General features: G+C 61.4%; 109 protein-coding genes and 2 tRNA genes (2 of these 111 cut by a window edge). 66 read left to right on the forward strand and 45 right to left on the reverse strand.

The window, feature by feature from the left end; all coding sequences use genetic code 11:
- From CHU94_RS17005 to CHU94_RS17075, 16 genes are all read left to right on the forward strand, one after another.
- Window positions 1–376: the final stretch of a penicillin-binding protein 2 gene (locus CHU94_RS17005; RefSeq protein WP_094482056.1), read on the forward strand. The gene continues 1358 nt to the left of window position 1, outside the view; 376 of the gene's 1734 nt are visible here — the last part of the coding sequence; its start codon lies off the left edge, out of view; its stop codon occupies window positions 374–376.
- Window positions 376–1872 carry a UDP-N-acetylmuramoyl-L-alanyl-D-glutamate--2,6-diaminopimelate ligase gene (locus tag CHU94_RS17010; RefSeq protein WP_094482058.1) on the forward strand — a complete coding sequence of 499 codons (1497 nt, stop codon included), beginning with the start codon at window positions 376–378 and terminating at the stop codon, window positions 1870–1872. Before CHU94_RS17005 ends, CHU94_RS17010 begins: the two co-directional genes overlap by 1 nt.
- Window positions 1873–1877: 5 nt before the next feature.
- Window positions 1878–3293 carry a UDP-N-acetylmuramoyl-tripeptide--D-alanyl-D-alanine ligase gene (gene murF, locus CHU94_RS17015; RefSeq protein WP_094482837.1) on the forward strand — a complete coding sequence of 472 codons (1416 nt, stop codon included), beginning with the start codon at window positions 1878–1880 and terminating at the stop codon, window positions 3291–3293.
- 18 nt (window positions 3294–3311) lie between these two features.
- Entirely contained in the window at window positions 3312–4490 is a 1179-nt protein-coding gene (gene mraY / locus CHU94_RS17020; RefSeq protein WP_094482060.1) for a phospho-N-acetylmuramoyl-pentapeptide-transferase, read from the forward strand.
- Entirely contained in the window at window positions 4487–6427 is a 1941-nt protein-coding gene (murD, locus tag CHU94_RS17025) for a UDP-N-acetylmuramoyl-L-alanine--D-glutamate ligase (RefSeq protein WP_094482062.1), read from the forward strand. The genes mraY and murD overlap by 4 nt, the downstream gene beginning before the upstream one ends.
- Window positions 6424–7674, forward strand: coding sequence for a putative lipid II flippase FtsW (gene ftsW / locus CHU94_RS17030; protein WP_094482064.1), 1251 nt, complete (start codon window positions 6424–6426; stop codon window positions 7672–7674). Before murD ends, ftsW begins: the two co-directional genes overlap by 4 nt.
- Before the next feature lie 82 nt (window positions 7675–7756).
- Entirely contained in the window at window positions 7757–8821 is a 1065-nt protein-coding gene (gene murG, locus CHU94_RS17035) for an undecaprenyldiphospho-muramoylpentapeptide beta-N-acetylglucosaminyltransferase (RefSeq protein ID WP_094482066.1), read from the forward strand.
- On the forward strand, window positions 8818–10245 hold the full coding sequence (gene murC / locus CHU94_RS17040) for a UDP-N-acetylmuramate--L-alanine ligase (RefSeq protein ID WP_094482068.1): 1428 nt from the start codon (window positions 8818–8820) through the stop codon (window positions 10243–10245). Before murG ends, murC begins: the two co-directional genes overlap by 4 nt.
- Window positions 10242–11207 (forward strand): D-alanine--D-alanine ligase, encoded by a 966-nt coding sequence (locus CHU94_RS17045; protein ID WP_094482070.1) that lies wholly within the window; start codon window positions 10242–10244, stop codon window positions 11205–11207. The genes murC and CHU94_RS17045 overlap by 4 nt, the downstream gene beginning before the upstream one ends.
- Complete coding sequence (locus CHU94_RS17050) at window positions 11204–11989, forward strand: cell division protein FtsQ/DivIB (RefSeq protein WP_094482072.1); 786 nt, start codon at window positions 11204–11206, stop codon at window positions 11987–11989. The genes CHU94_RS17045 and CHU94_RS17050 overlap by 4 nt, the downstream gene beginning before the upstream one ends.
- 25 nt (window positions 11990–12014) lie before the next feature.
- Window positions 12015–13244, forward strand: a complete 1230-nt coding sequence (gene ftsA / locus CHU94_RS17055; protein ID WP_094482074.1) for a cell division protein FtsA — start codon at window positions 12015–12017, stop codon at window positions 13242–13244.
- Window positions 13245–13407: 163 nt separating this feature from the next.
- Window positions 13408–14649, forward strand: a complete 1242-nt coding sequence (gene ftsZ / locus CHU94_RS17060; RefSeq protein WP_094482076.1) for a cell division protein FtsZ — start codon at window positions 13408–13410, stop codon at window positions 14647–14649.
- A gap of 44 nt (window positions 14650–14693) precedes the next feature.
- Complete coding sequence (gene lpxC / locus CHU94_RS17065) at window positions 14694–15617, forward strand: UDP-3-O-acyl-N-acetylglucosamine deacetylase (RefSeq protein WP_094482839.1); 924 nt, start codon at window positions 14694–14696, stop codon at window positions 15615–15617.
- 10 nt (window positions 15618–15627) lie between these two features.
- Complete coding sequence (locus CHU94_RS19310) at window positions 15628–15804, forward strand: hypothetical protein (RefSeq protein ID WP_176452069.1); 177 nt, start codon at window positions 15628–15630, stop codon at window positions 15802–15804.
- A 131-nt stretch (window positions 15805–15935) separates the two neighbouring features.
- Window positions 15936–17501, forward strand: coding sequence for a methyl-accepting chemotaxis protein (locus CHU94_RS17070; protein WP_094482078.1), 1566 nt, complete (start codon window positions 15936–15938; stop codon window positions 17499–17501).
- A 62-nt stretch (window positions 17502–17563) separates the two neighbouring features.
- Window positions 17564–17863 carry a flagellar basal body protein gene (locus CHU94_RS17075; RefSeq protein ID WP_094482080.1) on the forward strand — a complete coding sequence of 100 codons (300 nt, stop codon included), beginning with the start codon at window positions 17564–17566 and terminating at the stop codon, window positions 17861–17863.
- Here CHU94_RS17075 and CHU94_RS17080 read toward each other — a convergent pair.
- The 8 genes from CHU94_RS17080 to CHU94_RS17115 form a co-directional block, all read right to left on the reverse strand.
- Entirely contained in the window at window positions 17860–18630 is a 771-nt protein-coding gene (locus CHU94_RS17080) for an ABC transporter substrate-binding protein (RefSeq protein ID WP_094482082.1), read from the reverse strand. The two genes, CHU94_RS17075 and CHU94_RS17080, sit on opposite strands and share 4 nt — an antisense overlap.
- A gap of 78 nt (window positions 18631–18708) precedes the next feature.
- Entirely contained in the window at window positions 18709–19257 is a 549-nt protein-coding gene (gene ruvC / locus CHU94_RS17085) for a crossover junction endodeoxyribonuclease RuvC (protein ID WP_094482084.1), read from the reverse strand.
- A 40-nt stretch (window positions 19258–19297) separates the two neighbouring features.
- Entirely contained in the window at window positions 19298–20287 is a 990-nt protein-coding gene (locus CHU94_RS17090; protein ID WP_094482086.1) for a phosphatidate cytidylyltransferase, read from the reverse strand.
- An 8-nt stretch (window positions 20288–20295) separates the two neighbouring features.
- Entirely contained in the window at window positions 20296–20907 is a 612-nt protein-coding gene (locus tag CHU94_RS17095; RefSeq protein ID WP_094482088.1) for a 1-acyl-sn-glycerol-3-phosphate acyltransferase, read from the reverse strand.
- 322 nt (window positions 20908–21229) lie between these two features.
- Entirely contained in the window at window positions 21230–21946 is a 717-nt protein-coding gene (mtgA, locus tag CHU94_RS17100) for a monofunctional biosynthetic peptidoglycan transglycosylase (protein ID WP_094482090.1), read from the reverse strand.
- The gene (locus CHU94_RS17105; RefSeq protein WP_094482092.1) at window positions 21943–22803 is read right to left on the reverse strand and encodes an energy transducer TonB; all 861 of its coding nucleotides are present in this window, start codon (window positions 22801–22803) and stop codon (window positions 21943–21945) included. The genes mtgA and CHU94_RS17105 overlap by 4 nt, the downstream gene beginning before the upstream one ends.
- Entirely contained in the window at window positions 22800–24851 is a 2052-nt protein-coding gene (locus CHU94_RS17110) for a ribonuclease catalytic domain-containing protein (RefSeq protein ID WP_094482094.1), read from the reverse strand. Before CHU94_RS17110 ends, CHU94_RS17105 begins: the two co-directional genes overlap by 4 nt.
- Before the next feature lie 117 nt (window positions 24852–24968).
- The gene (locus tag CHU94_RS17115) at window positions 24969–25571 is read right to left on the reverse strand and encodes a YqiA/YcfP family alpha/beta fold hydrolase (protein WP_094482096.1); all 603 of its coding nucleotides are present in this window, start codon (window positions 25569–25571) and stop codon (window positions 24969–24971) included.
- 35 nt (window positions 25572–25606) lie between these two features.
- On the opposite strand from CHU94_RS17115, the gene rodA reads away from it, so the two are divergent.
- The 4 genes from rodA to CHU94_RS17135 all read left to right on the forward strand — a co-directional run bounded on the left by rodA (window position 25607) and on the right by CHU94_RS17135 (window position 30515).
- Complete coding sequence (gene rodA, locus CHU94_RS17120; RefSeq protein ID WP_094482098.1) at window positions 25607–26761, forward strand: rod shape-determining protein RodA; 1155 nt, start codon at window positions 25607–25609, stop codon at window positions 26759–26761.
- Window position 26762: 1 nt separating this feature from the next.
- The gene (locus CHU94_RS17125) at window positions 26763–27725 is read left to right on the forward strand and encodes an NAD(P)-dependent oxidoreductase (protein ID WP_094482100.1); all 963 of its coding nucleotides are present in this window, start codon (window positions 26763–26765) and stop codon (window positions 27723–27725) included.
- Window positions 27722–29182, forward strand: a complete 1461-nt coding sequence (tldD, locus tag CHU94_RS17130; protein ID WP_094482102.1) for a metalloprotease TldD — start codon at window positions 27722–27724, stop codon at window positions 29180–29182. The genes CHU94_RS17125 and tldD overlap by 4 nt, the downstream gene beginning before the upstream one ends.
- A gap of 205 nt (window positions 29183–29387) precedes the next feature.
- Window positions 29388–30515: a 3-deoxy-7-phosphoheptulonate synthase gene (locus CHU94_RS17135; RefSeq protein ID WP_094482104.1), complete on the forward strand. Its 1128-nt coding sequence runs from the start codon at window positions 29388–29390 to the stop codon at window positions 30513–30515.
- On the opposite strand, the gene CHU94_RS17140 is transcribed toward CHU94_RS17135, so the two are convergent.
- The gene (locus CHU94_RS17140) at window positions 30516–31004 is read right to left on the reverse strand and encodes a hypothetical protein (protein ID WP_094482106.1); all 489 of its coding nucleotides are present in this window, start codon (window positions 31002–31004) and stop codon (window positions 30516–30518) included.
- 149 nt (window positions 31005–31153) lie between these two features.
- Window positions 31154–32626, reverse strand: coding sequence for a UDP-N-acetylmuramate:L-alanyl-gamma-D-glutamyl-meso-diaminopimelate ligase (gene mpl, locus CHU94_RS17145; RefSeq protein WP_094482108.1), 1473 nt, complete (start codon window positions 32624–32626; stop codon window positions 31154–31156).
- A 143-nt stretch (window positions 32627–32769) separates the two neighbouring features.
- Between mpl and CHU94_RS17150 the strand changes: the two genes are divergently transcribed.
- From CHU94_RS17150 to CHU94_RS19315, 6 genes are all read left to right on the forward strand, one after another.
- Window positions 32770–33366 carry a hypothetical protein gene (locus CHU94_RS17150; RefSeq protein WP_094482110.1) on the forward strand — a complete coding sequence of 199 codons (597 nt, stop codon included), beginning with the start codon at window positions 32770–32772 and terminating at the stop codon, window positions 33364–33366.
- Window positions 33359–33922 (forward strand): TlpA disulfide reductase family protein, encoded by a 564-nt coding sequence (locus CHU94_RS17155; RefSeq protein WP_255034013.1) that lies wholly within the window; start codon window positions 33359–33361, stop codon window positions 33920–33922. Before CHU94_RS17150 ends, CHU94_RS17155 begins: the two co-directional genes overlap by 8 nt.
- Before the next feature lie 171 nt (window positions 33923–34093).
- The gene (accB, locus tag CHU94_RS17160) at window positions 34094–34561 is read left to right on the forward strand and encodes an acetyl-CoA carboxylase biotin carboxyl carrier protein (protein ID WP_094482112.1); all 468 of its coding nucleotides are present in this window, start codon (window positions 34094–34096) and stop codon (window positions 34559–34561) included.
- A 12-nt stretch (window positions 34562–34573) separates the two neighbouring features.
- A complete protein-coding gene (gene accC / locus CHU94_RS17165) occupies window positions 34574–35923 on the forward strand; it encodes an acetyl-CoA carboxylase biotin carboxylase subunit (protein ID WP_094482114.1) in 1350 nt (449 codons plus the stop codon).
- 8 nt (window positions 35924–35931) lie between these two features.
- Entirely contained in the window at window positions 35932–36810 is an 879-nt protein-coding gene (prmA, locus tag CHU94_RS17170; RefSeq protein WP_094482116.1) for a 50S ribosomal protein L11 methyltransferase, read from the forward strand.
- Between the two features lie 32 nt (window positions 36811–36842).
- On the forward strand, window positions 36843–37892 hold the full coding sequence (locus CHU94_RS19315; protein ID WP_176452070.1) for a zinc-ribbon and DUF3426 domain-containing protein: 1050 nt from the start codon (window positions 36843–36845) through the stop codon (window positions 37890–37892).
- A 63-nt stretch (window positions 37893–37955) separates the two neighbouring features.
- Here CHU94_RS19315 and CHU94_RS17180 read toward each other — a convergent pair whose 3' ends face one another.
- From CHU94_RS17180 to CHU94_RS17215, 8 genes are all read right to left on the reverse strand, one after another.
- Entirely contained in the window at window positions 37956–38471 is a 516-nt protein-coding gene (locus CHU94_RS17180; RefSeq protein ID WP_094482843.1) for a histone H1-like DNA-binding protein, read from the reverse strand.
- A gap of 170 nt (window positions 38472–38641) precedes the next feature.
- Window positions 38642–39811: a ribonucleotide-diphosphate reductase subunit beta gene (locus CHU94_RS17185; protein WP_094482118.1), complete on the reverse strand. Its 1170-nt coding sequence runs from the start codon at window positions 39809–39811 to the stop codon at window positions 38642–38644.
- A gap of 120 nt (window positions 39812–39931) precedes the next feature.
- Window positions 39932–42856 (reverse strand): ribonucleoside-diphosphate reductase subunit alpha, encoded by a 2925-nt coding sequence (locus CHU94_RS17190; RefSeq protein ID WP_094482120.1) that lies wholly within the window; start codon window positions 42854–42856, stop codon window positions 39932–39934.
- A 374-nt stretch (window positions 42857–43230) separates the two neighbouring features.
- Window positions 43231–43827, reverse strand: a complete 597-nt coding sequence (gene ampD / locus CHU94_RS17195) for a 1,6-anhydro-N-acetylmuramyl-L-alanine amidase AmpD (protein WP_094482122.1) — start codon at window positions 43825–43827, stop codon at window positions 43231–43233.
- On the reverse strand, window positions 43820–45325 hold the full coding sequence (locus CHU94_RS17200; protein ID WP_094482124.1) for a sigma-54 dependent transcriptional regulator: 1506 nt from the start codon (window positions 45323–45325) through the stop codon (window positions 43820–43822). Before CHU94_RS17200 ends, ampD begins: the two co-directional genes overlap by 8 nt.
- Window positions 45304–46989, reverse strand: a complete 1686-nt coding sequence (locus tag CHU94_RS17205; RefSeq protein ID WP_255034014.1) for a PAS domain-containing sensor histidine kinase — start codon at window positions 46987–46989, stop codon at window positions 45304–45306. The genes CHU94_RS17200 and CHU94_RS17205 overlap by 22 nt, the downstream gene beginning before the upstream one ends.
- A 53-nt stretch (window positions 46990–47042) precedes the next feature.
- Entirely contained in the window at window positions 47043–47273 is a 231-nt protein-coding gene (locus CHU94_RS17210) for a PP0621 family protein (protein WP_094482127.1), read from the reverse strand.
- Window positions 47270–48073, reverse strand: a complete 804-nt coding sequence (locus tag CHU94_RS17215) for an inner membrane protein YpjD (protein ID WP_094482129.1) — start codon at window positions 48071–48073, stop codon at window positions 47270–47272. The genes CHU94_RS17210 and CHU94_RS17215 overlap by 4 nt, the downstream gene beginning before the upstream one ends.
- Before the next feature lie 77 nt (window positions 48074–48150).
- On the opposite strand from CHU94_RS17215, the gene ffh reads away from it, so the two are divergent.
- The 3 genes from ffh to CHU94_RS17230 all read left to right on the forward strand — a co-directional run bounded on the left by ffh (window position 48151) and on the right by CHU94_RS17230 (window position 51443).
- Window positions 48151–49515, forward strand: a complete 1365-nt coding sequence (ffh, locus tag CHU94_RS17220; RefSeq protein ID WP_094482131.1) for a signal recognition particle protein — start codon at window positions 48151–48153, stop codon at window positions 49513–49515.
- Window positions 49516–49526: 11 nt separating this feature from the next.
- The gene (locus tag CHU94_RS17225) at window positions 49527–50426 is read left to right on the forward strand and encodes a DMT family transporter (RefSeq protein WP_094482133.1); all 900 of its coding nucleotides are present in this window, start codon (window positions 49527–49529) and stop codon (window positions 50424–50426) included.
- Between the two features lie 474 nt (window positions 50427–50900).
- Entirely contained in the window at window positions 50901–51443 is a 543-nt protein-coding gene (locus CHU94_RS17230) for a class I SAM-dependent methyltransferase (RefSeq protein WP_094482135.1), read from the forward strand.
- A gap of 62 nt (window positions 51444–51505) precedes the next feature.
- Here CHU94_RS17230 and CHU94_RS17235 read toward each other — a convergent pair whose 3' ends face one another.
- The 5 genes from CHU94_RS17235 to CHU94_RS17255 all read right to left on the reverse strand — a co-directional run bounded on the left by CHU94_RS17235 (window position 51506) and on the right by CHU94_RS17255 (window position 56016).
- Entirely contained in the window at window positions 51506–53032 is a 1527-nt protein-coding gene (locus CHU94_RS17235; RefSeq protein ID WP_094482137.1) for an acetyl-CoA hydrolase/transferase family protein, read from the reverse strand.
- Between the two features lie 166 nt (window positions 53033–53198).
- Window positions 53199–54536, reverse strand: coding sequence for a tRNA (N6-isopentenyl adenosine(37)-C2)-methylthiotransferase MiaB (gene miaB / locus CHU94_RS17240; protein ID WP_094482139.1), 1338 nt, complete (start codon window positions 54534–54536; stop codon window positions 53199–53201).
- A gap of 102 nt (window positions 54537–54638) precedes the next feature.
- Entirely contained in the window at window positions 54639–55034 is a 396-nt protein-coding gene (locus tag CHU94_RS17245; RefSeq protein WP_255034015.1) for a hypothetical protein, read from the reverse strand.
- A gap of 100 nt (window positions 55035–55134) precedes the next feature.
- Window positions 55135–55211: transfer RNA gene (locus CHU94_RS17250), tRNA-Met, on the reverse strand.
- Between the two features lie 25 nt (window positions 55212–55236).
- Window positions 55237–56016 (reverse strand): enoyl-CoA hydratase, encoded by a 780-nt coding sequence (locus CHU94_RS17255; protein ID WP_094482847.1) that lies wholly within the window; start codon window positions 56014–56016, stop codon window positions 55237–55239.
- A 52-nt stretch (window positions 56017–56068) separates the two neighbouring features.
- Here CHU94_RS17255 and CHU94_RS17260 point away from each other — a divergent pair, with 52 nt between their 5' ends.
- A complete protein-coding gene (locus CHU94_RS17260; RefSeq protein ID WP_094482141.1) occupies window positions 56069–56887 on the forward strand; it encodes an enoyl-CoA hydratase-related protein in 819 nt (272 codons plus the stop codon).
- Between the two features lie 137 nt (window positions 56888–57024).
- On the opposite strand, the gene CHU94_RS17265 is transcribed toward CHU94_RS17260, so the two are convergent.
- From CHU94_RS17265 to CHU94_RS17275, 3 genes are all read right to left on the reverse strand, one after another.
- Window positions 57025–58863, reverse strand: coding sequence for a M61 family metallopeptidase (locus tag CHU94_RS17265; RefSeq protein WP_094482143.1), 1839 nt, complete (start codon window positions 58861–58863; stop codon window positions 57025–57027).
- A 72-nt stretch (window positions 58864–58935) separates the two neighbouring features.
- Window positions 58936–59667 (reverse strand): DsbC family protein, encoded by a 732-nt coding sequence (locus CHU94_RS17270; RefSeq protein WP_255034016.1) that lies wholly within the window; start codon window positions 59665–59667, stop codon window positions 58936–58938.
- 28 nt (window positions 59668–59695) lie between these two features.
- Window positions 59696–60814 (reverse strand): FAD-dependent monooxygenase, encoded by a 1119-nt coding sequence (locus CHU94_RS17275; RefSeq protein WP_094482147.1) that lies wholly within the window; start codon window positions 60812–60814, stop codon window positions 59696–59698.
- A 58-nt stretch (window positions 60815–60872) separates the two neighbouring features.
- On the opposite strand from CHU94_RS17275, the gene CHU94_RS17280 reads away from it, so the two are divergent.
- Window positions 60873–61745 (forward strand): MOSC domain-containing protein, encoded by an 873-nt coding sequence (locus CHU94_RS17280; RefSeq protein WP_094482149.1) that lies wholly within the window; start codon window positions 60873–60875, stop codon window positions 61743–61745.
- Here the strand turns inward: CHU94_RS17280 and CHU94_RS17285 are convergent.
- Both CHU94_RS17285 and CHU94_RS17290 read right to left on the reverse strand, forming a co-directional pair.
- Window positions 61730–63523: a 7TM diverse intracellular signaling domain-containing protein gene (locus CHU94_RS17285; RefSeq protein ID WP_094482151.1), complete on the reverse strand. Its 1794-nt coding sequence runs from the start codon at window positions 63521–63523 to the stop codon at window positions 61730–61732. The genes CHU94_RS17280 and CHU94_RS17285 overlap by 16 nt on opposite strands.
- Complete coding sequence (locus tag CHU94_RS17290) at window positions 63520–65286, reverse strand: 7TM-DISM domain-containing protein (RefSeq protein WP_094482153.1); 1767 nt, start codon at window positions 65284–65286, stop codon at window positions 63520–63522. Before CHU94_RS17290 ends, CHU94_RS17285 begins: the two co-directional genes overlap by 4 nt.
- Before the next feature lie 31 nt (window positions 65287–65317).
- Between CHU94_RS17290 and ychF the strand changes: the two genes are divergently transcribed.
- Both ychF and CHU94_RS17300 read left to right on the forward strand, forming a co-directional pair.
- On the forward strand, window positions 65318–66409 hold the full coding sequence (gene ychF / locus CHU94_RS17295) for a redox-regulated ATPase YchF (protein ID WP_094482155.1): 1092 nt from the start codon (window positions 65318–65320) through the stop codon (window positions 66407–66409).
- Between the two features lie 16 nt (window positions 66410–66425).
- Window positions 66426–67322, forward strand: coding sequence for a DMT family transporter (locus CHU94_RS17300; protein WP_094482157.1), 897 nt, complete (start codon window positions 66426–66428; stop codon window positions 67320–67322).
- A 58-nt stretch (window positions 67323–67380) separates the two neighbouring features.
- Here the strand turns inward: CHU94_RS17300 and CHU94_RS17305 are convergent, their stop codons facing one another.
- Window positions 67381–67854 (reverse strand): YqaA family protein, encoded by a 474-nt coding sequence (locus CHU94_RS17305; RefSeq protein ID WP_094482159.1) that lies wholly within the window; start codon window positions 67852–67854, stop codon window positions 67381–67383.
- 149 nt (window positions 67855–68003) lie between these two features.
- Here CHU94_RS17305 and dusB point away from each other — a divergent pair, with 149 nt between their 5' ends.
- The 4 genes from dusB to CHU94_RS17325 all read left to right on the forward strand — a co-directional run bounded on the left by dusB (window position 68004) and on the right by CHU94_RS17325 (window position 71756).
- Window positions 68004–69056 carry a tRNA dihydrouridine synthase DusB gene (dusB, locus tag CHU94_RS17310; protein WP_094482161.1) on the forward strand — a complete coding sequence of 351 codons (1053 nt, stop codon included), beginning with the start codon at window positions 68004–68006 and terminating at the stop codon, window positions 69054–69056.
- On the forward strand, window positions 69053–69289 hold the full coding sequence (locus tag CHU94_RS17315) for a Fis family transcriptional regulator (protein ID WP_094482163.1): 237 nt from the start codon (window positions 69053–69055) through the stop codon (window positions 69287–69289). The genes dusB and CHU94_RS17315 overlap by 4 nt, the downstream gene beginning before the upstream one ends.
- Window positions 69290–69359: 70 nt before the next feature.
- Window positions 69360–70970: a bifunctional phosphoribosylaminoimidazolecarboxamide formyltransferase/IMP cyclohydrolase gene (purH, locus tag CHU94_RS17320; protein WP_094482165.1), complete on the forward strand. Its 1611-nt coding sequence runs from the start codon at window positions 69360–69362 to the stop codon at window positions 70968–70970.
- Between the two features lie 192 nt (window positions 70971–71162).
- Window positions 71163–71756: an SIS domain-containing protein gene (locus CHU94_RS17325; protein WP_094482167.1), complete on the forward strand. Its 594-nt coding sequence runs from the start codon at window positions 71163–71165 to the stop codon at window positions 71754–71756.
- A gap of 88 nt (window positions 71757–71844) precedes the next feature.
- Here CHU94_RS17325 and hemL read toward each other — a convergent pair whose 3' ends face one another.
- Entirely contained in the window at window positions 71845–73149 is a 1305-nt protein-coding gene (gene hemL, locus CHU94_RS17330) for a glutamate-1-semialdehyde 2,1-aminomutase (protein WP_094482169.1), read from the reverse strand.
- A gap of 18 nt (window positions 73150–73167) precedes the next feature.
- A complete protein-coding gene (locus tag CHU94_RS17335; protein WP_094482171.1) occupies window positions 73168–74079 on the reverse strand; it encodes a bifunctional hydroxymethylpyrimidine kinase/phosphomethylpyrimidine kinase in 912 nt (303 codons plus the stop codon).
- Window positions 74080–74200: 121 nt separating this feature from the next.
- Between CHU94_RS17335 and CHU94_RS17340 the strand changes: the two genes are divergently transcribed.
- The 6 genes from CHU94_RS17340 (at window position 74201) to CHU94_RS17365 (ending at window position 83822) form a co-directional block, all read left to right on the forward strand.
- Window positions 74201–74374 carry a rubredoxin gene (locus CHU94_RS17340; RefSeq protein ID WP_076069848.1) on the forward strand — a complete coding sequence of 58 codons (174 nt, stop codon included), beginning with the start codon at window positions 74201–74203 and terminating at the stop codon, window positions 74372–74374.
- Between the two features lie 65 nt (window positions 74375–74439).
- Window positions 74440–74838 (forward strand): PleD family two-component system response regulator, encoded by a 399-nt coding sequence (locus tag CHU94_RS17345; RefSeq protein ID WP_094482173.1) that lies wholly within the window; start codon window positions 74440–74442, stop codon window positions 74836–74838.
- A complete protein-coding gene (locus CHU94_RS17350) occupies window positions 74838–75203 on the forward strand; it encodes a PleD family two-component system response regulator (RefSeq protein ID WP_094482175.1) in 366 nt (121 codons plus the stop codon). The genes CHU94_RS17345 and CHU94_RS17350 overlap by 1 nt, the downstream gene beginning before the upstream one ends.
- A gap of 12 nt (window positions 75204–75215) precedes the next feature.
- A complete protein-coding gene (locus CHU94_RS17355) occupies window positions 75216–75746 on the forward strand; it encodes a chemotaxis protein CheW (protein ID WP_094482177.1) in 531 nt (176 codons plus the stop codon).
- Between the two features lie 22 nt (window positions 75747–75768).
- Window positions 75769–78036 carry a methyl-accepting chemotaxis protein gene (locus CHU94_RS17360; RefSeq protein ID WP_094482179.1) on the forward strand — a complete coding sequence of 756 codons (2268 nt, stop codon included), beginning with the start codon at window positions 75769–75771 and terminating at the stop codon, window positions 78034–78036.
- 53 nt (window positions 78037–78089) lie between these two features.
- Complete coding sequence (locus CHU94_RS17365) at window positions 78090–83822, forward strand: Hpt domain-containing protein (RefSeq protein WP_255034019.1); 5733 nt, start codon at window positions 78090–78092, stop codon at window positions 83820–83822.
- Here CHU94_RS17365 and CHU94_RS17370 read toward each other — a convergent pair.
- On the reverse strand, window positions 83819–85285 hold the full coding sequence (locus CHU94_RS17370) for a deoxyribodipyrimidine photo-lyase (RefSeq protein ID WP_094482181.1): 1467 nt from the start codon (window positions 85283–85285) through the stop codon (window positions 83819–83821). The genes CHU94_RS17365 and CHU94_RS17370 overlap by 4 nt on opposite strands.
- Window positions 85286–85306: 21 nt before the next feature.
- Between CHU94_RS17370 and CHU94_RS17375 the strand changes: the two genes are divergently transcribed.
- From CHU94_RS17375 to CHU94_RS17400, 6 genes are read left to right on the forward strand one after another with little or no spacing between them, the layout of a single operon-like run.
- Window positions 85307–85909, forward strand: a complete 603-nt coding sequence (locus tag CHU94_RS17375) for a YqgE/AlgH family protein (protein WP_094482183.1) — start codon at window positions 85307–85309, stop codon at window positions 85907–85909.
- Complete coding sequence (gene ruvX, locus CHU94_RS17380) at window positions 85906–86319, forward strand: Holliday junction resolvase RuvX (RefSeq protein ID WP_094482185.1); 414 nt, start codon at window positions 85906–85908, stop codon at window positions 86317–86319. The genes CHU94_RS17375 and ruvX overlap by 4 nt, the downstream gene beginning before the upstream one ends.
- Entirely contained in the window at window positions 86316–86813 is a 498-nt protein-coding gene (gene pyrR / locus CHU94_RS17385; RefSeq protein ID WP_094482187.1) for a bifunctional pyr operon transcriptional regulator/uracil phosphoribosyltransferase PyrR, read from the forward strand. The genes ruvX and pyrR overlap by 4 nt, the downstream gene beginning before the upstream one ends.
- A 1-nt stretch (window position 86814) precedes the next feature.
- Window positions 86815–87786 (forward strand): aspartate carbamoyltransferase catalytic subunit, encoded by a 972-nt coding sequence (locus tag CHU94_RS17390; RefSeq protein ID WP_094482189.1) that lies wholly within the window; start codon window positions 86815–86817, stop codon window positions 87784–87786.
- A gap of 14 nt (window positions 87787–87800) precedes the next feature.
- Window positions 87801–89093 carry a dihydroorotase gene (locus CHU94_RS17395; protein WP_094482191.1) on the forward strand — a complete coding sequence of 431 codons (1293 nt, stop codon included), beginning with the start codon at window positions 87801–87803 and terminating at the stop codon, window positions 89091–89093.
- A gap of 4 nt (window positions 89094–89097) precedes the next feature.
- The gene (locus CHU94_RS17400) at window positions 89098–89838 is read left to right on the forward strand and encodes a 1-acyl-sn-glycerol-3-phosphate acyltransferase (RefSeq protein ID WP_094482193.1); all 741 of its coding nucleotides are present in this window, start codon (window positions 89098–89100) and stop codon (window positions 89836–89838) included.
- Window positions 89839–89851: 13 nt separating this feature from the next.
- On the opposite strand, the gene CHU94_RS17405 is transcribed toward CHU94_RS17400, so the two are convergent.
- Window positions 89852–90922: an ABC transporter ATP-binding protein gene (locus tag CHU94_RS17405; RefSeq protein WP_094482195.1), complete on the reverse strand. Its 1071-nt coding sequence runs from the start codon at window positions 90920–90922 to the stop codon at window positions 89852–89854.
- Window positions 90923–90991: 69 nt separating this feature from the next.
- On the opposite strand from CHU94_RS17405, the gene CHU94_RS17410 reads away from it, so the two are divergent.
- Entirely contained in the window at window positions 90992–92614 is a 1623-nt protein-coding gene (locus tag CHU94_RS17410; RefSeq protein ID WP_094482197.1) for an iron ABC transporter permease, read from the forward strand.
- A 72-nt stretch (window positions 92615–92686) separates the two neighbouring features.
- Here CHU94_RS17410 and CHU94_RS17415 read toward each other — a convergent pair.
- From CHU94_RS17415 to CHU94_RS17435, 5 genes are all read right to left on the reverse strand, one after another.
- Window positions 92687–92761 (reverse strand) — tRNA-Arg (locus CHU94_RS17415).
- 73 nt (window positions 92762–92834) lie between these two features.
- On the reverse strand, window positions 92835–94049 hold the full coding sequence (locus CHU94_RS17420) for a VWA domain-containing protein (RefSeq protein WP_094482199.1): 1215 nt from the start codon (window positions 94047–94049) through the stop codon (window positions 92835–92837).
- Window positions 94050–94066: 17 nt separating this feature from the next.
- Complete coding sequence (locus CHU94_RS17425) at window positions 94067–94663, reverse strand: GNAT family N-acetyltransferase (protein WP_094482201.1); 597 nt, start codon at window positions 94661–94663, stop codon at window positions 94067–94069.
- Window positions 94664–94665: 2 nt separating this feature from the next.
- Window positions 94666–94887, reverse strand: a complete 222-nt coding sequence (locus CHU94_RS17430; RefSeq protein ID WP_094482203.1) for a hypothetical protein — start codon at window positions 94885–94887, stop codon at window positions 94666–94668.
- 10 nt (window positions 94888–94897) lie between these two features.
- The gene (locus CHU94_RS17435) at window positions 94898–95740 is read right to left on the reverse strand and encodes a MoxR family ATPase (protein WP_094482205.1); all 843 of its coding nucleotides are present in this window, start codon (window positions 95738–95740) and stop codon (window positions 94898–94900) included.
- 130 nt (window positions 95741–95870) lie between these two features.
- Between CHU94_RS17435 and CHU94_RS17440 the strand changes: the two genes are divergently transcribed.
- A complete protein-coding gene (locus CHU94_RS17440) occupies window positions 95871–96536 on the forward strand; it encodes a cytochrome c (protein ID WP_094482207.1) in 666 nt (221 codons plus the stop codon).
- A 71-nt stretch (window positions 96537–96607) separates the two neighbouring features.
- On the opposite strand, the gene CHU94_RS17445 is transcribed toward CHU94_RS17440, so the two are convergent.
- Window positions 96608–97042 carry a DUF1841 family protein gene (locus CHU94_RS17445; protein WP_094482209.1) on the reverse strand — a complete coding sequence of 145 codons (435 nt, stop codon included), beginning with the start codon at window positions 97040–97042 and terminating at the stop codon, window positions 96608–96610.
- A gap of 65 nt (window positions 97043–97107) precedes the next feature.
- Here CHU94_RS17445 and CHU94_RS17450 point away from each other — a divergent pair, with 65 nt between their 5' ends.
- Window positions 97108–97863 (forward strand): sulfite exporter TauE/SafE family protein, encoded by a 756-nt coding sequence (locus CHU94_RS17450; protein WP_094482211.1) that lies wholly within the window; start codon window positions 97108–97110, stop codon window positions 97861–97863.
- A gap of 18 nt (window positions 97864–97881) precedes the next feature.
- Here the strand turns inward: CHU94_RS17450 and CHU94_RS17455 are convergent, their stop codons facing one another.
- From CHU94_RS17455 to CHU94_RS17465, 3 genes are all read right to left on the reverse strand, one after another.
- Complete coding sequence (locus tag CHU94_RS17455; protein ID WP_094482213.1) at window positions 97882–98655, reverse strand: hypothetical protein; 774 nt, start codon at window positions 98653–98655, stop codon at window positions 97882–97884.
- An 85-nt stretch (window positions 98656–98740) separates the two neighbouring features.
- Window positions 98741–100567, reverse strand: coding sequence for a glutathione-regulated potassium-efflux system protein KefC (kefC, locus tag CHU94_RS17460; RefSeq protein WP_094482215.1), 1827 nt, complete (start codon window positions 100565–100567; stop codon window positions 98741–98743).
- Window positions 100567–101220, reverse strand: a complete 654-nt coding sequence (locus CHU94_RS17465; RefSeq protein WP_094482851.1) for an NAD(P)H-dependent oxidoreductase — start codon at window positions 101218–101220, stop codon at window positions 100567–100569. The genes kefC and CHU94_RS17465 overlap by 1 nt, the downstream gene beginning before the upstream one ends.
- Window positions 101221–101261: 41 nt before the next feature.
- On the opposite strand from CHU94_RS17465, the gene CHU94_RS17470 reads away from it, so the two are divergent.
- Both CHU94_RS17470 and CHU94_RS17475 read left to right on the forward strand, forming a co-directional pair.
- Entirely contained in the window at window positions 101262–101882 is a 621-nt protein-coding gene (locus tag CHU94_RS17470) for a ParA family protein (protein ID WP_094482217.1), read from the forward strand.
- 64 nt (window positions 101883–101946) lie between these two features.
- Complete coding sequence (locus CHU94_RS17475; RefSeq protein WP_094482853.1) at window positions 101947–102402, forward strand: MaoC family dehydratase; 456 nt, start codon at window positions 101947–101949, stop codon at window positions 102400–102402.
- On the opposite strand, the gene trmL is transcribed toward CHU94_RS17475, so the two are convergent.
- The gene (trmL, locus tag CHU94_RS17480) at window positions 102399–102872 is read right to left on the reverse strand and encodes a tRNA (uridine(34)/cytosine(34)/5-carboxymethylaminomethyluridine(34)-2'-O)-methyltransferase TrmL (RefSeq protein WP_094482219.1); all 474 of its coding nucleotides are present in this window, start codon (window positions 102870–102872) and stop codon (window positions 102399–102401) included. The genes CHU94_RS17475 and trmL overlap by 4 nt on opposite strands.
- 31 nt (window positions 102873–102903) lie before the next feature.
- Entirely contained in the window at window positions 102904–103599 is a 696-nt protein-coding gene (locus CHU94_RS17485; RefSeq protein ID WP_094482221.1) for a ComF family protein, read from the reverse strand.
- A 39-nt stretch (window positions 103600–103638) separates the two neighbouring features.
- Here CHU94_RS17485 and CHU94_RS17490 point away from each other — a divergent pair, with 39 nt between their 5' ends.
- The 8 genes from CHU94_RS17490 to CHU94_RS17520 all read left to right on the forward strand — a co-directional run bounded on the left by CHU94_RS17490 (window position 103639) and on the right by CHU94_RS17520 (window position 109941).
- Window positions 103639–104556, forward strand: a complete 918-nt coding sequence (locus tag CHU94_RS17490) for a biotin synthase (RefSeq protein WP_094482223.1) — start codon at window positions 103639–103641, stop codon at window positions 104554–104556.
- Window positions 104557–104701: 145 nt separating this feature from the next.
- The gene (locus CHU94_RS17495; protein ID WP_094482225.1) at window positions 104702–105178 is read left to right on the forward strand and encodes a DUF2244 domain-containing protein; all 477 of its coding nucleotides are present in this window, start codon (window positions 104702–104704) and stop codon (window positions 105176–105178) included.
- A gap of 58 nt (window positions 105179–105236) precedes the next feature.
- Window positions 105237–106421, forward strand: coding sequence for a cytochrome c oxidase subunit II (gene coxB, locus CHU94_RS17500; RefSeq protein WP_094482227.1), 1185 nt, complete (start codon window positions 105237–105239; stop codon window positions 106419–106421).
- Window positions 106422–106463: 42 nt separating this feature from the next.
- A complete protein-coding gene (gene ctaD / locus CHU94_RS17505; protein ID WP_094482229.1) occupies window positions 106464–108080 on the forward strand; it encodes a cytochrome c oxidase subunit I in 1617 nt (538 codons plus the stop codon).
- Entirely contained in the window at window positions 108080–108193 is a 114-nt protein-coding gene (locus CHU94_RS19370; protein ID WP_217901331.1) for a cytochrome oxidase small assembly protein, read from the forward strand. The genes ctaD and CHU94_RS19370 overlap by 1 nt, the downstream gene beginning before the upstream one ends.
- A 2-nt stretch (window positions 108194–108195) precedes the next feature.
- A complete protein-coding gene (locus CHU94_RS17510; protein ID WP_094482855.1) occupies window positions 108196–108792 on the forward strand; it encodes a cytochrome c oxidase assembly protein in 597 nt (198 codons plus the stop codon).
- Window positions 108792–109010 (forward strand): DUF2970 domain-containing protein, encoded by a 219-nt coding sequence (locus tag CHU94_RS17515; RefSeq protein ID WP_094482231.1) that lies wholly within the window; start codon window positions 108792–108794, stop codon window positions 109008–109010. The genes CHU94_RS17510 and CHU94_RS17515 overlap by 1 nt, the downstream gene beginning before the upstream one ends.
- A 49-nt stretch (window positions 109011–109059) precedes the next feature.
- Window positions 109060–109941 (forward strand): cytochrome c oxidase subunit 3, encoded by an 882-nt coding sequence (locus tag CHU94_RS17520; RefSeq protein WP_094482233.1) that lies wholly within the window; start codon window positions 109060–109062, stop codon window positions 109939–109941.
- An 81-nt stretch (window positions 109942–110022) separates the two neighbouring features.
- Here CHU94_RS17520 and CHU94_RS17525 read toward each other — a convergent pair whose 3' ends face one another.
- The gene (locus CHU94_RS17525; protein ID WP_176452071.1) at window positions 110023–110244 is read right to left on the reverse strand and encodes a twin transmembrane helix small protein; all 222 of its coding nucleotides are present in this window, start codon (window positions 110242–110244) and stop codon (window positions 110023–110025) included.
- Window positions 110245–110259: 15 nt separating this feature from the next.
- On the opposite strand from CHU94_RS17525, the gene CHU94_RS17530 reads away from it, so the two are divergent.
- The 4 genes in view from CHU94_RS17530 to cyoE are tightly spaced (at most 14 nt apart) and all read left to right on the forward strand, a layout consistent with a single transcriptional unit that may run on beyond the window.
- Window positions 110260–111000 carry an SURF1 family protein gene (locus tag CHU94_RS17530; RefSeq protein ID WP_255034022.1) on the forward strand — a complete coding sequence of 247 codons (741 nt, stop codon included), beginning with the start codon at window positions 110260–110262 and terminating at the stop codon, window positions 110998–111000.
- On the forward strand, window positions 110978–111667 hold the full coding sequence (locus tag CHU94_RS17535) for a hypothetical protein (RefSeq protein ID WP_094482237.1): 690 nt from the start codon (window positions 110978–110980) through the stop codon (window positions 111665–111667). The genes CHU94_RS17530 and CHU94_RS17535 overlap by 23 nt, the downstream gene beginning before the upstream one ends.
- A gap of 14 nt (window positions 111668–111681) precedes the next feature.
- Entirely contained in the window at window positions 111682–112800 is a 1119-nt protein-coding gene (locus CHU94_RS17540; RefSeq protein WP_094482239.1) for a heme A synthase, read from the forward strand.
- Window positions 112797–112833, forward strand: the 5' end (the start) of a protein-coding gene (cyoE, locus tag CHU94_RS17545) for a heme o synthase (RefSeq protein WP_094482241.1). 860 nt of this gene lie beyond the right edge of the window; the window shows 37 of its 897 coding nt (coding positions 1–37); it begins with the start codon at window positions 112797–112799; the stop codon falls past the right edge of the window. Before CHU94_RS17540 ends, cyoE begins: the two co-directional genes overlap by 4 nt.

The raw sequence follows: 112833 nt of genomic DNA on the forward strand, positions 1-112833 counted from the left end.
GTTTGAGGCGCGCCACGCCAAGGCCGTGCTCAACATGTTGCACATGGCCGCCGGCCCTGGAGGCACTGCGCCCAAAGCCCAGACCATGGGGTACTCCGTAGGAGGAAAAACCGGCACGGCCCACAAGCAAGAAGGCAAGGGGTATGCGGACAAAAAGTACCGTGGTTTCTTCGTGGGCGTAGCCCCTATTGATAACCCGCGCATTGTGGTGGCCGTGATGATTGACGAGCCCAGCAATGGCAAATATTTCGGCGGTGATGTAGCTGCGCCCGTATTCAGCGAAACCGTGCAGCAAACCCTGCGCATGCTGGGCGTGCAACCTGACATGGCGGTACGCCCCCAGATCGTGACAGAAGCGGTGGAGGAAAGTTTCTGATGCGCCACCTCACGTCACCTCTAGAGGCTGTGCAATGGCTCCGCGAGCGGGGTGCCATCGCCTTGCGCACCGATAGCCGGCAAATTGCTGCAGGTGAAGCCTTTGTCGCTTGGCCTGGTGGGGTTGTGGACGGTCGCGCTTTTGTGGCCCAGGCGTTGGACAGCGGCGCCGTGGCCGCGCTGGTGGAATACGACGGTGCGTCCGCCTTTGCACTGGATGCCACGCGTGTGGCCAGCTATACAGGTCTGAAGGCTGACGCCGGCCTGATTGCCGCCGCGTTCTATGGACAACCATCTGCCGCTCTGCCCGTGGTGGCTGTGACCGGTACCAACGGCAAGACCAGCACGGCCTGGTGGCTGGCCCAGGCACTGAGTACTTTGCCTGCCGCAAACGCCTTGCCATGCGGTGTGATTGGCACTCTGGGAGTCGGGCAACCGCCCCATGTGCAGTCCACTGGCTTGACCACTCCGGACCCGGTACGGGTGCAGCAGACGCTGCGGCAATTTGCAGACCAAGGTTTGCGCGCGTGTGCCATGGAGGCCTCCTCGATTGGGATCGAAGAGCACCGCATGGCTGGCACCCAGATTCGGGTCGCCGTGTTCACCAACTTCACCCAAGACCACTTGGACTACCACGGCAGCATGGCTGCCTATTGGGTTTCCAAGCGCAAGCTGTTTGCCTGGCCCGGGTTGGGGCATGCTGTGGTGAACGTCGACGATACACAGGGTGCCGTCTTGGCCGATGAACTTGCGGGCGCGCTGGACCTGTGGACCGTGTCCAGCCAACGGCCCGCACGCCTGCGCGCGCAACAGTTGCGCCATACCGCCAGCGGCATGGCCTTTGATGTGGTGGAGGGCGACATGTCGTGCACGCTCCAAGCCGGGGTCATTGGTCACTACAACGTGTTGAACCTGCTGGGTGTGGTTGCTGCCATGCGTTGCCTGGGCGTACCCCTGGCTGACGCAGTCGGCGCCTGCAGCACCTTGTTGCCGGTACCAGGCCGCATGGAGTGTGTGGGCGGCCAGGGCGCACCGCTGGTGGCTATCGATTACGCCCACACGCCGGATGCCTTGGCCCAGGCCCTGCAGGCGCTGCGCCCCATGGCCCATGCCCGTGGCGGGAGCCTGTGGGCGGTGTTTGGCTGTGGTGGAGACCGTGACGCATCGAAGCGCCCCGTGATGGGAGCGATTGCCGCCCAGCATGCCGACCGCGTGGTGGTGACCAGCGACAACCCGCGCAGCGAACGTCCCGAGGCGATCGTGGCACAGATCCTGTTGGGAGTGGTGGACAACAAAGGCGTGGAGGTGGAAGTGGATCGCGCTTTGGCGATCCGTGACACGGTCATGCAGGCGGCGGCCCATGACGTGATCCTGCTGGCTGGCAAGGGTCATGAAGAAACCCAGGAGATTGCGGGTGTGAAACATCCTTTCTCTGACCAGCACCACGCCCTGGCCGCGCTGCAGGCGCGCCAGTCCTCGACCCGAGGTGCCGCATGAGTGCCATGATGACACTGGCCCAAGTCGCCGCATGGCTGGACCGCGCACATCTCGTGGGCTCTGCAGACCTCGCGATTCTGCGGGTCCACACCGACACCAGGACCCTTGCCAGTGGTGACCTGTTTGTGGCTTTGCAAGGCGAGCGGTTTGATGCCAACGCCTTCTTGCACGACGCCCAAGCCCAGGGTGCCACCGCCGTGCTGTGCCACGCTGGCTTGCCCGCCACGGCGTACCCTGTGGGCCTGCCACGCATCGAAGTGCCTGACACCAAGCGTGCTTTAGCCCAGCTGGCTGCGGCATGGCGTGCCCAATTCACCTTGCCCTTGGTGGCGGTGACCGGCAGCAATGGCAAGACCACGGTGACCCAGATGGTTGCCGCCATTCTGGAGGCACAGGCCCCTGGCGGTGCGGCCTTGGCCACCCGTGGCAACTTCAACAACGACATCGGCGTGCCCCTGACCCTGCTCCGGCTGCGCCGCGAACACCGCCTGGCCGTGGTCGAGCTGGGCATGAACCACCCCGGCGAAATCGCCGGACTGGCCGCCATGGCACAGCCTACGGTGGCCTTGGTCAACAACGCGCAGCGTGAGCACCTGGAATTCATGCACACGGTGGAAGCCGTAGCCCAGGAAAACGGCACCGTGATTACCGCTTTGCCGGCCGATGGTGTGGCGGTGTTTCCGCTGGACGATGACTACACCGCTGTCTGGCAAGGCCTGGCAGCGAAGCGCAAGACGGTGCAGTTTGGATGGCACGCGGCCGGTGCCGCGCACGAGGTGCTGTGCACGAGCGCCGAGTGGGTGGACGGTGCCTGGCAGGTTCAGGCCAGCACGCCTTGGGGCGCACTGCAGTACCGCTTGGCCATTGCCGGGCGCCACAACGTGAAGAACTCACTGGCCGCAGCCGCGTGTGCATTGGCCGCGGGTGTCAGTCCCAAGGCGGTCGTGCAGGGACTGCAGGCCTTTGTGCCGGTCAAAGGCCGTTGCCGTGCCTTGCAGATCACCCACAGCGGTCTGCACGCCACGCTGGTGGACGACACCTACAACGCCAACCCCGACTCCATGCGTGCCGCCATCCAGGTGCTGGCGGATCTGCCCGGCCCGCGCCTGTTGGTGCTGGGGGATATGGGTGAAGTCGGTGAACAAGGCCCTGAATTTCATGCAGAAGCTGGGCGGTTTGCCCATGCCCAAGGCATTTCCCATGTCTTGGCACTGGGGGATATGGCCGTCCACGCCGTTGCCGCCTGCCCCGCTGCCGAACATTTTTCCGATGTCGAGGCCTTGATCGCGCGTGCCAGGGGCCTGTTGCCCGGTGTGGCCAGCGTGCTGGTCAAGGGATCCCGTTTTATGCGCATGGAGCGCGTGGTAGAGGCCTTGGCCCAGCCCGCGCCTGCTACCGGAGGTGGCAACCATGCCGTTTGATATTTTTGGAGCGTTTTCATGCTGCTGAGCCTGGCCCAATGGCTGCAAACCTTGTCGCCCGAGTTCGGGTTTTTCCGCGTGTTCCAGTACCTCACCTTTCGTGCGGTGTTTGCGGCGCTCACTGCCTTGTTGATTGGTCTGGCTGCTGGGCCCTATGTAATTCGTCGCCTGCGTGAGCTGAAGATCGGCCAACCCATCCGTGGCTACGGTATGGAAACCCACCTGAGCAAGAGTGGCACGCCCACCATGGGCGGTGTGTTGATTTTGCTGTCCATTGCCGTCTCCACGCTGTTGTGGGCTGACCTGTCCAACCGTTTTGTCTGGATCGTGCTGCTGGTGACGCTGGGCTTTGGTGCCATTGGTTGGGCTGACGACTGGCGCAAGGTGGTGCACAAAGACCCCGAAGGCATGCGCTCGCGTGAAAAGTATTTTTGGCAGTCGGTGATTGGCCTGCTGGCTGCCCTGTACCTCGTGTTCAGCATTTCGGAGAGTTCCAATCTGCGTGTGATTGAGCTGTTCTTCAATTGGGTGCGCTCAGGCTTTGACGTGAACCTGCCGCCCAAAGCCGGCCTCTTGCTGCCGTTCATCAAAGAGGTGAGCTACCCGCTCGGCGTATTGGGTTTTGTGGTGCTGACGTATCTGGTGATTGTGGGCTCCAGCAACGCCGTGAACCTGACTGACGGCTTGGATGGATTGGCCATCATGCCGGTGGTGATGGTGGGTTCGGCACTGGGTGTGTTTGCCTATGTGACCGGCAGCGCCGTCTACTCCAAGTACCTGTTCTTCCCGCACATTCCCGGCTCGGGCGAACTCATGATTTTCTGCGCCGCCATGGCGGGCGCCGGCCTGGCTTTTTTGTGGTTCAACACCCACCCCGCACAGGTCTTCATGGGGGATGTGGGCGCACTCGCCTTGGGTGGCGCCTTGGGCACCATCGCCATCATCGTGCGCCAGGAGATTGTGCTGGCCATCATGGGCGGCATCTTTGTGGCCGAAGCCCTGTCAGTGATGTTGCAGGTGACCTACTTCAAATACACCAAGAAGAAATACGGCGAAGGCCGCCGCCTACTGAAGATGGCGCCGCTGCACCACCACTTCGAAAAATCGGGGTGGAAGGAAACCCAGGTGGTGGTTCGTTTCTGGATCATCACCATGCTCTTGTGCCTGGTGGGCCTGTCCACCCTGAAACTGCGATGAACGAACACGAAGTGCACCGCCCCGGCGAACACCCCGCAGCGTCCCCCCAGGACGGCGGGGTGCTGCCGCTTGTGCCTGAGGCTGTGGCAAGCCACGCGCTGCCCTCGCAGTCGGTCGAGCTCGCCACGGCCGACGAGCCTGCAACGCAGGACATGACCGGGATGCCGGAGGTGCTGGCATCGGCCGAGGCACCCGAAGTGCACGTCGCGCCATCGGTGTCTGAGCCCGCCAAAGACGCCCGGGGCTTGCCCACCACGCTCACGGCCGCGCGCGATGCGGCCGCTTTCGTGGCGCAGATATTTGCGGACACCCAGGCCGAGAAGGCGGAATCCGAACTGCTGGTCGGCGCCACCGTGCCCGAAGCGGAAATGGTGTCGGCCGATGGAGAGGCCCTTCCCGACACAGCGAATGCCCCTTTTGCACCGCTGGCAGGGCAACACATTGTGATCCTGGGCTTGGGCGCATCGGGCTTGGCCATGGCGCGCTGGTGTGCCCGCACGGGGGCTGCCAGCATCACCGTGGCCGACACGCGCGCCGCGCCGCCCCAGCTGGCTGCGCTGCAGCAGGAACTGCCCGATGTACGTTTTGTTTCCGGTCCCTTCTCTGCAGCCTTGGTGGATGGGCAGACCCTGCATGCGGTGTACCGCTCACCCGGTTTGAGTCCAGAAGAGATTGCTCCTGTTTTAGGAGCTGCTCGCGCAGTGGGTATCTATGTTGGGGGCGAATTAAGCTTGTATTCCATGGCGCTGCAAGCATTGCGCAGCCGCCAAGGTTACGCGCCAGCGGTGCTGGCCATCACCGGCACGAATGGCAAAACCACCGTCACCTCGCTGACTGGCCAACTGGTTGCCCACGCAGGCAAGAGCGTGGCCGTGGCCGGCAACATTGGCCCCACGCTGTTGGACACCTTGGCTGGGCATTTGGATGCAAACACCCTTCCCGAGGTCTGGGTGCTGGAGCTTTCCAGCTTCCAGCTCGATGGCGTGAGCGGTTTTGAGCCCACGGCCGCGGTGGTGCTCAACATCACGCAGGACCACCTGGACTGGCATGGCAGTATGCAGGCCTATGCTGAAGCCAAGTCGCGCATCTTTGGCCAGACCGGTCTCATGGTGCTGAACCGCGACGATGCGGCTGTGATGGCCATGTTGCCCCCGCCGGTGCGTGTGAAGCTGCAACGCCCGCAAGAACGCGCCCACAGTACCTTTGGCGGAGACATGCCGCAGCGCCCTGGCGACTTTGGCCTGGAAGAAGTGAACGGCATGGTCTGGCTGGTCCGCGCGCTGGAGGCTGACGAAACGCGCCGCAAGCGCAGCGAAGCGGCGGAGGAACTGCACTTCCAGCGTTTGATGCCGGCCGACGCCCTGCGCATCCGTGGTCGCCACAACGCCAGCAACGCGTTGGCTGCGCTGGCACTGTGTGCTGCAGCCGGTTGCGCCTTGGGCCCGATTCTGTTTGGACTGCGTGAGTACCGTGGCGAGCCGCACCGCGTGGAGCCCATCGGCATCCTGAACGATGTGGAGTTTTTTGACGATAGCAAGGGCACCAATGTGGGTGCCACGGTGGCAGCCTTACAGGGCCTGGGCGCCGACCGCAAGCTGGTGGTGATTTTGGGCGGTGAGGGCAAGGGCCAGGACTTCACGCCGCTAGCGGCGCCCCTGGCGCGTTACGCGCGTGCCGTCGTGCTGATGGGCCGTGATGCACCGCTGATCCGCGAGGCAATTGCATCTGTCGAGGTGCCGCTGGTGGATGCGGACTCGATGGAGTCCGCCGTCACCCTGGCCAATGCGCGTGCGCATGCGGGTGATGCAGTGCTGATGTCGCCCGCCTGCGCCAGTTTTGACATGTTCAAGAACTACGAGCACCGCGCCCAGGTTTTCTGCGCCGCAGTGAAAGAGCTGGCCTTGTCCAGCGGCGTGGACATGGAGCACATGGCATGACCGCCTTGCGCCAAACCCTCCAAGGCTGGTTCAGCACCAAGGCTGACAAGACCACCGGGGCTTTGCCAGTGCGTCTGGGCGGGCGCGGCTCGTTTGCCGCGAGCACTCTGCCCACCCAGGTGAAAGGGTTCGACCAGCCGCTGGTGTGGGTGACGGTGGCGCTGCTGCTGTGGGGGTTGGTCATGGTGTATTCCGCATCGATTGCCATGCCGGACAACCCCAAGTTCTCGAACTACACCCACACCCACTTTGTTGTGCGGCATGCGCTATCCCTGGTGGTCGCCTTTGTCGCGGCGCTGATCGCGTTCCAGTTTCCCTTGCAGACCTGGGAAAAGCTCGCCCCCTGGCTGTTTGTGCTGTCGCTGGTGCTGCTGATTGCCGTGTTGGGGGTGGGGCGCGGCGTGAATGGCGCCAAGCGCTGGATTTCTTTGGGCATCATGAACTTCCAACCGTCCGAGTTGGCCAAGTTTGCGGTGCTGCTGTATGCGGCCGACTACATGGTGCGCAAGATGGAAGTGAAAGAGCGCTTCTTCCGCGCCGTGGCCCCGATGGCTGTCGCTGTGGCGGTGGTTGGCCTGCTGTTGCTGGCGGAGCCCGACATGGGGGCCTTCATGGTGATTGCCGTGATTGCCATGGGCATTCTGTTTTTGGGTGGCGTGAACGCCCGGATGTTCTTCCTGATCGCCGCAACGCTTTTGGTGGCCTTCTCTTTGATGATTGCTTTCAGCGAGTTCCGGCGTGAACGGATCTTTGCCTACCTCAACCCCTGGAGCGAAGAGCATGCGTTGGGCAAGGCCTACCAGCTGACCCATTCCTTGATTGCCATTGGGCGCGGTGAAATCTTTGGCGTGGGGCTGGGGGGCAGCGTGGAAAAGCTGCACTGGCTGCCCGAGGCGCACACCGACTTCTTGCTCGCCGTGATTGGTGAGGAGTTTGGTCTGCTGGGCGTCGTCATGGTCATTGGCCTGTTTTTGTGGCTGACGCGCCGCATCATGCACATCGGTCGCCAGGCCATCGCCCTGGACCGCGTGTTTGCCGGCCTGGTCGCGCAGGGGGTGGGTATCTGGATGGGTTTTCAGTCCTTCATCAACGTCGGTGTGAACCTGGGCGCTTTGCCCACCAAGGGCCTGACCCTGCCGCTCATGAGCTACGGGGGCTCCGCCATCTTGCTGAACCTGGTGGCCATTGCCGTGGTGCTGCGGGTGGACTATGAAAACCGGCAACTCATGCACGGAGGTCGTGTATGAGTTGCCTGTTTCGCCAAAACCGGCACTGCGCGCAGCGCAGCATGGCGCGGAACGCGCCATGGCTGATGCACGGAGGCCGTGTATGACGCAGAAGTGCGCCCTCATCATGGCTGGTGGCACCGGTGGGCACATCTTCCCCGGTTTGGCCGTGGCGCAAGCCCTGTTGGACAAGGGCTGGCGTGTGCATTGGCTGGGTGCGCCCGGCAGCATGGAGAGCCGCATTGTCCCGGCCCGTGGTATTCCGCTGGAGCTGGTGGACTTTGGTGGCGTGCGCGGCAAAGGACTCAAGACGTTGGCGCTACTGCCCTTCAAGCTGCTGCGTGCCTTCTGGCAAAGCCTGCAGGTGGTGCGCCGCGTGAAGCCGGATGTGGTGGTGGGCCTGGGCGGCTACATCACCTTCCCCGGCGGCATGATGGGCGTGCTCTGCGGCAAGCCTCTGGTGTTGCACGAGCAGAACTCGGTGGCTGGCATGGCCAACAAGGTGCTGGCCGGCGTGGCCGATCGGGTGTTTGCAGCCTTCCCGAATGTGCTGAAAAAAGGGGAGTGGGTCGGCAACCCGCTGCGCACTGAATTTCTGAACCTGCCCGCCCCCGAACAACGCTTTGTCGGACGCAGCGGCCCGCTCAAGGTGCTGGTGGTGGGTGGCAGCTTGGGCGCGCGTGCGCTCAACACCGTGGTGCCGCAGGCGCTGGCACTGATTCCCGAGGCCCAGCGCCCCTTGGTCACGCACCAAGCGGGTGAGAAACAGATCGACGAGCTGCGTGCCAACTATGCAGCCGCAGGCGTGCAGGCCACGCTCACCCCATTCATCGACAACACCGCGCAAGCGTTCGCCGATGCCGATCTGGTGATCTGCCGCGCTGGTGCCAGCACCGTGACCGAGATTGCAGCTGTCGGCGCACCCGCCGTCTTCGTGCCTTTCCCGGCTGCGGTGGACGATCACCAGACTTTCAACGCCCGCTTCCTGGTCGACCAGGGCGGCGGCTGGCTAATGCCGCAGGCGAACATGACGCCCGCAGCACTGGCCGAAATGCTACAGAAAACAGAGCGGTCTGCGCTGATGCTGCGAGGTCTGGAGGCTAAAAAGATGCAAAAACTCAACGCCACCCAGGCTGTGGTGGCCGCTTGCGAGGAGCTCGCAACATGAAACACGCGGTGAAACATATCCATTTCGTTGGCGTTGGCGGTTCCGGCATGTCCGGCATTGCCGAGGTGCTGAGCAACTTGGGCTACGTCATTTCCGGCTCGGACTTGGCCGACAACGCGACCACCCAGCGTCTGGCGGCCCTGGGTATTCGCACCTATGTGGGCCACGCGGCCGAGAACGTCGCCGGCGCGGATGCGGTGGTCACCTCTACCGCCGTGCAGTCGGATAACCCCGAAGTCATCCGCGCCCGCGAGATGAAGATTCCCATCGTGCCACGTGCCCTGATGCTCGCAGAGCTGATGCGCCTCAAGCAAGGCATTGCGATTGCGGGAACGCATGGCAAGACCACCACCACCAGCTTGGTGGCCAGCGTACTGGCCGAGGCCGGGCTGGATCCGACCTTTGTGATTGGTGGTCGCCTCAACAGCGCCGGTGCCAATGCCCGTCTGGGCAGTGGCGACCACATCGTGGTCGAGGCCGATGAGTCGGATGCGTCTTTCTTGAACCTGCTGCCCGTGATGGCCGTGGTGACGAATATCGACGCCGACCACATGGAGACCTACGGGCACGACTTTGGCAAGCTCAAGAAAGCCTTTGTCGATTTCCTGCACCGCATGCCCTTCTACGGCACCGCCATCCTCTGCACCGATGACGCCGCAGTGCGCGAAATCTGTGAGCAGGTGACCTGCCCCATCACGAGCTATGGCTTCAACGAAGATGCTGAAGTGCGCGCCGTCAATGTGCGCGCAGTGGGCGGACAGATGCATTTCACCGTGCAGCGCCGCAACGGCGTGGTGCTACCTGATATGGAGGTGGTGCTCAACCTGCCGGGCCTGCACAACGTGCTCAACGCCTTGTCGGCAATTGCCGTGGCCGTGGAGCTCAATATTTCCGATGCCGCTGTGGTCAAGGCCTTGGCCGAGTTCAAGGGCGTGGGCCGGCGCTTTCAGCGCTATGGCGATCTGGCCTTGCCACAAGGTGGCACGGTCACGGTCATCGACGACTACGGCCACCACCCCGTGGAAATGGCGGCCACGCTGGCGGCAGCGCGCGGCGCCTTCCCTGGCCGTCGTCTGGTGCTGGCCTTCCAGCCACACCGCTACACGCGTACCCGAGATTGCTTTGAAGATTTTGTAAAGGTGATTGGTGCGGGCGCTGATGCCGTGCTGCTGGCCGAGGTCTATTCCGCAGGCGAGGCGCCCATCGTGGCGGCCGATGGCCGTTCGCTGGCGCGCGCACTACGCATCGGGGGCAAGGTGGAGCCCATTTTTGTGGACGAGATTGCTGCCATGCCACAAGCCGCCATCGACAACGCACGTGCTGGCGATGTGCTGATGTGCATGGGTGCCGGATCCATCGGCGCCGTGCCCGGAAAGATTGCTGAACTGCTACAAAAACAGGAGCTGCTTGCGCAGCATGGATGAGGGCTATGGGCCAATTTGATGTAAAAACACTGGGGAAAGTGGCCGTGCTGTTCGGCGGAGACTCCGCCGAACGCGAGGTCTCGCTCATGTCGGGTAGCGGCGTGCTCAAGGCACTGCTGTCCAAGGGCGTTGACGCCCATGCGTTCGACCCCTCAGAGCGACCACTGGATGATCTCAAGCGCGAAGGGTTCGAGTGCTGCTTCATCGCACTGCACGGCCGCCATGGCGAAGACGGCACGGTGCAAGGGGCGCTGGAGCTGCTGGGCATTCCCTACACCGGCTCCGGTGTCATGGCCTCGGCCATTTCCATGGACAAGGTCATGACGAAGCGCATCTGGCGCTTTGAGGGGCTGTCCACACCGGCTTGGCAGCAAGTGACCAGTGCAGCGCAGACGCGTGCGGCCTTTGCCGCACTGGGGGCGCCCATGATCGTCAAGCCCGCACGTGAAGGGTCGAGCATTGGTTTCACCAAAGTCACGTCCGCCGACCAGTGCGACGCTGCCTATGCGCTGGCCGCGCAGCACGACAGCCATGTGCTGTGTGAGCAATTCATTGCGGGCGATGAGGTGACCTGCCCGGTTCTGGGCCCGACGGAAGCCCCGGAGTCGCTGCCGGTGATCCGCATCGTGGCGCCCGAAGGCAATTACGATTACCAAAACAAGTATTTCACCGATGTGACGCAATACCTCGTGCCCTGTGGCCTACCGGCGGGCGAGGAAGAGGCTATCCAGGCGCTGGTGCGCAAGGCCTACCAGGTACTGGGCTGCCGCGGCTGGGCACGCGCCGACGTCATGATCGATGCCAAGACGCGCACGCCCTACCTGCTGGAGATCAACACCTCGCCCGGCATGACCGGCCATTCGCTGGTCCCCATGTCGGCCAAGGCTGCAGGCATCAGCTACGAAGATCTGTGTGTGCGCCTGCTGCAGGCCACGGCGACCGATGGAGGCGTTTCTGCATGAACTCACCGGCAGCCACACCGCTGGACGTCAAACTCATGAACACCACCGCGGCGGTGCTGTTCATGGCGTTTGCCGGTCTGGCCTTGTTGGCTGCTGGCCGCTGGGTCTCGCGACTGCCTGTGTTTGACCTGCAGGGCATCAGTGTGTCCGGCGACACGAACCATAACAACCCACTCACTCTGCGTGCCAATGTGGCGCCTAGCCTGGGGGGGACTTTCTTCACGGTGGATCTGGCGCGCGTGCGCTCTGCGTTTGAGGCGGTGCCTTGGGTGCGCCGTGCGGTGGTGCGGCGCGAGTTTCCCAATCGCCTGCATGTGAGTCTGCAAGAACACCAGGCGGTGGCGTATTGGGGCGCCGAAGCCGAGTCGCGGCTCATCAATAACCATGGCGAAGTGTTTGAGGCGAATGTGGGTGAAGTGGACCAAGAGAGCCTGCCCCGTCTCGGTGGCCCCGAAGGGCAGAGTGCGGAGGTGTTGGCCATGTACCGCACCCTGGCGCCACAGTTCGCCACGATGGACATGCCGCTGGAGCAGCTGGAACTGACCGGCCGTGGCAGCTGGCGCGCACGCCTGGACACGGGGGCCATCCTGGAGCTGGGTCGTGGCTCAGTGGCCGAAGTGGATGCGCGCGTGCAACGATTTTTGAAAACCCTGACGCAGGTCACCTCCCGCTACGCACGGCCCATGCAGGCCGTCGAGTCGGCCGATCTGCGCCATGAAAACGGGTATGCCCTGCGGTTGCGCGGCGTGAGCACGCTGGCCGCGGACGCACCCAAGAAGTAGCGCACAAGGTATTGCAGGACCCCATATGGCAAAAGAGTACAAAGATCTGGTAGTGGGCTTGGACATCGGCACAGCCAAAGTGATGGCGGTGGTGGCAGAGGTCATGCCCGGGGGCGAGCTCAAGCTCGCGGGTTTGGGCATCGCGCCCAGCAACGGTTTGAAGCGCGGCGTGGTGGTCAACATCGATGCCACGGTAGCCAGCATCCAACAGGCCCTCAAAGAGGCCGAGCTCATGGCCGACTGCAAGATCAGCCGCGTCTACACCGGCATCACGGGCAGCCACATCCGCGGCATCAATAGCAGCGGTATGGTGGCGGTGAAGGACCGCGAGGTGACGCAGGCGGATGTGGCGCGTGTAGTGGAAACCGCCAAGGCTATCAACATCAGCACCGACCAGCGCCTGCTGCTGGTGGAGCCACAGGAATTCATCATCGACGGCCAGGATGTGCGCGAGCCCATTGGCATGAGCGGCATCCGCCTGGAAGCCAAGGTGCACATCGTGACCGGCGCCCAAAGCGCGGCGGAAAACATCATTAAGTGCGTGCGCCGCTGTGGCCTGGAAGTGGAGCAGCTCATGCTCAACCCGCTGGCCAGCAGCCTGAGCGTGCTGACCGAAGATGAGCGCGAGTTGGGTGTGGCGCTGGTGGACATTGGTGCCGGCACCACCGACGTGGCCATCTTCACCAACGGTGCAATTCGCCACACGGCGGTGATCCCGATTGCCGGTGACCTGATCACCAGCGACATCGCCATGGCATTGCGCACGCCCACCAAGGATGCGGAAGAGATCAAGGTGGAGAGCGGCCACGCCAAGCAGCTGTTGGTGGACCCCGAGGTGCAGGTGGAAGTACCTGGTTTGGGTGACCGCGGCCCGCGCATGCTGAGCCGCCAGGCCCTGGCCGGCGTGATAGAGCCGCGTATTGAAGAGATCTTCAGCCTGGTAAACCAGGTGATGCGCGAGTCGGGCTACGAGGAGGTGCTATCCAGCGGCATCGTACTCACGGGTGGCAGCTGCATCATGCCGGGCATGGTGGAGCTGGGCGAGGACATCTTCCTCAAGCCGGTGCGCCGCGGCATCCCCAAATACAACAGTGCGCTGGCGGACATGGTGGCGCAGCCCCGTGCGGCCACCGTCATGGGGTTGCTCGAAGAAGCCCGCTTGGCCCGCATGCGTGGCTACAAAGTAGCGCAAAAGGCCGGTTCGGTGAAAACCGCCTTCAGTTCCGTCAAGGACTGGTTTGTGGGGAACTTCTAGCCATGCACCGCCAGACATTCAACGCCGCCGGGCCGCCGCGATGCGGGTACGCCCTGTGGCATGCACGGGGGAGTCCACCTTCATAAATGAACACCGACCCCACACCCCGTACCCATAGGCAGTTTTTAAACATTCAATTACATAGTTTTTCAGGAGTAACAACATGGCCATCGAAATGATCGAAGAAGAAGCATTCAACCAAGGCACACAAATCAAGGTCATCGGCGTGGGCGGCGGCGGCGGCAACGCTGTCGAGCACATGATCCAGACCGCCGTGGGCGGCGTGGAATTCATTTGCGCCAACACAGACGCACAGGCCCTTTCGCGCAGCACCGCGCACAAGACCATCCAGCTCGGTGGCACCGGCCTGGGCGCCGGCAGCAAGCCAGACAAGGGCCGTGAAGCTGCCGAGCAAGCCGAGGCCGATATCCGCACCGCCATCGACGGCGCACACATGCTCTTCATCACCGCCGGCATGGGCGGCGGCACCGGTACCGGCGCGGCCCCCATCATCGCTAAGGTGGCCAAGGAAATGGGGATCCTGACGGTGGGTGTGGTGACCAAGCCCTTCGACTTCGAAGGCGGCCGCCGCATGAGCAATGCTGACGCTGGATTGCAGGAGCTGGAAGCCAATGTGGACTCCCTCATCGTGGTGCTCAACGAAAAGCTGCTCGAGGTGTTGGGTGATGACGTGAGCCAGGACGAGGCCTTTGCCCACGCCAACGACGTGCTCAAGAACGCCGTTGGTGGCATTGCGGAAATCATCAACGTGCCCGGTCATGTGAACGTCGACTTTGAAGACGTGCGCACCGTGATGGGCGAACCCGGCAAGGCCATGATGGGTACCGCTGTGGCCAAAGGCCCAGATCGCGCACGCATTGCCGCCGAGCAAGCCGTGGCCTGCCCACTGCTGGAAGGGATCGACCTGTCGGGCGCCAAGGGTGTGCTGGTGCTGATTACTGCGGCCAAGGGAAGCTTGAAGCTGTCCGAGTCCAAGTTGGCGATGAACACCATCCGCGCCTACGCTTCGCCCGATGCCCACGTGATCTACGGTACCGCCTATGACGACTCGTTGGGCGAAGAGATCCGCGTGACCGTGGTCGCTACCGGCCTGAGCCGCCAGGGCGCCCGCCGCACTGCGCCTCCGCTGCAGGTGCTGCGCACAGGTACCGACAACGTGCCTTTCCATGTGCCTACCCTGAATACCATTGCCCAGCCCTCCGGCGCGGCAGCAGCTTTGGGCGGCACCGGCCATGCGGCCAGCCAGCCCGACTACGGCAGCATGGCCACGCCCAGCGTGTGGCGTACCAACCGTACGCAGGCTGCTGCAAAGGTTGACGCGCTATCCAGCGGCGGCATGGACGACTACGAAATTCCCGCCTTCCTGCGCAAGCAAGCGGACTGACCGTCAGAACAATGTGGAATTGGCGCCCCGGTAAAATCCAGCCTGTGCTGAAACAACGAACCCTCAAATCCCTGACCCGCGCCGTCGGCGTGGGCCTGCATAGCGGCCAGCGTGTCGAGATCACGCTGCGGCCCGCTGCGCCGGATACGGGCATCGTGTTTCGCCGGGTGGATTTGTCGAATGCGCCGGACATTGTGGTTTCGGCCGAGTCCGTGACTGATACCCGCTTGGCGTCCACCTTGTCCTGCGGCAATGCCAAAGTGCACACGGTGGAACACCTGATGTCGGCCTGTGCCGGTCTCGGGGTGGACAACCTGTTTGTGGACATCACGGCCGAGGAAATTCCCATCCTGGACGGATCCGCAGCCTCCTTTGTCTTCCTGCTGCAAAGCGCAGGCATCGAGATGCAGAACGCGCCGCGTCGCTTCATCCGCCTGACCAAGCCGGTGGAAGTGCGCGAAGGCGAGGGCGCCAACGAGAAGTGGGCGCGTCTGGATCCGTACCACGGCTACAAGCTGAGCTTCGAGATCGACTTCAACCATCCCGCCGTGGATTCCACCGGCCAGCGCGTGGAGTTTGACCTGAGTACGGATTCCTACTCGCGCGACATTGCACGCGCACGCACCTTTGGCTTCACCAAAGATGTGGAAATGATGCGCGCCAATGGCCTGGCTCTGGGGGGCGGTCTGGACAACGCCATTGTCATGGACGACTACAAGGTGCTCAATGCCGACGGCTTGCGCTACGACGACGAGTTCGTCAAGCACAAGATTCTGGACGCCATGGGTGACCTCTACATAGTGGGCAAGCCTTTGCTGGCGGCCTACAGCGCACGCCGCTCCGGTCATGCACTTAACAACAAGTTGTTGCGCGAACTGCAGGCCCATCCCGAATGCTGGGACGTGGTGACATTTGAAGATGTAAAGCAGGCCCCCGCGGGCTTTGCCCAACCTGCGCGCGCTTGGTAACACTACCCCTATGCTGCTGTTTCGATGGCTGATCCTTCTGTGTCTGCTGGGGGCAGCGGTGTGTTTTGCCATCTATGTGGGTACGGGGCAGCCGCGCTTTCGCCAGTGGGGCTGGATCACCCTCAAATGGACCCTGCTGGCTGCGGGGGGCTTCTTCGCCGTCCTGATTTTGGAACGTGTCGCCTGAGCCTACGCAACGCACGGCGCCGTCGTGGGGAATGCAGCTTAGGCTGGTCAAACGCACAGGTTTCTGGCACGCTGTGGCGTGAGCGGCGTATAACAGGCGAACAAGCCTGACAACAACTACCGGAGACTCCCATGATCCAAGGCCTGAGCTTCAAAGCGAAAATTGCGCTGCTCGTTGCAGCCTCCTTGTTGGCGGTTGCCGTGATGGCGGTGGTGTCCGTGCTGGACCTGCGAGCCAACATCATCCAGGCCCGCCAAGACCAACTGGTCACGGCGGTCCAGTCCGTGCATACCGTGGTGATGGGTTACAAGGCGCGCGCCGACAGTGGCGCCATGCCACTGGAAGAGGCTCAAAAGGCGGCGGCTCTGGCCGTTGGCCTCTCCCGCTATGGCGGGCCCGAGGGCAAGACCGAGTACTCCTACATCTGGTCGCTGGACGGTGTTGGGGTGATGCACCCCATCAAGCCGGAATGGGCTGGGCAGAACATGGTTGGCAAGATCAAGGATGGCTCCGGGACGGACATCATCGTGTCGCTCATCGACGCCATCAAGGCAAGCCCCAACGGCCGTGCTTTTGTACCTACCATGTTCCCCAGGCCCGGCCAAACCGAGCCTGTGCCCAAGCTCCAGTACGTGATGAAAGTGGACGGATGGAACTGGATGGTGGGCTCTGGTCTGTACACCGATGATCTGGATGCCAGCGTGCGCAGCAAGGTGCTGGGCGGAGCTGCCGTGCTGGTGGTGATGCTGCTGGTGATTGGTGGCATTGGTGGCGCCGTTGCCAAATCGGTTTTGGGACAAATTGGCGGGGAGCCTCAGGAGGCATACCAAGCGATGTCCCAGGTGGCCGCGGGCAATCTGGCGGTTCATTTGCCACCGGCCCATGCTGGCAGTGTGGTCGGGGGCCTGTCACAGATGGTCCAGTCGCTGCGTTCGCTGGTGTCAGAGGTGCGCAATGCGACCGACAGCATCGCCACGGCATCCAGCGAAATTGCCCAAGGCAATGCGGACTTGTCGCAACGAACCGAACAAACGGCCAGCAATTTGCAACAGACAGCGTCCTCCATGGAGGATTTGACCAATACGGTGCGTCAAACCTCCGACAACGCAGGCACAGCCAGCCAATTGGCTGCAACAGCATCAGAGGTTGCGAGCCGCGGTGGCCGCGTGGTCTCCGAGGTGGTGAGCACCATGGGAGAGATCAACGCCAGCAGCAAACGCATCAGTGACATCATCAGTGTGATTGATAGTATTGCCTTCCAGACCAACATTCTGGCGCTCAACGCGGCGGTGGAGGCTGCACGTGCCGGAGAGCAGGGCCGCGGCTTTGCAGTGGTGGCGTCTGAGGTGCGCAGCCTCGCCGGTCGCTCGGCGGAGGCCGCCAAAGAGATCAAGTCGCTGATCAATGCGTCTGTCGAGCGGGTGGAGGCCGGTACCCAACTGGTGGGTGATGCCGGTCGCACCATGGAGGAGATAGTGGGCTCCGTCCAGCGGGTCAACGACATGATTGGCGAGATTCGCAGTGCCACGGCGGAGCAAAGCCAGGGTATTTCTGGCGTCAACCAGGCCGTGGGCCAGCTGGACCAGATGACGCAGCAAAACTCGGCGTTGGTGGAGGAAAGCGCGGCCGCAGCCGCCAGCCTCAAAGAGCAGGCCAATAGCCTGGCACGGGTGGTGTCTGTGTTCCGCCTTGAGTAAGTGGCTGGCCGGCACGATAATCCACGTCGAATCTGCGGACTTTTTTGTCAAAGGATGGCGCCATGAACTCTTTGTCTTCGATCGCTTTGTCAGGCATGAATGCGGCGCAAACCTCGCTCAACGCCAGTGCCCACAATGTGGCCAACTTGGCCACCGATGGCTTCAAGCGCCAGGAAGCAGTGCAAACCGAGCAAGCGGGCGGCGGTGTCAGCACCACCGTGCGACAGGCAGAGGTGGCCGGCAATGCGGTGGAAACGGACGTGGTGACCCAGTTGCAGGCCAAGCACAGCTTTATTGCCAATCTTGCGGTTTTCAAGACCAGCAACCAGATGGCTGGGGCCTTGTTGGACACCAAGGTCTAGGGTGCAGGCTCGTAGTTTTTGACGATGGCGTCCAAGCGGCCATCAGCACGCAGTTTGTCGACGGCCTGCTGCAGTTTGCGCACCATGAGCGGGTTGCTTTGCCGGTTGAGGGCAAAGTAATAGCCCCCATCGTCGCTGAGTTTGAGCAGTTTGGTGACGCTGCCAGTGGGCCGGCCCACGCTGCGCAGGTTCCAGGCCATGCCAACCTCCGTGTCCACCATGGCTTGGACCATATCCCCCATCAACATGCGGAACACGGCGTCGTTGGAGCTTTCCTCTATCAGCGCGCTGGCCGGCACCCCCGCCGCTTGCAGGTCTTGCATAGCGGCCTCTTCGCGTACCACGCCAATGCGCAATTGCGCCAACTCTTTGGCCTCGCGCGGGGGCGCACCAGGGATGTTGCGGGCGTAGACCCACGTGGTGCGTGGTAACAAGGGGCCCACCCAGAGGAAGTGATCTTCCCGGCTGGGTTTGCGTGCGGTGGTGTAGAGCACCGTATTGGCGGTACTGCGGACCACTTTGTAGCCGCGTGCCCAAGGCACGACCTGAAAGCTGCAACGCAGCTCGGCCAACTCACATGCCGCGCGCAAGATATCGGTTGCGATACCTTGCACCTTGCCTGATTCACTGAAGTTATAGGGGGGCCATTGCTCGGTGTAGGCTACCAGACGGTGGTTCGCAACGTCCTGAGGTGCCGCAATCGCACTTCGAGATGCAATACTGGCAACCAGAAGTAGAAGGTTGGCGAGAACCAGTCGAGTGGGCATGGCGCATGCATAAAAGGGCGGGCCTCCATGCTAACTGTGATTTATTTAATCGAGCTGACTTGCATCAATATGGTGCAGCTAGTGTTGGCGTCCGGCGCGGTAAGACACCTTGCCATTGCCCCCAACTCCGTCTGCTGCGGTGAGTCGAGCCAAGGCCTTGCCCGCATGGGCATGGGTGATAGCCAGGCCCAGCGCATCCGCCGCGTCCGGCCCGGGCAGGCCGGGCAGGTTGAGCAGGCGTTTCACCATCTCCTGGATCTGGTCCTTGTGCGCGCGGCCATGGCCCGCTACCGCCTGCTTCATCTGCAGCGCGGTGTACTCGGCCACAGGCAAACCGGCGGTAACGAGCGCCGTGATCAGTGCGCCGCGTGCCTGGCCCAGCAGCAATGTGGACTGCGGGTTGACGTTGACGAAGACGATTTCGACTGACGCACACGTGGGCTGGTAGCGCTGCACCACCTCACCAATGCCATCAAACAAGACCTTCAGTCGCTCGGGCAAGGCGCGTGTGTCGAGGTGCTGGGTGCCAATGGTGCCACTGGCCACATAGCGCACGTCTGCGCCCACCACATCCACCACACCAAAGCCGGTGGTGCGCAGGCCAGGGTCAATGCCAAGGATTCGCATGCTATTGGTTTAGGAGCTGCTTGCGCAGTATCCATAAGGTCTAGAGGTCAAAATACCACTTGGCGGAGTGAAAAAACACGGGGGCGGCAAAACACAGTGCATCGACCCGGTCCAGCAGGCCACCGGCGCCAGTCACCCCGTTGCCCTCGCGGCCCCAGCTGGGGATGCCGCGGTCACGTTTCAGGGCTTTCATCACAAAGTGCCCCATGGAGCCCGCCACACAGGCGATGAAGCTGAAGGCGAATGCCGTGCCCGGCACCCAGGGGGTGATGCCCGCCAGGGCCGCACCAAATACGCTTGCCACTGCAATGCCAATGCCCCAGCTGGGCCAGTTGAAACTTTGGCTGATGGCCGGCGCGACGGGTGAGCGCTGCAGTTTGCGCGAGACCAGGTGCTGCGTCGCCATGCAGGTTTGCACCACCAGCACGAGGAAGAACACCATGAAGGCGTTTTTGTTGTCATAGCCGGGGAAGTTCAGCATCAGCAGCGCGGGCACATGGCTCATGCCGTAGATGCAAACCATGATGCCCCATTGCAGCTTGGCATTGCGCTCCAGAAAGCGCAGAGGGTCGTTGGCCAGCGCGCTGGTCAGCGGCAGAGCGAGGAAGACATAGACCGGAATGAACACCGCAAACATGTCGAAGTGCTCGGTACCGACCAGCCAGTACTGCAGTGGCAGCACCACAAAGAAGGCCAGCACCAGGCTGCGGTGGTCACCCCGGCGGGTGGGGGAGAGCGTTAAAAACTCGCGCAGCGCGAAGAAGGACACCAGGCCGAACAGCGTGAGCGCCACCCAGTCGCCCGCCACCCAGCCGACCCAGAACACAAACATCATGAACCAACTGGTGCGGATCACACCGTCCAGGCTTTTGAGCTCCTTGCGGCGCAGATCGCCAGCCTCGTCGTCCCCATACTCGCGTAGCGACAACACAAAGGCCGCGATGCTGGAGAGCAGCAAGAGGCCAAACACGATGATGAATAGTGCGCCAATCTGCTGGGTGGCTGTCAAATTCTTGAGAAAGAAATACATAGACGCCTTTACACCTCGCGCAGCGCGATCACAGCATTGCGTGCGCGCGTAGCGAAGCTGCGGTGGTCTTCCCCAGCTTCCACCTGCATGGGCGCACCGAAGGTGACGGAGCACAGCACCGGCACCGGCACCACCTCACCCTTGGGCAAGACGTGCTGCACATTGTTGATCCAGGCGGGAACCAGCACAACGTTGGGAAAGCGGGTAGCAAGGTTGTAGAGCCCCGCCTTGAAGGCTTGGGGCTCTTCGGCATGGCCGCGTGTGCCTTCGGGGAAGAGGATGATGGAGTCCCCGTTTGTCAGTGCTTCCACCAATGGCTCCAGCGGGTCTTCATCGGCAGTGCGGTCGCGTGAGACATAGATCACGTTGAAGACAGCGCTGGTCAGCCATTGTTTGAACGGTGTCTTGGTCCAGTAGTCCTTGGCGGCGATGGCGCGGGTGATGTGACGCAGTTCCTTGGGCAGGGCGGCCCAGATCATCACGAGGTCGGCGTGGCTCTGGTGGTTGGCAAAATAAATGCGCTGCTCGGCCTTGGGCGGGCAGCCGTGCCAGCGCGCTTGCGCACCGGTCAGAACCCGGATCAAACCGAGCAAAAAGTAACTCATCAACTTGGCTAGCATGGAGGGGATGATACCTACCGAACTTCCTCTTGGCGTTCGGTGTGTGTGCTGTCTCCGGCGGGCGGGGTACTTCACTCCGTTCGTGTCCCCCTGCCCTCCAGGGCCTCCTCCTTGACCTCACTGCGCGAAGCACCCCACCCACCGGAGCCGAGGCTATGGTGGGTCGCCAGGTAGTTCACACGGCATCGAGCAGCGGAGCAGGGGTGAGCACCAAAGCGAGGTAAAGGAGGAGGCCCTGGAGGGCCGGGGGACACGAGCGGCGGGGCTTGCCCCTGTTCCGCTGCGGGCGAATGCCAAAGCGCTTCGTCTGCAGCGTTTGGAATTAAGGCAGTTGTGCGTCAGGCATGCGCGCCACAATCGTCCCCGCACGGCTCGCCAAGTAGCCCGAGTTGGGCACTTTCTCAAAGTACTTGGGTCGCGGCAACATGACTGCCAGACGTGCAGCCTCGAAAGCGCTGAGCTTGCTGGCGGACTTGCGGAAATAGTGCTGGGCTGCAGCCTCAGCACCAAACACGCCTTCGCCCCACTCCACGCTGTTGAGGTAAATCTCCAGAATGCGCTGCTTGCTCAGCAAATGCTCCAGCAACAGCGTCAGCACAAACTCCTGGCCCTTGCGCATCAGCGTGCGCTCGCCCGACAAAAACAGGTTCTTGGCCAGCTGCTGCGTGATGGTGGAGCCGCCCACAATCTTGGGCGGCTTGGTGGTCTTTCTTTGCTCGGCCCGCTGTTCGGCCTTGGCATTCTTGGCCCAGGCCTTCTCCAGCGCTTCCCAGTCCACGCCATCGTGCTGGCTGAAGCCATCGTCTTCGGAGGCAATCACCGCACGTTTGAGGTTGTCAGAGATTTGCGCATAGTCCACCCATTCCTGGCGCCAACGCAGCTCGCCCTTTTCGGTGTGGATGCGCCAGGCCTCGGAGCGTTCAAAGGCCGTGCTTTGTGGGGCTACCAACGCCATGGCGGCGATGCGGCCCACAAAGTAGAGCTGCAGTGCCAGCAGGGCCAGCACACACAGCCAGAGCCAGCGCCACAGCAGTTTCATTGCGAGGCGGAGACCTTGGCTTCCAACGTCTCGTCGCGGGTGAACTTGAAGCGCGAGACGACCAGGATCTGGTCGGCCTGGCGGCGCATGGCGGCGCTGAAGGTGCCAAACGGCCCCGCCGTGCGGGCAATCGCTTCGGCGCGTTTGTCCAGCGTGGGATTGCCCGAGCTTTGTACCACCTCGGTGGCCAGTACGCGGCCATCGAAGTTGACGGTCACTACCATGGTGAGTTCACCGTATAGTTTTTTGCCGCCACTTTGCGGAAAGTTGTCGGTGCCCCGGTCTTCAATGGCGCGGCGCAGGCCGTCGTAGTAAACGGCGTAAATTTCCTCGCGCACGGCCGGGCTGATATAGCGCTTCTTGGGCCGCGCGTTCTCCATATTGATGCGGCGCTCAATCTCGGCCAGCAGCTTGATGAGCTGGCGGCGCTTCTCCTCGCGCTCAGCCTGTTCCGCCTTGTTGGCTGCCTGGCTGGGGTCGATGGGGGGCAGGGCGGCGAGCTGGCTCTTCACCTGGGCCAGCAGCAGGTTTTGCTGCTCTTGCAGGGTTTGCAGCTTTTTGGAGGATTCTACCTCCATCGCATCGCCCACATCGGTCAACAGCGAGGGTGGCAAGGGGCTGGTGGCACGGCCTTTGTCGGCATCCCCACCACCGGCCAGCGAGGTTTGCGCGATGGCTGTGGCCTTGTCGGGCTTCTCGTTGCTCTTGGCATTCACCAGAATCACTTCCAGCGGCTGGTCTTCAAACACGCGGTTGAAGGCCTCGGGGTCCACAAAGCGCACGGTCAGCAAGACCGCGTGGACCGCGATGGAGACGCCCAGCGCCCATTGGAGTGTGGTGATGTGGTGGAGCTTCACGAGGCGGAATTATCGCTGCCGCCCTCAGGCGCTTCGTTCACATCAACGGCGATGGCAATCGGCCCCGCCACGTCCTCGTCGTCCTCGGCCTCATCGGCTTCGACCGGCGCATCGGCGGGCACGTCCAGACGTTCGGTCACGGTGCCGTGCACATCCAGCGTGATCAAGTCCATCTCGCCCAGCTTTACACGCACCTTGGCGTTGCGCGGCAGGCCCTGGGCACCCATCACCGGCAGCACCAGCGGAATGTCGTCCGCCCGCACCATGCCGTCCTTGAACACGGTGGCTACCAGCTCGGTGATGCCGTGCTGTTGCACATAACGCATGGTCCAGAAGCGCTCCATGCCGCCCTGAAAGCCGTTGTAAGCGCTGTAGGCGGTGTCAAAGGCCGAAATGATGGCGAACAGCTCGGCGTCCTTGGGCTTGAAAGGCGCAGCCAGGGCCGCGGTTTTGCCGTGGCGGGCGCAGGCCATGATCTGCCACTGGTTCACCAGGTCGGTGTAGCGGCGCAGGGGCGAGGTCGACCAGGCGTAGCTCTTCACGCCAATGCCGGCATGCGGCAGCGCCTTGGTGCCCATGCGCACCTTCACGCCGGGTGCCAGGCTGGCCTGGCTGCGGTAGATGGCGGGCACGCCCATCTCGGCCATCCAGCTGCCCCAGGTGCTGTTGGCCAGAATCATGGCCTCGGCCACGATCAGGTCCAGCGGCGCACCGCGCTGGCGGACGCTGATCAGTACGGTTTCATCACCTTGTGGTTCGGCGCCGTCGTTGCCCTGCAGGCGGAAGTTGTAGTCCGGTCGGTTGAAGGTCTCGGGCTTGCCGCGCACCACCTCGCGCTTGGCCTTCAGGTCGCGCGCCAGGCGGTATAAAAATGATAGCTGTTCGCGCAGGCTGTATGCGGGCTGCACGTCATTTTCATGGTTAAAAGCCGGGTCGGTGAGCCACTGCTCGGTCACCACCGCGTCGAGCTGGTCGTGGCGCAGGTTGTGGGCGATGGGAACGCGCTCCAACTTGGTCTTGCTCGCCTTGATTTCCAGCGTCGCCTCGTCCAGCGTCACATACAGTGACACGGCCGGGCAGTCGCGCCCTTCCTGCAGCGTGTAAGTTTGCACCACGTCGTCGGGCAGCATGGTGACCTTGTAGCCCGGCATGTAGACGGTAGACAGGCGGGCGCGGCCCAGCACGTCGACGGGGCTGCCGGGTTGCACGGCCAGGCCGGGCGCGGCAATGTGGATGCCCAGCGTGACGGTGCCGCTGCCCAGACCTTGCAGGCTCAAGGCATCGTCAATTTCGGTGGTTTGCGAATCGTCAATGGAGAAAGCCTGCACCGGTGCCACAGGCAGCTCATCGGCAATGGCTGGCGCCGTGATGGCGGGAAAGCCCGTGCCCTTGGGGAAGTTCTCCAGCAAGAAGCGCTTCCAGTGGAACTGGTAGGGCGAAGCGATGGCGCCAGCCTTTTGCAGCAACTCCAGCGGGGCGGTGTGCGTGGTGCGGCTGGCCTCGACCACGGCCTTGTACTCAGGCGCGTTCTTGTCGGGCTTGAAGAGGATCTTGTAGAGCTGGTCCTTGATGGGTTGGGGACAGGTACCCGCGCCCAGTTCCGTCGCCCACTGGGCGATCTGCTCGGCAATCAGGCGCTTCTTCTCGATGGCGGCCAGCGCCTGCGCAATGATGTCGGCCGGCGCCTTCTTAAAGCGGCCCTTACCCGCGCGGCGGAAGTAGTGCGGCGTGTCGAACAGCTTGAACAGCATGCCGGCCTGCTCGGTCAGCGTGGCTTGGGCGGAGAAATAGTCCTTGGCAAGGTCGGCAAAGCCGAATTCTTCGTCGGGCGCGAATTCGTAGGCCATGTCCAGCTCAATCGCCTGGGCTTGCGCTTGCGCGGCCGCGATCAGCTCCGCCGGGGCGGGCTTCTCAAATTTGATGAGAATATTGGCGGCCTTGACCTTGACGCGCTTGCCGGAATCCAGCTCCACCTGGGCCGAGGCCTCGGCCTCGGAGAGCACGCGGCCGGCCATGAACTTTCCGGCTTCTTCAAACAGTACAAACATAGGGGGTAGATTGTCCCCGCAAATACGGTGCAATTTTCCGCCGGGCCGTCCCAAGGAAAATTAGCCTCCTTTGGGGGGGCAGCGACCCGCATGGCGGTGGAGCGTGGGGGCGGCGCATCACAGGTCCAAAAAGGCCAGAAGCTGGGGCATGTGGTCCACGAAATCGCTCAAAGCATGGTCGCCACCCTCCAGCAGGTGCATGGCGCTGCGGGCGTAGCGGGCGTGCATTTCGCGCCAGTCCAGCACCTCGTCGCCCTTGGCGATGAAGGCCAGGTAGCGCTCGGGCTGGGCCAGAGGGCCGCAGGCCAGTGCTTGTAGCTCGTCCACATACTCCGGGCGGAAGAAAAAGCGCTCTTCGGGATCGTGCCAGCTGGTTTGCTCACCGATGTATGTGGCCAGGTCCCGCGCCGGGTCCACCGCCGGGTTGACCAGCACAGCGCGGCAGCCCGTGTACTCGGCCACATGGGTGGCATAAAAACCGCCCAGGCTAGAGCCCACCACGGCCATGGTGTCGCGTGGCCAGGTGGCAATGCCGTCCCGCAGCAGGTCCATCGCCTCCTTGGGGGAGGGCGGGAGCTGCGGACACCACCACTGCACCTGCGGGTGGTGCGCCGCCATGTGGGCCGCGAGCTGGCGCGCCTTGGTGGACTGGGGCGAGGAGCGGAAACCGTGCAGGTACAGCAGGTGGGTCGTCGGATGTTTCGTGGGATCGGAGGCCATGGGGCCATGATAGTTGGCGGGATAATTGCCCTCCTATGTCTTACCAATTCGGAAAAGTCCCCCTGCGCCAGCGCATCGCGCCCTGGTTTGCAGGTTTTGACGGGCCGCTGGCGTTTGCGGTTTTCATGCTGGCGTGTGCGGGCATGCTCACCATGTACTCGTCGGGCTACGACCACGGCACCCGCTTTGAAGACCATGGCCGCAACATGCTGATTGCGGCGACCATCATGTTTGTGGTGGCTCAGGTGCCGCCGCAGCGGCTGATGGCGGTGGCAGTGCCGCTGTACCTGGTGGGCGTGGCGCTGTTGATTGCAGTGGCCATCTTTGGCATTACAAAAAAAGGAGCCAGGCGCTGGGTGAACGTGGGCATCGTGATCCAGCCTAGCGAGATCCTCAAGATTGCCATGCCGCTGATGCTGGCCTGGTGGTTTCAGAAGCGCGAGGGCCAGTTGCGCCCGTTGGACTTTGTGGTGGCAGGCGGGCTGCTGCTGGTGCCTGTGGGGCTGATCATGCGCCAGCCGGACTTGGGGACCTCACTGCTGGTGCTGGCGGCGGGCCTGGCCGTTATCTTTTTTGCCGGCATGAGCTGGAAGCTGGTGATTCCGCCGGTGGCGATTGGCTTGGTGGGCATTGTGTTGCTGGTGGTGTTTGAACCGCAGCTGTGTGCCGACGGTGTGCGCTGGGCGGTGCTGCACGACTACCAGCAGCAGCGCATTTGCACCCTGCTGGACCCCACCAGGGACCCGCTGGGCAAGGGCTTTCACATCATCCAGGGCATGATCGCGATTGGCTCGGGCGGCATCACCGGCATGGGCTTCATGAAGGGCACACAAACCCACTTGGAGTTCATCCCCGAGCGCACCACCGACTTCATCTTTGCCGCCTTCTCGGAAGAGTTTGGCCTGATCGGCAACCTGTGCCTGTTGGCGGCCTTCGTGTTCCTGATCCTGCGCGGCCTGGCCATTGCGCTGGAAGCGCCCACGCTGTTCTCGCGCCTGCTGGCCGGCGCGGTGACCATGATCTTCTTTACCTACGCCTTTGTGAACATGGGCATGGTCAGCGGCATCCTGCCTGTGGTGGGCGTGCCGCTGCCCTTCATCAGCTACGGTGGCACGGCCATGGTGACGCTGGGGCTGGCGCTGGGGATTTTGATGTCCATCGCCAACTCCAAACGCTTGGTGCAAAGCTGAGATGAGCGCCGCCGGGCCGCCCCAAGGCGCGAGGGCCCCCTTGGGGGGCAGCGCAGTACGCGAAGCGACAAGCGTGGGGGCCCATTTCCGCGTCGGCATCATCGGCGTAGGCAACATGGGCGGCGCCATGGCGCAGCGCCTGTGCAGTCTGGGCTGGGCGCCGTGGGTGCACGACGTGGATGCCACCAAGGTGCAGGATTTGGTGCTTTTTGGTGCTCTAGCCCCTGTGGATATTGCGCAAGCAGCTATTGAGTCTGTAGCAACTATCGTCTGCGTAGTGGACGCGGCGCAGACCCGTGACGTGCTGTTCGGTGCCAAGGGGCTTGCGCCGCACCTACCGGCGGGCCATGTGGTGCTGCTGTGTCCCACCATCGCCCCGCAAGACGTCGAATCTATTGCCGCCCAACTGGCCGAGCGCGGTATCCAGACCATCGACGCGCCCATGTCCGGTGGCCCGGTCCGGGCGCGCGACGGCAGCATGAGCCTGATGGTGGCTGGCGAAGATGCCGCGGTCGCGCGTGTGCAGACCTTGCTGGATGCGTTGTCCACCAAAGTCTTCCGCATCAGCCAACGCGTGGGTGACGGCGCGCGCACCAAGCTCGTCAACAACCTGCTGGCTGGCATCAACCTGGTGGGCGCGGCCGAAGTGATGGCGCTAGCCGGTCGCATGGGGCTGGACCTGGGGCGCACGCTGGATGTGGTGGAGCAGTCCAGTGGCCAGAGCTGGATTGGCAGTGACCGCATGCGCCGCGCTATTGCGGGCGACCTGGCACCGCGCGCCCACATGACGCTGCTGGCCAAGGACACGCGCTTGGCGCAGGAGGCCGCGGCCCACGAGGGCTTTGTCGGCCCGCTGGGTGCCAGCGCCAGCGCAGTGTTTGCCGCGGCAGTAGCCGCAGGGTTGGAGGGGCTGGATGACGGCGCCCTGCTGGCCTTTCTGCAGCGGCCTAAAATGGCCGAATGATCACCCGCGAACCCACCATCGAACGCCTGGCCACGGCCAAGTCCCTGCTGCTGACCCCGTTTGGGCTGGACGAGAGCCATCTCACCAAAGCCCTGAACGAAATCAAGGCGCACCAGGTCGATGAGGCGGACCTGTATTTCCAGTACACCCGATCCGAAGGCTGGAGTCTGGAAGAGGGCATCGTCAAGACGGGTTCCTTCAGCATCGACCAAGGCGTGGGCGTGCGCGCGGTGAGTGGCGAGAAAACCGCCTTTGCCTATTCCGACGACATTTCCGAGGCCAGCCTGCTGGACGCGGCGCGTACCGTGCGCACCATCTCCAGTGCGGCCCAGTCCAAGCGTGCCAAGACACCCGCCACCAAGATCGCCAACAGCCGCAAGCTCTACCCCGGCGTGGACCCGATTGCCACACTGGACAGCACCACCAAGGTGGAGCTGCTGGGCAAGGTGGAAAAGCTCGCCCGCGCCAAAGACCCGCGCGTGATCCAGGTGATGGCCGGTTTGGCCAGCGAATACGACGTGGTGATGGTGGCGCGCGCCGACGGCACGCTGGCCGCCGATGTGCGCCCGCTGGTGCGCCTGAGCGTGACCGTGATTGCCGAACAAAAGGGCCGCCGCGAAGTGGGCTCCAGCGGTGGCGGTGGCCGCTTTGGTCTGGCCTATTTCAGCGACGCGCAGATTGAAGAGTATGTGGAGCAGGCCGTGCACGCAGCCCTGACCAACCTGGACGCACGCCCTGCGCCCGCCGGTGAAATGACCGTGGTGCTAGGCTCGGGCTGGCCCGGCATCCTGCTGCACGAGGCCATTGGCCACGGGCTGGAAGGCGACTTCAACCGCAAGGGCAGCAGCGCCTTCAGCGGCCGCATCGGCCAGCGCGTGGCCGCCAAGGGCGTGACCGTGCTGGACGACGGCACCATTGCCGACCGCCGTGGTTCGCTGAATGTGGACGACGAAGGCAATGCCAGCCAGCGCAATGTGCTGATCGAAGACGGCATCTTGAAGGGCTATATCCAGGACAACATGAATGCCCGCCTCATGGGTGTAAAACCCACCGGCAATGGCCGGCGCGAGAGCTACGCCCATGTGCCCATGCCGCGCATGACCAACACCTACATGCTGGGTGGCGACAAGGAGCCAGAAGAAATCGTCAAGAGCATCAAGAAGGGCCTGTACGCCGTCAACTTCGGCGGTGGTCAGGTCGACATCACCAGCGGCAAGTTTGTGTTCTCGGCCTCCGAAGCCTACTGGGTGGAGAACGGCAAGGTGCAGTACCCGGTGAAGGGCGCCACCATTGTGGGCAGTGGACCAGAGTGCCTCAAGCGCGTCTCGCTCATCGGCAACGACATGAAGCTCGACAGCGGCGTCGGCACCTGCGGCAAGGAAGGCCAAAGCGTTCCTGTGGGGGTGGGGCAGCCCACCTTGCGGATCGACGGCTTGACCGTAGGTGGAACTGCGTAAAGCAGATTTCGAAACCTGTGCTACATTGAGCCCCATGCATTCCGCACGTTTCTTTTTTAGCTACTTTTGGTTCTCACGCGCATCCGGCGGTCGAGAGATCTGAACGTACCCACAAGAAACGTACTGAATCTTCCCAAAAACCGCCGGCACCCCCGGCGGTTTTTTTATGCCTTTTTCTTTTTAACTTTGACCTCAGGAGCGACCCATGAATGCAAATGCAACGGCTACCGGTGACTGGTACGGCCAACCCCAGCCCGCCGACCGCACCAGCAAAACCGACGACGAACGCATCAAGGACATCACCGTGTTGCCCCCTCCTGAGCACCTTATCCGCTTCTTCCCCATCCGTGGCAGCGCGGTGGAGACCCTGATCACCGACACGCGTGGCGCCATCCAGAACATCATGGCTGGCAAGGACGACCGCTTGCTGGTCATCATCGGGCCCTGTTCCATCCACGACCCCGCCGCCGCGCTGGACTACGCGCGCCGCCTCAAGGCTGTGCGTGAGCAGTACAAGGACACGCTGGAAATTGTGATGCGTGTTTACTTCGAAAAGCCCCGCACCACGGTGGGCTGGAAGGGTCTGATCAACGACCCCTACCTGGACGAAAGCTTCCGCATCGACGAAGGCCTGCGCATTGCGCGCCAGCTACTCATTGAGATCAACCGCCTGGGCCTGCCCGCGGGCAGCGAGTTCCTGGATGTGATTTCCCCCCAGTATTTGGGTGACCTGATCTCCTGGGGGGCCATTGGCGCGCGCACCACCGAGAGCCAGGTGCACCGCGAGCTGGCCTCTGGCATCTCTGCGCCCATCGGCTTCAAGAACGGCACCGACGGCAACATCAAGATCGCCACTGACGCCATCCAGGCGGCTGCTGGCGGTCACCACTTCCTGTCGGTGCACAAGAACGGCCAGGTGGCGATTGTGCAAACCAATGGCAACCCCGACTGCCACGTGATCCTGCGCGGCGGCAAGACGCCCAATTACGATGCTGCCAACGTGGCCGCAGCCTGTGCTGATTTGGCCAAGGCCAAGTTGCCACAGACCTTGATGGTGGACTGCAGCCACGCCAACAGCAGCAAGCAGCATGAGAAGCAGCTGGATGTGGCCAAGGACATTGCGGGCCAGATCCGTGGCGGATCGAAGAGCATTTTTGGTGTGATGGTGGAAAGCCACCTGAATGCCGGTGCCCAGAAGTTCACGCCCGGCAAGGACGATGCCTCCAAGCTGGAATACGGCAAGAGCATCACCGATGCCTGCCTGGGCTGGGACGATTCGCTGGAGTCGTTGGAAGTACTGTCGGCCGCTGTGAAGGCGCGCCGCACTGCCTGATCAGGCAGCTGGAGTGGTAGGCGCCTGTGCCTGCTGCAGCATGGCATCGGCCCAGACCTGGGCTGCTGCCATGGTCTCGAAGATCTGGAACGGCCGGCCAATATCGGCATAGATCTTGGCAAACTGGGGTGCCATGATCCGGCCGCCTTCCACATCCGGTGCGATCACAAATGCAGTGGCCACGGGAATCATGTTGTCGGGTTTGGGGGCTGCCATGATGGCGGCGTAGCGCGCAATGCCCTCGGGGCTGCTCATCGCATTGCCTACCAGGGTGCACACGCTGACCCACGCACCCTGCGGTCGTGTCGCCAGCAGGTAATCGCGCTGGGCAATCGCCAAGCAGTCCACCAGCTCGGTGTTGAACGGACCGGTCGCCTCGTAATGCATCAGGCGACCTTCCATCCAGATGTCTACCACCCCGTGGGGTGTGAATTGCGAGGCCTTTATTTGGCTGGTGCTGCGCTTCTTGGACTTGGCGACGGAGGACATGGTGTGCGGAAAAAGCGACTGACTTTGCTGTGCATCTTAGCGGGCACGGTCGTTCCTTTTTAGTGCGTAGGCACAGTCCGAGCTCAGGGTATTCCCGCAATATTTGAGGCAAAACAGGGGACTACCCCCTGTCAATCTCGCGTGCTTAGCTACTCTTTTTGTAGCAAATCCAGAAGTTTGAGGTGAATGCCGCCAAAGCCCCCATTGCTCATGCACAAGATATGGTCACCGGGCCGGGCTTGCGCCACCACTTGGCGGGCTAGGTCATCGATGGCATCGGACACCACCGCGCGCGTGCCCATGGGGGACAGCGCCTCGGCGGCGTCCCAGCCCAGGCCACCGCTGTGGCCGAAGGCCAGGTCAGCTTCTTCCAGGCTCCATGGCAGTTGTGCTTTCATGGCGCCCAGCTTCATGGTGTTGGAGCGCGGCTCGAACACCGCGAGGATGCGCGCGTTACCCACTTGGCGGCGCAAGCCGTTGACGGTGGTGTGGATGGCGGTGGGGTGATGGGCAAAGTCGTCGTACACGGTCACGGGGGCGCCGCCCGCGGCCAGTGTGACCTGCCCGCGTACTTCCATTCGCCGTTTCACATTTTCAAAACTGCCCAGCGCCTGTGCAGCCACGCCGGGGCTGACGCCCACATGCTCGGCGGCGGCGATGGCCGCCAGTGCGTTGAGTTGGTTGTGCACGCCACTCAGGCTCCATTGCACGCGCGCCACGGTCTGGCCCTTGTGCAGCACAGCAAATTCGTGCGGTTCGCCTTCGGCGCTGAAATCGCTCACGGCAGCGCCAAAACTGCGCACTTCGCTCCAGCATCCCTGGTGCAGCACGCGCGCCAGGCTTTCTTCGAGACCGTTGCTCACCACGCGGCCCGTTCCGGGTACGGTGCGCACCAAGTGGTGGAATTGGCGTTCGATGGCGGCGAGATCATCGAAGATGTCGGCGTGGTCGAATTCCAAGTTGTTAAGCACGGCGGTGCGCGGGCGGTAGTGCACAAACTTGCTGCGCTTATCGAAGAATGCGGTGTCGTATTCGTCAGCTTCGATCACGAAGAGGGGGCGGCGGGGCGCCTGCGCCCCCGGCTCCGTGACCCCCGTCAGCGTTGCGGGCTCCTCCTTGACCTGCGCAGACGAAGCCGGTGCCCCGCCTCCCAAGCGGGCGGAGATGCCGAAATTCAGGGGTACGCCGCCAACCAGGAATCCCGGCTGCAGGCCGGCGTATTCCAGAATCCAGCTCAGCATGGAAGTGGTGGTGGTCTTGCCGTGGGTACCAGCCACGGCCAGTACATGGCGGCCCTGCAGCACGTGTTCGGCCAGCCACTGCGGGCCGCTGGTGTAGGGCGCGCCGGCGTCCAGGATGGCTTCCATCAGCGGGAATTTGGGCGTACCGTCGGCCAGGCGGGCGCGGCTCACCACGTTGCCGATGACAAACATATCGGGTTGCAGGGCCATCTGGTCGGCGCCAAAACCTTCGATGAGTTCGATGCCCAGGGCGCGCAGCTGGTCGCTCATGGGGGGGTAGACGCCGGCGTCGCAGCCGGTGACGCGGTGGCCGGCTTCGCGGGCCAGGGCTGCCAGGCCACCCATGAAGGTGCCGCAGATGCCAAGAATATGAATGTGCATGGGCTTATTCTATGCGCCGCCAGTGCTGGCAAATTTCTGGCGATATCTGCCTCTGGCCCCCGTGGAATGTGCGCGAGCAGCTATCAAAAACGAAGCATTTCCGCGGAATGGCAGGGTTGTGGAGGGCAGGGCACAATCGCGGCATGGACGATGTGAAAGAAGAAATAGCCGTTACCGCGGCCCGCCTGGTGGTGGAAGAGGGGCTGGAGTACGGCCCGGCCAAGCGCCGCGCTGCCAAGCAGCTGGGCCTGCCGGCGCGTGCGGCCCTGCCCGACAACGAGCAGCTGGAGCGCGCGGTGGAGGAGTACATCGCCATCTTCTGCGCCGATACCCAGCCCACCGAGTTGCAGGCGCTGCGTGAACTTGCACTGGAATGGATGCAGCGTCTGGAGCCTTTCCGCCCCCATGTCGGTGGTGCTGTCTGGCATGGCACGGCCACGCGCCGTTCCGACATTTATCTGCAGTTGTTTTGCGATGATCCCAAATCAGCGGAGATCGCGCTGATTGACCGGGGGGTACGCTTCGAAGTCCGTGCCGTGCCGGGTCTGCATGGCGAGATGGTGGATGCGCTGAGCGTGCACGCCCTGTGTCGTGCATTGGGCGAGCAGGTGGGGGTGCATTTGCTGGTGAACGATCTGGATGACATGCGCGGCGCGCTGCAGCCCGATGCCCGCGGACGTCGCCCGCGCGGGGATGCGGCGGCGCTGCGCCGCCTGTTGCAGGAGTCTGGCCATGCGTGAATCATCCTTGGCCACCCAGTCGGACCCGATGACGCGGTCCCGCCGTTGGATGTTGGGCGGGCTGGCGGGTGGGGCTGCTTTGGCGGGTGTGGGGGTTGCGGTGTGGCGCGGCGTGGGCGACACGCCAACGGTGGCAGAGCCGGTGGCTGGGTTTTGGGCACAACGCTGGGAGACGCCTGACGGCAAGCCGATTGCGCTCCAGAACTTTCAGGGGCGACCGCTGCTGATCAACTTCTGGGCGACGTGGTGCCCGCCCTGCGTGGAAGAGTTGCCGCTGATCAACCAGTTCTTCCGTGAACATCGTGCTAACGGCTGGCAAGTGTTGGCATTGGCGGTGGACAAGACCGCTCCTGTGCAAGCTTTTTTGCAGCGCATGCCCCTGGACTTTCCGGTGGCCATGGCGGGAATGGCGGGTGCAGACTTGGGTCGCAGCTTGGGCAATTTGACGGGTGGGCTGCCGTTTACCGTGGTGTTGTCGGGTGATGGTGTTGTGCGCCAGCGCAAGATGGGGCGGGTTCTACCTGCCGACTTGCAAGCTTGGGCTGGGCTAAAATAGAGGCCTCACCCTAGGCCGAGGGTGCCCCGAATGGGGTGAGGCCTTGGCTTATATCTCTTGCGGGTTGTTGAAAATGACCTCACTTGCAAAGAGATAAATAAAATTATCAGCAGATATCGACATTTTTGCGGTAAATTCGCCGCTTCTCAAATGTCGGTTGTTGGAGATTCCATGGATTTACGCAAACTCAAAACTCTGATTGATCTGGTCTCGGATTCCAATGTGTCGGAACTCGAAATCACCGAAGCTGAAGGCAAGGTGCGTATCGTCAAGGGTGGTGGTGCAGTGGTGCAGGGCTATGCCCAGCCAGTCTACGCAGCGCCACCTGCAGGTGCCCCGGCTCCGGCACCATCAGTAGCCCCTGCGCCGGCCGTGGCCGCGCCCGTGGCAGAAGCTGCTTCCGCAGGTCATGCGGTTAAGTCGCCCATGGTGGGCACGTTTTACCGCTCTTCCGCACCGGGCGCCAAGCCTTTTGTGGAGGTTGGCGCCACCATCAAACAGGGCGAGACCATCTGCATTATTGAGGCGATGAAGATCCTCAACGAGATCGAAGCCGACAAGTCTGGCACCGTGACCCAAATCCTGTGTGAAAACGGGCAAGCGGTCGAGTACGGCCAGCCTTTGTTCATCATCGAATAAGCGCCCTTATCCATGTTCAAGAAAATCCTGGTCGCCAACCGTGGCGAGATTGCCTTGCGGATCCAGCGCGCCTGTCGTGAGCTGGGTATCAAGGCCGTCATGGTCTATTCCGAGGCGGACCGCGAAGCCAAGTACGTGAAGCTGGCCGAAGAGGCCGTCTGCATTGGCCCGGCCCCCTCGGCCCAGAGTTACCTCAATATGCCTGCCATCATCTCGGCCGCCGAGGTGACAGATGCCGAAGCCATCCACCCCGGATATGGCTTCTTGAGCGAAAACGCGGATTTCGCCGAGCGCGTTGAGAAAAGCGGCTTCCAGTTTATCGGCCCCACACCCGAGTCCATCCGCATCATGGGGGACAAGGTGTCGGCCAAGCAGGCCATGATCCGAGCTGGCGTGCCTTGTGTGCCAGGCTCCGAGGGCGAGTTGCCTGACGATCCCGTGCTGATCAAGCGTATCGCCAAGTCGATTGGCTACCCCGTGATCATCAAGGCGGCTGGCGGCGGCGGTGGGCGTGGTATGCGTGTGGTGCATACAGAAGCTGCATTGGTGAACGCTGTGGCCATGACCAAAGCGGAGGCTGGGGCAGCCTTTGGCAATCCAGCGGTCTATATGGAGAAGTTTCTCCAGAACCCGCGCCACGTCGAAATTCAGATTCTGGCGGACAAGCACAAAAATGCGGTCTATCTGGGGGAGCGCGATTGCTCCATGCAGCGCCGCCACCAGAAGGTGCTGGAGGAATCCCCTGCGCCGGGTATCAACCGCAAGCTGATCGAGCGCATTGGTGAGCGCTGTGTGGCTGCCTGCAAGAAGATTGGCTACCGCGGTGCCGGTACTTTTGAATTTCTCTACGAAGACGGCGAGTTCTACTTTATTGAGATGAACACGCGCGTGCAGGTGGAGCACCCGGTGACCGAGATGGTGACGGGCATTGACATCGTCAAAACCCAGATCATGGTGGCGGCTGGCGAGAAGCTGCCGTTCACGCAGCGCCAAATCGAGGTGCGTGGCCACGCCATCGAATGCCGTGTGAACGCCGAAGACCCCTACAAGTTCATCCCCTCGCCCGGTCGCGTGACCATGTGGCACGCACCCGGCGGCCCTGGTGTACGCGTGGATTCGCATGTCTACACCAACTATTTCGTGCCACCGAACTACGATTCCATGGTCGGCAAGATCATTGTGCATGGAGACACCCGCGAGCAGGCCATGGCCCGCATGCGTACGGCGCTGGCTGAGACGGTGGTGGAAGGTATCAACACCAATATTCCGCTGCACCGCGAGCTGATGGTGGACGCCAAGTTCATGGATGGTGGGACCAACATCCACTATCTGGAGCATTGGCTGGAACAGCACAAGCGATAAGGGCTGGCATGTTTGAATTGCGTTTGATGTGTCCCGAGGACCGGGTCGAGAGCCTGAGCGATGCGCTGGATGCGTTGGATGCCCTGAGCGTGAGCGTGGAAGACGCGGACGCCCAGACTGATGCAGAGCAGGCCTTGTTTGGCGAGCCGGGCATGCCACCACCCAAAGATGGCTGGCAGCGCTCCCGTGTTATTGCTTTGTTTGCGGACCGGGCCTTGGCCGACGATGCGGCGCGTTTGTTGCAGGTGCAGGACTTCTTTGACGGATGCCAAGTCTTGGGAATTGCCGCTGTGGCGGATCAGGATTGGGTGCGATTGACGCAGTCTCAGTTCGCGCCGGTCGAAATTACCCCTGAGTTCTGGATTGTTCCCACTTGGCATGAACCTCCGGCGCAGGCGCGGCAAGTCATTCGCCTGGACCCGGGGCTGGCCTTTGGCACGGGCACGCATCCCACTACCCGCATGTGCTTGCGTTGGGTGGCGAGCCACCCTGGCCAACCCGATGTGCTGGACTATGGTTGCGGTTCCGGTATTTTGGCTATTGGCGCTGCCAAGTTTGGTGCCCAGCGTGTGGTGGCCGTGGATATTGACGAAGCGGCCGTGCAATCGACGGTACTGAATGCAGATGCCAACGGTGTGCAATTGCTGGCGGGCTTGCCCGACAAGGCACATGGACAGTATGCCTTGGTGCTGGCCAACATCCTCGCAACTCCCCTCAAGGTGCTCGCGCCACTACTGTGTGCACATGTGAAAGCGGGAGGGCATTTGGTGTTAGCAGGTATTTTGGCCCGGCAGGCCGATGAATTGGTTGCTGCGTATGCGTCCTACTGCAAGTTGTCCGTGGCAGACGAAGAGGATGGCTGGATTCTGATGACCGCTACCCTCTGACGGCGGCCACCTCGGCTCTACAATGTGATGCGATGAGCCTGATTACCCAATGCCCTGCCTGCGCCACGATGTTCAAGGTCGTGCCAGACCAGTTGCGCATTTCGGACGGTTGGGTGCGTTGTGGGCAGTGCGACGAAGTCTTCGACGCCAACGCCCATCTTTATACAGACCCCGAGCCACAGACTGAGACGTCTGCGAATAACACTGCGTCTGTGGGGCAGGACGGGAATGACTGGAAGTCCTCTCTGCGATTTTCCGCTGACCCGCAAGAGACAGATTCGCCTGTCGCGGAGTCCGGCTTAGTCCAAGACACTTTGGACGTGGAGGATGTAGCGGAAGTCCACGATGAGTTCGCCTCGGCGGAAACTCCCGATTTCTACCAAGCCCCTCCGGAGATTGAACCGAGTCTGGATGACTTGCTGGATTTGCGACCCGGTCATCCACAGGTGGATGTGGATCCGCCTGTGGATGTTGTGCATGAGGCCGTAAAACCTGCGTCAGTCCCCGAGCCTCGGTACGCACAAGCGCAGGTAAAAACGGTGGAGCCTGCCGATACGCCCAAGCCGTCCTTTATGCGGCAGGCGCGTGGTGCCAGCCCTTGGCAAAGCACCGGCGTACGGGTGCTTTTATCCTTCCTTGCCTTGGTTTTGATGGCTGTCTTAGCTCTGCAGGTTATTGTCCATGAGCGGGATCGCATTGCAGCGACAGAGCCCGCAGCCAAAAAGGCTGTGCTGGCCATGTGCGTATGGCTGAACTGCGAAGTGCTGCCAGTGCGTCAGATCGAATCCATCGTGATCGACAGCTCGTCCTTTACCAAGGTGCGGGCGGATGTTTATCGCCTGAACTTCACTTTGAAAAATACCGCGGCGATTGCCTTGGCTGCGCCGGCGTTGGAGTTGACCCTGACTGATTTGCAGGACCAGGCTGTCGTGCGTCGTGTGTTGCTGGCAGCTGAGTTGGTGACGGGCAAAGATACCTTGGATGCCGGCGCAGAGATCACCACTGCACTGCCCATTACTGTCAAACCCGGAAGTAATACCGAGCGTATTTCAGGTTATCGCCTTTTGGCCTTTTATCCCTGACACGGCCATGAAAAAAGCCCGAAACCTTGCGGTATCGGGCCTTGTAGCTTAAAGCGTAAACGCTTAGGGCTTGCTGGATGTCGGAAACGGCCAAGCCGCTTGCGGGTTCAGCGTAGTTTGTGCCGCAGGTGCAGCAGGGGCCGCTTTGGCAGCGGGTGCTTTCGCGGCTTTCTTCGCAGCGGGCTTCTTCGCTGCTTTTTTGGCTACCGGCTTCTTCGCAGCAGGTTTTTTGGCAACAGCGGCCTTTTTGGCGGGGGCCTTTTTCGCGGCTGCTTTCTTGGCAGGAGCCGCCTTCTTCGCTGCTACCTTTTTGGCGGGAGCGGCTTTCTTAGCGGGAGCCGCCTTCTTTGCTGCTACCTTTTTGGCGGGAGCGGCTTTCTTAGCGGGAGCTGCTTTCTTTGCTGCTACTTTTTTAGCAGGAGCGGCTTTCTTAGCGGGAGCCGCTTTCTTTGCTACTACCTTTTTAGCGGGTGCAGCTTTCTTAGCGGGAGCTGCCTTCTTTGCTGCTACCTTTTTAGCGGGTGCAGCTTTTTTTGCGGGAGCGGCCTTTTTTGCGGCCGGCTTTTTTGCAGTTGCCATGATTTTCTCCTTGATCAATTTACAAAGAGCACTTCTTGCCGGTTGGTTGCAAGAAGTGATTCATGCTGTTGGGCGCAGTCCCAGCAGCATGAACGCGGTGACACGCACCCAGTCCGCAGTCTTGGCTGCGGTGTTGAGGGCGTGAAATTCTAGAAAGCATAGGTTGCGCTTCAGTCCCAAGACAGGGCGCCACCCGATTGGTACTCGATCACGCGGGTCTCGAAGAAGTTGCGTTCCTTCTTCAGGTCAATCATTTCGCTCATCCAAGGGAAAGGGTTTTCTTCATTCGGGAACAAAGGCTCTAAACCGATCTGGGTGGCGCGTCGGTTGGCGATGTAGCGCAGATAGCCTTTGAACATCGAGGCGTTCATACCCAACACGCCGCGTGGCATGGTGTCTTCGGCATAGCGGTATTCCAGCTCCACAGCTTTCTCGAACAACCCCCGGATTTCAGCCTTGAACTCAGAGGTCCACAAATGGGGATTTTCGAGTTTGAGTTGGTTAATCAGGTCGATGCCGAAGTTACAGTGCATGGACTCGTCACGCAGGATGTATTGGTACTGCTCAGCCGCACCGGTCATCTTGTTTTGGCGGCCCAACGCCAAGATTTGTGTGAAGCCCACGTAGAAGAACAAGCCTTCCATCAAGCAGGCAAAGACGATGAGAGACTTGAGCAAGGTCTGGTCAGACTCGGCCGTACCCGTATGGAAATTGGGATCCATGATGGCCGCAATGAACGGAATCAGGAATTCGTCCTTATCGCGGATAGATTGAATTTCGTTGTATGCGTTGAAGATCTCGCTTTCGTCCAAGCCCAGCGACTCTACGATGTACTGGTAGGCGTGGGTGTGGATAGCTTCTTCAAAGGCTTGGCGCAACAGGAACTGACGGCACTCAGGCGCTGTGATGTGGCGGTAAGTGCCCAACACGATATTGTTGGCGGCCAAAGAGTCAGCAGTCACAAAAAAGCCGAGGTTGCGCTTGACGATGCGACGCTCGTCTTCAGTCAGGCCGTTCGGGTCTTTCCATAAGGCGATGTCGCGTGTCATGTTGACCTCTTGCGGCATCCAGTGGTTGGCGCAGGTCGCGAGATATTTTTCCCACGCCCACTTGTACTTGAACGGGACCAACTGGTTCACGTCAGTTTGGCCGTTGATGATGCGCTTGTCGTCGGCACGCATGCGCCGGTGGGTCCCCGTCTGCATGATTGCAGCGACGGTTGCGGGTGTTTGGGAGGGGGCAGGGGCGACTGGTGCCTGCGCAACCGACAACTGTTCGGACGGGCTGCGCGCAAAGTTATTCGGCGATGTGGGCTTGACTTCTTCGTCCCAGGTCAACATAGATGATTCCAATCAGCGGATTATGAGAGCAGCGAAATGAAATGAAAAGAAGTCATGCATTTCGCAGCCCATTTGTGTTGCTCTATTGCATCGCGTTGCAATGCGCGATGCACTTCTCTCTTACTGGCAGGACTCGCAGGTGGGGTCATCCACACCGCAGAACTTGATGTCGGTCGCTGCGTTACTGGCTAACTCCATCTGCACATGCGCTGCAGCTGCAGCAGCCTCCAGCGCGCTGGACATCTTTGTCGAACCTTGTGCGTCATTCCCCGATGACACAGCGTTCAATCGACCTGCGTTGACGGTGGACTTCTCTATGTGGGTGGCCGACATCGTGCGTAGGTAGTACGTTGTTTTCAAGCCGCGCAACCAGGCGAGTTTGTAGGTTTCGTCGAGCTTTTTGCCTGATGCACCTGCCATGTAGATATTGAGCGACTGTGCTTGGTCGATCCATTTCTGGCGACGTGCGGCTGCCTCCACCAGCCAGCGGGTTTCCACCTCAAAGGCGGTGGCGTAAAGCTGTTTGATCTCTTGCGGCACGCGGTCGATCGGGCTTAGTGAGCCGTCGAAGTGTTTCAGGTCCATCACCATCACGTCATCCCACAGTCCCAAGGCCTTGAGATCGCGTACCAGGTAGCTGTTGATCACGGTGAACTCACCGGAGAGATTGGACTTGACCGACAGATTGCCGAAGCAGGGCTCGATGGACGCATCCACTCCAATGATGTTGGAGATGGTGGCGGTGGGTGCAATTGCTACGCAGTTGGAGTTGCGCATGCCGTCCTGCGCAATCTTTCGGCGCAGAGCGTCCCAGTCCAGTGTGGACGAGCGGTCCACTTCCACGTAGCCGCCGCGTGCTTGGGACAGCATGTCCAATGTGTCGGGAGGCAGAATGCCCTTGTCCCAGAGCGAACCCTTGAAGCTGGAGTACTTGCCGCGTTCGCGTGCCAAGTCGGTCGATGCCCAATAAGCATAGTAACTGATGGCTTCCATGGATTTGTCTGCAAACTCCACAGCGGCGTCACTGGCATATGGGATGCGCAGCGCGTACAGGCTGTCCTGGAAGGCCATGACACCCAAGCCCACGGGGCGGTGGCGCAGGTTGGAATCACGCGCTTTTTTGACCGCGTAGTAGTTGATGTCAATCACGTTGTCCAACATGCGCATGGCCGTTGCAATCGTGCGTTTGAGCTTGTCATGGTCCAGAGCGCCGTCTTTCAGGTGTTGGCTCAAGTTGACTGAACCCAAATTGCACACTGCAGTTTCCGAGTCGCTGGTGTTGAGTGTGATCTCGGTGCACAGGTTGGACGAGTGCACGACGCCTGCGTGTTGCTGGGGCGAGCGAACATTGCAGGCATCCTTGAATGTGATCCACGGATGTCCGGTTTCGAACAGCATGGTGAGCATCTTGCGCCAGAGGTCGCTCGCCTGAACTGTGCGCGACGGCTTGATTTCGCCACGGGCTGCTTTCTCTTCGTAGGCGACATACGCCTTTTCAAATGCAGAGCCAAACAGGTCATGCAAATCCGGAACATTCGAGGGCGAAAACAGTGTCCAGGTACCTTTTTCCATCACGCGGCGCATGAACAGATCCGGAATCCAGTTCGCGGTGTTCATGTCATGTGTGCGGCGACGGTCATCACCAGTGTTCTTGCGCAGTTCCAAGAACTCTTCGATGTCCAGGTGCCATGTTTCCAAGTAGGTGCACACCGCACCCTTGCGCTTCCCACCCTGGTTCACGGCGACGGCCGTGTCGTTCACCACCTTCAGGAATGGAACCACACCCTGGGATTCTCCGTTGGTCCCTTTGATGTGGGAGCCTAGGGCGCGTACACGCGTCCAATCATTACCCAAGCCACCTGCAAATTTGGACAGCAGGGCATTTTCCTTGATGGATTCGTAAATGCCGTCCAAATCGTCGGGCACGGTGGTCAGGTAGCAGCTGGAGAGCTGTGAGCGCAGCGTACCGCTGTTGAACAGCGTGGGCGTGCTGGACATGAAGTCAAAACTGGAAAGCACTTCATAAAATTCAATGGCACGGGTTTCGCGGTCGATTTCGTTGAGCGACAAGCCCATGGCCACGCGCATGAAGAAAGCCTGCGGCAGTTCGATGCGAGTCTTGCCCTCGTGCAGGAAGTAGCGGTCATACAAGGTCTGCAAGCCGAGGTAGTCGAATTGCATGTCGCGGTTGGACTTGAGGGCCGCGCCCAGACGCTTTAGATCGAATTGCAGCAGTTTCTCGTCCAGCAGATCTGCATCCACACCGCGCTTGATAAACCCGGGGAAGTATTCGGCATAGGCTTCCTGCATGTCGGCCTGCGCCACATCGCGCCCCAGCACTTCGCGGGAAATCGTGTGAAACAACAAGCGCGCGGTAGCGTAGGTGTAGTCCGGGTCTTTTTCAATCAGCGTGCGGGCAGCCAAGATCGACGCCTTGTATACCTCGTCCATGGGCACACCGTCGTACAGGTTGCGCATGGTTTCGGCCACGATGGGGTCTGGTTTTACGTCAGCCCCCAGGCCTGCGCAGGCAGTTTCGATGCGCGACTGCAGCTGCCCCAAGTCCAGCGCAACGCGCTGACCGTTCTCCAAAACGTGGATGGTGGGCATGGCCGGGGCCGTTTGGGCGACTTGCTTAGCGCGCTCCTGGGTGCGGCGTTCGCGGTACAGCACGTAGGCACGGGCAATTTCGTGGTGGCCACCACGCATCAGACCCAGTTCGACCTGGTCCTGTACATCTTCAATATGAAAGGTGCCGCCACCGGGGCGTGAACGCATCAGCGCACGAATTACTTGCTGGGTCAAGCCATCTACGGTTTCACGCACGCTCGCCGAGGCTGCGCCCTGGGTTCCATGCACTGCCAAAAAGGCCTTCATCATTGCAACGGCGATCTTGTTGGGTTCAAAAGGAACCACTGCGCCATTGCGCCGAATGATTTGGTAATGGGTCAGTGTGTTCACCATGCCGGCTTCTCCGCTGCCGCTGCTGTGGGCGGTCAGTAGCGTGCTCGATGGCGTGGGTGTTGCAGTAGAAACAGATTCCATGATTTCCTCGTCTAAATCGGTATTTTCGGGGCTTGTCGCAGGGTGTTAGCGGCCCCTTTTTGTCGCTTTGGGGCAGTGGTTTGAATTAACAGAACACACTATATCTGGGGTCTCGGGTGGAGACAAGCCACTACCTGTAGTGTACAGGCTGTCATCGGGTGGGGCCTGCTCAGGCGTGAGTGGTCTGTCTCTTTTTCGCTTGCAACGCAGCCTGGCATCGTGCCCGTGAAATGGAGCTTTTGACCTACGGCACCAAGACCGGCGCGTACTTGCGCCCGATTTGGCTTGCAAAGGCCCGTCAATTCAGGGTCTCGGAAGATACATGTTGCCTTTTGCAGGTCGCCTGGCTCGGATGCCTGCCCGAAAAAAATATTTCAGGTGCGGTTCGGGAGCGTCGTATCTGGGTAGAAGTCGGCCGGAAAACCCAAGCTTTCGCGCAAAATTTCCCACCGGAAGCCCGGGCCTGGATCCTGTTTGCGTCCCGGTGCAATGTGTTCATGGCCCGCTATGTGACGCAGCGGGTAGTGGCGCCCCATGGCGGGAATCAGCGACTGTAGTGTTTCGTATTGTGCCGGGGTGAAGGTATCGCCTTCCAGTCCTTCCAGCTCAATGCCAATGGAATCGTCATTGCAGTTGCTTCTGCCGCGGTAGGCAGACACTCCCGCATGCCATGCACGGTCGTCACAGCTCACAAATTGCCAGAGCTCCCCCTGCCGATTGATGAAAAAGTGGGCAGACACCCGCAAGCCTTCGATGGACTTGAAGTATGGGTGGGCATTCCAGTCCAGCCGGTTGGTAAAGAGTTCCGCGACATGGGTTGTTCCATACTGCCCGGGCGGCAGGCTGATGGAGTGCAGAACCACTAGGTCTATCGAGACGCCGTCCGGGCGCGGACCAAAGTTGGGCGACGGGCAGGCACGGGCAAAGTGGTACCAGCCGCTGTCCCACGGCGATGGTGGGGCTTCAGGCATCGCCAGGGTCGTCTGAGGCGTTGGGGGCATCAATCTGCAGGCGTGCCATCCGGTAACGGATCTGCCGCAGGCTGATGCCCAGTCTGTGGGCCGCCGAGGTGCGGTTAAAGCGGGTTTCACGCAGAGTGCGTACCAGAATGTCACGTTCAATCCGGTCCAGGTGCACCTGCAAGTCACTCGGAATAGGATCGGCCGCGCCACTGGCAACTGGCGAAGTAGCCGCGAAGTTCGCGATGAGCTCCGCGGGAAGGGTGCTTTCCGGGTCGTCACGCAAAGGCTGAGGCTGCGTGTTCAGGGCGTGGTTGTCGAGTTCCAACACCGCATCGTCCGACAGCGCCATGGCCCGGTGCAGAACGTTCTCCAATTCGCGCACATTGCCGGGCAAGGGGAGTGTGCAGATTTGCGCCATGGCTCGGGCTGAAAGCTGCGGTGCGGGCATGCCAGACTCTGCTGCTATCCGGATCAGCAGTGCCTGGCACAGGGCGGGCAGGTCTTCACAGCGTTCACGCAGAGGCGGGATATAGATGTCGATGACATTGAGGCGGTAGTACAAGTCCTGCCTGAAACGTCCGGCCTGCACCTCTGCGGCCAAGTCTTTGTGGGTGGCGCTGACAATGCGGACATCCACCAGTTCTTCTTGCGGCGCACCCAATGCGCGCACGCTACGCTCTTGAATGGCACGCAAGAGCTTGGATTGCATGGGTAGTGGCAAATCCCCAATTTCGTCCAAAAACAGGGTGCCGCCATGCGCAGCCTGGAAGAACCCCACTCGGTCTTGTGTGGCGCCGGTGTAAGCCCCTTTGCGCGCGCCAAAAAATTCGGCCTCCAGCAGGTTTTCCGGAATAGCGCTGCAATTCACTGGGACCCAAGGGCCTTGCACGCGGTGGCTATTGGCATGGATGGCACTGGCAACCAGCTCTTTGCCGGTGCCTGACTCGCCGTGGATGAGCACTGGCGCCATGCTCCGAGCCACTTTGACAATCCGGTCCTTGACCTGGGCCATAACGCTGGAGTTCCCCACCAATCTGGCTAGCGCGTTTTCCGCATTGGCAGCGTTGCTGCTGGAGCTGTTTTTGAGCGTTGGATTGCGCGCCGGGATCGTGGGCGTCGCTGCGTTGCCTTGAAGGGCATTGGCGACGACTGCCCGGAACTGCTTCAAGTCCACCGGCTTGGACAGGTAGTCAAACGCCCCCGCTTTCAGTGACTCCACCGCATTTTCAGCAGAGCCATAAGCGGTGATCACTACGCAGCGTTCGGGACGTTGCTCCGCACGCAACTGCGCCAAAATATCCGTTCCTGAGCCATCGGGCAGGCGCATGTCCGTGATGATGGCGTCAAAGCGCTGTTGCTTGAGTTGCTCCCGGGCCTCTTGCACGCAGCCCGCTGTTTCTACCCGATAGCCTTCGCGCAGCAAGGTGAGTTCGTACAGCGTACGCAAATCCGGCTCATCGTCGATGACAAGAATGCGTGCGTCGTTCAATACAGGGAGGGTTGCCATGGTGCTTCTGTGTTGTCGTCCGGCAAGGTGCTTTCGGTCAACGGCAAGGTAATCGAAAACGCATTGCCGTCAGTGGCCTGCCCCGCCATTTCCTGGGCAGTGCGATGGTAGGCCAAGGTGGCGCCATGGCGCTCACACAATTCCCTGCAAATATACAGACCAAGACCGCTGGAGCGGCTCTCTGAGGAGAAAAATGGCTCAAACAGGTGGCGCTGGACAGATGCATCCATGGGCGCGCCGTCACTCCATACAGTGACTCGCGCCACCCGGTCTTGGCGCGCACTGTGCACCTGAATACTGCCCATCCGTTTGCTGGCATAACGCTGGGCATTGTCCAGCAGGTTAATGAGGATCTGGCGCAGATGGTCCGCATCGAAGCGCACCGATAGTGCTTGCGTCTCCACTTGGATATGCAATTGGGCCAGTCGGCCCGACTGGTGGGCCCAGTCGGAGGCGATGCGGTGCACCTGCTCATGCAGGTGGATGTGTTGCGTCAGCAAGGTGGGGTCATTGCCCCGGACCCGGGACACATTCAGGATGTCATCCACAATTCTTTCGAGCCGCTTGGTGTTTTGCGACACCATGGTGGTGAGTTTTTTATGTCGTGGGGCACTGAGATCCTCGTCCAGCAAAGCATTCGCTTGTGCAATGGCGGCCAATGGGTTGCGGATTTCATGCGCGACCGCCGTAGACAGCCGACCCATGCTGGCCAGTTTTTCTGTACGCAGGCGGGCTTCGAGTTCACGTTGGTCTTGTAGAAACAATACGCACAAGCTATCTTGTGCAATGCCTTGGGGGGCAGCCAGGCTGGTGCGGGCCAACACCCGGCGGGGCCCACTTCCCGGGTGGTGGATCGTGACCTCCGCTTGTTGTGCTCGGCCGGTGCCCATGCTCATGCGGGTCAGGTGCAGCAGAGTCTGCCAGGCGGATTGGGTCTTCAGGTCAAACATGGCGGCCCGCAGCGGTTGTTGAGGGCTGCCCAGCAGCAGCCTGGCTGCCGGGTTGGCTGCACGTACCAGGCCCTGCGCATCCACGATCAGCACACCATCCGGCAACGATTCGATCACCAGTTCGTTGACTTGACGCTGGACGGTGGCCGCCAACTGGCTCAGGCGTGCCCGCTGTCCCTCGCTGGCCAGGCGCGAAGCCAGTTGGTTGGCCAGCAGTGCAATCAAAAAATACCCAGCCCCGGCCAGCGCGGACTGCACAAAGGCCGGTGTGGCTTCCCCGGGGGCCTCGCGGTGCAAGCCGTAAGTGCCAAGCAGTAGCAGCATGCTGATGCCAGCCGCCGTGCCCAAAGCCAGGCGCAAAGAACCCAGCACTGACGCCAGCAGTACGGGCAAGGCAAACAGTGGGGTGTAGTTGAGGTTGTTGCCCTGCAGCCACTGCAGACCGGAGAACACCGCAATGTCCAGTCCGATCAGCACCCCCCAGGCGCGGTTGAAGGCTTGCCCCAAATGACGTGGCCGGACGAACAGCCGGGTCGCCAGTGTGCCCAGGAAGTAGGCCAGGCAAATGGCCATGAGGGTGCGGCTTTGGGCGGATCCGCTGACATACAGACCCGCCTGCAACACCACCAATACCAACCCCAGCGTCAGTCGGGCCGTCATGAAGGCCTGCCAGAGGCGGGAAAACTCCTGGGTTCCTTCTGGGCGTTCAGGCACAGGCTCCAGAGCAGCCGGCCCAAACCACGAGTGCTCGGGAAGCGGGTTTGGCATTACCCTTCCGCCACTTGGCGGTGAGCAGTACTGCAGTAAGGCCCTTTCCGGCCAGGCAAGGCGTCGGTGCTGGGCAGGTGCAGCCCGCAGTGGTGGCAGGCCACCATGTCGGTGGGGTGCGCAGACGGTTGACTTTGATCTGCATGTTTGTGGGCGACTGCGCTACTGCGCGCACCGCGCCAACGCCACACCACGACCAATACCACCGCCAAGACGATGAAGTACTTCATGCCCCGCGTCCCAAAATCACTTCCATCACAAACCGCGATCCCACGTAGGCCAATAGCAAGAGCAGCGAGCCGGTGTACAGCATGCGGTTGGCCTGCTTGCCGCGCCAGCCAAACTGGTAGCGGCCCGCCAAGAGCACCGCAAAAGTTGTCCAGGCCAGCACAGAAAATATCGTCTTGTGGTCCCAGCGCCAGGCATGGGTGGGGCCGTACAGCACATCACCGAAGCCGTAGCCCATAACCAAGGTGACGCTCAGCAAGACAAAGCCTGCGGTGACAAACCGGTAAGTCAGGCGCTCCAGGGTGAGCAGTGGCAGGCCGCTGTGCGGGTCTGCGGCCTGGCGGATGCGGGCCTCGGTGCGTGTCATGAACCAGGCATGTACCACTGCGGTGCCAAACAGGCCGTAGCAGGCTACTCCAAACAGCAGGTGCAAGGGAAGCCAGATAGACGCGGTGGCTGCCAAGGGGGCGCCGGGGAACACGAAGGCCAGTGCCACTGCCAGCGCGCCCAGCGCGGCCAGCACCCAGCGCGTTTGCAACTGGGGAAAGACCTGGCTCTCCACGGCATACACCGCAGCCACCAGCCATGCGGTCATCGACAGCGCAGGCGCGAACCCGAAATAGGCAGTGCTTCCCATCAGGCTCCAGGCCAACACTGCCCCGTGCAGCACCCAGGCGATGACCACCCCGTTGCGCGCCGCGTTGGCAGACAGGTGGGTGGCGCGCAGCGCGACCCATGCGTAGGCGCTGGCGGCCAAAACCGACAGGGTCAGGCTGATGGGGGTCGCACTGGCTAAAATCATCCCCACAGTTTAGCGTTTTGCTCCCTGCCAGCCTTGGCTGGCCTTCACTACAGGTTCCGCTTGCCGGAATACGTCTTATGGCTTCCGCCCTTACCGACAAACTCTCCCGCCTCGTCAAAGACCTGCGCGGCCAAGGCCGCATCACCGAAAGCAATGTCACAGACATGTTGCGCGAAGTGCGCATGGCGCTGCTGGAGGCTGACGTGGCCCTGCCCGTGGTACGCGACTTCATTGCCCGCGTGAAAGAAAAAGCACTGGGGCAGGAAGTATTGGGTTCCCTGCAGCCAGGTCAGGTGCTGGTCAGCATCGTGAACCGTGAGCTGGCGGCCACCATGGGCGAAGGTGTGAGCGACATTAACCTTGCAGCCCAGCCTCCCGCTGTCATCCTGATGGCCGGCCTGCAAGGTGCCGGCAAAACCACCACCACGGCCAAGCTGGCCAAACACCTGATTGAGAAGCGCAAGAAGAAGGTGCTGACGGTCTCGGGCGACGTGTACCGCCCCGCCGCCATCGAACAGCTCAAGACGGTGACGGCCCAGGCCGGCGCCGAGTGGTTCCCGAGCACGCCCGACCAGAAGCCGGTAGACATTGGCCGCGCCGCGCTGGACTACGCGAAGAAGCATTTCTTTGACGTGCTGCTGGTCGACACCGCCGGTCGCTTGGCCATCGACGAAGCGCTGATGCTGGAAATCAAGAACCTGCACGCCGCGCTGAACCCCGTTGAAACGCTGTTTGTGGTGGACGCCATGCAGGGCCAGGACGCGGTCAACACCGCCAAGGCCTTCAAGGAAGCGCTGCCGCTGACCGGCATCATCCTGACCAAAACCGATGGTGACTCGCGTGGCGGTGCTGCCTTGTCCGTGCGCCAGGTCACGGGCGCTCCCATCAAATTCGCCGGTACCAGCGAAAAGCTCGATGGCATCGAGGTGTTCGACGCCGAGCGCCATGCGGGCCGCATTCTGGGCATGGGCGACATCGTGGCGCTGGTGGAGCAGGTCACGGCCGGTGTGGACATCGAGGCCGCCAAGAAGCTGGCCGAGAAGGTCAAGAGCGGCGGCGGGTTCGACCTGAATGACTTTTTGGCCCAGATCCAGCAGATGAAGCAAATGGGCGGCCTCTCCAGCTTGATGGACAAACTGCCTGCCGCCATGGCGGCCAAGGCCGGTCAGGTGGACATGGACAAGGCTGAAAGAGACATCAAACGCAAGGAAGGCATCATCCACAGCATGACGCCGCTGGAGCGCCGCAAACCCGACCTTATCAAGGCCACGCGCAAGCGCCGCATCGCTGCCGGTGCGGGCGTACACGTGCAGGAAGTCAACCGCATGCTCAAAGAGTTTGAGCAAATGCAGGACATGATGAAAAAGATGAAAGGCGGCGGCATGATGAAGATGATGAAGCGCCTGGGCGGCATGAAGGGCATGCCCAAGATGCCCTTCTGACCATCCCCCTGATGGCCGACCCACACCGCGCACAAGTTTTAAAGGGAATCGCCTTGGCCATTGCGGCCATGGCTTGTTTTGCCACCCTGGACACCACCACCAAATGGGTGTCTCTCAGTGCCCCGCTGATGGTGGCCATGTTTTTTCGCTACGCCTTCCAGGCCGTCGCCACCACGGCGATAGAAATGCCCCGCCAGGGGCGCGCCTTGCTCCATACCGCTCACATTGGCCTGCATGTGCTGCGCGGCGGGCTCTTGCTGACCACCAGCATCCTGGCTTTTTTGAGCCTGAAGCACATGCCGGTGGGCGAGTTCACCGCCATCGTCTTGCTGACCCCGCTGGTGGTTACGCTGTTGGCCGCGCGCATGTTGCATGAAAAAATCTCTCGTCTGCGCCTGCTGCTGGTGGCGGGCGGCTTCGCGGGCACCTTGGCCATCGTGCGGCCGGAGGGGGCAGACTTCAACTGGGCCCTGCTGTTTCCCATCGGGGTGGTGGCGGCCAACGCAGGCTTTCAGCTGCTGACCAGCCGCATGGCCCGCACGGAAGACCCGATGACCATGCAGTTCTACACCGGCTGGACGGGGGCGCTGGTAGCGGCACTGGCCTTGCCATTTACCTGGGAGCCGATTGCGTCGCATGCGGTCTGGGGTGGCTTGTTGCTCATGGGCGTGTTGGGCAGTCTGGGGCACTTCATCTTCATCCAGGCCTTCAAGCGCGCGCCTGCGGCGGTGCTCATGCCCTATATGTACGCCCAGATTGCCTTTGCCATGCTCGGCGGCTGGCTGATGTTCTCCCACGTGCCCGATGCCTGGACCATTGCCGGCATGGCCCTGATCGCGGTGTGTGGTGCTGCCGGTGCGTGGCTCACGGCGCATGAAAGCCGTGCATCGGCAGAGGCGCCGGAGCACTGAGAATCCAGGGATTGAGGGTGAAAGTGGCCGTTTGAGTCCTTTGATATTGCGCGAGCAGCTATTAATTTGATAGTGCCTATCCATCCGAATGGCTGTTCCTTGGTGCGGGGGTTAAGCCTCGCTCGCTACTGCCCAGTGCGTTCAAACTGGCGGGCCCCCCCCTCTTGGCATGTGAGATGGTCTGCTTGTAGCGGAGTAACAGCTTGGTTTTGCTGCCGTTATTCCGCGAAAGCTGGCATCCACAAATGCACATACTTGGGTGGTATGCGTGGCTGCTACGGGTGCGAATGGTGTTCCAAGTTTCAGTGGGGGCAATCAGTTTGACAAGAACGTCGTTGGTGGGGAATGTTCAGCCTTCAATTAACGTACTCATACGATTGACCCCAAGCCCAAACGACCCCCTCTTGGTAGCCACCGACGACACCAAGTTCCGTACAAAGAACTCGTATCCATAGACGCTTCTGGCCTACTGCAATGAACCCACAAACCATTTCCGATGAGTACCTCAAGTTGCAGCAGGAGCTTCATCAGAATCCGAGTTACGGCGTGGCCTCCTTGGCGTTTGCGCCCATCGTCGCCGATTTGATTCGGCAGACCCATGTGCAGTCTGTGTGCGACTATGGAGCGGGCAAAAAGCGCCTGCTGGAAGGGTTGGGCGAAGCAGGAGTCGTTCCGGCGCAATACCTTCCTTATGACCCCGTTTTTCCGGAATATGGGTCACCACAAGCCGCGGACTTGGTGTGTTGCATCGATGTGCTGGAACACATTGAGCCTGAGCATCTGGATGCAGTGCTCCACGAGTTGGCATCCATCACTGTCGGTCTTGGCTTTTTTTCCATCCACATGGGGCCAGCAGGTAAAACCCTGTCTGATGGAAGGAATGCGCACCTGATTCAACAGCCTAGCTCTTGGTGGCTCCCCAGAATTTGCCAGTATTTCAATGTGCTCCATCTCGCCTCGCACGAGATGATGGGCAAAGGAATCTGGTTGATCGTTCAGCGCATCCCCAGCGCCTGAGGACGACGCCGAAAGTCTGCTGTGCGCTGGCCGCGTGCGTCACGAAAGATGCGTCGCAGTACTCAAACATCAGATTGCAACATCCGCCCCGTCTTCACAAACCGGTCGTGCCACGACAGCGCCTCGCTCAGGATGTGTGGGGTGTGGCGGCCGGGGGCTGTCTGCAGGGCGCGGTCAAAGTAGTCGCGCAGGGCGGGGCGGAAGTCGGGGTGGGCGCAGTTGTCGATGACGAGTTGGGCGCGCTGGGTGGGTGACTTGCCGCGCAGGTCGGCCAGGCCTTGCTCGGTGACGATGATTTCCACGTCGTGCTCGGTGTGGTCGGTGTGCGAGACCATGGGCACGATGCACGAGATGGCGCCGTCTTTGGCGGTGGAGGGCGTCATGAAGAAGGACAGGTAGGCGTTGCGTGCAAAGTCGCCCGAGCCGCCTATGCCGTTCATGATGCTGCTGCCCATGAGGTGGGTGGAGTTCACATTGCCGTAGATATCGGCCTCGATCATTGCGTTCATGGCAATCAGGCCCAGGCGGCGAATCACCTCAGGGTGGTTGCTCATCTCCTGCGGGCGCAGCACGATGCGCTCGCGGTAGAAGTCGATGTTGGCGTTGAACTCTTCCAACGCCGCCGGGCTGAACGACAGCGCGGTCGCCGAGGCCATGGTCAGCTTGCCGGACTTGATCATCTCCAGCATGCCGTCTTGCAGCACTTCGGTGTAGGCGCTCAGGTTTTCAAAGGGGCCCTTGTTCAGGCCCATGAGTACCGCGTTGGCGATGTTGCCCACGCCGCTTTGCAAGGGCAGCAAGTCCGCAGGCAGACGGCCTGCATTCACCTCTTGCTGCAAGAAGTCGATGATGTGCCCGGCAATGCGCTCGGAGGTGGCATCCGGCGGGGTGAAGGGCGAGTTGCGGTCGTGCTCGCTGGTTTCCACCACCGCTATCACCTTGGCCGGGTCGCAGTGCAGGTAGCAGTCTCCGATGCGGTCGCCCGGCGTTACCAGCGGGATGGGCTGGCGGTGGGGCGGAATGCGGGTGCCGTAGTAAATGTCGTGCATGCCCTCCAGCCCGGGGTGTTGCAGGTGATTGACTTCCAGAATGATGTGGTCGGCCAGGTCCAGCCAGGTTTTGTTGTTGCCCACCGACGACGAGGGGATCAGCCGCCCGTCGGGCAAGATGCCCGCCACTTCCACCACCGCCACCTTGAGCGGCCCCAGAAACCCGAACCACGCCAGCTGCGCCACGTGCGAGAGGTGGATGTCGGTGTACTGCATTTGCCCTGCGTTGATCTGCTTGCGCACGGTCGGGTCCGACTGGTAGGGCAGGCGCATGGACACGCCATGGGCCTTGGCCAAAGCGCCGTCCAGCTCGGGGGCGGTGGAGGCGCCAGTCCACAGGCCGATCTGGAAGTCTTCGCCCGCCGCGTGCAAGGCTTCCATGCGCCGGGCCAGCGCTTGGGGCACGGCTTTGGCGTGGCCCGAGCCGGTGAAGCCGCTCATACCCACATTGGCCCCGGCGGGGATGAGGGCGGCGGCGGCCTCGGCCGACATGAGCTTGGCCTGGTAGGCGGGGTGTTGAATGCGGGGGGCCAAAGGCATGTCCAAAAAACTCCGGTGCTGTGGTGAGGCGGGGCCAGGCGGAAGGCCGCGGTGCGGGCCATCTTACGTGGAGCTTGCGGGTTTACCCTTGGTTTTTTCTTGACTTAAGGCAAGCCAGAAGCAAAAAGGGCTCCCATGGGAGCCCTTGGCTGAAAGCGAAGAACGTTCAAGCCACCGTCTCAGCGGTCAGCACTTCACCCCGCAGTGTGTAGCTGCGGGTCTCGGTAATCGTCACGTCCACCAGTTGACCCACCAGGCGCGGGTGCCCGGCAAAGTTCACCACGCGGTTGCACTCGGTGCGGCCCATCAGCTCGCCGTTGTCGCGCTTGCTACTGCCTTCCACCAGAATGCGCTGCACCGTGCCCAGGCGCTGGTTGCTGATGGTGGCAATGTTCGCGTTGATGGCCGCTTGCAGCTCTTGCAGGCGTGCCAGCTTCACCTCGTGCGGGGTCTCGTCGTGCAGATTGGCTGCGGGCGTACCGGGGCGGGGGCTGAAGATGAAGCTGAAGGAGTTGTCAAAGCCGATGTCGTGGATGAGCTTCATCATCTTTGCAAAGTCCTCGTCCGTCTCACCGGGGAAGCCGACGATGAAGTCCGAGCTGATCGACATGTCGGGCCGGATGGCGCGCAGTTTGCGGATGGTGCTCTTGTATTCCATGGCGGTGTAGCCGCGCTTCATGGCCATGAGGATCTTGTCGCTGCCGTGCTGCACGGGCAGGTGCAGGTGGCTCACCAGTTTGGGCAGCTTTTCGTAGGCGGCAATCAGGCTGGGCGTGAACTCATTGGGATGGCTGGTGGTGTAACGGATGCGCTCGATGCCGGGGATGTCACTCACGTATTCCAGTAACGTGGCGAAGTCGGCCATCTCGCCGCCTTCGGTCAGGCGCGCGCGCCAGGCATTCACGTTCTGGCCCAGCAGGTTCACTTCCTTCACGCCCTGGTCGGCCAAGCCGGCAATCTCCACCAGCACGTCTTCAAACGGGCGGTTCACCTCTTCGCCGCGTGTATAGGGCACCACGCAGTAGCTGCAGTACTTGGAGCAGCCTTCCATGATGCTCACGAACGCGGAAGCGCCTTCCACCTTGGCGGGCGGCAGGTGGTCGAACTTCTCGATCTCGGGGAAGCTGATATCTACCTGCGGCTTGTCCTTTTCGCGGCGCGCATTCAGTAGCTCGGGCAGGCGGTGCAGGGTTTGCGGGCCAAACACCACGTCCACATAGGGTGCGCGCTTGATGATCTCGGCGCCTTCCTGGCTGGCCACGCATCCGCCCACGCCGATTTGCACGCCCTTGGCCTTCAGGTGCTTGATGCGGCCCAGGTCGCTAAAGACTTTTTCCTGTGCCTTTTCGCGCACCGAGCAGGTGTTGAAGAGGATCAGGTCGGCCTGCTCCACATCGTCGGTGGGCTCGTAACCCTGGGCGGCGCCCAGCACGTCGGCCATCTTGTCCGAGTCGTACTCGTTCATCTGGCAGCCGAAGGTTTTGATAAAGACTTTTTTGGACATGGAAAATCCTGAAGAAAATGCTATGAATACAGGAGCTGCTCGCGCAGTATTGGCGAGGGCTAGAGCCCTGAAGGACTCTTGAATAGATACGCCGGCTGCGGCTTACTGCGTGGAGTAAGCGGGCGCGATGGGCATGAGCTTGGCTTCCACCTCGGTCAGTACCCACACTTCGTGCAGCATGCCTTGGGGCTCCAGGAGGTACACCACGGGCAAGGTCTGGCCCACCAGCGCGGCGGACATGGCCAGCATTCCGTTGGCGCCACGGACGCGGGCGCCGGGTGAGAGGCGCGCCACCTTATTGTTCAGGAGCACCTCGGGTGGCGCCACCACCTGCAGCGTACCGCGCAGGGCTTTGGGGGGGAATGTCCGAACCGCCACCACGGCCGTGCCAGTGCTATCGGTCAGCTGTTGGGTGGTGGGGCTGGTTTGCGCCATGCTGTCCAAGGGCAGGGCGACCAGCACAAAGATTGCGCCCAGGGCGCGGATGCAGCGGTTCATGGTGTGTATCCAGAGGCTGTGGAAGAAGCGGTGATTTTACCGACGCCGTGGCGGCACATAAGAAAAACCCGCAGGGCTTGCGCGCTGCGGGTTCTCAATTTGGTGGTCGTAGGTGGACTTGAACCACCGACATCAGCATTATGAATGCTGCGCTCTAACCAACTGAGCTATACGACCGAAGCCCAGAATTATAGACCAAAAATTATTGGTGGGTAAAGTGGGCGGCGCGCTTGTTCACAAACGCGTCCATGCCTTCCTTTTGGTCGGCCGTGGCAAACAAGGCATGGAACATGCGACGCTCAAAGGCAATGCCATCGGCCAGCGTGCCCTCAAAGGCGCGGTTCACGGCCTCCTTGGCGGCCATCGTGGCCACTTGCGAGAAGGCGCAAATCTGCAGCGCGGCGCCCAAGGCTTCGTCCTGCAGTTTGTCCAGCGGTACCACGCGGCTCACCAGCCCGGCGCGCTCGGCCTCGGTCGCATCCATCATGCGGCCGGTCAGCGCCAGATCCATGGCCTTGGCCTTGCCCACCGCGCGCGGCAGGCGCTGCGTGCCACCCGCGCCGGGGATGATGCCCAGCTTGATCTCGGGCTGGCCGAACTTGGCGTTGTCGGCGGCGATGATGAAGTCGCACATCATGGCCAGCTCGCAGCCGCCGCCCAGGGCAAAGCCACTGACCGCGGCGATGACCGGCTTGCGCACGCTGCGGATGGTTTCCCAGTTGCGGGTGATGAAGTCGCCTTTGTAGGCATCGGCAAAGCTGAACTTGGCCATGGCGGTGATGTCGGCGCCCGCGGCGAAGGCTTTTTCGCTGCCGGTGAGCACGATGCAGCCAATGGCCGGGTCAGCGTCAAAGCCCTTGAGCGCGGCGCCCAGCTCGTCCATGAGCTGGTCGTTCAGTGCGTTCAGCGCCTTGGGGCGGTTGAGTGTGATGATGGCAACCTTGTCGCCTTCGATACGGGTGGTGATGCATTCGTAGCTCATCATGGGGTCTCCGGATTTTGATGATTGGCACTATAGCGAAGAGGGGTTGCACATGACTGACACCAGCACGACGTCCACACCCGAGCCTCTGGTTCTCTACGCCGAGCACGCCGCCGTGGCCCTGCTCACACTGAACCGCCCGGCCGCACTCAACGCGTTTACGCGCGAGATGCACCACGCGCTGTGGGCGGCGCTGGAGCGGGCCGAGGCCAACCCAGCCATCCGCGCGGTGGTGTTGACGGGGGCCGGGCGGGGCTTTTGCGCCGGGGCTGACCTGAATACCGGCGAGCTGGGACCGGATGCCCATCCTGCCGGGCGGCCAGATCCGGGGATAAGCATTGAGCAGGCCTTCAACCCGACCACGCGCCGTCTGCAAGCCTTGCGCCTGCCGACGGTGGCCGCGGTGAATGGCGTAGCGGCTGGAGCCGGCATGTCATTTGCGCTGGCGTGTGACATCGTGATTGCGGCGCCAGGGGCCAGCTTCATTCAGGCCTTCAGCAAGATTGGCCTGATTCCCGATGCGGGTAGCAGCTGGTTTTTGCCGCAGCGGCTGGGCATGGCGCGCGCCCTGGCGTTGGCCATGACGGGTGACAAGCTGATGGCGGCGCAGGCCAAGGAATGGGGGCTGGTGTGGGACGTGGCCGACGACTGCGTGGCTGCGGCAATGGCCATGGCGCAGCGCTTGGCTGCGATGCCTACGCAGGCCTTGGTGACAACCCGCCAGCTGTTGCGCGATGGTGCCAGCCGTACCCTGCACCAGCAGCTGGATGCGGAGCGCGATGCCCAGAGTGCCATGGGGCAGACCGATGACTATGTGGAGGGGGTGCGGGCGTTTCGGGAGAAGCGCTCTCCCAAGTTCACTGGACGCTAGTTCCCGATTGCCAGCAGGGTGGGGGCGCCGAAGCGGGTTGGGCTGGGGCCCTCATACTGTCCTGCTGGCCACAAATCGGGCCCCAGCCCAACCCGCTTCGGCATACGGTACGTGTAGGTCTGCGCTCCGGCCTTGCTTTAGGCCCCGTTCAGCCACTTGTTGGCAGCGGCAGCGTCGCGGATCGACAAGCGCACAGCCGTGCTGGGGGCGGGCATGGCGAGGGTCAGCGTCATCAAGCGCTTGTCGCGGGAGACCAGCGCGCTGACTTTCTTGGCTTTGCCGGTGTAGAGCGTCAAGTCGTCCAGCGCCTGCATGCGCCAAGGCTGGCCCTCCGTTTGTACGGCCAACCATTCATCGCCTGCGGCAAAGCCCGCTTTTTCGGCCACGCTACCGCGCAACACCTGTTGGACGAACAGGCCGCCGTTTTCTTTCACACGCAGGCCGAGTTGTTGGGCCACTTGGTCGGGTTCGCGGTTGACCTGCACGCCGTGCTGCTCCAGCAGCTCGGCCACGGGCAGCTCTTTGGTGTTGTGTACCCAGTGGGCGATTTCCTTGGCGTAGCTGCGGCCAGTCTGTTCCTGCAATACGGTCAGCAGGTCGGCCTCAGTCATGGGGCCGCCGGCGCAGCGGGCCCACAGGCCGCGCATCACGGCGTCCAGGCTGGTTTTGCCTTCCGCGCGCAGCGTGAGGTCCAGGCACAGGCCCACCAGCGAGCCTTTGGTGTAGTAGCTCACCGTGGCGTTGGCGGTGTTTTCGTCCTGGCGGTAGTACTTCACCCAGGCGTCAAAGCTGCTTTGCGCCACGCTTTGCACCAGGCGGCCGGGCGTCTGGTTCACCTGGTTGATGGTTTTGCTCAGCAGCTTGAGGTAGGTGGCGTTGTCGATGCGCGCGGCGCGGCGCAGCAGCAGGTCGTCGTAATAGCTGGTGAAACCCTCAAAGAACCACAGCAGCTGCGTGTAGTTTTCCTGCGTGTAGTCATAGCGGGCCAGCTCGGCCGGGCGCAGGCGCTTGACGTTCCAAGTGTGGAAGTACTCGTGGCTGATCAAGCCCAGCAATGTGGTGTAGCCCTCGGGCTGCTTGTGCGTGGTGGGGGCCAGTGTGGTGCGGGGCAGGCGCGGCAGGTCTTTGCGGGCGCAGATGAGGGCGGTGGAGTTCTTGTGCTCCAGGCCGCCATAGCCGTCGTGCACAGCAGCCAGCATGAAGACGTAGTTTTTGAAAGGAATCGGGCTATGGCCCCCGTCCTTCTTGCGCGAGGCGCTCACTTTTTTGACATCGGCAACCGCTTCCCCGTGCCAGAAGCGCAGTTCGGCCTCGCAGATGGCCTGGGTGTCGGACAGCAGCTGGGCGCCGTCAAAGCTGGGCGGGGCGCCTGCCACCACAAAGCGGTGGGGGATGCCACAGGCCACAAAGCTGCCGCTCCAGAAGGGGCCCAGTTCCACCGGGCAGTCCACCAGGGTGTCGTAGCTGTCGGCGCGGTAGAGGCCAAAGCCGGCCTTGTCGCATTTCACCGCCTCCAGCCCGGTGGCTACTTGCCAGCCCTTGGGGGCGCCGGCGGCGGCGATGGCCAGCGTGTGCGGGGTGTCGGCCAGCTCGGGCACTTGCAGGCACAGGCTGGTGCCGTTGAAGAAACCGCGTTGTGCGTCCAGCCACGCGGTGCGCACCGAGGCATCAAACGCGTACACCTCGTACTGCACCTGCAGCGGCGTGCCAGGCGTGCACGCCACCTCCCACGTCGCCTTGTCATGCTGCTGCACGGCCACGCGCTTGGTGCCCTGGCGGGCGTCCAGCTTTTGCAGGTGCTTGGCAAATTCGCGCACCAGGTAGCTGCCCGGAATCCACACCGGCAGGCGCAGGGTTTGCTGCGCGGTGGGGGCGGGCACGGTCAGGGTGACGCGGAACAGGTGGGCCTGCACATCCAGCAGCTCCACCTGGTAGTGCACGGGGGCGGTGGTGTTCGTGGAGGTGCGAGATTTCATATCAAATTGGCCTCTAGCCCGCATAAATTCTGCGCGAACAGCTATGAAAAAAGGAGTAAATGCAGGGCTGGATCAGCCCTTGGCAGCCGCCAGGTGCTTCTCGATCTGCTGCGCGTCAATGGCGCCGGGCACGCGGTTGCCGTCCTGGAAGATCAAGGTGGGCGTGCCGTTGATGCGGTAGGTCTTGCCGAACTCCACATTGCGCGCCAGCGGGCTCACGTCACACATGGCGGCAGCGGCCGGGGCGGCCTGGTCGCGCAGCATCCAGTCCTGCCAGGCGGTGACTTTGTCCTTGCTGCACCAGATGGCCTTGGATTTCTCAGTCGAGTCGGGGCCAAGGATGGGGTAGAGGAACATGTAGATGGTGACGTTGTCCACCTTCTGCAGATCGCGCTCGAAACGCTTGCAGTAGCCGCAATTGGGGTCTTCAAACACCGCCAGTTTGCGCTGGCCATTGCCGCGCACGATGGTGAAGGCGTCCTTGAAAGGCAGTTTGTCGAATTTGACCGCAGTGAGCTTGTTGATGCGCTCCTCGGTCAGGTTGCGCAATTCTTTGTCATTGGTGAGGATCAGGTTGCCCTGGAAGATGTGGTCACCCTTGGCGTCGCTGTAATAGATTTCAGCGCCGTTGACGCGGATTTCGTAGATGCCCGGGATGCTGGTTTTGCGGACCTCGTCAATATTCTTGAAGAGCTGGATGCGCTTGCCCAGATTGCTGCGGATGGTGGCCTCTTGCGCATGTAGGCTGCTAGCCAGGGTACCAAGGGCCAGAACGGCAGCACAAACGGTGGTGGAAAGTTTCACGGTGGGTATCTCTTGGAGAAGGAACAAGTTAGCGCTGGGTGCTGCCCATGGCGCGGCGGGCGACCCAGTGTTTGAGCAGGCCACTGGCGTTAAAGCCTTGCATGCCCCAGTTGCGCAGGCTGGCAGCAGCCGCATGGGGGTGGGAAAACAGCTGTTGCAGCGCGTCGCCCGTACCGCCGACCAAGGCAAAGTCAGCCTTGCGAGCGCGCTCGTAGCTGCGCAGCAATCTGGGGTCGGCCACGCTGCGCCAGTAGGGGCGGGTGTCCAGCACACGCACCAGTTCGGCCACATCGCCCAAGCCCAGGTTCAGGCCCTGGCCAGCCAGCGGGTGCACATTGTGGGCGGCGTCACCGGCCAGCACCCAAGCGCCAGTGGCCATCTGGCCGCTCCAGCGGCGGGCCAGCGCATGCTGCAGCGGCCACACTTTGCGTGCACTCTCCAGCGTCACGGTGCCCAAGGCATCGTGGCTGGCGGCTTGCAGGGCGGTGGTGAACTCCATGTCGGGGGCGGCTTGCAGGGCGGTGGCCCGGTCTGGGGAGACTGACCACACCACAGCGCATAAGTTCCCATCGGCCCCGCCCATGGGCAGAAAGGCCAGGATCTCGCCGTTGGCAAACCACTGCCGTGCCACCTGACCGTGGCCCTGGGCGCAGCGCACGCGCGCAGCCAGAGCCCATTGCCCGTAGGCCGTCACGTCAAAGTCAACGCCCAACTCTTCGCGCGTGCGGCTGGCCCGGCCTTCGCACACCACGGTGAGCGTGGCCTGGGGCGGGGCGTCTACCACGTCGATCAGGGGTTGAAAGCGCACCGCCTCGGCCAGTTGGGCCTCCAGCGCGGGCACGTCCACGATCCAATTGAGCGCTTCGCCGCCTTGTAGCGCAGCGTCAAACGCCACTTCGCCCCCTTGATCGCCATGCACCTCCATGCGCATTACCGGCGTAGCCTGGGCTGTGTTGGGCCAGCAGCGCACGGCGTCGAGCAGTGCACGGGCCGGGTGGTTCAGCGCGTAGGCGCGCACATCCGACTCGGCCGGGGTGGAGGGGGCTGCGTAGAGCGCCACGCGCAGCCGTTTGGCGGCCAGATGCAAGGCCAGCGTGCGGCCCACAATGCCAGCGCCGCGGATGCCAATGTCGTAAGAAGAAGCCATGCGGCCATTGTAGGAGGGCGGGTACCATGCCTCTTTGGTTGCAACAGGAAGACCCCCGATGAGTGAAAGTGCCGGCGATGTGCAAGGGCAGATTGCCCAGTTGAGGATCTACCCCGTGAAGTCCTGCGCTGGCATTGCCGTGCAGGAGGCCGTGCTGCTGCACACGGGCCTGCAATGGGACCGCCACTGGATGGTGGTGGATGCTGAGGGCCTGTTTGTGAGCCAGCGCGAATGCGCGCGCATGGCATTGATTCGCCCGCAGCTCGAGGCTGACAGCCTGCGGCTACAGGCGCCCGGCATGCCGGACTTGCGTGTGCCGTTTCAAGCCCCAGGCCCGACGTTGCGGGTGCAGGTGTGGGACGACGTGGTGATCGCGCTGGACATGGGGCACCAGGCCGCGCAGTGGTTGCAGACCTTTTTGGGGGCGCCCGCCGAGCGCCTGGTACGTTTTGACCCGGCCGCACAGCGGGCTTGCAGCACCAAGTGGACCGGTGGTGTGGCCGCCAGCACCCAGTTTGCCGATGGCTACCCGGTGCTGGTGACGACCGACAGTGCCATGGACGAACTCAACACCCGCCTGGCGGCCCAGGGCCATCCGTCGGTGGGCATGGAGCGCTTTCGGCCCAATGTGGTGCTCAGCGGCCTGCTGCCGCACGACGAAGACCACCTGGGGCCGCTGGAAGTCTGGGACAAGGGGGCAGCGGTGGCGGGCCTGCAGCTGGTCAAGCCTTGCGCGCGCTGCCCGATTCCGAACATCGACCCCGCCACCGCCGTCAGCCACCCTGGCGTGGGCGATGCCCTGCAGGCCTATCGCCAGGATGCGCGGGTAAACGGTGCCATCACCTTCGGCATGAATGCCATCGTGACCCATGGCTCTGGCACGGTGTTGCGGGTGGGCCAGGCCGTGCAGGGCTGTTACGCGTTTGGCTGAGTTGGCAGCTCGCTGCTGACGCCCTGTATGGACGACAAGGGCGCCGGCAAGGTGGTGGCCGGTTCCAAAAAGCGGATGGGCCGACGGGTGCGCGGGGAAATGCCTTCCAGCACGTTGCCCAGCTCCTCCAAAATGGTTTCTTGCTGGGGTATCACTTCGCTGAGCAGCACACAGGCCACGTGGAATTGCAGTGTGACCTCGGGCTTGAGTCCGGGCAGCGGAATCAGCCCCGAGGCAATCAGTCGGACCATGCGTTCGGTCAGGGCTTGGCGGTCGTGCACGCCATCCAACACCAGGCCGAAGCGTGCGCTATCCAATCGTCCCGCCGGGTCCACATCGCGCAGCACGCGGTGCAGCTTGACGGCCGCGCGCAGCAGGCATTGTTCGGCCACGGCATCGCCATAGGAATCGCGCAGGAACTTGAAGTTCACGACATCGACCAGCACGATGGCGGAAGGATCCCCGTCATGCCGAGCCCGGGCTAGTGCGTGTTCCACTTGCTGCTGGAAGAGGGGTGCCGTCAGCAGTCCAGTGAGAGCGTCTTGTGTGGGCAGGGCTTTGGCGCGTTCTTCCGCCTCACGGCGTTCACGGATGCGGGTGTGCAGCGCCTGTTGCAGCAACGGCACCATCATGGCAATGGCGACGACAAGCAGGTAGCGGGTCTGCCACCAATCGGGCACGATAAACCAGAGCTGGAGCACCTGAAACAGCACCACTACGCATTGCGGTAGGTATGCCATGAGCAACCATTTGCTAACAGCGTACCCACGTCGCCAAGTGAGTGTTGCAGTCAAGATGGTCAGCACGGGTCCTGCGAGCAAGTACACCGAATTGACATTCAACGCCAGCCGCCGGTCTATCGCAATTGACAGCAAAGCCACTGGCAACGAGGCCAAGCCAACGGCATAGACAATTTTTGCAAGTCGCGGAAAGCCGACGTCCAAAGACGCGATGTGGCGGACAAAAAGCAGCGTGCCACCGACCCCCAGAATAGGCAGTGCCATGTGGGCAAAGTTTGACCACAGGGGCGAGGTCGGCCACAACCATAACGCGGCCAAGCCGCTGATATTGGCAATGATGACCAGCACCAACGTTGCATAGGCGGTGTACCAACCGTCTGCGCTGTCTCGGCTTTGCAGGTAGTGGATAAAGCAGACGCCAATCAACATGATCAGCATGCCAATCAGCACACCCAGGCCCAGATTCTCGAACTCGCGCTGACGGTCGCGTTCAGCTTGGTTGGTCAATTGCAGCGGAAGTGCAATCGACTTGAAATTACGCACTTCCAAGTAGACCTCGTGAACCCCCTGTTCAGGCAAGGTGACGTCAAAGTCCGGGTAGAGCGATGGGTGATTCCATTGCGCGACTGCGATGGTGTCGCCAGCCACTTGTTTGCTCCAAGTGCCCTTGCCCTTGGGTTGGTAGAGTGCGGCGTAATCCAGGTAGGGCAGCGGCACATGCAGTGTCCATTCCGTAGGTCCGTCAGCCGCGCGCTCCATTCGCAGGCGCACCCACAATGTGTGTCCTTCGCGCAGGGCAAACTCCTGATCTGCGGCGTGGGGTGCAAAGCCGGGCGACGGTAGCTTGCTGATGCCACCAATCCCGATGCTGGGCTCGCTTTCGATCAGCGCTGCCAAGGTGCCGCTGATTTGCAGGCTGGTGTGGCTGCCGTCCAGCTTGATCGGGGGCTCAACCTGGGCCTGCGCCATGCCTGCTGTCAGTCCCCACAGGAGCCAACAAAGCAGCAGGCAGCGGTGCACTGTAGTGGGCAAGTTCATGGAGTTACCGGGGTGGGGCTCAAGGGCGCGGCCTGGGTGGGCACGGGCTCCAGAAAGCGGATGGGACGGCGCGTGCGCGGGGAGATTCCGGCCAGCACACCGGACAAATCCTCCAGCACCCGCTCGGGCGGCACCGGGTTGTCGTGCAGTAGCACACAGGCGGCCTGGAACTGCAGGGTCACCTCGGGCTCCAGGCCCTGTAGCGGGATCAGGCCCGAGGCCACCAGCTTGACCAGTCGCTCCGTCAGTGCCTGGCGCGAGGCCACGCCCTCCAACACCATGGCAAAACGCGCGGTATCGATGCGGGCCGCCGGATCCACATCGCGCAGGATGCGATGCAGCTTGATCACGGCGCGCAGCATGCACTGCTCGGCCGTGGTGTCGCCCATGGTGGCGCGAATACGCTCCAGGTTGATCACACTGACGAGTACCAGCGCCACGGGCTCCCGGGTGTCAATGGCGCGCTGGTAGGCTTCTTCCACATGGCTTTGAAAAGCCTGGGCCGTGAGCAATCCAGTGAGCGCATCCTGCGTAGGCAACTGGCCAGCGCGCAACGCGACTTCTTTGCGGTCGTGGGTGGCGCGGCTCAGGGCGTACATCAGTGTTGGCACCGACAAGGCCACACTCAGCGACATGAAGTAACGCATTTCCCACCGGTTGGTAATCAGGTCAAAAGCCTCTGCCACCAGCCACATCAGGCACACGCATTGCGGCACGTAAGCCAGCATCAGCCAGGTCCCAATCGTCGAGCCGCCACGCCAGCTCATCACGGTGACCAGCAGACCCACGGTGGTGGCCGCCAAGAGGGCCGTGGTGCCAATCTGGTCGGCCACATCACGTCCCAGCAGGACGTAACCCACCACTGCACCCAAGGTGCCCCAGGCGATCAGGACCAGGGTCTTGTCGTAGCGGTGAAAGTGGGTGGACAGTGCGTACAGCTTTCGCACAAACAACAGCGAGGTTCCCACAGTCAGCAGTGGCAAGATGCTGTTGGCGTAGTCTGCCCAAGTGGGCCAAGCGGTCCACAACACAGCATTGAGCACGCCATTCACCTGGGCGACGGACAGGGCCACCAGCAGGCCGTACCAGGCCGCCTTCAGGTCGAAGGGATTTTTGTGTTCGTAGTGGCGGATGACCGAGAGCGCCGCCAGGGTCAGCAGGGTGCCAATGACCAAGCCCAGGCCCACGCTCTCCAACTGGCGTTGACCCTCGCGCAGCGGCGCTGTCGTCAATCGCACCGGCACACTTAGGGGCTTGAAATTGCGCACCTGCAGGTACAGATCTTGGGGCACGCCGCTGGGCAGGTCCAGCGTGAATTCAGGATACAGGCCGCGCTGGCCCCATTGCGCCTGGGCCAGCGTGTCCCCTGCGGATTGGACGGTCCAGTTTTTGCCGTCGGGGCGTTGGTAGAGCGTGACGGCATCCACATAGGGCGCGGGCACATTCAGCGTCCACTGGGTGGCGTTGCCAGCTGCCCGCACCACGCGCAAGTGCAGCCACAGGGTATTGCCGCTGTACAGGGCATGGCGGCTGCGTGCGGCGACCGGGGTGAAGGCCTGGGGTGTGCGTGCGACTTCGTCAATGCTGGCGCGAATGCCGCTTTCCAGCCAGGTGGCCACCTGGCCGGCCAGCTCCAAACTGGTGGTGCCGTCGCCCAATACCAAGGTCTGGGGCAGAACCGGTGTAGCAGCCCAGACTGGCATACCAACCAGTCCCAAGCCTACTGCCCAGGCCAGCATCCAGCGCAAAAGCAGGTATCGCATACACTTGGCACCCAGTTTTTAGAGGTTTGTTATGAGTTTGAAGTGTGGCATTGTAGGCCTGCCCAACGTGGGCAAAAGTACCCTTTTTAACGCCTTGACCAAGGCCGGCATTGCTGCAGAAAACTACCCGTTTTGCACCATCGAGCCCAATGTGGGCGTGGTCGAAGTGCCGGATCCGCGCCTGCAGCAGTTGGCCGACATCATCACCCCCGAGCGCATCGTTCCCGCGATTGTGGAGTTCGTCGACATCGCCGGTCTGGTGGCCGGCGCCAGCACGGGAGAAGGCCTGGGCAACAAGTTTTTGGCGCATATCCGCGAGACCGATGCCACCATCAACGTGGTGCGCTGCTTTGAAGACGACAACGTGATCCACGTGGCCGGCAAGGTCGACCCGATTGCCGACATCGAAGTCATCCAGACCGAACTCTGCCTGGCCGACTTGGGGGCCGTGGAAAAAGCCCTGCACCGCGTGACCAAACTGGCGCGCTCGGGCGACAAGGAGTCCGTCAAGCTGGTGGCGATTTTGGAGAAGTGCCAGGCTGCGCTGAACGAAGCCAAGCCCGTGCGCACGCTGGACTTCAGCAAGGAAGAGTTGCCCCTGCTCAAGCAGTTTTTCCTGATCACCGCCAAGCCCGCCATGTTTGTGGCCAACGTGTCCGAAGACGGCTTTGAGAACAACCCCTTGCTGGATCGCCTGACCGCGTTTGCCAAGGCCCAAGGCGCACCCGTGGTAGCTATTTGCGCCAAGATGGAAGCCGAACTCTCGGAGATGGACGACGCTGACCGCTTGGAATTTCTCAAGGAACTCGGCCAAAGCGAACCCGGCTTGAACCGCCTGATTCGCTCGGCGTACAGCTTGCTGGGCTTGCAGACCTACTTCACGGCGGGGGTCAAAGAAGTGCGCGCCTGGACCATCCATGTGGGCGATACCGGCCCGCAAGCGGCCGGCGTGATCCACACCGATTTCGAGAAGGGCTACATCCGTGCCCAGACCATCGCGTTTGACGACTTCATCGCCTTCAAGGGCGAGCAGGGTGCCAAAGATGCAGGCAAGATGCGCGCCGAAGGCAAGGACTACGTCGTCAAGGACGGCGACGTGATGAACTTCCTGTTCAGCTCCTGACGCTTCCCGCTTCCCTGTGACCCTGTCCTACGACTGGTTGGCCTTGGGGGCTGCGGCCTGCTGGGCCGTCACCGGGCTGCTGTCAGCACCACAAGCGCGCCATCTGGGCGCGTTTGCATTTACGCGCTGGCGCATGGGGCTGGTGTTCCTGATGTTGTTGCCGCTCGTGGTGGCCAGCGGGGGCTGGCAAACGCTGTCATGGGCTTCGTTCGGGGTGCTCGCGTTCAGTGGCTTGATCGGCATTTTTGTGGGCGACACCGCACTGTTTGCCTCCATGAACCGGCTGGGACCCCGTCGCACGGGGGTGCTGTTTGCCACCCACGCCTGTTTCAGTGCGCTGCTGGGTTATGCCGTGCTGGACGAGCGCATGGGCGCCCAGGCCTTGTTGGGTGGCGCGCTGGTGGTGGGCGGTGTGATGATGGCCGTGGCCCTGGGCGCGCACAAAAACGAATCGCATGCGTTGGAGGTCACGCGCGGCCATTGGCCGCTGGGTGTGGCGCTGGGCCTGCTGGCCGCGCTGTGCCAGGCCCTGGGCTCGCTGATCGCCAAGCCCATCATGGCTTCAGGGGTGGACCCGGTGACGGCCACCGTGGTGCGCGTGGGCGCAACCTGCGTGGCCCATCTGATGCTGCTTTGGGCGGGAGTGGGGGTGGCGCGCACGCAGAACGCCCTGTCTCTGCATGTGCTGGCATGGGTCGCCTTGAGCGGCATGATTGGCATGGGCTTGGGCATGAGCCTGATCCTGCTGGCACTGCGCCATGGCGACGTGGGCATGGTGGGCATCCTCTCGTCGGTATCGCCGGTGCTGGTGCTACCGCTGTTGTGGTGGCATCTGGGGCGCCCGCCAGCGCGTGGGGCCTGGTGGGGTGCCGCCCTCACGGTATTCGGGACTTCACTTGTTTTGGTGCGGTAGCCCGCATGGATAATGCGCCAATAGCTCCTAAATATATAGCATTGAATGCGGTATTTGATTACCACAGGGTGGCAAGACTGCTCAACGCAGCTGTCATGAGCGTGTAGCGCGCCAGCTTGCCCACTGCCATGTAGGCTACACAGGGCCAGAAGGGCAATTTCAGCCAGCCCGCCACCGCACATAAGGGGTCGCCCACCACAGGGAGCCACGCCAGCAGGCAGGCTTTGGGACCTAGTCGCTGCAGCCAGTCCAGCGCGCGCAGGTGGTGGCTGCTTTTTCCATAGTGATCGGCCACCCGGTGGGCGCCATACCCCATCCACCAGCTCACCGCGCCACCCAGGGTGTTGCCCACCGTGGCCACCAGGACCACGGGCCAAAACAACGCGGGGTTGAGTTGCACCAGCCCAAACACCACCGGCTCTGAGCCCATGGGCAACAGCGTGGCTGAAATAAAGGAGACCACGAACACCGTGCCCAGGCTGTACTCGGGCAGGGCGAGCAGGTGCAAAAGAGAGGGAATCCAGCGGTCCATGGCGAGCGCAGTATAGGGAGTGCGCCGATTCGTTGCGCTGCAGCAGGTGTATTTCAATTGCTGAAATTTTGGGCAGGTAGAATTGCCACCCGGCCCCAACGACCTGGGGCCCTTGTCTTTTTAGGCAACTCCCTTTTTACACACAGCCCATGCACATCGGTCCGTTCGCTTTGGCGAATCACCTCTTTGTCGCGCCCATGGCAGGGGTGACCGACCGCCCCTTCCGGCAGCTGTGCAAGCGCCTGGGAGCGGGCTATGCAGTGAGCGAGATGGTGACCTCGCGCAAGGACTTGTGGAACAGCCTCAAAACCTCGCGCCGTGCCAACCATGAGGGCGAGCCGGGCCCGATTGCTGTACAGATCGCCGGCACCGAGGCAGCCATGATGGCCGAGGCTGCGGTCTACAACATTGACCGCGGCGCACAGATCATCGACATCAACATGGGGTGCCCGGCCAAGAAGGTCTGCAACAAGTGGGCCGGTTCGGCGCTGATGCAGGACGAGCAACTGGCCATCGAGATTGTGGAAGCCGTGGTGCAAGCCTGCGCGCCGCGCAATGTGCCCGTGACGCTGAAGATGCGCACCGGCTGGTGCCAGACCGAAAAGAACGCCGTGGTGCTGGCGCGTGCCGCCGAGGCCGCAGGTGTACAGATGGTCACGGTGCACGGCCGCACGCGCGAGCAAGGCTACAAAGGCCATGCCGAATACGACACCATTGCTGCAGTCAAGGCTGCGCTGACGATTCCGGTGGTGGCCAATGGCGATATCACCAGCCCCGAGAAGGCGCGCGAAGTGTTGGCCGCCACGGGAGCAGACGCCATCATGATTGGCCGCGCCGCCCAAGGCTACCCCTGGATCTTCCGCGAAGTGGCGCATTACCTGGCCACTGGCACGCACCTTGCACCGCCGCTGGTGAGTGAGGTCAAGCGTCTGCTCGTGGAGCATCTGCACGACCATTACAGCCTGTACGACGAATTCATCGGGGTGCGCTCGGCGCGCAAACACATTGGCTGGTACCTGCGCGAACTGCCGGGTGGCGAGGAATTCCGCCAGCGCATGAATCTGCTCGAAGACAGCGTCTCGCAGGTGGCTGCGGTGGAAGAGTATCTGGATCAATTGAATGAAAAAATGGACCGCATCCCAAGCAGGGAGCAGGCGTCCAGTCTTGCAAGGGGACATGACATGATGGAATTGGCAGCATGAGCAAGAAGCACATTGACGAGTGCGTGCGCGCGAGTCTGGAAGGTTATTTCGCAGACTTGGGTGGTACCGAGCCCGATGGCATGTATGACATGCTGGTACGCGCGGTGGAAAAACCCCTGCTCGAGGTGGTGATGGCGCAAGCCGACCACAACCAATCCAAGGCGGCCCAATGGCTGGGTTTGAACCGCAATACCTTGCGCAAAAAACTCGTCGAGCACAAGCTGCTCTCCTAAGCGACACCGCCGGGCCCCGCCATGGCGTGGGGCTGGCAAACCGATTTTTAGTTTGACTCCTCCCCGTACCATGAACGCACAAAAAACTGCTCTGCTGTCCGTGTCTGACAAGACCGGCATCGTCGAACTCGCCCAGGCTCTGCACGCCCAAGGCGTCAAGCTTCTGTCCACCGGCGGCACCGCCAAGTTGCTGGCTGACAAAGGCTTGCCCGTGACCGAAGTAGCCGAGATGACTGGCTTCCCGGAGATGTTGGATGGCCGCGTGAAGACGCTGCACCCCCGCGTGCACGGTGGCCTGCTGGCACGCCGCGATTTCCCGACGCACATGGCAGCCCTTGCCGAGCATCAGATCAACACCATCGACTTCCTCGTGGTGAACCTGTACCCGTTTGAAGCCACCGTGGCCAAGCCCGGCTGCACGCTGGAAGACGCGATCGAGAACATCGATATCGGTGGCCCTGCCATGGTGCGCAGCGCTGCCAAGAATTGGAAAGACGTGGCGGTGCTGACCGACGCAGCACAGTATGAGGCCGTGATTGCAGAGCTGAAAGCCAATGGTGTGGTGAGCGACAAGACCAAACTGGGCCTGTCCATCGCCGCCTTCAACCGCATCAGCCAGTACGACGGCGCCATCAGCGACTACCTGTCCGCTATCCAGATTGGTGACGACGTACCCGCCGGCGACAAGGCGCCGGTGCTGGACCTGTTCCCCGGCCAGAGCAACGGCCGCTTCGTCAAGGTGCAAGACCTGCGCTACGGCGAAAACAGCCACCAGCAGGCCGCGTTGTACCGAGACCTGTATCCCGCGCCTGGCTCCCTGGTCACGGCCAAGCAGCTGCAGGGCAAGGAGTTGAGCTACAACAACATCGCCGATGCCGATGCCGCATGGGAATGCGTGAAGAGTTTTGATACGCCGGCTTGCGTGATCGTCAAGCACGCCAACCCCTGCGGTGTGGCCATCGGTGCCAACGCCTTGGAGTCTTACAGCAAGGCCTTCCAAACGGATCCCACCAGTGCCTTCGGCGGCATCATCGCGCTGAACTGCGAGTTGGACGAGTCAGCGGCTCAACAAATCTCCAAGCAGTTTGTGGAAGTGCTGATGGCGCCCAGCTTCACTCCGGCGGCGCTCGAAGTCTTCAAGTCCAAGGTCAACGTGCGTATCCTGCAGATCGACTTGCCAAAGGGTGGTACCACCGCATGGGATCAGGGCCGCAACCTCATGGACATGAAGCGCATCGGCTCTGGCATCCTGCTACAAACGGCTGATAACCACGAGCTGGCACTGAGCGACCTCAAGGTGGTGACCACCAAGCAACCCACGGCTGAAGAACTCAACGACCTGCTGTTTGCCTGGACCGTGGCCAAGTACGTCAAGTCCAATGCCATCGTCTTCTGCAAGGGCGGCATGACCATGGGCGTGGGTGCGGGCCAGATGAGTCGCTTGGACTCGGCCCGCATAGCCTCCATCAAGGCCGGCCACGCCAACCTGTCGCTGGCCGGCACGGTGGTGGCCAGCGACGCGTTCTTCCCCTTCCGCGATGGATTGGATGTGGTGGTGGACCACGGTGCCACCTGCGTCATCCAGCCCGGTGGTTCCATGCGCGACCAGGAAGTAATTGACGCGGCCAACGAGCGTGGCGTATCCATGGTGTTCAGCGGCGTGCGCCATTTCCGCCACTAAGCTATTTGCCGAGCCACGCGCAATACAAGCCGCCTTCGGGCGGCTTCTTTGTGCAAAGTTGTCTTCTAGCCCGCATGCAATGTGCGCCAGTAGCTATGTATTACGTAGCAAGTCCTGCGTTGCAAAAGGCTCTGTGGGGGCTTGTTCTGGTGAAGTACCGCCGCCGCCAGGGATTGGGCGAAAATCGCCCCCATGCAACACCACATCACCTCCAGCCTGCAAGAAGCCCACTCCGCTCTGACCAACCTGCTCGCCAACCGGGCAGCCTTGGCCACCATCGAGCAGGCGGCGCAACTGCTGATCGCCACCTTTGAAAACCAGGGCCGGGTGTATTCCTGTGGCAACGGTGGATCGATGTGCGATGCCATGCACTTCGCCGAGGAGCTGACTGGCCGTTACCGCAAAGACCGCAAATCACTGGGCGCCACTGCCATCAGCGACGCCGGCCACCTGACCTGCGTGGGCAATGACCACGGTTACGAACAGGTGTTTGCCCGCTACGTCGAAGGCCACGGCCGGGCTGGTGATTGCCTGGTGGCACTGAGCACTAGCGGCACCAGCAAGAACGTCATCAAGGCTGCCGAAGCCGCCAAGGCGATGGGCATGAAGGTCATCATCCTCAGCGGCAAGCGCAGCGAGAAGCTGGAGCCCCTGAGCGATGTCTACATCTGCACCCCCGGAGGCACCTACGCCGACCGGGTGCAGGAGCTGCACATCAAGGTGTTGCACATCCTGATCGAGTTGATCGAGCGGCACTTCTTTCCCGCGAACTATGTGGGTGAGTGATGTCCGCCAGTGATCAAATGCGCTGAAACATATGGGGGCTAGAGGTGAAATTGACCTCTAGCCCCTATGGGGTATGCGCTGACAGCTTCTATTTTGATAGCAACTTAAAGACCTCGCCTGCAGCCGCCACAGTTTCAGCGATGTCTGCATCGGTGTGTGCTGCGCTCATGAAGCCGGCCTCGTACAGCGCTGGGGCGATGTAGATGCCGCGGTCAAGCAGGCCGTGGAACAGGGTGTTGAAGCGGGCGTTGTCCGTGGTCATCACTTTGGTGTAGTTCTGTGGCAAATCCTTGAACAGGAAGAAGCCGAACATCCCGCCCTCACTGTCACCACAGAAATCCACACCGGCCTTGTCAGCCTCGGCTTGCAAGCCACGGATCAGGCTCTGGGTCTTGCGGCCCAGGTCTTCGTAGAAACCGGGTTTGCCGATCTCCTTGAGGGTCGCCAAGCCGCAGGCCGTTGCCACCGGATTACCAGACAGGGTGCCGGCCTGGTAGACCGGCCCCAGTGGCGCGAGCTGCTCCATCACCGCGCGCTTGCCGCCAAAGGCCGCCAGCGGCATGCCGCCGCCAATCACCTTGCCCAGCACCGTCATGTCCGGCTCGAAACCGGGAATGCTGCGGGCGTACACGCTTTGCGCGCTGCCAAAGGCCACCCGCAAGCCGGTCATCACCTCGTCAAACACAAACAGCGCGCCGTAATGGGTGCACAGCTCGCGGCAGCGTTTCATGAATGGCACGCTGGCACGCACAAAGTTCATGTTGCCAGCGATCGGTTCGATCATCAGGCAGGCCAGTTCTTTGCCGTGCAGCGCAAAAGCCTCTTCAAGCTGCTGGAGGTTGTTGTACTCCAGCACCAGCGTGTGCTGTACCACTTCGGGGGGCACACCGGCGCTGGTGGGGTTGCCAAAGGTGGCCAGCCCCGAGCCAGCCTTTACCAGCAGCGCATCGGCATGGCCGTGGTAACAGCCCTCGAACTTCAAAATCTTGCTGCGGCCGGTGGCACCACGCGCCAGACGGATGGCGCTCATGCCGGCCTCGGTACCACTGCTGACCAGACGCACCATGTCCATGCTGGGCACGCGCTCCAAAATGGCTTCGGCCAGCTCCACCTCGCGCTCGGTAGGGGCGCCGAAGGAGAAACCATCGATGGCCGCTTTCTGTACCGCCTCCAGCACAGCCGGGTGGCCATGGCCCAGGATCATGGGGCCCCAGGAGCCGATGTAATCAATATGGCGCTTGCCATTGGCGTCCCAGAAGTAAGCGCCTTGGGCGCGCTGCACAAAGCGTGGTGTGCCGCCCACGGCTTTGAACGCGCGCACGGGCGAGTTCACTCCGCCAGGAATCACGCGCTTGGCGCGTTCGAACAGGGCTTGGTTGTGATCAATGGACATACGGAGGGCAAAGAGAGGTCAGTGGCGGGTGGCGTGTGGAGGCAGGTCGAAGTCCACATCGTCTGGTGTGTCTTCATCGTCGGATTCAGGATGGGCCCAGAACAGGCGGTCAGGAATGATCTGGCCCATGCCCGGCCGAAAGCCGCTCTCCAGGCAACGATCCAGGTAGCTCAGAGCTTCTGTGACGGCTTCGGTCAGTTCAGTGCCGCTGGCAATCAGGGCCGCCAGGGCGGCGGACAAGGTGTCACCCGCGCCGGTGAACACGGCTTCGAACCGCTCGAACTTCTCACTGCACAAAACTGCGGTGGGTGACGCCAGAACGTTGTCGATGAACTGGTCTGGCAGGGGAATACCGGTGACCAGTGTGTAGGGCACACCAAAGGCATTGGCGGCTTTGGCAATGTCGCGCGCGCTCGGGCTTTTGTCGGAACTCCAGTCCGGCAGAAGCCAGCGCGAGAGTGTGCTGTGGTTTCCAACCAACACTGTGGTCTGGGGCAAAAGTAACTCTGTGCAAGCGTCCTGGTACAGGTCAATCTGGTCGTCCTGCCACCACGAGAGGTTGGGCATGTAGGCCACCAGTGGTACGTCGGCGTAGTCGGATGCGAGTTCGGCGATCGCGCTCAGGTTCTCGGGCGTTCCGACAAAGCCGACCTTGAAAACCTGGGCTGGCACATCCTCCAGAATTACCCGGGCCTGCTCGGTCACGGCTTCGTCGTCCAGAGGGAAGTGGTCCACGATTTCCGAGGTGTCTCGGGCGTAAACCCCGGTCACCACCGGCAATGCATGGGCGCCTACCGAGGCAATGGCGCTTAAGTCTGCCGAGGTGCCGCCGCCGCCGCTGGGGTCGTTGGCATTGAACGCCATAACGCAAGCCGAGGGGCCGTCATCGTCAATTTCTTCTTCGGGAGCGGGGGAGGGAGATGCCGACATCAGGGGTGCCTGTATTGGGGTTTGTCATCAGGCAGAATGGCGAACTTTCAGCGGGCGGCCCGCATTTTCGCAAGAGCTGCTCTATACAATCGTTGCATTCTATTCGAAGGCCCCTTAAGCTGTGACCGATACTAAAACTTGGATGTGCTTGATTTGCGGTTGGATTTATGACGAGGCTACCGGCGCGCCGGACCACGGCATTGCACCAGGTACCCTCTGGGCTGATGTGCCCATGAACTGGACCTGCCCTGAATGTGGTGCACGCAAAGAAGATTTTGAAATGGTGCAGATCTGATGCTGCATCGCTGGTGCGGATTTGACCCATCCTGACCGTCCACGCTAGTACTGGAGCAACGTCCCTTGAGCACCACAGCACCCACCTTTAAAGTCCTGGTTATTGACGACAGCAACACCATTCGGCGTAGCGCGGAGATTTTTCTCAAGCAGGGTGGGCACGAAGTGATGCTGGCTGAGGATGGTTTCGATGCGCTGGCCAAAGTCAATGACTACCAGCCGCACCTGATTTTTTGCGACATCTTGATGCCCCGTCTGGACGGGTACCAGACTTGCGCCATCATCAAGCGCAATGCCAAGTTTTCCGGGGTCCCTGTGGTCATGTTGTCATCCAAGGATGGTGTCTTTGACAAGGCCCGTGGCCGCATGGTCGGCGCCCAAGACTACCTGACCAAACCGTTTACCAAAGACCAGTTGTTGCAAGCTGTGCAGCAATTTGGTGCCGTATTGCAAGGAGCTATGTGATGGCTATCACCAAAGTACTGATTGTTGATGACTCGAAAACAGAATTGTTGTTTTTGACCGAGTTGCTGCAAAAGAATGGTTTCACCGTGCGGTCTGCCGAGAATGCCGATGAGGCTTTCAAGCGTCTGTCTGAAGAGAAGCCGCATTTAATTTTGATGGATGTGGTGATGCCGGGCCAAAATGGTTTTCAGTTGACGCGCGCAATCAATCGCACGCCTGAATACTCTGAAATCCCCATCATCATGTGCACAAGCAAGAGCCTGGAGACGGATCGTGTATGGGGTATGCGCCAAGGGGCCAAGGACTACATCACCAAACCGGTTGATGCGGCTGAGTTGTTCGCAAAAATCAAGGCTTTGGACTGATCCACACCATCCATGGCCAATAGAGAAGCACTTCGAGAACTCCAAGCCCGCTTGGCCAGCCGCCTGCAAGCGGCACGTGCAGAGGGTATGTCCGTTGCGTGGCTTGCCGTTCGTGCGGGCGGGCGCAACTACCTGTTTCCTTTGGGGCAGTCGGGTGAAATCGTTCCCTTGACGCAGTTGCAGGCAGTCCCCTACTCCTTGGATTGGTTCCGGGGCGTCGTCAACATCCGTGGTGGTTTGTTTGGCGTGGTTGATTTGGCGGGATTTATCGCCATCAGTGGCGGTGGAGTGCGTGAAGAGCCTGCCGTGGCAGAACCTAGCGTGGTAACCCTCAACGCCTTGTTGGAGGTTAACTGTGCGCTGCAGGTTGATGCCTTGTCCGGTTTGCGTGGGCCAGATGCTTTTGTCTCCTCCAAGCCCGCGCCTGGCGATGCGCCTGTCTACTTCGGCAACCAGTTTTTTGATGCCGCAGGCGATCAGTGGCAAGAAATCAATTTGCGTACCCTGTCCCAAACCCCCCAGTTTCTGAGCATCAGCGCTTAAGTACCACCAGTAAGGTCCCATCATGTCTGTTGTCGATCAATTGAAAAACCTGTTCTCCAAAAAGCCGCAGGAGTCCGAGTTGGATTCGCGCTTGAGTCTGGCTATGCCCGATGCGACCGTGGATGCAGTGGGGCAAGAGACGTTGCAAGAGTCCCAGAACGCGCCTTTGCAGGCCGCTGTGGCGCCAGCGGATGCTGGTAGCGAACCGGTAGTCAACGAAGGTGACTTGGTTTCAGTTCCTGGTCTGGGACGCCGGACGGTACAGCAACACCAACGGACTTTGTCTTTCCTGTTGGCTGGTGCCCTGTTGGTGCTGGCGGTGGTGGTGTTCATCGTTCTGAGCCAGTCGGACCGTGTGGCCCAGCAGCTGGGTGCCACTGGCCAGTCCTTGATGCAGTCACAACGCCTCGCCAAGTCCGTATCGCAGGCGGTGGTGGGTAGTGCCCAAGCGTTTCCGGACGTGTCTGAAAGTGCTGGTATCTTGGCGAAATCTGCCCGTGGTTTGCAGTCGGGCGATGCCGAAATGCGCATTAACGCCTTGGACGAAGAATATGCGCCGGAACTCGGCAAGGTGATTCCCTTGGTCGAGCGTGCAGAGAAGAACGCAAAGGCTGTGATGAGCCAACAGAAGATGCTGACGCAAATTGGCTCTGCGTTGCGCCTGATTAACCGTCAATCGTCCGACTTGCTGGAAATTGCGGAAACCGTGGCCTCCCTGAAACTGCAACAAAACGCGCCAGCCGTAGAAATTTCGGCGGTGGGGCAACTGGTGATGTTGACTCAGCGTATTGGTAAGTCGTCCAACGAATTCTTGACGGCTGAAGGTGTGAGCCCCGAAGCGGTGTTCTTGCTTGGCAAGGACTTGAACACGTTCAAGGAAATTTCCGAAGCGCTCTTGTCTGGCAGTACCGAATTGCGTCTGACCGCGACCAAAGATCCTGCCACGCGCGAGCAACTCGAAGCATTGATCAAGATGTACGAAGAAACCCGTGTTCAAGCTGGCGCTATTCTTGGCAACTTGCAAGGCTTGGTGTCGGCGCGTGAGGCGCAGGGCGCCATCATTGCAGACAGTGAGCCACTGCGCCGTAACCTTGAAGAGCTGCAGACCAAGCTGTCCAGCCAGGCCGGTATCGGTGGCGGTTCTTTGGCCATCATGGTTGCCGCAGCGGCTTTCGCGCTCTTGTGTGCAGGTGGCCTGTCGTATGTGCAGCTGCAGGACAGCCGCAAGCGTCAAGTTCTGGCTGAAGACCAACGGCTCGAAGCCGAGCGCCAGGAGCACGAAGCCAAACGCGTCAATGACGCTAACCAGGCTGCTATTTTGCGGTTGATGAACGAATTGCAGACAGTGGCTGAGGGTGATTTGACCCAAGAAGCCACGGTGACAGAAGACATTACTGGCGCTATTGCCGATTCGGTGAATTACACCGTGGAAGAGTTGCGCTCTCTGGTGTCCAACGTCCAAAACACGGCGGCCCGTGTGGCCCAAACCACTGCCGATGTGGATGCCACGTCTACCGAGCTGCTTGCAGCCTCCAATGAGCAACTGCACGAGATTCGTGAAACCGGTAAGTCCGTGGTGGATATGGCGGGACGCATTAACGAAGTGTCTGCCCAAGCGCAAGAGTCTGCTGCGGTAGCCCGTCAGTCGCTGCAAGCTGCTGAGACCGGCCTGCAAGCGGTGCAGAATGCGATCGGTGGTATGAACTCCATCCGAGACCAGATCCAGGAAACCTCCAAGCGCATTAAGCGCCTCGGTGAGTCTTCACAGGAAATTGGTGAAATTACAGAGCTGATTTCGGACATTACCGAACAGACCAACGTGCTGGCTTTGAATGCAGCCATTCAGGCGGCATCTGCGGGTGAAGCCGGTCGCGGCTTCTCGGTGGTGGCGGAAGAAGTGCAGCGTCTGGCGGAGCGTTCCGCCGATGCGACGCGCCAAATCGCGGCGCTGGTGAAGGCCATTCAGACGGATACGCAGGATGCCATCGGCGCTATGGAGCGCTCTACGCAGGGTGTGGTGGAGGGAGCCAAACTGTCTGACAACGCAGGTACTGCGCTGACCGAAATTGACCGCGTGTCCCGCCGTGTGGCCGATCTGATTGAGCAGATTTCGAACTCTGCATCGCGTGAAGCCGGTTTGGCCAACGTGGTGGCGGATAACATCCAGCACATTTTTGCGGTAACTGAACAGACCGGAGAAGGTACACGCGCCACGGCCAATCAGGTGCGTGAGCTGTCCCGTATGGCAGAAGAGCTGCGCCAGTCGGTATCCCGATTCAAGATCGCCTGACCTCCATGTCACGCCTTCACCCCGCCCCGTGAGATCCAGGAGAGTCTGAACCCATGTCATCGAACACAGCCGCTCCCGGCGACAACGAACTAGCGGTCAGCGATCTGGGCCCCTTGGCTTGGGTGTTGGACGAACTGCGCAAGTCTTTGGACGGTGCGACAAAAGCCATGCGGCGGTTTGTGCGCGATGCCGAATTGGCACGCGGTTCCGATTTGACAGAGCTCGATGCCAGCCACCTACGCATCGCACGCCAACAGCTGCATCAGGCGGTTGGTGCTTTGGAAATGGTAGGGCTGGTTGCCCCTGCAAAAATTCTTCGCTCCATGGAATCGCTGGCACAAAAGTTTGTGCAGCGTCCGGAGTTATGCAGCGATGAGGCTGCCAATTGCATGGAAAGGGCGAGCTTCGCCCTAACGGAGTACCTGGATGGCGTCCTGAAAGGCAAGACGGCGTCATCGGTTGCGTTGTTTCCGCAATACAGGGCGTTGCAAGAGCTCGCGGGTGCCGACCGCATCCATCCTGCAGACCTGTGGCCGCCGGAGTGGCGGTGGTTGCCAGTGCCTGTACCTGCTTCTGTGGCGCCTCTAACGTACGGTCCAGATGTTCGGCGTGAAATGGATCATGGTGTATTGCGTTTGGTCAAATACGCAGACGTCGCGTCGGCCCGCCGCCTTCAAGACATTAGTTTGGGCTTGGCAGCGGGACGCTCTGACCTAGAGTCCCGCACATTCTGGATGGTCTGTGCGGCGTATTTCGAAAGCACTGCATTGGGATTGTTGGCGGGGGACATTTACAGCAAACGTGCTGCGTCGCGTATCCTGCAGCAGTATGTCAGCCTTGCTAAAGGTGACTCGGCGATTTCGGAGCGGCTGGCGCAAGATTTGGTTTTTTTCTGCTCGTTGGCCATGCCTTCGGCCGGTGTTCCTGCGCCTGTTTTGCACGTCGTAAAGACGGCCTATGGCTTGGCCCGCAGCAAACCAGTCGACTACGAAACCGAGCAATTTGGCCGGTTTGATCCTGCGCTTTTGGTTCTCGCACGCAAGCGTATTGCGACTGCGGCGGAGACGTGGTCTGCTTTGGCCGGGGGCGACACGAATCGGCTCAAAGTGGCGGGTGAGCAGTTCGCCGCTGTGGCGGAGACGGTCACTAAACTGCACGCGGAAAGTGGCGAGTTGGGAAAAGCCTTGGTACGCGCCATAGAGCTCACCATCCGGGCCGGCGCTGCACCGGCACCAGCAGTTGCCATGGAGGTGGCAACCTCTGTCTTGTACCTAGAGGCCGCCTACGAAGACCTGGATCCGACTGACAGCCAGATGGCGGAGCGCAGTGCACGGTTGGCGCAGCGTTTGGCTCATGTGACTTCGGGAGGCGAGCCCGAGCCGCTGGAATCTTGGATGGAAGAACTCTACCGCCGGGTGAGTGATCGCCAAACCATGGGCAGTGTGGTTGACGAATTACGCACGACCCTTGGTGAGGTCGAGAAGTCGCTGGATCAGTTTTTCCGCAATCCACAGGACAAGGCGCCTTTGCGCGAAGTGCCTAGCCAGTTAGCCCAAATGCGCGGTGTTTTTTCGGTGCTGGGCTTGGATCAGCCTTCTATTGCTGCATTGCGCATGCGCTCCAGCGTTGAGCAATTCCTGGTGGACGACATAGATGAGGCCAGTGCACGAACTGGTATTTTTGAAAAGGTTGGCAATAGCTTGGGCGCGATGGGGTTCTTGATCGATATGCTGAGCTACCAGCGTTCGCTTGCGAAAACCTTGTTTGTGTATGACGAAGATTTGGCTGAGTTCCGTCCCTTGATGGGGCGTGAGCGAACAGAGTTGCAAGCGCAGGAAGAAGTGCCTGTCCATGCAGATAACGCCATACAAGACGATTTGGCGGCCTTGCAAATGGCCACAGCACAGCAGCCAACGCCGACATTGGCACCAGCACCTGTTGCTGCCGTTGTGGCGGAACCTGCTGCAGATCTGGATGCCGATGACGATACAGAGTTGCGCGATATCTTCTTAGATGAGGCGCGTGACGTTGTTCAGAACGGCTTGGCAGCGCTGCAGGCTTTGCGCTCAGAGCCTACCAACCTCGCCGACCAGACAACCTTGCGTCGTGCGTTCCATACGCTCAAAGGCAGTTCTCGGATGGTGGGGCTCAATGAGTTTGGAGAGGCTGCTTGGGCCTTTGAGCAATTGCTCAACACTTCATTGGCGGAGCAGCGCCCTGCTACGGATGCATTGATGTCGGTCTCAGAGCAGGCTATGCAGGCCTTCGAGCGCTGGGTGGAAGACATTGCGGGTCATTCGAATACGCCTTGGAGTGCACAAGACTTCCGCAAGACCGCGGACGCGCTGCGGTTGGATGGAGTGCACCTACCCTTACAAGGGCCCGGTGCGGCAGTGCATGAAGCCGCTATTGCGGTGCCAGAGTTGCAAAACGCTCCTCTTGTCGCTGCTCAGGAGGCGCCCCCAATCCCGGCGGAACCTCAGGCCGCGGTTGATTTCGCCTCTACGCAGATGTTCGGCGATCTGGAGCTGGACGCCCCTGCTGCTCCTGCACCGGTGGATTTTGCGTCCACCCAAATGTTCAATTTTGAGACCACGCAAGCACTCGAACCCGTCCGCCCCGAAGGCGATGGACCTCGTGCAAGTGCCACAGAAGTTACTGAAGTCGATTTGGGTGATTTCGATTTTGGGGATCTTGGCGTGGAAGTGCCCCACGAGGATGCACCCGATACCGTGATCGCGGATATACCGGATGCCCCACCAGAGTCCACTGTTGTGTCACGCGTGGAGGCGGTGGAGCCCACGACTCTGATGGAGATCGTGGCCGAACCCGATGCAGAGGCCGCCAACGATGCGCCTGCCTCGGTGGCGGAAGCCCCCTTGTTGGATCCTGATGAAGGCATGAAGGTCATTGGACCTCTGCGCCTGAGTATCCCGCTGTACAACGTCTACTTGAACGAGGCCGACGAGTGGTCGCGTCGTTTGCAAACAGAACTGAGTGAATGGGCTTTGGAGTTACCGAAGACGTTACCGGATTCGGTAATCGCCTTGGCGCATTCTTTGTTGGGCAGCTCTGCTACCGTCGGTTTTGTTGCGTTGTCAGACATGGCCCGCGCACTAGAGCAAGCTTTGCAGCACGTGCAATTGCACCGTCAGGGGACGGCTGAGCAGGCTTCAGTGTTCAACGACGCGGCCGAAGATATCCGACGCCTGTTGCACCAATTTGCAGCAGGGTTCCTGAAGGAGGCTGATGCCCGTGTGCTCGCTGAGTTGCAGACGATCACCGAAACAGAGTTCCCTGCGCCTTCATTGGACACGCCTCCCTTGGACGGCGCTGATGCAGCGATCTCCGAGTTTGAGGATAGCCTTCCCTCTGTGTCTTTCCTGGATACCGAACCGGAGCTCGCTGCTGCAACGATGGCCGTTGCTGCGCCCTTGGCGATTGCCGATGCCCAGGACGATGACATTGATGCAGAAGATCATTTGGATGATGATCTTTTGCCGATTTTTGAAGAAGAAGCCGCCGAGCTGATGCCCCAATTGGGTACGGCTTTGCGTCAATGGGTTGCCCAGCCGGAGCATATGGAGGCGCGCAACGAAATTCTGCGCTTATTGCACACGCTCAAAGGCAGTGCGCGTCTGGCGGGAGCGATGCGTTTGGGCGAAATGGCCCACCGCATGGAGTCGTCCATCGAGCAAATTGGCACGGAAGCGCTGCAGTCCGTTCAGTTGGAGCCTTTGCTTACCCGTTTTGACTCCCTGCAATCCGTGTTTGCGTCATTGGGGCAGGAGCCTGCGGACGTTGATGAGGTCGTGGCGCCCGCCGAAAAGTCCACGCCAGATACCCACGCTGCTGCACCCGCAGCAACGCCTTTGAGTGCGCGCCCGGTGATGCACGCGCCCCAAGTTGCGATGCCGCGACCTAGCGGCAACCAGTCCGTGCGTGTGCGCTCGCAGTTGTTGGACCGGCTCGTCAACCAGGCTGGTGAGGTCATGATTACCCGCTCGCGTATGGACGCGCGCCTCAATCAGTTGCGCTCCTCCCTCGGGGAGTTGGGTGGAAACTTGGACCGTTTGCGCCAACAGCTGCGCGACGTCGAGTTGCAGGCGGAGTCGCAAATGCAGTCGCGTTTGGCGCAAACCAAAGACTCTGCACAGGCATTCGATCCATTGGAGTTTGACCGTTTTACACGGGTGCAGGAGTTGACCCGCATGATGGCGGAGTCGGTGAACGACGTGGCCACCGTGCAGCGCAATTTGCAGCGCTCGGTGGAGGGTACGGAAGATGACCTGATTGCCCAGGGGCGACAGGCGCGAGAGTTGCAGCGGGATCTGCTGCGCACCCGCATGGTCGAGTTTGAAGGCATTTCGGACCGCCTGTATGGTGTGGTGCGGCAAGCCGCCAAGGATGCCGGCAAGCAGGTGAAGCTCGACATAACGGGTGGCTCCATCGAAATGGACCGTGGGGTGCTGGATCGTATGGCGCCTGCGTTTGAGCACTTACTGCGCAATGCGGTAGCCCATGGCATCGAGGCCTCGGACGTGCGTGTGGCTGCAGACAAACCGGCTGCGGGCAATATCGTGATCCACGTGCTGCAGGAAAGCAATGATGTTTCAGTGTCTTTCAGTGACGACGGTGGCGGTTTGCACCTAGACCGTATCCGTGCCAAGGCGATTGCCAATGGCGTAATCGAGGCGGATGCTGCCCTGAGCGATAACGACGCTGCCAACTTGATTTTTATGCCCGGTTTTTCAACGGCAGAGCAGATCACCGAACTGGCCGGACGTGGTATCGGTATGGATGTGGTCCGTTCAGAGGTGAACGCGCTGGGTGGTCGGATTGAGACCCAAACAGAGCCAGGCAAAGGGACTACCTTCAAGTTGGTGCTGCCATTGACGACAGCCGTTACCCAAGTGGTGATCTTGCGCATGGGCGAGTTCACGATCGGTGTGCCTGCCAACATCATGGAAACAGTGCTGCGCGTGCCCGCGGAACAGCTGGAGAAAGCGTATGCTGACCAGTCGTTTGACATGGCCGGTCAAGTGCTGCCTTTCTTCTGGGCTGGTGCATTGCTGCAAGTGTCAGCGCGTAGCCATGAACCCTCGAGCAAAACTTTGCCCGTTGCCATTTTCCGCAGTGCGGGACAACGCTTGGCGCTGCATGTTGACGAAGTGCTGGGTAACCGCGAAGTGGTGGTCAAAAACCTGGGGCCACAACTGGCGCGCCTGCCTGGTTTGGCCGGCATGTCGGTGCTGGCCTCTGGCGCCGTGGTGCTGATTTACAACCCGGTCGCACTGGCCGCAGTGTATGGTGATCTGGCGCGCTCGCTGGGGGCGTCAGACAACACGGCGGGCTTGTCTTCCGATGCCGCAGACCTTGCACCCAAGGTTGTCGAGCCTTCCAACCAGTTGCCCTTGGTGTTGGTGGTGGATGACTCGATCACCGTGCGCCGTGTGACCCAGCGTTTGCTTAAGCGCGAAGGCTATCGCGTGGCGCTGGCTAACGATGGCTTGCAGGCGCTAGAGCGCTTGCAGGAAGAGGTCCCCGCGGTCATCTTGTCCGACATTGAAATGCCGCGCATGGATGGTTTCGACTTGGCGCGCAACATCCGTGCAGACGAGCGCACGCGTGCTGTGCCCATTATCATGATCACTTCGCGTATCGCGGAGAAACACCGCGAACATGCGCGCGAGCTCGGTGTGGACCACTACCTGGGCAAGCCTTACTCGGAAGACGAGCTGCTGAGCTTGGTTCGCAGTTACTGCGGCGACGCAGTCGAGGCCTAAGCCAGTTTTTTCACCACGCCATAGCGCAGCAGGGTGCGGGCCCTCGCCTTGGCGTGGTCCACGATGGGCAGGGGATAGTCCTTGCCTAATGTGAGCCCAGCCTCCGCCAGTTCCAGTGGTTTGGCGATCCAGGGAGCGTGTATCGCCTTGGGGCTTAGCTTGGCCAGCTGGGGCAGGTAGCGCCGGATGAACTTGCCTTCAGCGTCAAACTTTTCGCTCTGCGCAATCGGGTTAAAGATACGGAAGTAAGGTTGTGCATCACAGCCACTGGAGCTCACCCATTGCCAGCCGCCGTTGTTGGCTGATAGATCAAAGTCATTGAGCGTTTGTGCAAAGTAGCGCTCGCCCCAGCGCCAATCCACACCCAAGTGCTTGACCAGAAAGCTGCCGGTCACCATCCGCAGGCGGTTGTGCATATAGCCGGTCTGGTTGAGTTGGGCCATGGCGGCGTCCACCAAGGGGTAGCCGGTCTGGCCTGCGCACCAGGCCGAAAACAAGGTCTCTGCCTGTGGTCCTTCTTCCCACGCAATCTGGTCGTACTCGGGCTTGAATGCCGACGCGGCCACATGTGGAAAGTTGGCCAGAATCTGGGCATAAAAATCGCGCCACACCAACTCTCCCAGCCAGGTGGACGCGCCTTCATCTCCTTGCAAGTGCCGAGGGTAGGCCAGGTTCACCAACTGTCGGATGGAGACGGTGCCAAAGCGCAGGTGCACGCTCAGATAGCTGGGGCCTTTGATTGCCGGGAAGTTGCGAGTTTGCTCGTAGCGCTCCATGCGTGTGGCAAAGTCACCCAACAGTTTTTGTGCTCCACCCTCACCCGTTGGAATCTTGAGCGCCTGCAGGTTGCTGGGTACAAAACCGATGTCCGTCAAATTTGGTACTGGCGTGCGGTAGGCCTCGGGCCGCGGTGCCAGCCGCTGGGGTGACGCGAGAGAAACATCAGGTGTTGGATGGAGCGCCAATCGGGCCAGCCAAGCGCGCATATACGGCGTAAAGACACCATACGGCTTGCCCATTTGGGTGAGTACTTCGCGCGCCTCAAAAATCACGTGGTCTTTATGCCGCAGCAACGCTTTGCCCGCATTTGCCAGTGTTCGTGCAACCGACTCATCCCTGGCGTTCGCCTGTGGTTCGTAGTCCTGTCCTGCAAACACGACTTGGACATCCAATGTCTGTGCAAGCCGGGGGATATCCTCTTCGGCCCGACCATGCACAACAATCAGCCCGGCATGCGGCTCTGTACTCAAGGCGCGCAGGCTGGCATCAACTTCGACCAGTGACTCGCGGATAAATTCAACCCGCCGATCTTGGCGCGGCAAGGGCGCCAAAATATCGGTGTCAAAGACAAAAGCGCAGTAAACGCGCTTGCACAACTGCAGCGCGGTGTTCAGTGCCGTGTTGTCGTATGTGCGCAGGTCGCGGCGAAACCAGACCAGGCCAGAGGCGTATTGTGTGTGCATGCCACCCGTTAAAATCAATGTATGTCCGGCGATTCTGCACCTATCAATCTCACCAACCACTTTTTGATTGCAATGCCCGGATTGGAAGATGCCCTTTTTTCCAAAAGCGTGGTTTACGTGTGTGAGCACAACAGCAAAGGTGCGTTGGGATTGGTGATCAACAAGCCGGCAGACATGGACCTCAAGGCCTTGTTTGCAAAAATAGACCTGCCCCTGCAGCGCACAGACCTGCTGGCCAGTCAGGTGTTCCAGGGTGGGCCGGTGCAAACCGAACGTGGCTTTGTCTTGCACGAAAAAACCGAGGTCGCGGATGCGGGGGAAGCCAAGTCCTCACTGTATGCCTCTTCCATGACCATTCCCGGCGGGCTGGAAATGACCACCTCCAAGGATGTTCTCGAAGCGATCGCCAGCGGCTCCGGGCCGGGGCGGGTGCTGGTGTCACTGGGGTACTCGGCCTGGGCTGGCGGGCAGTTGGAAACAGAGCTGGGTGAGAACAGTTGGATTACTGTCGATGCCGACCAAGCCATCATCTTTGACACACCGATCGAGCAGCGGTATGACAAAGCGCTGGCTTTGCTTGGCCTACAGGCCTGGATGATCTCTACCCAAGCGGGGCACGCATGAGCGCGCCGGCTGTGCTTGTGCCGGCCCACCTGACCACGTTTGTTGCTTTCGATTTTGGCCTCAAGCGCACCGGTGTGGCAGTGGGTAACCGCTTGTTGAAAACCGCACAGCCCCAAGGCTCCATCCACGCGGAGGGCAGTGCCCGCTTTGATGGCGTGGCCGCCAAACTCAAGGAGTGGCAGCCCGACGCCATTGTGATCGGCGTGCCCTACCACCCCGACGGCGCTGCCCACGAAAACACCACGCGTGCCAAAAAGTTTGGACGCCAGCTGCATGGCCGATTCGGTCTGCCCGTGTTTGAGGTGGATGAACGCTACAGCACCACCGAGGCGATCAGCTCGGGGGCTAAGGACGCTGATGCAGCTTCGGCCTGCATCATCCTGGAACAATTTTTGAGGAGTTTGACGTGAGTATCCTGGCATTAGATGCGGAAGCGCTGTACCGCGATCTGCTGCGCGGTGTGCGGCAGTTGTGCACGGCGGACACCCGCTTGGTGGGCATCACCTCTGGTGGTGCTTGGCTGGCGGAGCGCCTGCAGGCCGAATTGCAACTGCCCGGCAAGGCTGGAACCATTTCATCGGCCATGCACCGCGACGACTTTGCGCAGCGCGGCCTGTCCTCGGGCGGGCAAACCCAGTTGCCTTTTGATGTGAATGATGCCCAAATCCTGCTGCTGGACGATGTGCTCTACACCGGCCGTACGCTGCGCGCGGTGATCAACGAACTGTTTGACTACGGCCGCCCGGCTTCGGTCCAGCTTGCGGTGCTGGTGGATCGCGGTGGCCGCCAGCTGCCCATCCAGGCGGACTATGCGGCGGCGCGCGTGAGTGTGGCGGCCAACCAGTCGCTGGCCCTGGCCCGTAGTGAATCCGGTACGTTCTCCTTCGATGTGCAGGAGGCCTGACATGCTCTACAAACGTAACCCCCAACTCAACAAGCACGGCGAACTGGTGCACCTGCTGTCGGTCGAAGGCCTGCCCAAAAGCATCCTCACCCACATCCTGGACACCGCCTCCAACTTCGTATCCATCAACGACCGCGAAGTCAAGAAAGTGCCCCTGCTGCGCGGCAAGAGCGTGTTCAATCTGTTCTTCGAGAACAGCACCCGCACCCGCACCACCTTCGAGATTGCCGCCACGCGCCTCAGTGCCGATGTGATCAATCTTGACATCGCGCGCTCCAGCGCGTCCAAAGGCGAGTCGCTGCTCGACACCATTGCCAACCTCAGCGCCATGGCTGCCGACATGTTTGTGGTGCGCCACAGCGAGTCTGGCGCGCCTTACCTGATCGCGCAGCATGTGGCGCCCCATGTGCATGTGATCAATGCGGGCGATGGCCGTCACGCGCATCCCACCCAAGGTCTGCTGGACATGTACACCATCCGGCACTACAAGAAAGATTTTTCCAACCTCACAGTTGCCATCGTGGGCGATGTGCTGCACTCGCGCGTGGCGCGCTCCGACATCCATGCGCTCACTACCCTGGGCGCCGCAGAGGTGCGCGTGGTGGGCCCCAAGACCCTGGTGCCTTCTGACTTGGCAGGTATGGGCGTGCGTGTCTGTCACACGCTGGAAGAAGGCATCAAGGACTGCGACGTCGTCATCATGCTGCGCTTGCAGAACGAGCGCATGAGCGGCGCGCTGCTTCCGTCCACCCAAGAGTACTTCAAGAGCTTCGGCCTCACGCCCGAGAAGCTGCAATTGGCCAAGCCCGATGCCATCGTCATGCACCCGGGCCCCATCAACCGTGGCGTGGAGATTGACTCCGCCGTGGTGGACGGGCCGCAGAGCGTCATCCTGCCGCAGGTGACCTTTGGGATTGCCGTGCGCATGGCGGTGATGAGCATTGTGGCGGGCAACGACGCCGACGCGCGCTGAGAGAGGAAAACAAGATGAACCTGTTGATTCAAGGCGGCCGTGTCGTGGACCCCGCCAGCGGCACAGACCGTGTGGCCGATGTGGCGATTGCCGATGGCCGCATTCTTGCCATAGGTGATACGCCCGCGGACTTTGTTGCCGAGCAAATCCTTGCCGCCCAGGGACTGGTCGTCGCACCGGGTCTGGTCGACCTGTGTGCCCGCCTGCGCGAGTCGGGCCATCCCAAGCCAGGTCAGCTCAGTAGTGAGCGCGCCGCCGCAGCGGCGGGCGGTGTGACCACGCTGGTGTGCCCGCCGGATACCAGCCCCGTGCTGGACGAAGCTGGTCTGGTGGAAATGTTGCACTACCGCACCCAATTGCAAGGTGGCCCGCGTGTGCTGCCTTTGGGTGCGCTCACGCGGGCGCTGGCGGGCGAGGTGCTCTCGCCCATGCAGCAGTTGGCCGATGCGGGCTGTGTGGGCTTTGGCCAGGCGGAGGTGCCGCTGGTCAACACCCAGGTGACCCAGCGTGCCTTGCAGTACGCCAGCAGCTTTGGCTACAGCGTCTGGTTGCGCCCACAGGAATACCACCTGGGCAAAGGCGTCGCCGCCAGCGGCCCGCTGGCCACGCGCATGGGCCTGGCAGGCGTGCCGGTGGCCGCAGAGACCATTGCCTTGCACACCATCTTCGAACTGGTGCGCTCCACCCGGGCGCGGGTCCACCTGTGCCGTATCAGCAGTGCGGCCGGTGTGGAACTGGTGCGCCAGGCCAAGGCCGAAGGCCTGCCTGTGACGTGTGATGTCAGCATCAACTCCTTGAACCTGACGGATGTCGACATCGGCTACTTTGACAGCCGCATGCGTGTGAACCCGCCGCTGCGCCAGCAGCGCGACCGCGACGCCCTGCGTGCAGGCTTGGCCGATGGCACCATCGACGCACTGGTCTCCGACCACACGCCGGTGGATGACGACGCCAAAACTTTGCCTTTTGCCGAGAGTGAACCCGGCGCGACAGGGCTGGAGCTGTTGCTGAGTTTGGCGCTCAAGTGGGCACAGGACAGCGGTTTGGGCCTGGACTATGCCCTGGCGGTGGTTAGCAGCCGTGCGGCACACGTCTTGGGTCGCGCGCCCGGTGCGTTGGCAGACAGCTTGGGCCGCCTGGCGGTGGGTGGTGTGGCCGATGTCTGCGTGTTCGACCCCCAGGCCGCCTGGGTGGTGGAGCCTGCGGCCCTGCGCAGCCACGGGCGGCACACCCCCTTCAGCGGCTACGAGCTGCCGGGTTGCGTGCGCGCCACCGTGGTGGCCGGCCGTGTGGCCTTTTCGGCCTGAGCCCATGGCCCGTTTCCAGGCCTGCTGGCGACTCTTGCGTGTGCTGGTCCATGTGCTGGCGGGCGCATGGCGTATCCGCTGGGTGTTCCCGCGCCTTCCGCAAGCCGAGCGTGATGCACAAGTTCAGGCCTGGGCCCGCGAAATGCTTGCGCGACTAGCTATTAAATTGGTAGTGAATGGCCAGCCCCCGGCAGTTGGGCCGGTGCTGCTGGTGGCCAACCATATCTCCTGGTTGGACATCGTGGTCATGCATGCGGCACGCCACTGCCGCTTCATTTCCAAGGCCTCGGTGCAGCATTGGCCTGTGGTGGGTACCTTGGCCAATGGTGCGGGCACACTCTACATTGAGCGCGAGTCCCGCCGCGATGCCATGCGTGTGGTGCACCACATGGCCGAACGTCTGGCGGCTGGTGATGTGCTGGCCGTGTTTCCCGAGGGCACCACGGGCGATGGCACCACGGTGCGGCCCTTCCACGCCAACATGTTGCAGGCCGCCATTGCGGCCCAGGCGCCCGTGCAGCCGGTAGGCCTGCATTTTTGCGACAGCGCCACCGGGCAGCACAGTTTTGCCCCTTGCTACATTGGGGACGACAGTTTGCTCGACTCGCTCTGGCGCACACTCAAGACGGATAGCCTGCTGGCGGTGGTGAGTTTTGGCACTGCGCAATTGCCACAGGGGCGCGACCGCCGCACCTGGGCGGCCGACCTGCACCAAGCCGTGGTGGATTTGCGCGCCGACCGTTAGCGGCGCGAAGCCTTCAGGCCGCCAGGCGGCTGAAGGTCACCACATGGTCCACCTGGGGGCGGATGCCTATTTTTTCGCCCAGCTTGTGGTCGTGGTGGCTGGGCACATGGGCCATCACTGTCAGGCCGCTATCGAGCCGCAATGTGTACAAAAACTCGGAGCCCCGAAACGACTTGCGCACAATCTCGGCTTTCACTGGGGCATCGTCGTCATGCACGATGTCATCGGCCCGCAACAGCACATCACACTCGCCCTGCGGGTAGGCGCTGGGCAGCGGGCATTCGCTCACATCCTGCAGCACGCCCAGCGGGGTGTGCACCACTGGCGCGCCACCCTGCAGCGCAATCGTGGCCGGGGCAAACACGCCGTGGCCAATAAAGTCGGCCACAAAGCGGGTGGCGGGGCGGTGGTAGAGCGTGTAGGCATCATCCCACTGGTGCAGCGTGCCCTCGTGCATCACGCCGATCATGTCGCCAATGGCAAAGGCCTCCATCTGGTCGTGGGTGACAAACAGCGCCGTGGCCCCAGCAGTTTTGAGGATGCCGCGTACCTCGTGTGCCAAACGCTCGCGCAGGTCCACATCCAGGTTGGAAAACGGCTCGTCCAGCAGCAGCAATTGGGGCCGCGGCGCCAGTGCGCGGGCCAGCGCCACACGCTGCTGCTGCCCGCCTGACAACTCGTGCGGGTAACGCTGTTCCTGGCCCGACAGGCCCACCCATTCCAGCACCTCGGCCACACGGGCTGTGCGCTCGGCGACAGGCAGCTGGTGAATGCCAAAGCCCACGTTGCGGGCCACATCCAGGTGGGGGAACAGGGCGTAGTCCTGGAACACCATGCCAATGCGGCGCTCTTGGGCCGGCACACAGCCGTGGATCGAACTGACCATGGCCCCGCCGAGACGGATATGTCCACCGCTGGCGGGCTCCAGCCCGGCTACAGCTCTTAACAAGGTGGTCTTGCCGCAGCCAGAGGGGCCAATCAGTACCCCTATGTCTCCCGCTCGCAGACCCAAGGACGCGTTTTGCACTGCGGCCTGAGGCCGGCCTGGGTAATGCACCTGCAGCTGAGAGACTTCTAGAAACATGCCGGGATTGTAGATACTTACAATTCTCATTTAGCGCCCATCCACCTGCCTGCAACTTCCACATCCCTTATGTCTGTCTCGCGCCTCACGCGCATCCCCTTGGCCTTGTTTGTTGTTGCGCTATTGCTGCCCGTGGTGGCGGTATTTTGCGCTTGGCTGCCCTGGGGTGAGTCGGGTGCGCAGTCGCTCCAAATCGTGCAGGAGATGGCACGTACCGTGCTGCCCGAATACGCCTGGACCACCGTGCAGCTGTGCCTGATGGTGGGCTCGGGTGTGGTGCTGGTGGGCCTGGGCACGGCCGCTGCGGTCACACTGTTTGACTTTCCAGGGCGGCGGGTGTTTGAGTGGGCGCTGCTGCTACCCCTGGCCATGCCGGCCTATGTAGTGGCCTATGCCTATACCGACTTTCTGCAGTTTAGCGGCCCCCTGCAAACGGGCGTGCGTGCCTGGCTGCAAGTGGAGGGGCGGGTGTTCCCCGAGGTGCGCAGCGTGGTAGGCGCAGCCTGGGTGTTTACCTTTGTGCTCTACCCCTATGTCTACCTGCTGGCGCGCACCGCCTTGTCAGAGCGGGCCAGCCATTTGATGGAGGCGGCCCGCCTCATGGGCGCCGGCCTGGGGCGACGCATGGCGGTGGTGGCGCTGCCGCTGGCGCGCCCGGCGGTGGCAGCTGGGGTGGCGCTGGCGCTGATGGAGGTGCTGGCCGATTTTGGGGTTTCCAGCTATTTTGGAATCCAGACCTTTACCGCCGGCATTTACAAGGCCTGGCTCGCCATGGACAACCGCATTGCCGCCGCCCAGCTGGCCACGCTGTTGCTGGGCTTGGTGGCGCTGCTGCTGTGGCTGGAACAGCGGGCCCAGGCGCGCATGCGTTTTGCCTCGGGCAAGGGCGCACGTGCCAATACCAGCGATGCCCAACCCGTGCATCTGGCGGGACACCGTGCCGCATGGGCCTGGCTGGTGTGTGCGTTGCCCATCCTCATGGGGTTTGTGCTGCCGGTGGTCTTTATGTTGCGCCCGCTGTGGGTGGAGCAAAACGAACTTCCCTGGAGCCGCTTTGGCGAATGGGCACTGAACAGCGTGCGCCTGGCCGGTATCACCAGTGTGCTGGCGGTGGGCATTGCGTTGGCACTGGCCTATGGTGCGCGGCGCAGCAGCCATTGGGGCCCGCGCGTGGCGGCGCAGCTGGCGGGTTTGGGCTACGCCATTCCCGGCGCTGTGGTGGTCGTGGGCCTGTTGTTGCCGGTGGGCTGGGTGCAAGCCTGGCAACCCGAGTGGCAGGTGGGCTACTTCGTCACTGCCACGGCGCTGGGCATTGTCTGGGCCTACCTGGTGCGCTTTTGTGCGGTGGCGCTGCAGTCCTTGCAAAGCGGCTACGCGCGCATTCCGGTGAGCATGGACGACGCCGCCCGCATGCTGGGCACCAGCGACGCGGGTACCCTGGTGCGCGTGCATTGGCCGCTGTTGCGCCGATCCACCGCCGCAGCGGCACTGCTGGTGTTTGTGGACGTGATGAAAGAGCTGCCCGCCACGCTGGTGCTGCGCCCCTTCAACAGCGACACGCTGGCCGTGGTGGCCTACCAACTGGCCCGCGACGAGCGCTTGGGCGAAGCTGCCGTACCCAGTCTCGCGCTGGTGCTGGTAGGGCTGATTCCGGTGGTGATGCTGAGCCGGACCCTGCGCAGCAAGGTTTAAGAGTCAAATAGTGCTTTAGCCCTCGTGGATACTGCGCGAGCAGCTACTATATTGATAGTGATTTGAAGGGGCTGGTGCCCCCGACAGGAATCGAACCTGTATCTGTCCCTTAGGAGGGGACCGTTCTATCCATTGAACTACGGAGACCAGCGAGCCGGGATTGTAAGGGGGAGCTTCTGATCGGTTGGGGACAGCGCTGAAGGTCTGTCCCGCAAGGACATTACTTGGTCAGGTGGCGCATCGCCTCTTCCAGGCCCTTGAGGGTAAGCGGGTACATCTTGTGCCCCACGATCTCCTGGATCACGCTGATGCTCTGGCGGTACTGCCACACGCCTTGCGGCTCGGGGTTGATCCATGCGAATTTGGGGAAGGCGTGCAGCAGGCGCTGCAGCCACTCGGCGCCGGCCTCTTCGTTGTTGTATTCCACGCTCCCGCCGGGCTGCAAGATCTCATAGGGGCTCATGGTGGCGTCGCCCACAAAGATCAGCTTGTAGTCCTTGTTGTACTTGCGGATGATGTCCCAGGTCTCGAACTTCTCGGCAAAGCGGCGCCGGTTGTTCTTCCACATGAAGTCATAGACGCAGTTGTGGAAGTAATAGAACTCCAGGTGCTTGAACTCGGTCTTGGCCGCGCTAAACAGCTCTTCCACGCGTTGGATGTGCTCGTCCATGGTGCCGCCCACGTCCATCAGCAACAGCACCTTCACATTGTTGTGGCGCTCGGGCCGCATCTTGATGTCCAGGTAGCCCGCGTTGGCCGCCGTCTTGGCGATGGTGGCGTCCAGGTCCAGCTCGTCTTCATGGCCTTCGCGCGCAAACTTGCGCAGGCGGCGCAGCGCCACCTTGATGTTGCGCGTGCCCAGCTCCTGGGTGTCGTCGTAGTCTTTGTAGGCGCGCTGGTCCCACACCTTCACGGCGCTCTTGTTGCGCCCTTTGTCCTGCCCGATGCGGATGCCCTGCGGGTTTTGGCCGTAGGCACCAAAGGGTGAGGTGCCACCCGTGCCTATCCACTTGTTGCCGCCTTCGTGGCGTTCCTTCTGCTCTTCCAGACGCTTTTTCAGCGTCTCCATCAGCTCGTCCCAGCCCATCTTCTGCAGCTTGGCCTGCTCTTCAGGTGTGAGGAATTTCTCCAGGTTCTTGCGCAGCCAGTCGGCCGGAATCTCCTTGGTGAAGTCCGCAACCATCTCTACGCCCTTGAAGTAGGCGGCAAAGGCGCGGTCGAACTTGTCGTAGTGCTTCTCGTCCTTCACCAGCGCGGTGCGGCTCAGGTAGTAGAAGTCGTCAATGGAGTAGCCGCTGGGCTCAGGGGCATCCTCGGGCTGCGGCGTCTTGGGCCCCACCACGCCTTTTTGCAGCGCTTCGAGCAGGGTCAGGTATTCCTTGACCGAGACGGGCAGCTTGGCCGAGCGTAGGGTGTAGAAGAAGTCCAGCAGCATGGCGTGTTCCTGGGGTGTCAGCCGCGCGGTTTGTCCAGCAAATACAACAGCTGGGCCTTGGCCTCGGGCCATTCGCCGCTGCGCATGCTGTACATCACGGTGTCGCGGATGGTGCCGTCGCGGCGCAGTGCGTGTCCACGGATCACGCCGTCTTTCTTGGCGCCCAGGCGTTCGATGGCGGCTTGGGATGCGAAGTTGAAGTTGTCGGTGCGCCAGCCCACCACATGGCAGCCCAGCGTCTCGAAGGCGTGGGTCATGAGCAACAGCTTCGCGGTGGTGTTGACGTGGCTGCGCTGGCTGCTTTGGGCATACCAGGTGTAGCCAATCTCGACGCGTTTTACAGCGGGCAGGATGTCGTGGTAGCTGGAACTGCCGAGCACACGGCCGGTAGATTCCTCCAGCACGACGAAGGCAAAGCGGTTGCCCGCTTCGCGCATGGCCAGCGCGTCTTCGATGTACTTGCGCGTCTGTTCGGGTTCAGGCACCGAGGTGATGCGCAGGGTCCAGAGTTCGCCATCGGCAGCGGCGGTACGCAGCCCGGCTTCGTGTTCCAGGCCCAAGGGGGCCAGTTGTACGCCACGGGCGCAAAGTGTGACAGGTTCGACAAAGGCCATGCTCAGTCTTTCTTGTCCTGTTTGCGGTTGCGCCAGCGGCGGGCCAGTTGCAGACCCAAGCCACCGCCCAAGCCCACCAATACGATGCCGCCAATGCTGGCTGCGCCGTAGCCGGGGGCGAACACATCCAGCCCCATCAGGCGTCCCGCCCAAAAGCCAATAAGCGCACCACCCACAAAGCCCACAGCGTCAGACACGCCTTCGATGATTGGATCGTTGTTCATGGGGTGTGGCTCAGCGGTTGTGGCGTTGCATAAACATCAGTTTTTCAAACAGGGTTACATCCTGCTCGTTCTTCAGCAGCGCGCCCACCAGGGGGGGCACAGCCATCTTGTCGTCCTTGCTTTGCAGTGCGTCGGCCGGAATGTCCTCGGCCATCAGCAGCTTGAGCCAGTCCAGCAGCTCGCTCGTAGAGGGTTTTTTCTTCAGGCCGGGCAGACCGCGCACTTCAAAAAAGGTCTTCATGGCAGCGCTGACCAGCTCTTTCTTGAGGCCGGGAAAGTGCACATCCACAATGCTCTGCATGGTGGCCGCATCGGGGAACTTGATGTAATGGAAGAAGCAACGGCGCAAAAAGGCGTCGGGCAGCTCCTTTTCGTTGTTGGAGGTGATGAACACCAGCGGGCGGTGTTTGGCCTTGATAAGTTCACGTGTCTCGTAGCAGTAGAACTCCATTCGGTCGATTTCGCGCAGCAAGTCGTTGGGGAATTCGATGTCGGCCTTGTCGATCTCGTCGATCAATAGCGCCACGGGTTTGTCAGCGGTAAAGGCCTGCCACAGCACGCCCTTGACGATGTAGTTGTGGATGTCCTTGACGCGTTCATCGCCCAGCTGGCTGTCGCGCAGACGACTCACCGCGTCATATTCATAGAGGCCCTGTTGCGCTTTGGTGGTGGACTTGATGTGCCACTGCAGCAGGGGCATGTCCAGTGCCTGCGCCACTTCCTCGGCCAGCATCGTTTTTCCGGTGCCGGGCTCGCCTTTCACCAGCAGTGGGCGCTGCAGCGTGATGGCTGCGTTGACCGACAGCATCAGGTCCTGGGTGGCGACGTAGTTCTTGGTTCCGTGGAATTTCATGGCGTAGGCGAACAGGCAAGGGGTGGTCGGACCCAAGAAGGCTGAAAAAAGCCTGCCAAGGGCACGGGTGGCGGTCGATATAATCGGCGTGCTGATTTATATCAATCACCGTCTGGATTGTCCCCGCAAAATGAACAAATTCCTCTTGACCCTGTCCGCTGCGCTTGTCGCCTCTGTGACCGTTTTTTCCGCCCACGCCCAGGGCGTGCAAGGTGACATCAAGGCCGGTGAAAAGAAGAATGCCATGTGCATTGGCTGCCACGGCATCGTGGGTTACCAAGCCAGCTTTCCCGAAATCCACAAGGTTCCCAAGATCTCGGGCCAAGGCGGCAAGTACATTGCCACCGCCCTGAATGCGTACAAAACCGGTGAACGCAAACACGCCTCCATGCGCGGCATTGCGGCATCCCTGACCGACCAGGACATCGCCGATCTGGCCGCGTACTACGAAGCCAGCGGTGCCGTGGAAGGTGCCCAAGCACTGGGCAAAGCCCCCGAAGGCTCTGAAAAAGTGAATGCCTTGCTGACCAAGGGGGCCTGCGCCTCCTGCCACGGCGACTCCTTCAGCAAGCCCATTGACCCCAGCTACCCCAAGATCGCCGGCCAGCACAGCGACTACCTGTTTGTGGCGCTGAAGGCCTACAAGGTGGAAGGCAACGCACAGATCGGCCGCGGCAACGCCATCATGGGTGGTGTGGCCAAGCAGTTCACCAATGCGGAGCTCAAAGAGCTGTCCAACTATTTGGGCGCGCTGCCAACCGAACTCAAGGTCGTGCCGCAAAGCCGCTTCCGCTAAGCCGCACGATTTCCCCAAAAAGCCGCTTTTGAGCGGCTTTTTTGTTGCCAGCTGTGCGGCTTGTGGTTGAGCTAGTCTTTGGTGGCGTGGCGCTGCACGCAGGCGATGTAGGCATTGCCATCGGGTGGGCGCCCGGCGCGCTGGCTTTCCCAGAGCATGGTGCCCAGGCACTCCATAGCTTCATGGTGGGCCTGGTGCAGCGAATTGCGCTTGTGCGTGAGCAATTCCACCGCCTGGCGGATGCCGCGCGGCTGGTCGATGCTGCACTGCTCGCTGATGGAGAGGTGCATGCTCAGGTGCAGGAACGGGTTGGTGCGGCCTTCGGTGGCCTCGTACATGGTGGCCAGCGCGGTGTCCACGTCGGCAAAGTCGGCGGCGTATTCCGGGTGCTCGTCCATCCACTGGGCTGCTATGGTTTCAATAGCTTCCAGCGCAACACCACTGCGGGCCTTGGCATAGGTAGAGCAGAAAAATCGACGTACGTCTTCTTGGGAGGGGCTGAACATGCTGCCAAGGGTAGCACGCGCCTGCCAACCTTGGGGGAGGGGTAGGAGCGCGTACATTTCCACACATGACCTTGCCCCTGATTACCGATCCATTTTTCTACGCTGTGACGGTGCCCGCTGTACTACTACTGGGCATCAGCAAAAGCGGATTTGGTGCGGGCTTTGGCTCCTTGGCCGTGCCCATGATGGCGCTGGCGGTGAGCGTGCCCGAGGCGGCGGCGATTCTGATGCCCGTGCTTTTTTTGATGGATGTGCTGGGCATGGCGGCATTCCGCAAAGACTTTGATCTCAAACTCTTGAAGTTTCTGATTCCCTGCGGGCTGGTGGGTATTGCCATTGGAGCGCTGCTGTTCAAAGTGTTGAACCCGCACACCGTGGCCGCCATGGTGGGGGGCTGCACGCTGCTGTTTCTGGCGCAGCGCCTGCTGTTTCCGCCACGGCCAGATAGCCCGCCACCGCCGCGGTGGCTGGGTGCCATCCTCACGGCCACCTCGGGCTTTACCAGTTTTATTGCCCACGCGGGTGGCCCGCCGATCAACGCCTATGTGATCCCGCTCAAGCTCAGCCCTATCAAGTTCACCGCCACCATGGCGTTTTTCTTTTTTGTGGTGAACCTGAGCAAGTGGATTCCCTACGGCATGTTGGGCTTGCTGGACCTGCGAAACATGGCCACCAGCTTGGTGCTGCTACCCCTGGCGCCGGTGGGTGTCTGGGTGGGCGTGCGCCTGGCGCGACGCATCAGCCAAGTGCTCTTCTACCGCTTTCTCTATGCAGGTATGTTCCTTACCGGCGTGAAGCTGCTGTGGGACGGGCTGGCGTGAGCTGGCCGTCCATGGGGCTCAGTTGGACGCCCAGTAAGTGCTGGGGCCGGGTAGCGGGGTAGCCTCGTTGTCCAGCACCTTCATCCAGCGCATGCCGGTGTCGTGCATCCATGTTTGCAGGTGACTGCGGTAGGGCAGACTCATATCGATGTTGGCATCAGCACGCAGCATGAACGTGATGCCCATGGACTTGCCGCGAAACTTGTTGCCATGCACGTTGATTAGCACGGCATTGCGAGGAACATCCCCTCCATGCGGCGCCAAGGCGGCAAAGGTGGATTTCAACCATGGGTTGTTGCTGCTGGGCGCGTCATTCACAAGTTGCCGGAAGTTGGCGATGCTGTCACCCCGCGCGCAGACATACAGCATGGCGCTGGCAGTGAGACCAAAGTCATCCACCAGACCTGCCGGGTTGTCCGTGGTGCAGGGCTGGTTCCCCCAGTTGATGGGCAGCGAGTTGGGAGTGAAGTGCAGCGTCATGGCAAACAGTGGACCACCCTGGCGGTCCAGATTACGCAGGGTCAGGATCACGCGTGGCGTGCTGCCCGGGCCATCACTGCGTCCACCGGTGAGAGCGAGCGATTCTTCCTGTTTGCCGATCACCTCCCATTGGCCTTCGGGCAGGGGGATGGGTTTGGCAAACAGGCCCAATGCAATGCCGCTTGGCGAGAGCGTGCTGCCGACCTCAATCTTGTCATAGGCCACTTGGGCGACGCTGGTGGTGCTGGTCGTCGTGGCCAACAGGCTGGCCAGAATGCACGCGGCAGTGCGTGCGTTTGTAGAAAAACGCAAAATTTGTCTCCCATATAAAGTCTGCTGCGATGCTAGCGGCTTGGGCTTGGTGACGCCATCCCCCACAAGAGTGATTCTGGCGACATCAGGTGTCCCAGCCGTGGGGTCGGCGCTGGGCCTGTTCAGCGCGCTCCTGCGCCATCTGCTCTTCCAGTTGCTGGCGGCCCTGTTTGATCACGGCAATCAGCTTGGAGCTGTCTTTGTAGTGCGGGTGCAGCTTCTCGAACAGCTCCAGGTTGTGCTGGCGAAAGCGCATGGCGGTCTGGCGCGCCGCATGGGGCTCGTGGCCCAGCAGCTCCAGCACGCTGCGGGCGCTGCGCAGGCTGGACTCAAACAGTTCGCGCTCCACCCGCACCACGCCGCGGTCGCGCAGCTGGTTCCAGTGCGTCACGTCGCGCGCCCGCGCCACGATCTGCAGCTGCGGAAAATGCGCCTGCGCCAGGTCCACAATCTCTAGCGATTGCTCTACATCGTCCACCGCCACTACCAGCACCTTGGCCGTGGCTGCGCCCGCAGTGCGCAGCAGGTCCAGCCGCGTGGCGTCGCCATAGAACACACGGTAGCCAATGTTGCGCGCCACCTCGATCATTTCGGCGTCGTGGTCCAGCACGGTGGTGGCTATGCCTTCGGCCGTGAGCAGGCGGCCGACAATCTGACCGTAGCGGCCAAAGCCCGCAATCACGATGGGCGCCTCTTGCTGTTCCGAGATTTCTTCCATCGCAGGCACATCGCAGTTGGCGTAGCGCGGCAGCAGCAGCCGGTCCACCGCCACCAGAATCAGCGGGCTCAGCAGCATGGACACGGCCACTGCGCCAATCAGCAGCGAGGCGGTTTCGGCCGGGAATACTTTCGCACTGGCTGCGGCCTGAAACACCACAAACGCAAACTCGCCACCCTGCGCCAGCAGCAGCGTGAACACCGGGCGCTCCTGGAAGGGCAGTTCGATATGGCGCGCCAGTGCGTAGATCACCGCACCCTTGATGGACAGAAAGCCCAGCACCACCAGCGCCATCAGGCCGGGCGATTGCAGCAGCACGCCAAAGTCGATGCTCATGCCCACGGCAATGAAAAACAGGCCCAGCAGCAGACCCTTGAAGGGCTCGATGTCGGTTTCCAGCTCGCGCCGGTATTCACTCTCGGCCAGCAGCACACCGGCCAGAAAGGCGCCCAGCGCCATGGAGAGGCCCACCAGCAGCATCAGCGCCGAAATGCCTACCACCAGCAGCAGCGCTGCGGCAGTAAAGATCTCAGGTGTCTTCGAGCGCGCAATCCAGCGCAGCAGCGGGCGAATGAGCAATCGCCCACCGAGCACGATACCAGCAATGACAGCTATGATTTTGATAGCTGTTTGCGCATATTCCATGGGGGCTGAGGCCTCATTTGCCATTGAAACGACGCCCAGCAGCGGCAGCAGCGCCAGGATAGGGATGGCCGCCACGTCCTGGAACAGCAGGATGGAGAAGGCCGCCTGGCCACTGCGGGTGGGCAGCAGGTTGCGTTCGCCCATCACCTGCAGTGCAATCGCAGTGCTGGAGAGGGCCAGACCCAGCGCGGCCACCACGGCCAGGCGCCAGTCCACGCCGCACGCTACCGCCGCCAGGGCCAGTACCAGCGCGCAGCCCAGCACCTGCAAACTGCCCCAGCCAAAGATGGAGCGGCGCAGATTCCAGAGGCGCTTGGGTTCCAGCTCCAGGCCCACCAGAAACAGCATCAGCACCACGCCAAACTCGGCAAAGTGCAGGATGTCTTCCACATTGGTCACCAGGCCCAGGCCCCAAGGGCCGATGGCAATGCCCGCCGCCAGATAGCCAATGATGGAGCCCAAGCCCAAGGCCTTGGAAAGCGGCACGGCAATCACCGCCGCGCTCAAATAGATAAAGCTGTTGATCAGCCAGGTGGGGGCGTGTTCCATCAGGCGCTTGCCTCCACGGTGTGATGGGTGGGCCGGTCGGTGTCCGGCACCACGCATGCGGGGCAACTTTCCATGTCGTCCAGCTCGGGCCACTGAGGGTAGCTGGCCAGACGATCGGCAAACATGGCCACGTGCGCGTCCACCTCGCTGCTGTCGACCCGGTGTGCACCGTGCAGGACCAAAGGTGGAAGAAAACGCATGCCACACAGGGCAGCGGTCTGTTCGTAAGGTGGCAGGAAGGCGTCGAAAAAATAGCGGTTGTAGCCTTGGGGGTGGTACGAATTCTCAGGCCCGCCGGTGGTGGCAACCAGCCAGAGGTCTTTGCCCTGCAGCGCATTGCCACCGCCGTAGGCCCAGCCGTGGGTCAGTACCTCGTCCAGCCAAAGCTTGAGCAGCGCGGGCATGGAGTACCACTGCACCGGGTGCAACAGCACCACCAGTTGCGCCGCTTGGAGCCGGGCCTGTTCAGCCGGCACGGCGATGCTGTAGTCGGGGTACTGTGCATAGAGGTCGCACACGGCGGCGGTGTCAGCGTTGCGCGCCGCCTGCAGCAAGCGGCGGTTGACGCGGGATTCGCGCCAGTTGGGGTGGGCAGCGACCAAGTAGATGGGGCTGGCAGTTGGGCTGGGCGGAGCTTGGTGTTCGGTGTCCATGCCGATAACATAGCGCAGTTCCACCTTCCAAGGAGTCGTGTATGCCCGTGGTTGTTGTCGCAAATCCCAAAGGCGGAGTCGGAAAGTCCACCCTCTCCACCCAGATCGCGGGCTACTTTGCATCGCAGGGGCATGCGGTCATGCTGGGCGACGCCGACCGGCAACAATCCTCCAGGCTCTGGCTGAGCCTGCGCCCCCCGGCCGCCCGGCCCATTGCCAGCTGGGATGTAGGTGACGACCAGATTGCCAAACCGCCCAAGGGCACCACCCACGTGGTGCTGGACACCCCGGCCGGTCTGCACGGCAAGCGCCTGAAAGAGGTGCTCAAACTCGCCGACAAGGTGGTCGTGCCGCTGCAGCCAAGTGTGTTCGACATTTTTGCCACGCGCGCTTTTCTGGACGAACTGGCCGGTAGTGCCCAGGCCGCCAGGACCCAAATCGGCATCGTGGGCATGCGTGTGGACGGGCGTACCCGCGCGGCAGACCAGTTGCACACCTTTGTGGACAGCCTGGGCCTGCCGGTACTGGGTTTTGTGCGCGATACGCAAAACTACATCCAGCTCTCCGCCCGGGGCCTTACGGTGTTTGACGTGGCTCCGGGCCGGGTCGAGCGCGATTTGGTGCAGTGGCAGCCCATCTGTCGGTGGCTGGACGCGAAGTAAGCGCCGCCCCCGTTTGTCACGCGGCGGACACGCCGGTGCGGTGCGGCTGACTACAGTGGTGTGCATGAAAACTTTTGCCACCCTTGCCGAACTCTCCGCCCTGGTGGGCCAACAAGTGGCCGCCAGCGAATGGATCACCGTGACCCAGGACCACATCAACCTGTTTGCCCAAGCTACGGGTGACCACCAGTGGATCCATGTGGACGTGGAGCGTGCCAAAGCCGGTCCGTTTGGTGCACCCATCGCACACGGCTTTCTTACGCTCTCGCTGATTCCCCGTTTCTTTGAAAGTGCGCTTACTGTGACTGCGGTCCGTATGGGCGTGAACTATGGCCTCAACAAAGTGCGCTTTATCGCTCCGGTTCCCGTGAACAGCCGCCTGCGTGCGCAGTTGAAACTGCTGGCTAGTGACTCCATCGACAACGGCGGCGTGCAGCAGACCTGGGAGGTGAGCGTGGAGCGCGAAGGTGTGGCCAAGCCGGTTTGCGTGGCTGAATCGCTGGTACGCCAGTACCCTTAGGCTGAAGGCTTGGCGAAGTTCTGCTGCCGCCAGGCTTCAAACACGGTAACCGCCACCGCGTTGGACAGGTTCAAGCTGCGCTGCCCCGCCAGCATGGGCAAGCGCAGGCTTCGTTCGCCGTCGAAGTGTGCACGCACCGTGTCGGAAATTCCCTTGGTTTCCGACCCAAACACCAGCCAGTCACCGGGCTGAAACGCCACCGCATAGGGGCTGCGCGTGCCACGTGTGGTCAGCGTGAACATGCGGTCGATGGCGGGCTGCTCGGTGTCCAGAAAGGTTTGCCAATCCGCGTGGCGCTTGAGCGCAGCGTACTCGTGGTAATCCAGCCCGGCGCGCCGCATGTGCTTGTCGTCCATGGAAAAACCCAGTGGTTCCACCAGGTGCAGCGTACAACCTGTGTTGGCCGCCAGGCGGATGACGTTGCCCGTGTTGGGGGGGATTTCAGGCTCGACAAGGACGATATGGAACATGGCCCATATTGTCGCGCGGCCGCGAGGCTACTCATTCTGTTCGCGCAAACACCAGCACCGTGATGTGCGCCACACCCGCATGTCGCAAGGCGGTACAGGCCGCGTGCAACGAGGCGCCACTGGTCATCACATCGTCCACCAGCATTACGCGCCGGTCTCGCAACTCCGCCACGCGCAGCGGTTCCACTGCAAAAGCGCCTTGCACACTGCGCAGGCGTTCGTGGCGCGGCAGGCTGCTTTGGGGTGGTGTGTCACGCACACGGAGCAGCAGCTCGGTGTTCACTTTTCCGGGCGCCAGATGGCGCGCCAGTTCCAGTGCCTGGTTGAAGCCGCGGGTTCTCAGGCGTTCGGCCGAGAGGGGCAGGGGGAGCACCACATGTGCTGCCTCCAGCGCGGGCTCCACCCAGGGCGCGCTGCGCATGAGGGTGGCCAGGGTACGGGCCCAGGCCGGGTGTTCCTGGAATTTGAACTCCACCACCAAGCCAGACCACGGGTAGGCGTAAGGCACGGCGGCTAGCGCAGCGTCCCACAGTGGGGGCGCTGTGATGCAGGCGCCGCAGCGTGGCATGCCCGCAGGCAAGGGCAGGGCACAGGTGGTGCAGCGATGCACGGGCTGTGCAAACTGGGCCACACAGTTTTCACACACGGCGTGGGCTGGCCATGCATGGCACACGGCGCACCGGCTGGGGACGTGCTGTGATACCCCCTGAAGCAGCTGGCGGAACATGCAGGCAATATACTCGCCGACGCTTTACGCACCCACCCCATGAGCACCCAGCGCCCTCCCACTATTGACCCTGTTGCCGCTACCCGCTGGGCTACCTTGGCGCCGCAGCCGACTGAGTCGCCTTGGTTGCACGAAGAGGTGGCGCGCCGCATGGAGGAGCGCCTGCAGTGGATCGTGCAAAAACCCAGGCAGTGGGCGCACTGGGGTGCCCTGCGGGGCGGCCTGAAGGCCCATGGCTTGCTGAGCAAGCGTTACCCGAATTCAGACTGTTTTGTGCTTGAAAGCACCGCAAGTCGTGCGCAAGCTGCTCGTAATTTGATAGCAAAGCCTTGGTGGAGTCCCCGTGGCTGGACAGGTCCGTGGGTGAAGTTTGAGGCGCCTGTGCAGCCGGTGCAGATGCTGTGGGCGAATATGGCCTTGCATACTGCGGCCGACCCCGAGGCGCTGATCGCCGAATGGCACCGTCTTATCGCTGTTGATGGGTTTGCCATGTTTTCGTGCTTGGGCCCGGACACACTGCGTGAGTTGCGCGCTGTCTATGCGCGATTGGGGTGGCCGGTGGCGGGCCATGAGTTCACCGACATGCACGACTGGGGCGACATGCTGGTCCACGCCGGGTTTGCCGAACCCATCATGGATATGGAGCGCATTACTCTGACCTATTCCACCCCCCAAAGTTTGCTGGCAGAGTTGCGTGGTCTGGGGCGCAACTTGCACCCCCAGCGTTTTCCGGGCCTGCGTTCACGCGCCTGGCTGGCGCGCCTGCATGCCGCCCTTGCGCAGGGGCTTGCTTCACCGGCGGGGGATGGGCGCCTGCAAGTGACCTTTGAAGTTGTCTACGGCCATGCCTTCAAGCCAGCGCCGCGCCTGAATGTCCAAGCCGAAACCACTGTGTCGCTGGAGCAAATGCGAGCAGTTCTCAAGCAGGGACCGACAGGCGCCAAAAGCGGCGCCTAAGCATTTACCCGAGGCTGGCGGTCTGCCTTTTTGAGACGTATCAATAGATTGTCTCGACTACAATGTTAGGAATAAGAGGTAATGGCATTTCCTCCTGCAGTCTCGTCCCGGCTCTGTAAAAGCCGGGCCTATTCGGGCAAGACGCATGACGAATTTGGTTTTTCGCTTTGCGACGGTACAAGGGCGGCATGTTCAGTGGTCATTGCGGCGTAATTGTTCGGTTACTCCGTGGCAACTGGTCTGGCTGTATGTGTCACTGTGTGTGGTGTCGCTTGGAATTGGAATGTTTTTCTGGTTTCAGGGCGCTACGTTGGTGATCCCCTTTGCATCACTCGAGCTGGCCGCAGTGGGATTGGCGTTTTTGGTGTATGCCCGGCATGCTGCCGACGGCGAGCGTATTTCCCTGCGTGGGGGGCGCCTTGTTGTCGAATTGGAGTGTGCTGGCAAGCTGGAGCGCGCCGAGTTTTCAAGTGAATGGGTGAGGGTGGAGCCGCGTGCCGGTGAAGGTTCGTTAATCGAACTCTCGGGAAGCGGTCGATCCATCCAGGTTGGTCGGTTCGTCAGGCCAGAGTTGCGTCCGCTACTCGCCAAAGAGATCCGACTTGCGCTGCGTGCTGCCTGACTGGCGGAATGCAGTGCCTGCGCATTTGGTTGTTTTGGGGCTTAGAAAAGTGAACACGATGAAGAGCATATTGAACAAACTGGCTACCCCCTTGTTGGCGGTGGGCGCGTGGATTAGCACTGCGGTGTTGAGCTTGGCACACGCTGTCAATGACTTGCCTGGTGGGCCTGCAGTCAACCAACTGAACCTGGCGCCAGCGGTGACCAAAATTGCCCAAGAGCAGCAGTGGTTGCACTGGTTCATGCTCATCGTGTGTTCGGTAATTTTCGTCGCCGTGTTCTCCGTGATGTTCTATTCCATCTGGAAACACCGCAAATCGCAGGGCTACAAGGCTGCCACCTTTCATGAGTCGGTGACGGTGGAAGTCATCTGGACCATTGTTCCCTTTGTCATTGTGATCTTGATGGCTTTGCCTGCCACCAAAGTGGTTGTTGCCATGAAGGACACAACCAACGCCGATCTGACCATCAAAGCCACCGGCATGCAGTGGAAGTGGGGCTACGACTATCTCAAGGGTGAAGGCGAGGGCATTGGGTTTGTTTCCACATTGGACAGCGACCAGCGTGCCATGTCTGACGCTGGCGGCCCCCAAAAGGGTGAGTCCATCGACAACTACCTCCTCAAGGTAGACAACCCTCTGGTGGTGCCTGTGGACAAGAAGGTCCGCATCATTACCACCGCCAATGATGTGATCCACGCCTTCATGGTGCCTGCCTTCGGCATCAAGCAAGACGCAATCCCTGGTTTTGTGCGTGACACCTGGTTCCGTGCGGAGAAGGTGGGCGACTACTACGGCCAATGCGCAGAATTGTGCGGCAAGGAGCATGCTTACATGCCTATCCATGTGAAGGTGCTGTCTGCGGAAGATTACTCGGCTTGGGTGGCTGCTGAACAAAAGAAGATGGCGGCCAAGCTGGACGACCCCAGCAAGGTGTGGACTTTGGATGACATCTCCAAGCGCGGCGAAAAGGTCTATGCACAAAACTGTGCGGCTTGCCACCAAGCCAATGGCAAGGGCGCTGGCGCGATCAAAGCGGTAGACGGATCCCCCGTGGTGCTGGACGCTGACAAGAACAAGCAGATTCTGGTGCTTCTGAATGGTCAAAACAACGGCGCCATGCCCGCGTGGAAGTCTTTGAGCGATACCGACATTGCTGCCGTGATCACGTATACCAAGAACAACTGGTCCAACAAGACGGGTCAACTGGTGCAACCGGCCGATGTGCTGGCGCTGCGCAAGTAATACACCCTCTACAGAACGCTAAGAATTGAGAAGGACATCAGAATGAGCGCCGTACTAGACCACCACGACCACGCCCATGACGACCACCACCACGCCCCCACAGGCTGGCAGCGCTGGGTGTTTGCGACCAACCACAAAGACATTGGTACCCTGTACCTGTTGTTCTCCTTCACCATGCTGATCATCGGTGGCATCTTGGCGCTGTTGATTCGCGCTGAGTTGTTCCAACCTGGTTTGCAATTGGTGAACCCTGAGTTGTTCAATTCGCTGACCACCATGCACGGTCTGATCATGGTGTTCGGCGCCATCATGCCTGGCTTCGTCGGTTTTGCGAACTGGATGATTCCTTTGCAAATTGGTGCAAGTGACATGGCTTTTGCCCGCATGAACAACTTCAGCTTTTGGCTGATGATTCCTGCGGCGCTGATGCTGGTTGCCTCGTTCTTTATGCCTGGTGGGGCCCCCGCCGCCGGCTGGACGCTCTATGCGCCCTTGACCCTGCAAATGGGACCCTCCATGGACGCTGGTATTTTTGCCATGCACATCCTGGGCGCATCCTCCATCATGGGCTCGATCAACATCATCGTGACCATCCTCAACATGCGTGCCCCCGGCATGACACTGATGAAGATGCCCATGTTCTGCTGGACTTGGCTGATCACCGCCTACCTGCTGATCGCTGTGATGCCCGTGTTGGCGGGCGCCATCACCATGACGCTGACGGATCGCCACTTTGGCACCAGCTTCTTCAACCCCGCTGGTGGCGGTGACCCCGTGATGTACCAGCACATCTTCTGGTTCTTCGGCCACCCCGAGGTGTACATCATGATCTTGCCGGCGTTTGGCATCGTGAGCCAGATCGTTCCCGCTTTTGCCCGCAAGAAGCTGTTCGGTTACGCCTCCATGGTGTACGCCACTTCGTCCATTGCCATCCTGTCCTTTATCGTGTGGGCGCACCACATGTTCACCACCGGCATGCCGGTGACGGGCCAGCTGTTCTTCATGTACGCGACCATGCTGATTGCCGTACCTACGGCCGTGAAGATCTTCAACTGGATCGCCACGATGTGGCAAGGCTCCATGACGTTCGAGACCCCCATGCTGTTTGCGGTGGGCTTTATCTTCGTGTTCACCATGGGTGGTTTCACTGGCTTGATTCTGGCCATGGCGCCTATCGACATCCAGTTGCAAGACACCTACTACGTGGTGGCCCACTTCCACTATGTGCTGGTAGCTGGTTCCTTGTATGCCATGTTTGCAGGTTTCTACTACTGGGCTCCTAAGTGGACCGGCATGATGATCAGCGAAACCCGCGGCAAGATCCACTTCTGGTGGTCGCTCATCGCATTCAACATCACATTCTTCCCGATGCACTTCTTGGGTCTTGCTGGCATGCCTCGCCGTTACGCTGACTATCCCATGCAGTTTGCAGATTTCAATGCCATCGCTACGGTAGGTGCCTTCGCTTTCGGCTTGGCGCAGGTCTACTTCTTTGTATGGGTGGTGTTGCCTGCCATGATGGGCAAAGGCGAAAAAGCGCCCCAGAAGCCTTGGGAAGCTGCTGAAGGCCTGGAGTGGGAAGTGCCCTCGCCCGCGCCTTTCCATACCTTCGAAAACCCACCCAAGTTGGACGCTACAGCGACCAAGGTGATCGGCTAATGGCTACGCCGGAACAGAAGAAGGCCAATAGGCGCTTGGGGCTGATTCTGGCCTCGGTGGCGGCCATCTTTTTCATCGGCTTCATGGCACGTTTGGTTCTGCTGGGCAAATGAGCATGGGACTCAAGCGCGAAAATTCCCGCATGTTGGGCAAGCTGGCGGTCATTACCGTTGGCATGTTCGCATTCGGCTACGCGCTGGTCCCTATCTACAAAACCATTTGTGAAATGACAGGCATCAACATTCTGGCTTTGGGTGAGCAAGTGCTGACCGGTCAGAAGGGGCAGGCTAGCAACACACAAGTGGATACCAGCCGCACCATCACGGTGGAATTTGATGCCAATGCGCGCGGACCATGGGAGTTCAAGCCTGCACAGCGTTCTTTGCAAGTGCATCCAGGTGAGTTGATGACGGTGGTGTACGAGTTTCAGAACGTGCAAAACCGGCGTATGTCGGCGCAAGCCATCCCAAGCTATGCCCCCATGCAGGCGTCTGCACACTTCAACAAGTTGGAGTGCTTTTGCTTTAACCAGTACACGCTGGAGCCTGGTGAAAAGAAATCATGGCCCGTGGTGTTTGTGATTGATCCCAAGCTCTCCAAAGACGTGACCACCATCACGCTCTCGTACACTTTTTTTGAAGTGGGTGGCAAAACGCCTGCAGCCCCGGTGGCCAGTTTGAAAGCCGTGGCGGCAGAAAGTGCAGGCTCCTGATGCCACCGAATGTGGCAGGAACTGGGAGCGACAGGGCGTCGTTTCTGCGCAGCATCAAGTTGGTGGCTTGGTCATTTTTGGGTATTCGCAGCAACAAGGGTTACCGCGATGACCTGTCCAAGGTCAACCCCGTGCACGTGGTGCTGGTGGGTCTGATCGGTGCCTTGGTGCTGGTCATCGGTTTGATCAGTTTGGTGAAGTGGGTCGTTGCCTCTTAGGGTGGTGACGCATTTCTGAGATTTGGATTAGAGAAGGAATGGAGCAAAAATGAGTTCAACAACACATGGTGGAACGCCGTACTACTTTGTACCCGGCCCTTCGCGCCACCCCGTGATGGCGGCAGCCGGCCTGTTCTTCGTGATTTTGGGTGCAGGCCAGTGGATCAATGGCGCAGACTGGGGTAAATATTCCTTGGCACTGGGCATGGTCTGGTGGCTGGCGGTGCTTTACCAGTGGTTCAGCGATGCCATTACCGAGAGCGAAGGCGGTCAGTATGGCCGCAAGATCGACATCTCCTACCGCTGGAGCATGAGCTGGTTCATTTTCTCGGAAGTGATGTTCTTCGGTGCCTTCTTTACGGCATTGTGGTGGGCCCGCTCGCACTCGGTGCCTGCCCTGGGTAGCCTAGAAAATGCCTTGCTTTGGCCTGACTTCAAAGCCGTGTGGCCCAGCGTGGCTGCCGGTGTAACGGCTTCTCCCGCCGGTATCGTGGAACCCTTTACCACCATGGGTCCCTTCTGGTTGCCCACCATCAACACGGCCTTGTTGTTGACTTCCGGTGTCACGCTGACGATTGCCCACCACGCATTGGTGGATGGCAACCGGAGCAAAACCATTGCGTTCATGTGGGCCACCGTGCTGCTGGGTGTGACCTTCCTGTTTGTGCAAGGGTATGAGTATTACCACGCCTACACCGCCTACAACCTCAAGCTCAGTTCGGGTGTGTTTGGCTCCACTTTCTATATGCTGACCGGCTTCCACGGCTTCCACGTGTTGGTCGGCATGTTGATGCTCTTGTTCATCACCCTGCGCCTGCAAAAAGGCCACTTCACTTCCGAGCGTCACTTCGGCTTCGAAGGTGCAGCCTGGTACTGGCACTTTGTGGACGTGGTCTGGTTGGGCTTGTACGTGTTGGTGTACTGGCTGTAAGCATTTGCGTCACACCCGAAAGGCACCGCTTGCGGTGCCTTTTTTAATGGAGCGGTTGACCTCTTACCACTGTGCTGTGGCTTAACTGCCTTGCGGAATTCCCGTGGGGTGGATGTAGCCCAGTTTCCAAGCTAACAAGATGCACACAAACAGCAAGATGGAAAAGCCCACCCGCAAAGCCAGTGCCCTGGCCATGCCGCGGGATTTGTTGCCCTGCGTCTGTCCGCCACGCAGCATGAAGAACAGGGCAGCGCCCAGGCTGGCCAAAATAGCGAGGAAAGCGAGTGCGACAAGTAGGCTCATGTGGGAGATTATCGCGTGAGCCTGCGTCGTGTGGTGGCGGCAGTGGCTGCCGTAGCCGCGGTCGTAGTGACCCTGTCGCTGGGGCGCTGGCAGCTGGATCGTGCCGCACAGAAAGAAGCGCTGGCCCAGTCGATTCAGACCCAAGGGCGCAAGCTTGCACTAACTGGAAGTGAAATTTTGCAGGCGAGCCCGCGCGATGCGCTGGTACACCGCACCGTTCGCCTACAGGGGCGTTGGCTCTCTGATCGCACCATTTACTTGGACAACCGGCAAATGCAGGGCCGGGTGGGGTTTTTTGTACTGACACCGTTGCAACTGTCCGACAGCCCAGCAGTGGTCTTGGTGCAGCGGGGTTGGGCTCCACGGAATTTTGAAAACCGCAGCGCCTTGCCCGCAGTACAAACCCCCAGCGAATCCGTGGTGGTGGAGGGGCGTATGGCCCCGCCACCGTCCAAGCTTTACGAGCCCGGCACCTCAAGCACTGGCGCAATCCGGCAAAATCTCGACCTGACCCAGTTCCGCGAGGAAACGGGTCTGCCGCTTTTGACAGAACTGAGCGTGGTGCAGACTGGTGCTGCCAGTGACGGTCTGCTGCGAGAGTGGCCTGAAATCAACCTAGGCGTTGATAAACATTACGGTTATGCGGCGCAGTGGTTTGCTCTGGCGGCCCTGGTCGTGGTGCTGTACGCCTGGTTTCAGCTCCGCCCGCTTTTATTTGTTTCCAAGGATTCCCATGTCTCGCGCCAACCCGAATGATGACCACCCCCTCGGCTTGACCGTGCACTCTATGCCGGTGCCGGACCAGGGGCTGGCCCAGGCCGGCGCGCGCACCCGTCTGGGCCGCTGGAAGATGCTGATGGTCATGCTGGTGTGCGCGGCACCGGTCATTGCTTCGTATTTCACCTACTACGTGGTACGACCCGAAGGGCGGCGCAACTTTGGTACGCTGGTGGAGCCGCAGCGCCCGCTGCCCGATGTGGTGGGCACCACGCTGGATGGCAAGTCTGTGAACCTGCGCAGCCTCAAGGGCCAATGGTTGTTCATGAGTGTGGCGGGGGCTGACTGCGATGCCGAGTGTGGCCAGCGCCTGTACCTGCAGCGCCAGCTGCGCGAAAGCCTGGGCAAAGAAAAAGACCGCCTGGACTGGGTCTGGTTGATCCAAGACAACCAGCCAGTTGCAGAGGCTTTGTTGCCCGCGCTGAAGGACGCCACGGTTATCCGTGTGTCGGAAGCCGATCTGTCCGCATGGCTGGTGGCCCAAGAAGGCTCGGCCTTGTCGGACCACCTCTATGTCGTAGATCCGATTGGCAACCTGATGCTGCGGTTCCCGCCCAAGCTGGACCCCGAAGGTGCGCTCAAAGCCAAGCGCGACCTGGACCGCCTGATGCGCGCGGCTGCCTTCTGGGACAAAGCCGGCCGTTAAGTGCCGCACGCACGATGTCGCCAGCCTTGTACGACCTGTCTCCTGTGTTGCGCCTGCTCTTGGTTGGCGGGGTGCTGACTGCGGTGCCACTGCTTTGGGTGCTGCTGCGCCACCGGCGTACCAGTCCCATGGGGCGTTATCAGGCCCTCACCGTCGTGACCCTGTTCTTGACCTTTGATCTGGTGCTGTTCGGTGCCTTCACGCGTCTCACCGACAGCGGTTTGGGCTGCCCTGACTGGCCCGGCTGTTACGGCAGTGCCAGCCCCTTGGGGGCCAAAGAGGCGATTGCCACGGCGCAAGCGGCCATGCCCACCGGCCCGGTGACCCACAGCAAAGCCTGGGTGGAGATGGTGCATCGCTACCTGGCTACGGGCGTGGGCGGATTGATTCTGGTGCTGGCGGTGTCTGCCTGGCTGGGTCGCAAAACCTACTTGAAACAATCCGGACTGGGGCCTTGGTTGCCCACCTTCACCCTGGTATGGGTGTGTGTGCAGGGGGCATTTGGCGCACTCACGGTGACCATGAAGCTGTTTCCGGCCATCGTGAGCCTGCACTTGCTGGGTGCCTATCTGCTGCTGGCACTGTTGACGGTGCAGGTGGTACGCAATGGCGGCATGGCAGCAGCGGTGCCGACCTGGGTCAAGCCTTGGGCGGTGGCTGCCTTGGCCATGCTGGTGCTGCAAGCCGCATCGGGCGCCTGGGTCAGCACCAATTACGCCGTACTCGCCTGTACCGAATTCCCCATGTGCCAAGGTAGCTGGTGGCCCGCCATGGACTTTGGCGGTGCGCTGGAACTCTGGCGTCCGCTGGGCGTGGGCCACGACGGTGAGCACATCAGCTTCCAAGTTTTGACTGCGATTCACTTTACCCACCGCCTGCTGGCTGCGCTCACTGTGCTGGTGTTGGCCAGTCTGGCCTGGCGCTTGCGCAGTCTTGCCGCATTGCGCCAACCCTCGCGCTGGCTGGGCGCTTTGCTGCTCTTGCAGGTGGTCACGGGCCTGAGCAATGTGGTGCTGGACTGGCCGCTGCTGGCGGCCGTCTTGCACACCGGGGGCGCTGGGGCTTTGTTGGTGACCTTGGTGTGGATCTTGGCTCTGACAGCCCAGCCCTCCTTGAACGGAAAAAAAGAATGACTGCGAACGCTTCCATGGCTGCGCCCTCGGTGC

Origin of the sequence: Rhodoferax sp. TH121 (genome assembly GCF_002251855.1) — a bacterium.
Taxonomy (GTDB): domain Bacteria; phylum Pseudomonadota; class Gammaproteobacteria; order Burkholderiales; family Burkholderiaceae_C; genus Allorhodoferax.

Coding starts and splice junctions, on each gene's coding strand:
- CHU94_RS17010 (WP_094482058.1), top strand. CDS start 376: ATGCGCCACCTCACGTCACCTCTAGAGGCTGTGCAATGGCTCCGCGAG.
- murF (WP_094482837.1), top strand. CDS start 1,878: ATGATGACACTGGCCCAAGTCGCCGCATGGCTGGACCGCGCACATCTC.
- mraY (WP_094482060.1), top strand. CDS start 3,312: ATGCTGCTGAGCCTGGCCCAATGGCTGCAAACCTTGTCGCCCGAGTTC.
- murD (WP_094482062.1), top strand. CDS start 4,487: ATGAACGAACACGAAGTGCACCGCCCCGGCGAACACCCCGCAGCGTCC.
- ftsW (WP_094482064.1), top strand. CDS start 6,424: ATGACCGCCTTGCGCCAAACCCTCCAAGGCTGGTTCAGCACCAAGGCT.
- murG (WP_094482066.1), top strand. CDS start 7,757: ATGACGCAGAAGTGCGCCCTCATCATGGCTGGTGGCACCGGTGGGCAC.
- murC (WP_094482068.1), top strand. CDS start 8,818: ATGAAACACGCGGTGAAACATATCCATTTCGTTGGCGTTGGCGGTTCC.
- CHU94_RS17045 (WP_094482070.1), top strand. CDS start 10,242: ATGAGGGCTATGGGCCAATTTGATGTAAAAACACTGGGGAAAGTGGCC.
- CHU94_RS17050 (WP_094482072.1), top strand. CDS start 11,204: ATGAACTCACCGGCAGCCACACCGCTGGACGTCAAACTCATGAACACC.
- ftsA (WP_094482074.1), top strand. CDS start 12,015: ATGGCAAAAGAGTACAAAGATCTGGTAGTGGGCTTGGACATCGGCACA.
- ftsZ (WP_094482076.1), top strand. CDS start 13,408: ATGGCCATCGAAATGATCGAAGAAGAAGCATTCAACCAAGGCACACAA.
- CHU94_RS19310 (WP_176452069.1), top strand. CDS start 15,628: ATGCTGCTGTTTCGATGGCTGATCCTTCTGTGTCTGCTGGGGGCAGCG.
- CHU94_RS17070 (WP_094482078.1), top strand. CDS start 15,936: ATGATCCAAGGCCTGAGCTTCAAAGCGAAAATTGCGCTGCTCGTTGCA.
- CHU94_RS17075 (WP_094482080.1), top strand. CDS start 17,564: ATGAACTCTTTGTCTTCGATCGCTTTGTCAGGCATGAATGCGGCGCAA.
- CHU94_RS17080 (WP_094482082.1), bottom strand. CDS start 18,630: ATGCCCACTCGACTGGTTCTCGCCAACCTTCTACTTCTGGTTGCCAGT.
- ruvC (WP_094482084.1), bottom strand. CDS start 19,257: ATGCGAATCCTTGGCATTGACCCTGGCCTGCGCACCACCGGCTTTGGT.
- CHU94_RS17090 (WP_094482086.1), bottom strand. CDS start 20,287: ATGTATTTCTTTCTCAAGAATTTGACAGCCACCCAGCAGATTGGCGCA.
- CHU94_RS17095 (WP_094482088.1), bottom strand. CDS start 20,907: ATGCTAGCCAAGTTGATGAGTTACTTTTTGCTCGGTTTGATCCGGGTT.
- mtgA (WP_094482090.1), bottom strand. CDS start 21,946: ATGAAACTGCTGTGGCGCTGGCTCTGGCTGTGTGTGCTGGCCCTGCTG.
- CHU94_RS17110 (WP_094482094.1), bottom strand. CDS start 24,851: ATGTTTGTACTGTTTGAAGAAGCCGGAAAGTTCATGGCCGGCCGCGTG.
- CHU94_RS17115 (WP_094482096.1), bottom strand. CDS start 25,571: ATGGCCTCCGATCCCACGAAACATCCGACGACCCACCTGCTGTACCTG.
- rodA (WP_094482098.1), top strand. CDS start 25,607: ATGTCTTACCAATTCGGAAAAGTCCCCCTGCGCCAGCGCATCGCGCCC.
- CHU94_RS17125 (WP_094482100.1), top strand. CDS start 26,763: ATGAGCGCCGCCGGGCCGCCCCAAGGCGCGAGGGCCCCCTTGGGGGGC.
- tldD (WP_094482102.1), top strand. CDS start 27,722: ATGATCACCCGCGAACCCACCATCGAACGCCTGGCCACGGCCAAGTCC.
- CHU94_RS17135 (WP_094482104.1), top strand. CDS start 29,388: ATGAATGCAAATGCAACGGCTACCGGTGACTGGTACGGCCAACCCCAG.
- CHU94_RS17140 (WP_094482106.1), bottom strand. CDS start 31,004: ATGTCCTCCGTCGCCAAGTCCAAGAAGCGCAGCACCAGCCAAATAAAG.
- mpl (WP_094482108.1), bottom strand. CDS start 32,626: ATGCACATTCATATTCTTGGCATCTGCGGCACCTTCATGGGTGGCCTG.
- CHU94_RS17150 (WP_094482110.1), top strand. CDS start 32,770: ATGGACGATGTGAAAGAAGAAATAGCCGTTACCGCGGCCCGCCTGGTG.
- CHU94_RS17155 (WP_255034013.1), top strand. CDS start 33,359: ATGCGTGAATCATCCTTGGCCACCCAGTCGGACCCGATGACGCGGTCC.
- accB (WP_094482112.1), top strand. CDS start 34,094: ATGGATTTACGCAAACTCAAAACTCTGATTGATCTGGTCTCGGATTCC.
- accC (WP_094482114.1), top strand. CDS start 34,574: ATGTTCAAGAAAATCCTGGTCGCCAACCGTGGCGAGATTGCCTTGCGG.
- prmA (WP_094482116.1), top strand. CDS start 35,932: ATGTTTGAATTGCGTTTGATGTGTCCCGAGGACCGGGTCGAGAGCCTG.
- CHU94_RS19315 (WP_176452070.1), top strand. CDS start 36,843: ATGAGCCTGATTACCCAATGCCCTGCCTGCGCCACGATGTTCAAGGTC.
- CHU94_RS17180 (WP_094482843.1), bottom strand. CDS start 38,471: ATGGCAACTGCAAAAAAGCCGGCCGCAAAAAAGGCCGCTCCCGCAAAA.
- CHU94_RS17185 (WP_094482118.1), bottom strand. CDS start 39,811: ATGTTGACCTGGGACGAAGAAGTCAAGCCCACATCGCCGAATAACTTT.
- CHU94_RS17190 (WP_094482120.1), bottom strand. CDS start 42,856: ATGGAATCTGTTTCTACTGCAACACCCACGCCATCGAGCACGCTACTG.
- ampD (WP_094482122.1), bottom strand. CDS start 43,827: ATGCCTGAAGCCCCACCATCGCCGTGGGACAGCGGCTGGTACCACTTT.
- CHU94_RS17200 (WP_094482124.1), bottom strand. CDS start 45,325: ATGGCAACCCTCCCTGTATTGAACGACGCACGCATTCTTGTCATCGAC.
- CHU94_RS17210 (WP_094482127.1), bottom strand. CDS start 47,273: ATGAAGTACTTCATCGTCTTGGCGGTGGTATTGGTCGTGGTGTGGCGT.
- CHU94_RS17215 (WP_094482129.1), bottom strand. CDS start 48,073: ATGATTTTAGCCAGTGCGACCCCCATCAGCCTGACCCTGTCGGTTTTG.
- ffh (WP_094482131.1), top strand. CDS start 48,151: ATGGCTTCCGCCCTTACCGACAAACTCTCCCGCCTCGTCAAAGACCTG.
- CHU94_RS17225 (WP_094482133.1), top strand. CDS start 49,527: ATGGCCGACCCACACCGCGCACAAGTTTTAAAGGGAATCGCCTTGGCC.
- CHU94_RS17230 (WP_094482135.1), top strand. CDS start 50,901: ATGAACCCACAAACCATTTCCGATGAGTACCTCAAGTTGCAGCAGGAG.
- CHU94_RS17235 (WP_094482137.1), bottom strand. CDS start 53,032: ATGCCTTTGGCCCCCCGCATTCAACACCCCGCCTACCAGGCCAAGCTC.
- miaB (WP_094482139.1), bottom strand. CDS start 54,536: ATGTCCAAAAAAGTCTTTATCAAAACCTTCGGCTGCCAGATGAACGAG.
- CHU94_RS17245 (WP_255034015.1), bottom strand. CDS start 55,034: ATGAACCGCTGCATCCGCGCCCTGGGCGCAATCTTTGTGCTGGTCGCC.
- CHU94_RS17255 (WP_094482847.1), bottom strand. CDS start 56,016: ATGAGCTACGAATGCATCACCACCCGTATCGAAGGCGACAAGGTTGCC.
- CHU94_RS17260 (WP_094482141.1), top strand. CDS start 56,069: ATGACTGACACCAGCACGACGTCCACACCCGAGCCTCTGGTTCTCTAC.
- CHU94_RS17265 (WP_094482143.1), bottom strand. CDS start 58,863: ATGAAATCTCGCACCTCCACGAACACCACCGCCCCCGTGCACTACCAG.
- CHU94_RS17275 (WP_094482147.1), bottom strand. CDS start 60,814: ATGGCTTCTTCTTACGACATTGGCATCCGCGGCGCTGGCATTGTGGGC.
- CHU94_RS17280 (WP_094482149.1), top strand. CDS start 60,873: ATGAGTGAAAGTGCCGGCGATGTGCAAGGGCAGATTGCCCAGTTGAGG.
- CHU94_RS17285 (WP_094482151.1), bottom strand. CDS start 63,523: ATGAACTTGCCCACTACAGTGCACCGCTGCCTGCTGCTTTGTTGGCTC.
- CHU94_RS17290 (WP_094482153.1), bottom strand. CDS start 65,286: ATGCGATACCTGCTTTTGCGCTGGATGCTGGCCTGGGCAGTAGGCTTG.
- ychF (WP_094482155.1), top strand. CDS start 65,318: ATGAGTTTGAAGTGTGGCATTGTAGGCCTGCCCAACGTGGGCAAAAGT.
- CHU94_RS17305 (WP_094482159.1), bottom strand. CDS start 67,854: ATGGACCGCTGGATTCCCTCTCTTTTGCACCTGCTCGCCCTGCCCGAG.
- dusB (WP_094482161.1), top strand. CDS start 68,004: ATGCACATCGGTCCGTTCGCTTTGGCGAATCACCTCTTTGTCGCGCCC.
- CHU94_RS17315 (WP_094482163.1), top strand. CDS start 69,053: ATGAGCAAGAAGCACATTGACGAGTGCGTGCGCGCGAGTCTGGAAGGT.
- purH (WP_094482165.1), top strand. CDS start 69,360: ATGAACGCACAAAAAACTGCTCTGCTGTCCGTGTCTGACAAGACCGGC.
- CHU94_RS17325 (WP_094482167.1), top strand. CDS start 71,163: ATGCAACACCACATCACCTCCAGCCTGCAAGAAGCCCACTCCGCTCTG.
- hemL (WP_094482169.1), bottom strand. CDS start 73,149: ATGTCCATTGATCACAACCAAGCCCTGTTCGAACGCGCCAAGCGCGTG.
- CHU94_RS17335 (WP_094482171.1), bottom strand. CDS start 74,079: ATGTCGGCATCTCCCTCCCCCGCTCCCGAAGAAGAAATTGACGATGAC.
- CHU94_RS17350 (WP_094482175.1), top strand. CDS start 74,838: ATGGCTATCACCAAAGTACTGATTGTTGATGACTCGAAAACAGAATTG.
- CHU94_RS17355 (WP_094482177.1), top strand. CDS start 75,216: ATGGCCAATAGAGAAGCACTTCGAGAACTCCAAGCCCGCTTGGCCAGC.
- CHU94_RS17360 (WP_094482179.1), top strand. CDS start 75,769: ATGTCTGTTGTCGATCAATTGAAAAACCTGTTCTCCAAAAAGCCGCAG.
- CHU94_RS17365 (WP_255034019.1), top strand. CDS start 78,090: ATGTCATCGAACACAGCCGCTCCCGGCGACAACGAACTAGCGGTCAGC.
- CHU94_RS17370 (WP_094482181.1), bottom strand. CDS start 85,285: ATGCACACACAATACGCCTCTGGCCTGGTCTGGTTTCGCCGCGACCTG.
- CHU94_RS17375 (WP_094482183.1), top strand. CDS start 85,307: ATGTCCGGCGATTCTGCACCTATCAATCTCACCAACCACTTTTTGATT.
- ruvX (WP_094482185.1), top strand. CDS start 85,906: ATGAGCGCGCCGGCTGTGCTTGTGCCGGCCCACCTGACCACGTTTGTT.
- CHU94_RS17390 (WP_094482189.1), top strand. CDS start 86,815: ATGCTCTACAAACGTAACCCCCAACTCAACAAGCACGGCGAACTGGTG.
- CHU94_RS17395 (WP_094482191.1), top strand. CDS start 87,801: ATGAACCTGTTGATTCAAGGCGGCCGTGTCGTGGACCCCGCCAGCGGC.
- CHU94_RS17400 (WP_094482193.1), top strand. CDS start 89,098: ATGGCCCGTTTCCAGGCCTGCTGGCGACTCTTGCGTGTGCTGGTCCAT.
- CHU94_RS17405 (WP_094482195.1), bottom strand. CDS start 90,922: ATGTTTCTAGAAGTCTCTCAGCTGCAGGTGCATTACCCAGGCCGGCCT.
- CHU94_RS17410 (WP_094482197.1), top strand. CDS start 90,992: ATGTCTGTCTCGCGCCTCACGCGCATCCCCTTGGCCTTGTTTGTTGTT.
- CHU94_RS17420 (WP_094482199.1), bottom strand. CDS start 94,049: ATGCTGCTGGACTTCTTCTACACCCTACGCTCGGCCAAGCTGCCCGTC.
- CHU94_RS17425 (WP_094482201.1), bottom strand. CDS start 94,663: ATGGCCTTTGTCGAACCTGTCACACTTTGCGCCCGTGGCGTACAACTG.
- CHU94_RS17430 (WP_094482203.1), bottom strand. CDS start 94,887: ATGAACAACGATCCAATCATCGAAGGCGTGTCTGACGCTGTGGGCTTT.
- CHU94_RS17435 (WP_094482205.1), bottom strand. CDS start 95,740: ATGAAATTCCACGGAACCAAGAACTACGTCGCCACCCAGGACCTGATG.
- CHU94_RS17440 (WP_094482207.1), top strand. CDS start 95,871: ATGAACAAATTCCTCTTGACCCTGTCCGCTGCGCTTGTCGCCTCTGTG.
- CHU94_RS17445 (WP_094482209.1), bottom strand. CDS start 97,042: ATGTTCAGCCCCTCCCAAGAAGACGTACGTCGATTTTTCTGCTCTACC.
- CHU94_RS17450 (WP_094482211.1), top strand. CDS start 97,108: ATGACCTTGCCCCTGATTACCGATCCATTTTTCTACGCTGTGACGGTG.
- kefC (WP_094482215.1), bottom strand. CDS start 100,567: ATGGAACACGCCCCCACCTGGCTGATCAACAGCTTTATCTATTTGAGC.
- CHU94_RS17465 (WP_094482851.1), bottom strand. CDS start 101,220: ATGGACACCGAACACCAAGCTCCGCCCAGCCCAACTGCCAGCCCCATC.
- CHU94_RS17470 (WP_094482217.1), top strand. CDS start 101,262: ATGCCCGTGGTTGTTGTCGCAAATCCCAAAGGCGGAGTCGGAAAGTCC.
- CHU94_RS17475 (WP_094482853.1), top strand. CDS start 101,947: ATGAAAACTTTTGCCACCCTTGCCGAACTCTCCGCCCTGGTGGGCCAA.
- trmL (WP_094482219.1), bottom strand. CDS start 102,872: ATGTTCCATATCGTCCTTGTCGAGCCTGAAATCCCCCCCAACACGGGC.
- CHU94_RS17485 (WP_094482221.1), bottom strand. CDS start 103,599: ATGTTCCGCCAGCTGCTTCAGGGGGTATCACAGCACGTCCCCAGCCGG.
- CHU94_RS17490 (WP_094482223.1), top strand. CDS start 103,639: ATGAGCACCCAGCGCCCTCCCACTATTGACCCTGTTGCCGCTACCCGC.
- CHU94_RS17495 (WP_094482225.1), top strand. CDS start 104,702: ATGACGAATTTGGTTTTTCGCTTTGCGACGGTACAAGGGCGGCATGTT.
- coxB (WP_094482227.1), top strand. CDS start 105,237: ATGAAGAGCATATTGAACAAACTGGCTACCCCCTTGTTGGCGGTGGGC.
- ctaD (WP_094482229.1), top strand. CDS start 106,464: ATGAGCGCCGTACTAGACCACCACGACCACGCCCATGACGACCACCAC.
- CHU94_RS19370 (WP_217901331.1), top strand. CDS start 108,080: ATGGCTACGCCGGAACAGAAGAAGGCCAATAGGCGCTTGGGGCTGATT.
- CHU94_RS17510 (WP_094482855.1), top strand. CDS start 108,196: ATGGGACTCAAGCGCGAAAATTCCCGCATGTTGGGCAAGCTGGCGGTC.
- CHU94_RS17515 (WP_094482231.1), top strand. CDS start 108,792: ATGCCACCGAATGTGGCAGGAACTGGGAGCGACAGGGCGTCGTTTCTG.
- CHU94_RS17520 (WP_094482233.1), top strand. CDS start 109,060: ATGAGTTCAACAACACATGGTGGAACGCCGTACTACTTTGTACCCGGC.
- CHU94_RS17525 (WP_176452071.1), bottom strand. CDS start 110,244: ATGAGCCTACTTGTCGCACTCGCTTTCCTCGCTATTTTGGCCAGCCTG.
- CHU94_RS17535 (WP_094482237.1), top strand. CDS start 110,978: ATGTCTCGCGCCAACCCGAATGATGACCACCCCCTCGGCTTGACCGTG.
- CHU94_RS17540 (WP_094482239.1), top strand. CDS start 111,682: ATGTCGCCAGCCTTGTACGACCTGTCTCCTGTGTTGCGCCTGCTCTTG.